108 protein-coding genes and 1 tRNA gene (2 of these 109 running past the window's edge) are annotated in these 115,343 nt (G+C 40.9%); 40 read left to right on the top strand and 69 right to left on the bottom strand.

Annotated elements, in window-relative coordinates; translation table 11 throughout:
* From B9A18_RS08120 to B9A18_RS08105, 4 genes are all read right to left on the bottom strand, one after another.
* Window positions 1-143, bottom strand: partial view of a Tex family protein gene (locus B9A18_RS08120; RefSeq protein ID WP_084288731.1) — the beginning only. It extends 2,170 nt beyond the left edge of the window; the window shows 143 of its 2,313 coding nt (coding positions 1-143); the start codon lies at window positions 141-143; its stop codon lies beyond the left edge, outside the window.
* Window positions 144-294: 151 nt separating this feature from the next.
* Window positions 295-1,281 (bottom strand): pyruvate dehydrogenase complex E1 component subunit beta, encoded by a 987-nt coding sequence (locus B9A18_RS08115; RefSeq protein ID WP_084288730.1) that lies wholly within the window; start codon window positions 1,279-1,281, stop codon window positions 295-297.
* Between the two features lie 187 nt (window positions 1,282-1,468).
* Window positions 1,469-4,366 carry a PD-(D/E)XK nuclease family protein gene (locus B9A18_RS08110; protein WP_084288729.1) on the bottom strand — a complete coding sequence of 966 codons (2,898 nt, stop codon included), beginning with the start codon at window positions 4,364-4,366 and terminating at the stop codon, window positions 1,469-1,471.
* 22 nt (window positions 4,367-4,388) lie between these two features.
* Window positions 4,389-7,616 carry a UvrD-helicase domain-containing protein gene (locus B9A18_RS08105; RefSeq protein WP_084288728.1) on the bottom strand — a complete coding sequence of 1,076 codons (3,228 nt, stop codon included), beginning with the start codon at window positions 7,614-7,616 and terminating at the stop codon, window positions 4,389-4,391.
* 126 nt (window positions 7,617-7,742) lie between these two features.
* On the opposite strand from B9A18_RS08105, the gene B9A18_RS08100 reads away from it, so the two are divergent.
* Window positions 7,743-8,252 (top strand): thioredoxin family protein, encoded by a 510-nt coding sequence (locus B9A18_RS08100; protein WP_084288727.1) that lies wholly within the window; start codon window positions 7,743-7,745, stop codon window positions 8,250-8,252.
* Between the two features lie 11 nt (window positions 8,253-8,263).
* Here the strand turns inward: B9A18_RS08100 and B9A18_RS08095 are convergent, their stop codons facing one another.
* From B9A18_RS08095 to B9A18_RS08085, 3 genes are read right to left on the bottom strand one after another with little or no spacing between them, the layout of a single operon-like run.
* A complete protein-coding gene (locus tag B9A18_RS08095) occupies window positions 8,264-9,043 on the bottom strand; it encodes a tRNA threonylcarbamoyladenosine dehydratase (protein WP_084288726.1) in 780 nt (259 codons plus the stop codon).
* A 1-nt stretch (window position 9,044) separates the two neighbouring features.
* Window positions 9,045-9,698: a TatD family hydrolase gene (locus B9A18_RS08090; RefSeq protein ID WP_084288725.1), complete on the bottom strand. Its 654-nt coding sequence runs from the start codon at window positions 9,696-9,698 to the stop codon at window positions 9,045-9,047.
* Between the two features lie 9 nt (window positions 9,699-9,707).
* A complete protein-coding gene (locus tag B9A18_RS08085) occupies window positions 9,708-11,414 on the bottom strand; it encodes a glycoside hydrolase family 3 protein (RefSeq protein WP_084288724.1) in 1,707 nt (568 codons plus the stop codon).
* Between the two features lie 303 nt (window positions 11,415-11,717).
* Here B9A18_RS08085 and B9A18_RS08080 point away from each other — a divergent pair, with 303 nt between their 5' ends.
* The 4 genes from B9A18_RS08080 (at window position 11,718) to B9A18_RS08065 (ending at window position 15,706) form a co-directional block, all read left to right on the top strand.
* A complete protein-coding gene (locus tag B9A18_RS08080) occupies window positions 11,718-12,332 on the top strand; it encodes a porin family protein (RefSeq protein WP_084288723.1) in 615 nt (204 codons plus the stop codon).
* Between the two features lie 155 nt (window positions 12,333-12,487).
* On the top strand, window positions 12,488-13,978 hold the full coding sequence (gene glpK, locus B9A18_RS08075; protein WP_084288722.1) for a glycerol kinase GlpK: 1,491 nt from the start codon (window positions 12,488-12,490) through the stop codon (window positions 13,976-13,978).
* A gap of 33 nt (window positions 13,979-14,011) precedes the next feature.
* Window positions 14,012-14,743, top strand: coding sequence for an MIP/aquaporin family protein (locus B9A18_RS08070; RefSeq protein WP_084288721.1), 732 nt, complete (start codon window positions 14,012-14,014; stop codon window positions 14,741-14,743).
* Window positions 14,744-15,040: 297 nt separating this feature from the next.
* On the top strand, window positions 15,041-15,706 hold the full coding sequence (locus tag B9A18_RS08065) for a DUF6266 family protein (protein ID WP_144009422.1): 666 nt from the start codon (window positions 15,041-15,043) through the stop codon (window positions 15,704-15,706).
* Between the two features lie 60 nt (window positions 15,707-15,766).
* On the opposite strand, the gene B9A18_RS08060 is transcribed toward B9A18_RS08065, so the two are convergent.
* From B9A18_RS08060 to B9A18_RS08050, 3 genes are all read right to left on the bottom strand, one after another.
* Window positions 15,767-15,854 (bottom strand) — tRNA-Ser (locus B9A18_RS08060).
* Between the two features lie 48 nt (window positions 15,855-15,902).
* Window positions 15,903-17,333, bottom strand: coding sequence for a pyruvate kinase (pyk, locus tag B9A18_RS08055; RefSeq protein WP_084288719.1), 1,431 nt, complete (start codon window positions 17,331-17,333; stop codon window positions 15,903-15,905).
* A gap of 141 nt (window positions 17,334-17,474) precedes the next feature.
* A complete protein-coding gene (locus B9A18_RS08050; RefSeq protein WP_084288718.1) occupies window positions 17,475-17,894 on the bottom strand; it encodes an IPExxxVDY family protein in 420 nt (139 codons plus the stop codon).
* A gap of 176 nt (window positions 17,895-18,070) precedes the next feature.
* Between B9A18_RS08050 and B9A18_RS08045 the strand changes: the two genes are divergently transcribed.
* From B9A18_RS08045 to rnc, 3 genes are read left to right on the top strand one after another with little or no spacing between them, the layout of a single operon-like run.
* The gene (locus tag B9A18_RS08045; protein ID WP_008241990.1) at window positions 18,071-18,307 is read left to right on the top strand and encodes an acyl carrier protein; all 237 of its coding nucleotides are present in this window, start codon (window positions 18,071-18,073) and stop codon (window positions 18,305-18,307) included.
* Window positions 18,308-18,335: 28 nt separating this feature from the next.
* Window positions 18,336-19,589: a beta-ketoacyl-ACP synthase II gene (gene fabF, locus B9A18_RS08040; RefSeq protein WP_084288717.1), complete on the top strand. Its 1,254-nt coding sequence runs from the start codon at window positions 18,336-18,338 to the stop codon at window positions 19,587-19,589.
* A gap of 54 nt (window positions 19,590-19,643) precedes the next feature.
* The gene (rnc, locus tag B9A18_RS08035; protein ID WP_200816324.1) at window positions 19,644-20,372 is read left to right on the top strand and encodes a ribonuclease III; all 729 of its coding nucleotides are present in this window, start codon (window positions 19,644-19,646) and stop codon (window positions 20,370-20,372) included.
* A 6-nt stretch (window positions 20,373-20,378) separates the two neighbouring features.
* Here the strand turns inward: rnc and B9A18_RS08030 are convergent, their stop codons facing one another.
* The gene (locus B9A18_RS08030) at window positions 20,379-21,089 is read right to left on the bottom strand and encodes a hypothetical protein (protein ID WP_235005263.1); all 711 of its coding nucleotides are present in this window, start codon (window positions 21,087-21,089) and stop codon (window positions 20,379-20,381) included.
* Between the two features lie 113 nt (window positions 21,090-21,202).
* On the opposite strand from B9A18_RS08030, the gene B9A18_RS08025 reads away from it, so the two are divergent.
* From B9A18_RS08025 to nadD, 3 genes are read left to right on the top strand one after another with little or no spacing between them, the layout of a single operon-like run.
* Window positions 21,203-22,066: a YicC/YloC family endoribonuclease gene (locus B9A18_RS08025; protein WP_084288715.1), complete on the top strand. Its 864-nt coding sequence runs from the start codon at window positions 21,203-21,205 to the stop codon at window positions 22,064-22,066.
* Between the two features lie 6 nt (window positions 22,067-22,072).
* On the top strand, window positions 22,073-22,642 hold the full coding sequence (gmk, locus tag B9A18_RS08020) for a guanylate kinase (protein ID WP_084288714.1): 570 nt from the start codon (window positions 22,073-22,075) through the stop codon (window positions 22,640-22,642).
* Window positions 22,643-22,644: 2 nt separating this feature from the next.
* Window positions 22,645-23,217 carry a nicotinate (nicotinamide) nucleotide adenylyltransferase gene (gene nadD, locus B9A18_RS08015; RefSeq protein WP_084288713.1) on the top strand — a complete coding sequence of 191 codons (573 nt, stop codon included), beginning with the start codon at window positions 22,645-22,647 and terminating at the stop codon, window positions 23,215-23,217.
* On the opposite strand, the gene B9A18_RS08010 is transcribed toward nadD, so the two are convergent.
* Complete coding sequence (locus tag B9A18_RS08010) at window positions 23,214-23,924, bottom strand: SAM-dependent methyltransferase (protein WP_084288712.1); 711 nt, start codon at window positions 23,922-23,924, stop codon at window positions 23,214-23,216. The genes nadD and B9A18_RS08010 overlap by 4 nt on opposite strands.
* Before the next feature lie 186 nt (window positions 23,925-24,110).
* Between B9A18_RS08010 and B9A18_RS08005 the strand changes: the two genes are divergently transcribed.
* Together B9A18_RS08005 and B9A18_RS08000 are read left to right on the top strand one after the other, a co-directional pair.
* Entirely contained in the window at window positions 24,111-25,496 is a 1,386-nt protein-coding gene (locus B9A18_RS08005; protein WP_084288711.1) for a DUF6600 domain-containing protein, read from the top strand.
* A 106-nt stretch (window positions 25,497-25,602) separates the two neighbouring features.
* Window positions 25,603-27,183: a peptide chain release factor 3 gene (locus B9A18_RS08000; protein ID WP_084288710.1), complete on the top strand. Its 1,581-nt coding sequence runs from the start codon at window positions 25,603-25,605 to the stop codon at window positions 27,181-27,183.
* Window positions 27,184-27,260: 77 nt separating this feature from the next.
* Here B9A18_RS08000 and argH read toward each other — a convergent pair whose 3' ends face one another.
* From argH to B9A18_RS07950, 10 genes are all read right to left on the bottom strand, one after another.
* Window positions 27,261-28,592, bottom strand: coding sequence for an argininosuccinate lyase (argH, locus tag B9A18_RS07995; RefSeq protein ID WP_084288800.1), 1,332 nt, complete (start codon window positions 28,590-28,592; stop codon window positions 27,261-27,263).
* A gap of 16 nt (window positions 28,593-28,608) precedes the next feature.
* Window positions 28,609-29,676 (bottom strand): M20 family metallo-hydrolase, encoded by a 1,068-nt coding sequence (locus B9A18_RS07990; RefSeq protein WP_084288799.1) that lies wholly within the window; start codon window positions 29,674-29,676, stop codon window positions 28,609-28,611.
* Between the two features lie 5 nt (window positions 29,677-29,681).
* Window positions 29,682-30,500, bottom strand: a complete 819-nt coding sequence (gene proC, locus B9A18_RS07985; RefSeq protein WP_084288709.1) for a pyrroline-5-carboxylate reductase — start codon at window positions 30,498-30,500, stop codon at window positions 29,682-29,684.
* A 3-nt stretch (window positions 30,501-30,503) separates the two neighbouring features.
* Window positions 30,504-31,292, bottom strand: coding sequence for an acetylglutamate kinase (gene argB, locus B9A18_RS07980; RefSeq protein WP_200816323.1), 789 nt, complete (start codon window positions 31,290-31,292; stop codon window positions 30,504-30,506).
* 16 nt (window positions 31,293-31,308) lie between these two features.
* The gene (locus B9A18_RS07975) at window positions 31,309-32,274 is read right to left on the bottom strand and encodes a Rossmann-fold NAD(P)-binding domain-containing protein (protein WP_084288707.1); all 966 of its coding nucleotides are present in this window, start codon (window positions 32,272-32,274) and stop codon (window positions 31,309-31,311) included.
* Window positions 32,271-33,404 carry an aspartate aminotransferase family protein gene (locus tag B9A18_RS07970; protein ID WP_084288706.1) on the bottom strand — a complete coding sequence of 378 codons (1,134 nt, stop codon included), beginning with the start codon at window positions 33,402-33,404 and terminating at the stop codon, window positions 32,271-32,273. The genes B9A18_RS07975 and B9A18_RS07970 overlap by 4 nt, the downstream gene beginning before the upstream one ends.
* 76 nt (window positions 33,405-33,480) lie before the next feature.
* Complete coding sequence (argC, locus tag B9A18_RS07965; RefSeq protein ID WP_084288798.1) at window positions 33,481-34,452, bottom strand: N-acetyl-gamma-glutamyl-phosphate reductase; 972 nt, start codon at window positions 34,450-34,452, stop codon at window positions 33,481-33,483.
* Window positions 34,442-35,635, bottom strand: a complete 1,194-nt coding sequence (gene argG, locus B9A18_RS07960; RefSeq protein WP_084288705.1) for an argininosuccinate synthase — start codon at window positions 35,633-35,635, stop codon at window positions 34,442-34,444. The genes argC and argG overlap by 11 nt, the downstream gene beginning before the upstream one ends.
* A 13-nt stretch (window positions 35,636-35,648) precedes the next feature.
* On the bottom strand, window positions 35,649-36,350 hold the full coding sequence (locus B9A18_RS07955; protein WP_084288704.1) for an N-acetyltransferase: 702 nt from the start codon (window positions 36,348-36,350) through the stop codon (window positions 35,649-35,651).
* A gap of 524 nt (window positions 36,351-36,874) precedes the next feature.
* Window positions 36,875-38,077, bottom strand: a complete 1,203-nt coding sequence (locus tag B9A18_RS07950) for an NAD(P)/FAD-dependent oxidoreductase (protein WP_084288703.1) — start codon at window positions 38,075-38,077, stop codon at window positions 36,875-36,877.
* Between the two features lie 110 nt (window positions 38,078-38,187).
* On the opposite strand from B9A18_RS07950, the gene B9A18_RS07945 reads away from it, so the two are divergent.
* From B9A18_RS07945 to B9A18_RS07935, 3 genes are all read left to right on the top strand, one after another.
* A complete protein-coding gene (locus B9A18_RS07945; protein WP_084288702.1) occupies window positions 38,188-39,330 on the top strand; it encodes a M28 family metallopeptidase in 1,143 nt (380 codons plus the stop codon).
* Between the two features lie 75 nt (window positions 39,331-39,405).
* Window positions 39,406-39,711: a YbaB/EbfC family nucleoid-associated protein gene (locus B9A18_RS07940; protein WP_084288701.1), complete on the top strand. Its 306-nt coding sequence runs from the start codon at window positions 39,406-39,408 to the stop codon at window positions 39,709-39,711.
* A gap of 26 nt (window positions 39,712-39,737) precedes the next feature.
* On the top strand, window positions 39,738-40,415 hold the full coding sequence (locus B9A18_RS07935) for a metal-dependent hydrolase (RefSeq protein ID WP_084288700.1): 678 nt from the start codon (window positions 39,738-39,740) through the stop codon (window positions 40,413-40,415).
* Between the two features lie 60 nt (window positions 40,416-40,475).
* Here B9A18_RS07935 and polA read toward each other — a convergent pair whose 3' ends face one another.
* Window positions 40,476-43,292 (bottom strand): DNA polymerase I, encoded by a 2,817-nt coding sequence (gene polA, locus B9A18_RS07930; RefSeq protein ID WP_084288699.1) that lies wholly within the window; start codon window positions 43,290-43,292, stop codon window positions 40,476-40,478.
* A 156-nt stretch (window positions 43,293-43,448) separates the two neighbouring features.
* On the opposite strand from polA, the gene B9A18_RS07925 reads away from it, so the two are divergent.
* Entirely contained in the window at window positions 43,449-44,138 is a 690-nt protein-coding gene (locus B9A18_RS07925) for a hypothetical protein (protein WP_084288797.1), read from the top strand.
* A 2-nt stretch (window positions 44,139-44,140) separates the two neighbouring features.
* Here the strand turns inward: B9A18_RS07925 and B9A18_RS07920 are convergent, their stop codons facing one another.
* The 4 genes from B9A18_RS07920 to trmB are packed head-to-tail and all read right to left on the bottom strand — an operon-like array spanning window position 44,141 to window position 46,078.
* A complete protein-coding gene (locus B9A18_RS07920; RefSeq protein ID WP_084288796.1) occupies window positions 44,141-44,701 on the bottom strand; it encodes a DNA-3-methyladenine glycosylase I in 561 nt (186 codons plus the stop codon).
* A 3-nt stretch (window positions 44,702-44,704) separates the two neighbouring features.
* The gene (locus B9A18_RS07915; protein WP_084288698.1) at window positions 44,705-45,046 is read right to left on the bottom strand and encodes a carboxymuconolactone decarboxylase family protein; all 342 of its coding nucleotides are present in this window, start codon (window positions 45,044-45,046) and stop codon (window positions 44,705-44,707) included.
* A 39-nt stretch (window positions 45,047-45,085) separates the two neighbouring features.
* Window positions 45,086-45,412, bottom strand: coding sequence for an MGMT family protein (locus B9A18_RS07910; protein ID WP_084288697.1), 327 nt, complete (start codon window positions 45,410-45,412; stop codon window positions 45,086-45,088).
* A gap of 15 nt (window positions 45,413-45,427) precedes the next feature.
* Window positions 45,428-46,078: a tRNA (guanosine(46)-N7)-methyltransferase TrmB gene (gene trmB / locus B9A18_RS07905; protein WP_084288696.1), complete on the bottom strand. Its 651-nt coding sequence runs from the start codon at window positions 46,076-46,078 to the stop codon at window positions 45,428-45,430.
* 213 nt (window positions 46,079-46,291) lie between these two features.
* Between trmB and fcl the strand changes: the two genes are divergently transcribed.
* The 3 genes from fcl (at window position 46,292) to B9A18_RS07890 (ending at window position 48,817) form a co-directional block, all read left to right on the top strand.
* Complete coding sequence (gene fcl / locus B9A18_RS07900; RefSeq protein WP_084288695.1) at window positions 46,292-47,221, top strand: GDP-L-fucose synthase; 930 nt, start codon at window positions 46,292-46,294, stop codon at window positions 47,219-47,221.
* Between the two features lie 38 nt (window positions 47,222-47,259).
* Complete coding sequence (locus B9A18_RS07895; protein ID WP_084288694.1) at window positions 47,260-48,192, top strand: hydrogen peroxide-inducible genes activator; 933 nt, start codon at window positions 47,260-47,262, stop codon at window positions 48,190-48,192.
* A gap of 103 nt (window positions 48,193-48,295) precedes the next feature.
* The gene (locus B9A18_RS07890; protein ID WP_084288693.1) at window positions 48,296-48,817 is read left to right on the top strand and encodes a DinB family protein; all 522 of its coding nucleotides are present in this window, start codon (window positions 48,296-48,298) and stop codon (window positions 48,815-48,817) included.
* A 93-nt stretch (window positions 48,818-48,910) separates the two neighbouring features.
* On the opposite strand, the gene B9A18_RS07885 is transcribed toward B9A18_RS07890, so the two are convergent.
* The 3 genes from B9A18_RS07885 to B9A18_RS07875 all read right to left on the bottom strand — a co-directional run bounded on the left by B9A18_RS07885 (window position 48,911) and on the right by B9A18_RS07875 (window position 50,457).
* Entirely contained in the window at window positions 48,911-49,516 is a 606-nt protein-coding gene (locus B9A18_RS07885) for a superoxide dismutase (RefSeq protein WP_084288692.1), read from the bottom strand.
* A gap of 116 nt (window positions 49,517-49,632) precedes the next feature.
* The gene (locus B9A18_RS07880) at window positions 49,633-50,106 is read right to left on the bottom strand and encodes a nucleoside deaminase (RefSeq protein ID WP_084288691.1); all 474 of its coding nucleotides are present in this window, start codon (window positions 50,104-50,106) and stop codon (window positions 49,633-49,635) included.
* Window positions 50,107-50,121: 15 nt separating this feature from the next.
* Window positions 50,122-50,457: a tRNA-binding protein gene (locus B9A18_RS07875; protein ID WP_084288690.1), complete on the bottom strand. Its 336-nt coding sequence runs from the start codon at window positions 50,455-50,457 to the stop codon at window positions 50,122-50,124.
* Window positions 50,458-50,726: 269 nt separating this feature from the next.
* On the opposite strand from B9A18_RS07875, the gene B9A18_RS07870 reads away from it, so the two are divergent.
* Window positions 50,727-51,911, top strand: coding sequence for a class I SAM-dependent rRNA methyltransferase (locus tag B9A18_RS07870; protein ID WP_084288689.1), 1,185 nt, complete (start codon window positions 50,727-50,729; stop codon window positions 51,909-51,911).
* Window positions 51,912-52,011: 100 nt separating this feature from the next.
* On the opposite strand, the gene B9A18_RS07865 is transcribed toward B9A18_RS07870, so the two are convergent.
* The 4 genes from B9A18_RS07865 to B9A18_RS07850 all read right to left on the bottom strand — a co-directional run bounded on the left by B9A18_RS07865 (window position 52,012) and on the right by B9A18_RS07850 (window position 55,840).
* Window positions 52,012-52,251: a DUF6814 family protein gene (locus B9A18_RS07865; RefSeq protein WP_084288688.1), complete on the bottom strand. Its 240-nt coding sequence runs from the start codon at window positions 52,249-52,251 to the stop codon at window positions 52,012-52,014.
* 12 nt (window positions 52,252-52,263) lie between these two features.
* Window positions 52,264-53,808 carry an MFS transporter gene (locus B9A18_RS07860; protein ID WP_084288687.1) on the bottom strand — a complete coding sequence of 515 codons (1,545 nt, stop codon included), beginning with the start codon at window positions 53,806-53,808 and terminating at the stop codon, window positions 52,264-52,266.
* A gap of 181 nt (window positions 53,809-53,989) precedes the next feature.
* A complete protein-coding gene (locus B9A18_RS07855) occupies window positions 53,990-55,039 on the bottom strand; it encodes a nucleoid-associated protein (RefSeq protein WP_084288686.1) in 1,050 nt (349 codons plus the stop codon).
* A gap of 9 nt (window positions 55,040-55,048) precedes the next feature.
* Entirely contained in the window at window positions 55,049-55,840 is a 792-nt protein-coding gene (locus tag B9A18_RS07850) for a TerC family protein (protein WP_084288685.1), read from the bottom strand.
* Window positions 55,841-56,031: 191 nt separating this feature from the next.
* Here B9A18_RS07850 and aspS point away from each other — a divergent pair, with 191 nt between their 5' ends.
* Window positions 56,032-57,777, top strand: coding sequence for an aspartate--tRNA ligase (aspS, locus tag B9A18_RS07845; RefSeq protein ID WP_084288684.1), 1,746 nt, complete (start codon window positions 56,032-56,034; stop codon window positions 57,775-57,777).
* Between the two features lie 133 nt (window positions 57,778-57,910).
* On the opposite strand, the gene B9A18_RS07840 is transcribed toward aspS, so the two are convergent.
* The 7 genes from B9A18_RS07840 to B9A18_RS07810 form a co-directional block, all read right to left on the bottom strand.
* Window positions 57,911-58,486 (bottom strand): ORF6N domain-containing protein, encoded by a 576-nt coding sequence (locus tag B9A18_RS07840; RefSeq protein ID WP_235005262.1) that lies wholly within the window; start codon window positions 58,484-58,486, stop codon window positions 57,911-57,913.
* Between the two features lie 154 nt (window positions 58,487-58,640).
* Window positions 58,641-59,093, bottom strand: coding sequence for a hypothetical protein (locus B9A18_RS07835; protein WP_084288682.1), 453 nt, complete (start codon window positions 59,091-59,093; stop codon window positions 58,641-58,643).
* The gene (locus tag B9A18_RS07830) at window positions 59,068-59,451 is read right to left on the bottom strand and encodes a phage holin family protein (RefSeq protein ID WP_084288681.1); all 384 of its coding nucleotides are present in this window, start codon (window positions 59,449-59,451) and stop codon (window positions 59,068-59,070) included. The genes B9A18_RS07835 and B9A18_RS07830 overlap by 26 nt, the downstream gene beginning before the upstream one ends.
* A gap of 22 nt (window positions 59,452-59,473) precedes the next feature.
* On the bottom strand, window positions 59,474-59,743 hold the full coding sequence (locus B9A18_RS07825) for a YtxH domain-containing protein (RefSeq protein WP_084288680.1): 270 nt from the start codon (window positions 59,741-59,743) through the stop codon (window positions 59,474-59,476).
* Window positions 59,744-59,959: 216 nt separating this feature from the next.
* A complete protein-coding gene (locus B9A18_RS07820) occupies window positions 59,960-61,360 on the bottom strand; it encodes a sigma-54-dependent transcriptional regulator (protein ID WP_084288679.1) in 1,401 nt (466 codons plus the stop codon).
* A 161-nt stretch (window positions 61,361-61,521) separates the two neighbouring features.
* Complete coding sequence (locus B9A18_RS07815; protein WP_084288678.1) at window positions 61,522-62,304, bottom strand: enoyl-CoA hydratase/isomerase family protein; 783 nt, start codon at window positions 62,302-62,304, stop codon at window positions 61,522-61,524.
* 3 nt (window positions 62,305-62,307) lie between these two features.
* The gene (locus tag B9A18_RS07810) at window positions 62,308-62,727 is read right to left on the bottom strand and encodes a cobalamin B12-binding domain-containing protein (RefSeq protein WP_084288677.1); all 420 of its coding nucleotides are present in this window, start codon (window positions 62,725-62,727) and stop codon (window positions 62,308-62,310) included.
* Between the two features lie 80 nt (window positions 62,728-62,807).
* Between B9A18_RS07810 and B9A18_RS07805 the strand changes: the two genes are divergently transcribed.
* Entirely contained in the window at window positions 62,808-64,469 is a 1,662-nt protein-coding gene (locus B9A18_RS07805; protein ID WP_084288676.1) for a glutamine--tRNA ligase/YqeY domain fusion protein, read from the top strand.
* Between the two features lie 32 nt (window positions 64,470-64,501).
* On the opposite strand, the gene B9A18_RS07800 is transcribed toward B9A18_RS07805, so the two are convergent.
* Complete coding sequence (locus B9A18_RS07800; protein WP_084288675.1) at window positions 64,502-65,341, bottom strand: N-acetylmuramoyl-L-alanine amidase; 840 nt, start codon at window positions 65,339-65,341, stop codon at window positions 64,502-64,504.
* A 118-nt stretch (window positions 65,342-65,459) separates the two neighbouring features.
* Between B9A18_RS07800 and B9A18_RS07795 the strand changes: the two genes are divergently transcribed.
* On the top strand, window positions 65,460-67,142 hold the full coding sequence (locus B9A18_RS07795; RefSeq protein WP_144009421.1) for a dipeptidyl-peptidase 3 family protein: 1,683 nt from the start codon (window positions 65,460-65,462) through the stop codon (window positions 67,140-67,142).
* On the opposite strand, the gene B9A18_RS07790 is transcribed toward B9A18_RS07795, so the two are convergent.
* The 7 genes from B9A18_RS07790 to gltX form a co-directional block, all read right to left on the bottom strand.
* Window positions 67,135-67,503: a response regulator gene (locus tag B9A18_RS07790; RefSeq protein WP_084288673.1), complete on the bottom strand. Its 369-nt coding sequence runs from the start codon at window positions 67,501-67,503 to the stop codon at window positions 67,135-67,137. The two genes, B9A18_RS07795 and B9A18_RS07790, sit on opposite strands and share 8 nt — an antisense overlap.
* A 14-nt stretch (window positions 67,504-67,517) precedes the next feature.
* Window positions 67,518-68,081: a chemotaxis protein CheB gene (locus tag B9A18_RS07785; protein ID WP_084288672.1), complete on the bottom strand. Its 564-nt coding sequence runs from the start codon at window positions 68,079-68,081 to the stop codon at window positions 67,518-67,520.
* Window positions 68,081-68,902: a CheR family methyltransferase gene (locus tag B9A18_RS07780; protein ID WP_084288671.1), complete on the bottom strand. Its 822-nt coding sequence runs from the start codon at window positions 68,900-68,902 to the stop codon at window positions 68,081-68,083. Before B9A18_RS07780 ends, B9A18_RS07785 begins: the two co-directional genes overlap by 1 nt.
* Window positions 68,887-72,471, bottom strand: a complete 3,585-nt coding sequence (locus B9A18_RS07775) for a response regulator (RefSeq protein ID WP_084288670.1) — start codon at window positions 72,469-72,471, stop codon at window positions 68,887-68,889. The genes B9A18_RS07780 and B9A18_RS07775 overlap by 16 nt, the downstream gene beginning before the upstream one ends.
* A 13-nt stretch (window positions 72,472-72,484) precedes the next feature.
* Window positions 72,485-73,609 (bottom strand): hybrid sensor histidine kinase/response regulator, encoded by a 1,125-nt coding sequence (locus B9A18_RS07770; RefSeq protein ID WP_084288669.1) that lies wholly within the window; start codon window positions 73,607-73,609, stop codon window positions 72,485-72,487.
* 114 nt (window positions 73,610-73,723) lie between these two features.
* The gene (gene ypfJ / locus B9A18_RS07765; RefSeq protein ID WP_084288668.1) at window positions 73,724-74,563 is read right to left on the bottom strand and encodes a KPN_02809 family neutral zinc metallopeptidase; all 840 of its coding nucleotides are present in this window, start codon (window positions 74,561-74,563) and stop codon (window positions 73,724-73,726) included.
* A 70-nt stretch (window positions 74,564-74,633) separates the two neighbouring features.
* Window positions 74,634-76,142, bottom strand: a complete 1,509-nt coding sequence (gene gltX, locus B9A18_RS07760; protein ID WP_084288667.1) for a glutamate--tRNA ligase — start codon at window positions 76,140-76,142, stop codon at window positions 74,634-74,636.
* Between the two features lie 89 nt (window positions 76,143-76,231).
* Between gltX and B9A18_RS07755 the strand changes: the two genes are divergently transcribed.
* Genes B9A18_RS07755 through B9A18_RS07745 form a run of 3 tightly spaced genes read left to right on the top strand, consistent with a single transcriptional unit; the run spans window position 76,232 to window position 78,352 of the window.
* Window positions 76,232-77,449 carry a sensor histidine kinase gene (locus B9A18_RS07755; RefSeq protein ID WP_084288666.1) on the top strand — a complete coding sequence of 406 codons (1,218 nt, stop codon included), beginning with the start codon at window positions 76,232-76,234 and terminating at the stop codon, window positions 77,447-77,449.
* Entirely contained in the window at window positions 77,427-77,930 is a 504-nt protein-coding gene (locus B9A18_RS07750) for a DinB family protein (RefSeq protein ID WP_084288665.1), read from the top strand. Before B9A18_RS07755 ends, B9A18_RS07750 begins: the two co-directional genes overlap by 23 nt.
* A complete protein-coding gene (locus B9A18_RS07745; RefSeq protein WP_084288664.1) occupies window positions 77,927-78,352 on the top strand; it encodes a hotdog fold thioesterase in 426 nt (141 codons plus the stop codon). Before B9A18_RS07750 ends, B9A18_RS07745 begins: the two co-directional genes overlap by 4 nt.
* Before the next feature lie 45 nt (window positions 78,353-78,397).
* On the opposite strand, the gene B9A18_RS07740 is transcribed toward B9A18_RS07745, so the two are convergent.
* The 3 genes from B9A18_RS07740 to B9A18_RS07730 all read right to left on the bottom strand — a co-directional run bounded on the left by B9A18_RS07740 (window position 78,398) and on the right by B9A18_RS07730 (window position 81,741).
* Window positions 78,398-78,952 (bottom strand): DUF2911 domain-containing protein, encoded by a 555-nt coding sequence (locus B9A18_RS07740; RefSeq protein WP_084288663.1) that lies wholly within the window; start codon window positions 78,950-78,952, stop codon window positions 78,398-78,400.
* Between the two features lie 34 nt (window positions 78,953-78,986).
* The gene (locus B9A18_RS07735; protein WP_084288795.1) at window positions 78,987-79,169 is read right to left on the bottom strand and encodes a hypothetical protein; all 183 of its coding nucleotides are present in this window, start codon (window positions 79,167-79,169) and stop codon (window positions 78,987-78,989) included.
* A 61-nt stretch (window positions 79,170-79,230) separates the two neighbouring features.
* Window positions 79,231-81,741: a glycoside hydrolase family 9 protein gene (locus tag B9A18_RS07730; protein ID WP_235005261.1), complete on the bottom strand. Its 2,511-nt coding sequence runs from the start codon at window positions 81,739-81,741 to the stop codon at window positions 79,231-79,233.
* A 550-nt stretch (window positions 81,742-82,291) separates the two neighbouring features.
* Here B9A18_RS07730 and B9A18_RS07725 point away from each other — a divergent pair.
* Entirely contained in the window at window positions 82,292-84,880 is a 2,589-nt protein-coding gene (locus B9A18_RS07725; RefSeq protein WP_084288662.1) for a phosphoenolpyruvate carboxylase, read from the top strand.
* Between the two features lie 61 nt (window positions 84,881-84,941).
* Here B9A18_RS07725 and B9A18_RS07720 read toward each other — a convergent pair whose 3' ends face one another.
* The 5 genes from B9A18_RS07720 to B9A18_RS07700 all read right to left on the bottom strand — a co-directional run bounded on the left by B9A18_RS07720 (window position 84,942) and on the right by B9A18_RS07700 (window position 89,379).
* Window positions 84,942-85,190, bottom strand: coding sequence for a DUF6952 family protein (locus B9A18_RS07720; protein ID WP_084288661.1), 249 nt, complete (start codon window positions 85,188-85,190; stop codon window positions 84,942-84,944).
* An 85-nt stretch (window positions 85,191-85,275) separates the two neighbouring features.
* Window positions 85,276-85,584 carry a thioredoxin family protein gene (locus B9A18_RS07715; RefSeq protein WP_084288660.1) on the bottom strand — a complete coding sequence of 103 codons (309 nt, stop codon included), beginning with the start codon at window positions 85,582-85,584 and terminating at the stop codon, window positions 85,276-85,278.
* Window positions 85,585-85,597: 13 nt separating this feature from the next.
* Window positions 85,598-86,230: a peroxiredoxin gene (locus tag B9A18_RS07710; RefSeq protein WP_084288659.1), complete on the bottom strand. Its 633-nt coding sequence runs from the start codon at window positions 86,228-86,230 to the stop codon at window positions 85,598-85,600.
* Between the two features lie 140 nt (window positions 86,231-86,370).
* Window positions 86,371-88,158, bottom strand: a complete 1,788-nt coding sequence (locus tag B9A18_RS07705) for a S9 family peptidase (protein ID WP_084288658.1) — start codon at window positions 88,156-88,158, stop codon at window positions 86,371-86,373.
* A 12-nt stretch (window positions 88,159-88,170) separates the two neighbouring features.
* The gene (locus tag B9A18_RS07700; RefSeq protein WP_084288657.1) at window positions 88,171-89,379 is read right to left on the bottom strand and encodes a Rossmann-fold NAD(P)-binding domain-containing protein; all 1,209 of its coding nucleotides are present in this window, start codon (window positions 89,377-89,379) and stop codon (window positions 88,171-88,173) included.
* Between the two features lie 148 nt (window positions 89,380-89,527).
* On the opposite strand from B9A18_RS07700, the gene B9A18_RS07695 reads away from it, so the two are divergent.
* Window positions 89,528-90,928 (top strand): aldehyde dehydrogenase family protein, encoded by a 1,401-nt coding sequence (locus tag B9A18_RS07695; protein ID WP_084288656.1) that lies wholly within the window; start codon window positions 89,528-89,530, stop codon window positions 90,926-90,928.
* Window position 90,929: 1 nt separating this feature from the next.
* Here the strand turns inward: B9A18_RS07695 and ygiD are convergent, their stop codons facing one another.
* Window positions 90,930-91,760, bottom strand: coding sequence for a 4,5-DOPA-extradiol-dioxygenase (ygiD, locus tag B9A18_RS07690; protein ID WP_317048226.1), 831 nt, complete (start codon window positions 91,758-91,760; stop codon window positions 90,930-90,932).
* A 65-nt stretch (window positions 91,761-91,825) separates the two neighbouring features.
* Window positions 91,826-92,398 (bottom strand): YceI family protein, encoded by a 573-nt coding sequence (locus B9A18_RS07685; RefSeq protein WP_084288654.1) that lies wholly within the window; start codon window positions 92,396-92,398, stop codon window positions 91,826-91,828.
* A 143-nt stretch (window positions 92,399-92,541) separates the two neighbouring features.
* Between B9A18_RS07685 and B9A18_RS07680 the strand changes: the two genes are divergently transcribed.
* The 4 genes from B9A18_RS07680 to B9A18_RS07665 are packed head-to-tail and all read left to right on the top strand — an operon-like array spanning window position 92,542 to window position 96,262.
* The gene (locus tag B9A18_RS07680) at window positions 92,542-93,258 is read left to right on the top strand and encodes a peptidylprolyl isomerase (protein ID WP_084288653.1); all 717 of its coding nucleotides are present in this window, start codon (window positions 92,542-92,544) and stop codon (window positions 93,256-93,258) included.
* A gap of 15 nt (window positions 93,259-93,273) precedes the next feature.
* On the top strand, window positions 93,274-94,044 hold the full coding sequence (locus B9A18_RS07675) for an exodeoxyribonuclease III (protein ID WP_084288652.1): 771 nt from the start codon (window positions 93,274-93,276) through the stop codon (window positions 94,042-94,044).
* A 2-nt stretch (window positions 94,045-94,046) separates the two neighbouring features.
* Window positions 94,047-95,291 (top strand): imidazolonepropionase, encoded by a 1,245-nt coding sequence (gene hutI / locus B9A18_RS07670; RefSeq protein ID WP_084288651.1) that lies wholly within the window; start codon window positions 94,047-94,049, stop codon window positions 95,289-95,291.
* Window positions 95,291-96,262 (top strand): formimidoylglutamase, encoded by a 972-nt coding sequence (locus B9A18_RS07665; protein ID WP_084288650.1) that lies wholly within the window; start codon window positions 95,291-95,293, stop codon window positions 96,260-96,262. The genes hutI and B9A18_RS07665 overlap by 1 nt, the downstream gene beginning before the upstream one ends.
* Window positions 96,263-96,309: 47 nt before the next feature.
* On the opposite strand, the gene B9A18_RS07660 is transcribed toward B9A18_RS07665, so the two are convergent.
* The 8 genes from B9A18_RS07660 to B9A18_RS07625 form a co-directional block, all read right to left on the bottom strand.
* Window positions 96,310-98,100: an OmpA family protein gene (locus B9A18_RS07660; protein WP_084288649.1), complete on the bottom strand. Its 1,791-nt coding sequence runs from the start codon at window positions 98,098-98,100 to the stop codon at window positions 96,310-96,312.
* 102 nt (window positions 98,101-98,202) lie between these two features.
* Window positions 98,203-98,763, bottom strand: a complete 561-nt coding sequence (locus B9A18_RS07655; RefSeq protein ID WP_084288648.1) for a 5-formyltetrahydrofolate cyclo-ligase — start codon at window positions 98,761-98,763, stop codon at window positions 98,203-98,205.
* A gap of 141 nt (window positions 98,764-98,904) precedes the next feature.
* Window positions 98,905-99,465 (bottom strand): elongation factor P, encoded by a 561-nt coding sequence (gene efp / locus B9A18_RS07650; protein WP_084288647.1) that lies wholly within the window; start codon window positions 99,463-99,465, stop codon window positions 98,905-98,907.
* 157 nt (window positions 99,466-99,622) lie between these two features.
* Window positions 99,623-100,237: an ABC transporter ATP-binding protein gene (locus B9A18_RS07645; protein ID WP_084288646.1), complete on the bottom strand. Its 615-nt coding sequence runs from the start codon at window positions 100,235-100,237 to the stop codon at window positions 99,623-99,625.
* Between the two features lie 12 nt (window positions 100,238-100,249).
* Complete coding sequence (lpxA, locus tag B9A18_RS07640; protein ID WP_084288645.1) at window positions 100,250-101,035, bottom strand: acyl-ACP--UDP-N-acetylglucosamine O-acyltransferase; 786 nt, start codon at window positions 101,033-101,035, stop codon at window positions 100,250-100,252.
* Window positions 101,032-102,441, bottom strand: coding sequence for a bifunctional UDP-3-O-[3-hydroxymyristoyl] N-acetylglucosamine deacetylase/3-hydroxyacyl-ACP dehydratase (locus B9A18_RS07635; protein ID WP_084288644.1), 1,410 nt, complete (start codon window positions 102,439-102,441; stop codon window positions 101,032-101,034). Before B9A18_RS07635 ends, lpxA begins: the two co-directional genes overlap by 4 nt.
* Entirely contained in the window at window positions 102,441-103,517 is a 1,077-nt protein-coding gene (gene lpxD, locus B9A18_RS07630; protein ID WP_084288643.1) for a UDP-3-O-(3-hydroxymyristoyl)glucosamine N-acyltransferase, read from the bottom strand. The genes B9A18_RS07635 and lpxD overlap by 1 nt, the downstream gene beginning before the upstream one ends.
* A 116-nt stretch (window positions 103,518-103,633) precedes the next feature.
* On the bottom strand, window positions 103,634-104,857 hold the full coding sequence (locus B9A18_RS07625; RefSeq protein WP_084288642.1) for an HD domain-containing protein: 1,224 nt from the start codon (window positions 104,855-104,857) through the stop codon (window positions 103,634-103,636).
* 105 nt (window positions 104,858-104,962) lie between these two features.
* Between B9A18_RS07625 and porX the strand changes: the two genes are divergently transcribed.
* The 3 genes from porX (at window position 104,963) to B9A18_RS07610 (ending at window position 108,274) form a co-directional block, all read left to right on the top strand.
* The gene (gene porX, locus B9A18_RS07620) at window positions 104,963-106,516 is read left to right on the top strand and encodes a T9SS response regulator signal transducer PorX (protein WP_084288793.1); all 1,554 of its coding nucleotides are present in this window, start codon (window positions 104,963-104,965) and stop codon (window positions 106,514-106,516) included.
* Between the two features lie 52 nt (window positions 106,517-106,568).
* Entirely contained in the window at window positions 106,569-106,985 is a 417-nt protein-coding gene (gene tsaE / locus B9A18_RS07615) for a tRNA (adenosine(37)-N6)-threonylcarbamoyltransferase complex ATPase subunit type 1 TsaE (protein ID WP_084288641.1), read from the top strand.
* Window positions 106,986-107,047: 62 nt separating this feature from the next.
* Window positions 107,048-108,274 carry an alanine dehydrogenase gene (locus B9A18_RS07610; RefSeq protein WP_084288640.1) on the top strand — a complete coding sequence of 409 codons (1,227 nt, stop codon included), beginning with the start codon at window positions 107,048-107,050 and terminating at the stop codon, window positions 108,272-108,274.
* An 8-nt stretch (window positions 108,275-108,282) separates the two neighbouring features.
* On the opposite strand, the gene B9A18_RS07605 is transcribed toward B9A18_RS07610, so the two are convergent.
* Entirely contained in the window at window positions 108,283-109,635 is a 1,353-nt protein-coding gene (locus tag B9A18_RS07605; protein WP_084288639.1) for a D-alanyl-D-alanine carboxypeptidase/D-alanyl-D-alanine-endopeptidase, read from the bottom strand.
* Window positions 109,636-109,675: 40 nt separating this feature from the next.
* On the opposite strand from B9A18_RS07605, the gene B9A18_RS07600 reads away from it, so the two are divergent.
* The 3 genes from B9A18_RS07600 (at window position 109,676) to B9A18_RS07590 (ending at window position 112,196) form a co-directional block, all read left to right on the top strand.
* Window positions 109,676-110,920, top strand: a complete 1,245-nt coding sequence (locus B9A18_RS07600; RefSeq protein ID WP_235005260.1) for an aspartyl protease family protein — start codon at window positions 109,676-109,678, stop codon at window positions 110,918-110,920.
* Window positions 110,921-110,966: 46 nt separating this feature from the next.
* Window positions 110,967-111,908 (top strand): hypothetical protein, encoded by a 942-nt coding sequence (locus tag B9A18_RS07595; protein ID WP_084288637.1) that lies wholly within the window; start codon window positions 110,967-110,969, stop codon window positions 111,906-111,908.
* Window positions 111,909-112,004: 96 nt separating this feature from the next.
* On the top strand, window positions 112,005-112,196 hold the full coding sequence (locus B9A18_RS07590; protein ID WP_008241764.1) for a cold-shock protein: 192 nt from the start codon (window positions 112,005-112,007) through the stop codon (window positions 112,194-112,196).
* An 86-nt stretch (window positions 112,197-112,282) separates the two neighbouring features.
* On the opposite strand, the gene B9A18_RS07585 is transcribed toward B9A18_RS07590, so the two are convergent.
* Window positions 112,283-113,074, bottom strand: a complete 792-nt coding sequence (locus B9A18_RS07585) for a glycerophosphodiester phosphodiesterase (RefSeq protein WP_084288636.1) — start codon at window positions 113,072-113,074, stop codon at window positions 112,283-112,285.
* A gap of 147 nt (window positions 113,075-113,221) precedes the next feature.
* On the opposite strand from B9A18_RS07585, the gene B9A18_RS07580 reads away from it, so the two are divergent.
* A protein-coding gene (locus tag B9A18_RS07580) for a DUF4175 family protein (RefSeq protein ID WP_084288635.1) crosses the window boundary here: on the top strand, window positions 113,222-115,343 show its 5' portion. 1,193 nt of this gene lie beyond the right edge of the window; only the first 2,122 of its 3,315 coding nucleotides appear in the window; it begins with the start codon at window positions 113,222-113,224; its stop codon lies beyond the right edge, outside the window.

Below are 115,343 nucleotides of genomic sequence, written 5' to 3'. Positions count from 1 at the left end.
TCGTCCAAACTTCCCGTCGCTTCTTTCCTGTAGCGCGAAATAAAAGGAACAGTCGCTCCCTCATCCAGTAATTCAATAGTAGCGATAACCTGCTTTTCCGTTACTGCCAGTTCAGCAGCAATGATTTTAGAATGATTGCTCATTTATTTTTATTTGATCTCCCAACGTACAATTGCCGTCAAAAATAAACCTAACAATTGACATCTCAAATAAATATATCGTTAACAAAAAAATCCTGCCGGTATTACCGGCAGGATTTCATATGATTTTCGACTCTATAAAGAGACCTTTTTACTATTTGTTAACGTACATTACCTCTTTAACAGCTTTTATTACTCTTTCTGCATTAGGTAAACTAGCAGCAATAAGTGTAGGTGCGTACGGCAATGGAACATCTGCACAAGTAATACGAAGAACAGGAGCATCTAAATAATCAAATGCATTCCTTTGAACATTAAATGCAATTTCAGAAGAAATTGAAGCCAATGGCCAAGCCTCTTCAACAACAACCAAACGGTTGGTTTTCTTAACAGACTCAATGATCGTTGCATAATCGATAGGACGTACAGTACGTAAATCGATTACCTCAACATTAATTCCTTCTTTAGTCAGTTCTTCAACTGCTGGATTTACCACACGGGTAAGCATTTTACCAAAAGTTACGATAGTTACATCAGTACCTTCTTTAACGATATTAGCTTTACCAATTGGCAGGTAATATTCCTCTTCAGGAACTTCACCTTTATCACCGTACATTACTTCCGACTCCATGAAAATAACCGGATCCGGATCGATGATCGCTTGTTTAAGCAACCCTTTAGCCTCATAAGGAGTTGAAGGAACTACTACTTTCAAACCAGGACAGTTTGCATACCAGTTCTCAAAATTCTGAGAGTGCTGCGCACCTAACTGACCAGCGTTACCTGTTGGACCACGGAATACGATTGGAACAGGAAACTGTCCACCACTCATAGACAACATTTTAGCTGCACCATTAATGATCTGATCTATAGCAACCAGAGAGAAGTTAAAAGTCATAAATTCTACAATCGGAGTCAATCCGTTCATTGCAGCACCTATAGCAATACCGGCAAAGCCCAACTCAGCAATAGGTGTATCGATTACACGCTTTTCGCCAAATTCGTCAAGCATACCCTGACTTACTTTATAAGCACCATTGTATTGCGCAACTTCCTCGCCCATAAGGAAAACGTTTTCATTTTTACGCATTTCCTCGTTTAAGGCTTCACGCAAAGCTTCTCTAAATTGAATCTCTCTCATTGTATATTCAAATATTAACTGGCGCAAACTTAGATAAAATTGCTTTCAAATGCAAGTTTATCCATATCTCCGACGCCTTTGAAAACAAAGTCTTTACACGAAGAAAGGGATGTCTAAAAACATAAATATTACCTGGTGTTTCAATTACACTTTGTAACCCGCAAATCGGCTAAAATAATTTGGCATTTTACATTCCACACAGTGTTAAATATGGAGAATAAGCAAAACCGGCTTCATTGGATGTTGGGACAAAAGGCATGTCCTCATCAAACAATTCTCCAAGTTTGGCCTCCAGGAAAACAAGAAATTCTGTTTTTATGTTTTCCAATTTCTCCCCTTTCAGTTTTATCTTCTCTTTTCCTTCAATAAAAAACGTCCCTTCTTTACGCATATTCCGGATGCTATATAGGTTAGGCTCAACCTCCTCAACAGCATTTGCCCTTTCAAAAACATAGGTATAGAACAAGGTCTGAATCAAAGCCTTGTTTTGCTTGTTCGAATTCGTATCAAAAACATCCTTCAGGTTGCTATATCTCAAGATGTCGCTTCCCGTTTTATAATCCACTATTCGTGTAATCCCGTTTTTACGGTCTATCCTATCTATAATCCCATGCAGCGTGATGCTTTTTTCATGGCCTTTAACCTTAAACTTAAATTCAACCCGATCCTTTTTCTCTAAAGCTAAAACCTCAAAAGGCGCTTCGATCTCGTCATAATCCAGAATCAGATTCGCATATTCCTCTACAATGGCCAGCACCACCTTCTGCATCCCATTATGACTCACCTGCAGGTTTTCATTTTCAAACATGACCTGCGAAAAAGCTTTCACAGCCAATTCAGGCACGCTTTTACGGTGTTCTTCTATCCTTTGCTTAGTGATAACGGTATCCTCAGCCATTAGATCCCCGTAAAAAGTCTCCAGCACATAATGCAGCATAGAGCCGATATAATTGGCTTCCAGATTTTCGGAGATCTCCTTCGGCTCCTCTATTTTAGCAACATACTTATAGAAGAATTGCAGCGGACAATTCACATAGGAGGTTAAGGCCGATGCCGATAAAGGCGTTTCGCCTGTTAAATATTTATTCAAAACTGCCATTACCTTTTCATCCTTTTGAATGGTAACCGGCAACTTTTTCTCTGTTGATATGCGTTGTTTATGCTCCAGGTAATTGAAAGTATATCCACTTTCATATTCCAGTTGTCTTAAGAAACGCGTTGGCTCCCCTGTATTCGTATCATCCGCCTGCGCATTATATACCAAACTCACTTTAGCCGATCGTTGCAGCAAACGATAGAACATATAGGCCGAAATGGCATCCTGATTTTCAATAACCGGCAAGCCATAGGCTCTGCGAATGCTATCGGGAATAAAACTCGGTGAAACGCTTGTTTGCGGCAATAAACCTTCATTTACGCCTAAAATATACACTTGCTCAAAATCAAGACTCCTGCTTTCCAGCAGTCCCATCACCTGAATCCCCTGTAATGGCTCTCCACTTAAAGGAACAGCAATTCCCTGCACTGCCTTTTGAATAAGCGACAGCACGAACGACAATTCCTTTGCACTGGTTAAACCTGGAATATAAGCCTTCAGTGCATCATGCAAACGATTCAATTCCTTTATAGTTGCGACAAATAAATCCGCCTCCGTTTGTCGCAGCGTTTTATTCGCCAATTGCTGTTCCAGGATATGCTTAAAAATAGCCTGCAGGGTATTAGTGGCCTCTTCACTGTTTTTGACCCTTGTAAAGAAGGTCGCCAATAACCCTTTTTGCCCCTGCAACCTCGACAAAGGCACTTCAGCCAATTGCTCGGCCAGCAGTTTTTGCTGAATCTTACTTCTCAATTGCTCCGTAATACCCGTTAGTGGGTGCGACAAAAAGGCTTCAACCTCCTTATAATATACCGTATCCTTTTCGCCCTGGATCAATTGCGCCTGTACGCTCAGCCACAAATCTGCCAGACCAAAAATGGACGAGGCCACCAATGGATAGCCCATGGTTACGTTTATATCTACCGGGTGTTTTTCAACCCCATCGTAATAATGTGTAGGAATGGTTTGCAGTACGGGCAGCAACAAACTCTCATCTGCAAGAATAAGCGCAATCTTTCCTGCGTTATCTTCAGTATTCAACATCGGATAATCACGCTGCAGTGCGGTACTCAATATTTTTGCCTGGGCAACCTGCCCCTGGGTCTTATAAACGTTTACCACCTTTGGATTTGCTCTGATCAGCTCCTTACTCTCGCCCAAAGCATTCAGCAGGCCATTTACTTCAAAGTTTTTCCTTAAAAACAAACCCGCTTCCTGTAGTGGATCATTGATATAATAAGCATCTGTATCAAAATAAAACAAGGTTTTCCCCTGCGCCTGCCAGCGCTTAAATACCACAGCTTCAGCCCTGCTCAAGGCATTAAATCCAACAAAAACCAATTTATTAAAAGAATTGGTAAAGTCAGGCTGCCCCGACTTCCCTTCAGCCAGCTGTCGGTAGATATGCCCCATCGTAGTAAGCCCCTTCTCTTTTAAGGCTTCATGGTACCCCCGGTACAAATCAGGCATCCGCTGCCACATTCGTATAAACTGCTCCTGCTGTTTTTTATGCTTACCTTCCGAATAAGAACTCCAGAAACCTTTTAAAAACTCCTGCTGTTCTTCGGTCAGATAATCAAACTGATAATCTATCTCGGCAAAGTCTTCCAACTGTTCAAACAGCTTTTCGGCATTCACCAGATCGTTGTCTATTTGCGCGAAATCGCTTAAAATAATCCTGGCAATTGGATAAAATTTTGCCGGCTCTATCTTATTCTCGCCACTTTGCATGGCCAGTTCATTATACTTTTGATAAAGCGTAAAGAACTGGGTAAAGGCATCGGCCACCTTTAGTTCACAAGAAAGTGCAAAAAATTCCTGTATAGTAAAGAAAGAAGGACTCCAGAAAGGCTTATTGATAATTCTTGCCAGGTGATCCTGCAGATAAGCCACAGGACGCTTATTGTTAAAAATGATGGCGGCATGTTGTAACTCGCCTCCTAACTGCGCAACCAATCCCTCTGCTACTTCTCTTAAAAACGGCTTCATCTATTTATTTTTTCTTTTTCAGTTACACCAATTTCAACGTTCCACTTACTGCATAAAACAAATAGGTTTTCACATTCGTATAACCCATCGCCATCAACAGCGCTTTATAGTGACTAACCTGCTCATCATGCTTATCGCTTTCCTGTTGGGTAAACTTATAATCAATGATCGTTACTTCATCCCCATTCATCAATACCTTATCCGGGCGATAACTCTTGCCTTTAGTATCAATAATACTGCGTTCATTTAAACTCTCCTCACTTCGACCCAAAATCTCCTGCAAGCCTTCATGCTGCAAAACGGCAATGGCCTGCGCTTTTAAAAACGGAAGCTCCTCTTCTTTAAAAAGTCCCTCCAGCAACAGCGTCTGTAAAACAGACTCCACCGCATCAGCATTACTTGCCGCAGCCAGCACTTCATGCAATATGGTTCCGGTACGACCTGGACTTTCGCCAGTCAGCAGGTCAATTTCCCTCCGCTTTAAGTTGGCATCAAATACCTGACTCAAACGGTCAGACACGGGGTAATGCTCCATTTCAATCTCTTGAACCGTTCTGCTTTTTTCAGTCTGTTCAGGCACTTCTCCTGCTATCAGGTAATTTCCCTCTTCAGAAAGCCGCTCAGCAAAAACCTTACAAAGCAAGTCACCGATATTCGTAATCGTATCCGTCTTTTTCCCCATCGTACTGATATAGAGGTATTCCTTTGAACGCGTTGTAGCTACATAAAGCATATTCAAAGCATCCATATTGTTATACAACAGCTCCTCAAAATAGGGCTTAGCTACACTTGAACGACCCAGGTCCTTGTTATATTTCAATGGAATACTATGCAAATGATGATAAGGTGTACCTGTTGCCGGAACCCAGAAAATACCATTGGGCTTTCCATTAACATCCCAATTACAGAAGGGTAGCATCACCGCCCTAAAGGCCAGACCTTTGGATTTATGAATGGTAATAACCTGCACCGCGTCCGTATTATCTGAAGAAGGCAAAGTTTTTCTTGCACCCTCTTCTTCCCAGAAAGATAAGAAAGCAGCAATACCTTTCTCACCATGCAAAGCAAAACCGCCCATTAAGTCGCGTAAGGCAAACAGGTAAGGCAAGTTGGCTGCATTCCTGCTTTCGCCAAGACCATAAGTCGCAATTATTTTTTCCAGTAAAGCCGGTAAAGGCTGCTGCATCCAGGTCTGCCAATGTTCACATAGCCCTGCAGGCAGCAAATCGGCCATCTGCGTAAGGTTCTTAAATTTCAACGAAAAATAATGGTGTGGCTCAACAGGCTTTCCTTGCAATCCGGCATACAAACTGATGCAGTTTGCTTTATACAAAGCCGTATTCTCTGAGAGCCCCGCCATCACCTGCAAGGTATTGATGATCAGTTTTACAGCGCTGTTGTTGTTCAACAATAATGCTTCACCCGAAATCACATCGATCCCCTGGTTCATCAAGGCCTCTACCGCAGCAACAGCTTCCGAATTAGAACGCACCAATACGCAAATATCTTTCAGCTTGTATTTTCTCACATTGATCAGTACCTCCAACTCTTCCATCATTTTAGCTAAAGCCAAATCCCTGAAAGTAGTTTTTGTCAAAGCATGCCCTTCCAGATCTTCCTTTAACACGTTAAAGTTGATCGTTCCTCCCTCTAGTGTAAACGGAGTCGTTTTCTGTTCGGCTTCAGCATAAACATCGGCTACAATGTGATCGAAGCCACGTCCCCGCCACCAATTCAATACTTCTGCTACATCCTGCTCTGCAATGGTCCCGTTCAGGTTGGTCTGCATCAATTGCGGCAACTGCTTAAATAAGTAGTTATTAAACTGAATGATGTTTAGCGTGCTCCGGTAATTCTCTTCCAAACTATCCTCTAGTACATTTTCAACCTTAACATCCAGCTTTGCCTGCTGATGTAGAATGTTCCAGTCGCCATTACGCCAACGGTAAATCGATTGCTTCGTATCGCCAACAATCAGGTGATCAATCAGTTTTCCACTAGGCGAGGCCATAGCGTTGGTAAGCAGTGATTTGAAACTATCCCATTGATTGGCCGAAGTATCCTGAAACTCATCAAACAGGAAATTACGGTATCGGTTGCCCATCTTCTCCCAAATGAAGGATGGATTATCATCCGCATCATCAGTTATCCCTTTTAATAGCGTTTGCGCATCGCTGATCAGCAAATTCGGACTTTCATCTCTGTAATCTTTCAGCAAAACAGCCATTTCCTGCATTAAACGCAGGTAATATAAATTCTTATTGAATGCCTGAGCCAGCAAATAACCGGCTAAGCCCTCCTGATAAGTATGGTATAATTTTGATAAGAGCGGATTTAATTCTCCATAGGAACTGCTCTCCTGTCCTTTTTGAAACCACTCTTCCGGCTGGTCTATCAATTTATCCAAACTGCTTATTTTGGTTAAGTCTCCGGCAACTATTTTGGAAAGATTGTGTAATGGCGAACGAGATTTCCCCTTTAAACTGGAAACATCAATTCCCTCCACTTCAAAAATCTGTTGCGCCTGTTCTGCCAGTTCCTTGACGGTATTTTCAAAAGTTTCTATCCCCAGGCGGGTAACTTTATTGTAATCCTTGAAAAGGGTATCCAGATCAGACACCTCTCCCAACTGCTTAATCGCGTTTTCAAAGGGCTGATAACGTTCTTTAAAGATCTCGTTCGTCAGATCGATCAACTCCCGACGGTAATTCCAACTCAGGTTATTGTTGATGCGGTCTAAGGCCAGGTCGATAATCCATTGCAATAAAACAGGATTTTTATCCAGGGCTTTATCCAGGCGATTGGCCAGTTCATTCTTCACCTTATCGTAGTTCATCTCCAGGCCATAACCAGCATCAAGACCAAGCTCAAAAGCAAAGCCTCTGATTACCTTTTGCACAAAACCGTCTATAGTGCTTACAGAGAAACGACCATAATCATGCAGAATCTTACGGTATATTTTATCAGATCTCAGTTTTAAAGCAACCGCATCCATATCGGGATGTGCTTTTAAAACCAGCGTCCTGTAATCGTTAATTTTTTTCGAGGGGTCGCCCTCAGCAAAGCCTTTCAACACTTCCATGATCCGGCTTTTCATCTCTTCAGTCGCCTTATTGGTAAAAGTTACAGCAAGAATCTCCCTATACTTCGTTTCACCCGACACCAACAGTGTTAAATAATGTGCTGTTAAACTGAATGTTTTGCCCGATCCGGCAGAGGCTTGTAATATTTTTAAAGGCTGTTGAGGCATTAGGTAAAGCTATTAATATTTTATAATATCGGCAGACAAAATAATCATCGGGGTCAATGCTTATCCTGAAAATACATTACCATACATAACTGATAAATACTTAAAATTGTATATAAATTCAAAAAAATGAGAAAACTTGCGTTAGTATTATTCGCTTTTATCGCCATATCTGTATCGGCCGTTGCACAAAACAACCAACCTGCAAAAAAGGAACCTGTAACGATTTACAATCCCAAAGCCAATGCAAAGGCGGATATCGATGCTGCCGTTGCAAAAGCCAAAAAAGCCGGCAAGCATGTGTTTATACAAGTTGGAGGCAACTGGTGCAGCTGGTGTATTCTATTTCACAAGATGGTTGATGCTACCCCTGAACTGAAAGATTACCTAAACAACAATTACGAAACCGTATTGGTGAACTATAGTCAGGACAATAAAAATACTGAAACAATGGCCCGTTTGGGTTATCCTGGCCGTTTTGGTTTCCCTGTATTTGTTATCCTTGACGGAAATGGAAAGGTAATCCACATCCAAAACTCAGCCTACCTGGAAGAAGGGAAAGGTCATAGTGTTAAAAAGGTAATGGAGTTTTTAAAGGGCTGGACAGCCGATGCCATTAAACCGGAAAACAACAAATAGAGCCCTGTAAATCAGGGTTTCTTTTTCTTCTTTGCAGCTATTCTCGGAGGTCTTTCGGCCATGGTAATGGTATGGCCTAACATATCTCTGATAGCTACTGAAGCGCAAACGCCACCAAAGGCTGCAGGCAGGTAAGATATTGTGCCATAGGCAGACCGTTTAAAATTACTGCCATCCGTCATCAGCAGCGCGTCCTTCGAAGTCTCCTCAGTAGAAAATACAGCTTTGATCTGGTTATAATTTTCATGTCTTTTTAACCGTTTTCGTACGTACTGTGCAAAAACACATTGGTAAGTATCCGGTAGCCAGGTCACCCTCACCTGAGTAGGATCCATCCTACCTCCAGCACCCATTGAACTTACAATTGGGACATTTTTTTCCAGGGCTTTAGCCAATAAGATAACCTTGGGTGTAAGACTATCAATACAATCCATCACGTAGTCAAAAGGCTGCTCCATCAATTCCCTGCATTTCTGAGGGGTTAAAAAGTCCCTCACAACATGAAGTTTAAGATCCGGATTGATCGCTAATAAGCGCTCCTGCATAATATCGGCCTTACTTTGGCCGTGATTGGTAGACAAAGCCGGTAGTTGCCGATTCCGATTACTCGGGTCAACAACATCGCCATCTACAATGGTCATCTCACCCACACCGGAACGGCAAATAAACTCCGCTGCAAAAGAACCGACACCACCAAGTCCCACTACCAGCACGTGCTTTTGCTGCAAAATATTAATCCCTTCATCCCCCACTAATAGTGCAGAGCGCGATAACCAGTTTAAATCTGACATATTAAATAAGCTTTATCTTTTCCCAACTGGCAAAAATAAGCGCTTTCACCTCCTCAATGGTACATTTTTTTAAATTTGCTGCCGCCTGATAGATTTCCCTGATATCACAATGAGCATCATCGGTCTCAAGGAAGAAAACCTCTGCCTCCTTAAGCAGGATTGCAGCACCGGACTCTGCATTCAGAATAGCTTTACCAAATGAAAGATAAAACCCATTAAAAAGCAGTTGACGCCCCAGTTGTTCGTTTTTATTATACCCATGAATGATAAGCGGCACAGTGGGTTTTATTTCTTTTTTTAGCGCGATCAACTCATCAAAGCAGCGCACACAATGCAAAATCACCGGTTTATGAATGTCGACCGCCAGCGTCAGCTGTTTTTTCAAAACAATCAGCTGATTTTCCAGGCTTTCCCCTTTCAGGCGATCCAGTCCACATTCTCCAATCAATTTTACCTGAGTCTTTTTTGCGGCCTCAACAAGCCTTATATAATCTGCTTCCAGATGATCCATTGTTGCAAACCATGGGTGCAGACCTACAGAAATATCCCTATCCTCCGGCAATGCGGTTTGCATGCCGGTAAGCGAAAGACTTAAAATACTCCTGACTTCCGGGTCTGTTCCTTCCTGGTGTGTATGAATATCTAAAAACTGCAAAACGTCCTATTAATATCCTTCACCGTATTTAAAGAAACTGTTTACCGTAACTGGTAGTTTCCCTGTAGCAATCACTTGCTTCTTAATTACAGCCGCAGCTGCCTTCTGCATAAAGGCCTCTTTCTGATAGGCCACTACCAGGCCTTTACTTTGCTCCAGACCCGGCAATGAAGCCAGATTATAAGGATTAGCAAATAAGGCAAAAACGGCATTACTTAAAGACATATCCTTGATGAACTGTTTCAGATCAGCACTTAAAACCATTCCATTACCTGGACGTGAGCGAGTGTCATGAATACCTATAATAAGCTGATCGAATGCTTTCAGATCTCTTAACACCTTTGCAATTGCATTAGCGCTGGCATTCTTATCAAGGGTATAGAAAACCGCGTTTTTATAATAAGCGCCCAGTTCGCGCTGAAAGGTAGTCACCTCTGGTGTACCTATACTGATGATTACCGTCCGCTTCTCTGCACTCAGCTGCTGGATGTTCTCCTTGCCTCTTAATAAAGTCATAGAAGCTTCGGATAGTTGCTGTAACAAAGCCTGACTTTCCGGTCGGTTCACCCCTCCAAGAACATTATTTTCATCAATCGGAGCTTTAACATTTAAACCTGCCCAATATTTAGCCGTAAGGATTTTCCGCACACTTTCATTAACCTGATCCATGCTAAGTCTTCCCTGGCGAACAGCCTTACGCACCAACTTTATTGCCCTGGCGCTATTCTCTGATAATTCTATAATATCGTTACCGGCTATGACGCCCATGACATCCGCCTCCCCATTTTTAAAATTCTTCACCACGCCGTTCATACCCATAGCATCCGAAATCACGATACCTTTAAAGCCAAGTTGCTCTTTCAACAAACCCGTAACTATAGGTTTTGATAAAGTAGACGGCATATTTGGGGTGTTATCCAAGGATGGAATATTCATGTGTGCAATCATTACTCCTGCTGCACCGTCTTTAATCAATTCTCTGAAAGGATAAAGTTCTAAACTATCCAAACGTTCCTTTGTGAATTTTAACTGCGGCAAATCATAATGCGAATCTACGTCCGTATCGCCATGGCCGGGGAAGTGTTTAATACTCACCAATAGTCCACCATCCTGCATACCTTTCATATAAGCAGCAGCTTTAGTTGCTACATTGTACTTATTTTCGCCAAAAGAGCGGAAATTGATGACCGGGTTTTTAGGATTGTTATTTACATCCACATCTGGAGCCAGGTTCATATGCATCCCAATCCGTCGGTAATCCTTTGCCACTTCAAGCCCCATTTTATAAAGGAGATCCTTATTTTGAACTGCTCCTAATGCCATTTGATAAGGATAAGAAATCGTGCTATCCAAACGCATTCCAAGTCCCCATTCCCCGTCAGAGGTAATCAATAAGGGTACACGGGCTAACGACTGGTACTGATTGGTTAATATGGCTTGTCGGCCTGGCCCGCCCTGGAAAAACACCAAACCACCAACACGCTCTTTTCTGATTACTTTTCCTATCGAATCTTCGAAGGTCTTACCAAAATTGGTGTGTGCTCTTACAAAAAACAATTGCGCAATTTTCTGACGTTTACTTAAACGTTTAAAGACTGAATCTACCCATGCATTTGGCTCTGCCAATGTTTGCAAATAGGTTTTCTGCTGTGCCTGAGCACTAAATAAAGTTGCTGATAAAAGTAAACTGACTATAAAAAAACGCTTTACATTCATTTGTATAACAATTGGTTAAACGTCAAAGTTAAGCAAAAATCCATTTAATGGATTTAAAAGGAATCCCGCAGATAATTGGCACAGCCAGATTCCCCTCCTGTTAGTATGGATTGTCCAATTGTATCAAATTTGATACAATTGGACAATCCATACGCTTAACATCAACCGAACAGTCAGCCCGAGTTAATGCGGGCTAATCCCCAGCTGCACACCTATTTTAGGGGATTTTAACATATAAAATTGTCTTTTTATTCAAAACTGGCACATTTCTTTCCTATGGTAGTATAACAAAACACATAACACATGAAAAAGATAATTATTTTGGCCTTAGGCCTATTTGCAGCTGGTGCTGCCAACGCACAGAGCCCAATTAGATTGGGGATTAAAGGCGGTTTAAACCTTCCAAACATCATTAAAGATAATGGAGACAATGATTTTAAAACAAAAGTAAATCCTGGTTTCAACGCCGGTGTAACTTTAGATATTAACCTGATTAAAGGTTTGGCCTTTACTCCGGAGTTACTTTACTCGACCAAAGGTTACAAAGCAGAAACAGTATTCGGAGATTTCACTCAGACCACAAGTTTTATCGACCTTCCAATTTTGGCCAGTATTAATATTGGTGGTAGTGGATTAAACCTGGTAGCTGGTCCTCAAGTATCTTTCTTACTATCTACAAAAAACAAATTTGAAAATGGTATAGGAACAGCTGAGCAGGAAATCATCGAAGACAAATCGGACAGATTTAAAAAGAGTTTGGTTGGTGGACTAATTGGTTTTAGATATGACATCAACAGCCAATTTGATATCCATGGCCGTTACGCACTGGATTTCCAGAAAAACAATGAGGACGGATCAAGGGAGACTCCTGAATTTAAAAACCAGGTTTTCTCAGTGGGTGTAGGCGTAAAATTCTAGTCTTTACTTAATTTCAAAAAAAGCGGGCTGTATCATAAAAATGGTACAGCCCGCTTTTTTTATTTCAAAACCAGAGAATTTCGCATGGTATCTTTTACTTTCGATAATGATTGTTTATACTTACGTTTTATTACACATCATTGCAATTATAAATTATGAGCAAATTTATTTTATCCTTTGATCAGGGAACCACAAGTTCAAGGGCAATTGTATTTAATAAGGAAGGAAGTATTATATCCATCGCACAAAAGGAGTTTAAACAGATTTACCCTCAACCAGGATGGGTAGAACATAACGCCAGTGAAATATGGACCAGCCAAATTTCTGTAGCCACTGAAGCTATAGTAAAAGCAGGACTTACCCCTACCGACATTGCGGCAATAGGTATCACCAACCAGCGTGAGACTACAGTATTATGGGATAGGAAAACCGGAGAGCCTCTGTACAACGCTATTGTATGGCAAGACAGGCGCACTTCTGGTTATTGCGATGAACTTAGAGCTAAAGGTCTGGCCAAAAATATACAGGAAAAAACAGGACTTATTTTAGATGCCTATTTTTCGGCGACCAAAATAAAATGGATCCTTGATCATGTAGAAGGTGCAAGAGAAAAGGCGGCAGCAGGAGAAATCGCTTTTGGAACGATCGACTCCTGGTTGATCTGGAATTTGACTGATGGAAGAGTACATGTTACTGATGTAAGTAATGCATCAAGAACAATGATATACAACATTCACACACTTGACTGGGACCAGGAATTACTGGATCTCTTTGATATTCCAAGAAGCATTCTCCCGGAAGTTAAATCATCAAGTGAGGTTTACGGGGAAACAACCGGCAATGTGCTTGCTGCAAAAATTCCAATTGCAGGAATTGCAGGCGACCAGCAGGCCGCGCTATTCGGACAAATGTGTACACAGGTGGGTATGGTGAAAAACACTTATGGAACAGGCTGCTTTATGCTGATGAATATTGGCGATAAGCCTATTACTTCGCAAAACAACCTCATCACAACCATAGCCTGGAAAATAAACGGTAAAGTTCAATATGCACTAGAGGGCAGTATTTTTATAGGCGGAGCTGTAGTGCAATGGCTAAGAGATGGGCTGGGTATCATTCAAACATCAGCTGATGTGGAGAAACTGGCACTCCAGGTAAAGGATACCGGAGGCGTATACCTGGTTCCTGCATTTGCAGGACTTGGCGCACCGCACTGGAATCAGGACGCAAGGGGCACGATAACCGGCATTACCAGGGGAACAACGGCATCACACCTGGCCAGGGCTGCTGTAGAAAGTATTGCTTTTCAAACCATGGAGGTATTAAAAGCTATGGAAGCCGACTCTGGGCTTAGCATTAAAGAATTAAGGGTAGATGGAGGCGCAACAGCCAATGATATGCTGATGCAGTTTCAGGCCGACCTGCTGGATACTACTGTAATTCGTCCGAAAGTAACTGAAGTAACCGCTTTAGGAGCCGCATATCTCGCCGGTCTTGCAGTAGGTTACTGGGACAGCATGGACGACATTAGCGGACAATGGAAAATTGACAAGAACTTTAATGCTGGTGCCGCAGAGAACATTCCCGAACGGATTAAAGGCTGGAACAGAGCTGTTAAGGCAGCAAAAGCAGCCGCAGAAGATTAACTAAACCTATAAACACATTTTAATTTAGCCTATATGTCTCCTTTTTTAGCCGAAATTCTCGGCACAATGTTTTTGATTTTGTTGGGCAACGGAGTTGTTGCTAACGTGGTTTTGAAAGGAACCAAAGGGAATGGCGGTGGTTGGATAGTGATCACTACTGCCTGGGCGCTTGCTGTATTTGTTGGGGTGGTTATTGCCGCCCCATATAGCGGCGCGCACCTGAACCCGGCAGTAACCATTGGCCTGGCCATAGCCGGAAAATTTAGCTGGGTCGATGCACCCACCTATATTGCAGCACAGTTTATCGGTGCCATGCTAGGGGCTTTCCTGGTTTGGTTGTTGTTCAAAGACTTCTATGCCGGAACGGAAGACAAAGGGGCAAAACATGCCACCTTCTGCACCGCGCCTGCCATTCCAAATACAGTCTCCAACCTCATCAGTGAGATCATTGGAACCTTTGTGCTGATCTTTGTGATCTTTCACTTTACAGGCGCTGAAATGGGCGTAGATAAAAACCCTATCGGATTAGGCTCTATTGGTGCCCTGCCGGTAACATTTCTGGTTTGGGTAATCGGTTTATCTCTTGGCGGGACCACAGGTTATGCTATTAATCCAGCCAGAGATCTTGGCCCGAGGATTATGCATGCCATATTACCCGTTGCCGGAAAAGGTGGTAACAACTGGGGCTATGCCTGGATTCCGGTAGTTGGACCAATCATTGGCTGCGCATTGGCTGCTGTTTTATACTTGTGTATAAAGGGATAGGGCCGTTTAAAAACATCAGAACAATATTTCACAAAAAGCCTAACTAGTCCAGATCATTAGTTAGGCTTTTCAATTAAAAACCCACCACCGGGTATCGAAAAGTATAATACACGGACATTAAATTAGCCTGCTATCGTACTGGTATTCGACTGCTATTGGACTGGTCTCCTACTGCTTATATCAGATTAAACTCTATTTTTAGCTAACTTTATTACCATTTCCGGTTATACTCACTGATATTTCTTATTTAACTTCAAGTTGTGATCCTAATGTCAGGTCACTGTAAACCAAATATTTATGGGACGTATGAAGTTTGGCCCTCTGGGGCCGTTTATAGGAAAAGTGGGCGCATTAATTGGGTATATCAGGCGTGGGACATTTGTAGTAAGGGCACTGCCACATCCATCGCATAAACCTGCTACAGAAAAACAACTTATTTCACGAAAACAATTTTCGATGGCGATGCAATTCGTGAAACCAATTAACAATTTTGTAAGTTTCAGCTTTCATCCCGACACAAAGGGGACTACCAGAATACCACAAAACGCTGCGACTTCCTATTTAAGAAAATTGGCAATACAAGGCGATTATCCAGATTATTGGATTGACTTTTCTAAGGTAATTATGAGTAAAGGCGACTTACCGCTTCCTCTTCGCCCATCGGTCGAATTGTCAGATCGCACGTTAACTTTTAAATGGGAAAATGATCCGGAAACATGTTATAAACGGAATGAGGATCAGGTTTTACTCATGGCCTATTTCCCTGATATTAAACATGCGAATTTTGTTGTTGGTGGAGCCAGAAGAACGGCGGGAATGGATATTTTACAAATTTATCCAACTTCAACAGGTATATCCGGGGACCATGGGACTACAGCTGTAGAAACTTATATTGCTTTTATCAGTAATGACAGACAACAGGTATCTGATAGTATATACCTGGGCAGATTGGAGCTTTATTAAACAAATAAAGCTGCTCGAAGTCGAACAGCTTTATCAATTTTACGATCTATTTTCGTTATGCGGAGAGTGAGAGATTCGAACTCTCGATACCCTTTTGGGGTATACACACTTTCCAGGCGTGCTCCTTCGACCACTCGGACAACTCTCCGTTTTTGCGGATTGCAAAAGTAGAAAAATTTTTGAATGCTAAGGAATATTAATCAATAACCGTAATCTTTAGCATGTTGGTTTTTCCTTTGGCTTCCATAGGAATTGCAGCAGTGTTAATGATAACATCTCCCTTTTTGATCATTTTAAGCTTTTTAAGCAAGTTATTCACGTCCTGAATAGTTTCATCAGTACTTTCAAACTTATCGTAATAGAAGCCCTGTACACCCCATAAAAGACTCAATGTATTTAGCAGAGATCTGTTACTGGTGAAGATATAAGTAAGTGCTTTAGGCCTGTTGCTTGATATTTCAAAAGCAGTGTAACCACTTAATGTCATAGATACGATACCAACAGCATTAGTTTGTTTCGATAAGAAACAAGCTGAATCGCAAATTGCATCACTTAGGAAACTCTCAGAATTTGGTTTAAGGAATTTTTCCGGATGGAAAGGATAATTGTTCACCTCAATGTTCTGAATGATTTTCTGCATTGTTTCGATAACAATTAGCGGGAATTCACCAACTGATGTCTCACCACTCAGCATCACTGCATCAGCACCATCAAGTACCGAGTTGGCAACGTCATTCACCTCAGCACGTGTTGGCCTAGGCGTAGTGATCATACTCTCCAGCATTTGAGTAGCAATAATTACCGGTTTTGATGCTGCACGGCATTTTTTAACAATCATTTTTTGCAACAAAGGAACTTCTTCCATCGGCATTTCAACTCCAAGATCTCCACGGGCAACCATGATACCGTCTGAAACCGCAATAATCTCATCGATGTTTGCAATAGCTTCAGGCTTTTCAATTTTAGCGATTACACGTGCAGTTTTACCCCTTTGCTTAATGATGTCTTTTAATTCAATAATATCTTCAGCATTACGTACAAAAGAAAGTCCGATCCATTCTACATCGTTTTCGAGAACGAATTCAAGATTTTTACGGTCTTCGAGAGTAAGAGATGGGATAGAAACTTTTGTATTTGGCAGGTTCACTCCTTTTCTTGAAGTCAGGATACCACCATGAACAATTTCACAAATTACTTCATCCACAAGATTGGTTTCAATCACGCGCATTTGCAATTTACCATCATCCAACAAAATAATTTCGCCAGCTTTTACGTCTTTCGGAAAGCTTTCATAAGTGATATAAATACGCTCTTCGCTACCGATACATTCTTTGGTAGTGATCACCGTCTGGGCTCCGTTAATCAACTGAATTCCACCGTCCTTAACCATACCAATTCTAATCTTTGGACCTTGCAAATCTGCAAGTATACCAACGTTATAATTGTGTTTTTCATTAAGTGCGCGGATGGTATCCAGAACCTCCTGGTGATCAGCCTGAGAACCGTGAGAAAAATTTAAACGGCAAACATCCAGTCCGGCATTAAACATACTATATAAAACTTCAGGTTTAGCTGAAGCAGGGCCTAATGTGGCAACAATTTTTGTTCTAGAATGAAATGGTTTCATTGAGTTATTTTTTTTATTACAGACCGACAAACGAGCGTTTATCAATATACAGAAAACCGATGCCAGCCTGATTTTTTAAAGTTATCTGCTTTTTTATGTAAATCAAATATAGTGTATTTTGTACACCTTCACATATAAAATTTACATTATCAAATTTTCTTTCGATCTTAATTTTGCAGGGTCAATCTGCGCAGCAACCTGAATATCAGGCATTTTGTTAAGTCCGCCAATAATATAGTTCAAATCTTCTTTGTCAATATATTGATGAATAACCATAAAAAAATCAACTTTATTCATCTCCGGAATTAAAAATCCTTCGGCATTTCGGTTGTTAACGACGTAATATTCGATCTCTCCCTGCTCAACAAAATAATAATATTTAGAAAAGGACAACGGTTCTTCATCGATATTAAAGTAAACTTCGTGGTCATCAATCTTTTCGAAATCAAAATTTAGAAGGGTATTAATCTTGTGGCACAGAACATAATCCTTTAAAGAGGCTGTAATCGCTATTAAAACAAAATCGAGATCTAAGGAGAGTTTTAAGTAAGTTTTGTTCAAAACAGAATATTTTACGGAAATACGAAATTATAAAACTAATTTTACAATGATCTTCAAATTTTGCATTGATGTTCAAAATAAAAACATTAAAATTGGTACTGAAATAAAAACATTTGAAATGTGTAAGAATTTATTTTTCTTTGCACTGAATTATTTAACCATTAAATTATAACATTATGTCTGATATTGCTTCAAGAGTTAAGGCTATTATCGTTGAAAAATTAGGTGTGGATGAAAACGAAGTTACACCAGAAGCTTCTTTCACTAACGACTTGGGTGCGGATTCTTTAGATACAGTAGAACTTATTATGGAGTTTGAAAAAGAATTCAATGTAGCAATTCCTGATGATCAAGCTGAAACCATTGGTACAGTTGGTCAAGCAATTGCTTACTTAGAGAAAAACGTTAAGTAAAAATACGGTTTCCGTATAATCCGTATAAATGGAATTAAAAAGAGTAGTAGTTACAGGGCTAGGTGCGCTCACTCCAATTGGCAATACCATCCCAGAGTTCTGGGATGGTTTGATCAATGGGGTGAGTGGTGCTGGCCCTATTACCAGTTTTGACACGTCAAAGTTCAAGACCAAATTTGCATGCGAGCTTAAAAATTTCAACGCTGAAGATCATTTAGACAAGAAAGAAGCCCGTAAATTAGATCCATTTGTCCAGTACGCTTTAGTTTCCACAGAGGAAGCTGTAAAAGATGGTAATTTCGATTTTTCACAGCTGGACACCAATCGTATTGGTGTAATCTGGGGTTCTGGTATTGGCGGATTTAAGACGTTTCAGGAAGAAATGAAGAACTTCTTCTTAGGTGATGGTACGCCACGCATAAATCCGTTCTTTATCCCGAAAGTTATTATTGACATTGTTCCTGGCCATATTTCTATAAAATATGGATTAAGAGGACCAAATTTCGCAACAGTTTCTGCCTGTGCTTCAGCCACAAACGCTATGATCGATGCTTACAACTATATTCGTCTGAATATGTGTGATGTAGTAATCAGCGGAGGTTCTGAAGCCATCATCAACGAAGCCGGTATAGGTGGATTTAACGCCATGCATGCCCTTTCAACCAGAAATGACGACCCGAAAACAGCTTCCAGACCATTTGACAGAGACCGCGACGGTTTTGTTGCTGGTGAAGGAGCCGGAACGATCATTCTGGAAGAACTTGAACATGCTAAAAAACGTGGTGCTAAGATCTATGCTGAGTTAGTTGGCGGAGGAATGAGTGCTGATGCGAATCATATTACAGCTCCACATCCGCAAGGTTTAGGAGCGAGAATGGTGATGACAAATGCCCTGAATGATGCCGGATTAACGACTGCAGACATTGATTACATCAATGTTCATGGGACATCCACTCCATTGGGAGACATCTCTGAAAGCAGAGCCATCGTCGACTTATATGGCGAAGACGCATACAAATTGAACATCAGTTCAACAAAATCAATGACAGGACACTTATTGGGTGCTGCTGGTGCAGTTGAGGCTATTGCTGCAATTCTTGCAGTGAAAAACGACATTGTTCCACCAACAATTAACCACTTCAATGATGATCCTGAATGTGATCCGAAATTAAATTTCACTTTTAACAAGGCGCAAAAACGCACCATCCGTGCTGCTCAGAGCAATACATTTGGTTTTGGTGGTCATAATGCGTCTGTGATTTTCAAAAAGTACGAAGAATAGATCGCTTTATATGGAAGCTACGTGATGTCGCTTCCTTTAATTTTTTAGTAATTAATGCCATTATTTAATCTGTATAAGCTTTATCTTTCGCCTGATAAGGTCTTTATAAGAAAGTTGAAAAACATATTAGGCTTTGTGCCTGGAAATGCCATTTTGTATAAAATGGCATTCAGGCATAGGTCTGTGGCAAAGATTCTAAAAAATGGAAGCAGAAGCAGCAATGAACGTCTTGAGTTTCTAGGTGATGCGATATTGGGTTCTGTAATTGCAGAGTTGCTTTTCAAAAGTTATCCTTATAAAGAAGAAGGATTCCTTACAGAAATGCGTTCTAAAATTGTAAACCGGGCCAATTTGAATCAGCTTGCCCGCAAAATGGGATTTGATCAGCTGATTGTATTCGACCAAAAAGCTGTAAACATCCAAACCAAGCATCATTCTATGCTTGGAGATGCTTTCGAAGCGCTAATTGGCGCCATTTACCTCGATAAAGGCTACAATTTCACTAAAGATTTCTTACTTAAAAGGATCGTTAAGCCCTATGTTGACATCCACACCCTTGAGCTTACTGAAACCAATTTCAAAAGTAAACTGATTGAATGGTGCCAGCGCCATGGAAAAGACATTACTTTTGACATGATTGATAATGAGGTTGGGGAAAGCACTAAACTTTTTACCATTCAGGCGGTTATTGAAGGTGAAAGCTACGGCATCGGTCGTGATTACAACAAGAAAAACGCTGAGAAATTAGCTGCAGAAAAAACCTGCGAAGCCCTTTCTATTTAAGCTTCCTTAATTTTTCCCCAGGGTATCTGTATACTTTTTATACGAATCTCTAATGTGCTTAATGGCATCATACTGTGTCCATTTTTTAGCTTTTCCATATTCAGGTCTATAATCCAGCATAAATTTTTCGAGATGATCTCCTTTCAGATCGGTATTGTTCTGTATTAAAAATTCATTAAAGAAACCATCAATCAGGCTCTGCTGCATTTCAGTCTCGTAGAAACGTCCAAATCTCCTTGCGTTCTTAGGTGTCCTGCCAATCAATTCATAAACGGCCGTTAAAGGTTTAAACAAAAAGGCAAGAAATGGCGGTTTACCCTGGTAAAAAGAGCCCTTATTTCTATATTCTCTTTTCATTGCATCGAATTCCTGCTTTTTGCTTTGCCCGCTGATATTTACTTCTTTCAGCATTCGTCCACCCTGCAGGTAAACCAAAATATCCTTATTGCTGGCAACGACTACCTCGGTATCAGAGAAATCTCTTTTAATCACTAACAGCGTATCGCCAACACTCGCTTTAATTTGAAATAGGCCAAAATCATTACTGGCAACCCTATATCCTGTCCGCTTATTGGTAACCTCCGAACCGGCAATACGATTTGAGGTCCCCTTTTCAAACACAACACCACCCAATAAAAAATCCTGAGCCAGGACAGTGGGGATGGAGCTTAGAAAAAATGCCCAAAACAGTAAAATATTTAGTGGATTATACTTCATCACAGATCAGATATTGATGTAAAACTAACCATTGTTTAGCAATTAGCTTAGTTAAAAAAAGTTAAATGAGTTTGAAAAGCCAATAAATTATATCTTTGCACATGATAAAATCAATGACAGGATATGGCCTGGCCTCTATAGATCATCAAAATGTAAAATTTGCTGTAGAGATTAAATCCCTGAACAGTAAATTTTTAGAGCTCAATCTAAAATTACCTAAAGCCTTTTCAGATAAGGAATTACTATTACGCAACGTATGCAGTAAAGAAATAGAACGCGGAAAAGTCGGCGTTTCTATAAATATTGAACGTGGTGAAGAAGCTTTAAAAGGTGCCACCATTAATGCTGCATTACTAAGTAAATATTACAAAGAACTGGAAGCGATCAACATCAGTTTAGGTGCAAATTCAAGCAATCTATTACAGGCGGTACTTAACTTTCCAGACGTGATCAGCTATGTTGATGATGAGGTAAGTGAAAATGATTGGGCAATCCTGAATGATACTTTCAATAAGGCATTAGCTAATTTCAATCAGTTCAGAGAAACTGAAGGAAGTGTTTTAAAAGCTGATCTGGAACTAAGGATTAAAAATATTCTTAGCTTTTTCGGACAAATCGAAGTATTGGAACCGCTTAGAATTCCTCAGATCAAGACTAGATTAAACCAGTTTTTAGAAGAAAACGTAGGTAAAATCAATGTTGATCAGAACCGTTTAGAGCAGGAATTGATCTATTATATCGACAAATTAGATATTACTGAAGAAAAAATACGCTTAAGAAGTCATTGTGATTATTTTAATGAGACTTTAAAAAGCAAAGATGCCAATGGAAAGAAACTAGGTTTTATCTCACAGGAGATTGGCAGAGAAATCAATACCATGGGTGCTAAGGCTAATGATGCGCAAATCCAGCAACTGGTTGTTGGTATGAAAGAAGAACTGGAAAAAATTAAAGAACAATTATTAAACGTTTTGTAAGTACCAATGAAACAAGGTAAACTCATTATATTTTCTGCACCGTCTGGAGCAGGCAAAACCACTATCGTTAAACATTTACTTACGAAATTTCCATCGCTATGCTTTTCGATTTCCGCTACTACGCGTGAATCACGTGGGGATGAAAAAAATGAAAAAGACTATTATTTTATTTCCAAAGAAGACTTTCTGCACAAAATAGCTCATCAGGAATTCGTTGAGTTTGAAGAAGTTTATACCGGTACTTTTTATGGTACTTTAAGATCAGAAATTGAACGCATCTGGGATAACGATCAACATGTGATATTTGACATTGATGTTGAAGGAGGCTTGCGTTTAAAACGTAAGTATGAAGACGATGCTTTAGCTATATTTGTACAGCCACCTTCATTAGAGATCTTAAAAGAACGTTTAACCGGCAGAGGGACTGACAGTCCGGAAAAGCTTCAGGAACGCTTTGTTAAGGCGGAAAAAGAACTGGCTTACGCGGATAAATTCGACGTAATCCTTAAAAACTTTGATTTAGAAACAGCTTGTCTTGAGGCTGAAAAATTAGTAGGAGATTTTTTAAAGAAATAACCATTATGACAGGACTCTTCTTTGGCTCATATAACCCCATCCACATTGGTCATTTAATTATAGCCAACTACATGGCCAGTTTTACGGGTCTCAAAGAAGTATGGCTGGTGGTCTCGCCGCACAATCCATTAAAGAACAAAGACAGTCTGACGAGCATGTACGACAGGCTGGAAATGGCTAAACTGGCGACCGAGACATCCGACAAGATTAAAGTCAGCGATATTGAATTTAACCTGCCCCAGCCCTCCTATACCATTGATACTTTAGCTTATTTACAGGAGAAATATCCGGGTAAAGCGTTTGCGCTAATCATGGGCGCAGACAACCTCGCCTCTTTCAAAAAGTGGAAAAATTACGAGGTTATTTTAAAAAACTATGAGATTTATGTCTATCCCAGACCTGGGATAGACATCTCTGAATGGGCAAATCACCCCTCAATTAAGATCACTGAGACTCCTCAGATGGACATTTCTTCCAGCTTTATTCGCAAAGGAATTGCAGCAGGTAAAAATGTACAGTATTTTGTTCCAGACAATGTGCTCTCTTTTATAGACAGCAAGAACATGTATCGTTAAGTTCTGTATATCAAAAAGATAGTTGGTTTTTTATGGAGATCTATCCGCTCCTGGCGCCACTGACCAACTGACATTGTTTTCACAAATTCATCTTCTGCGGTTAGGTTACTGGCTACGCAAAGTAAAGTTTGGGCCGCAGCATTTTTAAGGATATCCTCAAAAAGGTGGTTATTACGGAAAGGTGTCTCGATGAATATCTGGGTTTGCTTTTTAGTCTGCGCCAATTGCTCCAACTCCTTAATCCGTTTGCCTCTTTCTACCTTATCAATTGGCAGGTAACCGTTAAAAGTGAAGCTCTGTCCGTTAAAGCCTGAGGCCATTAAAGCCAGCAAAATAGAACTTGGTCCTACCAGTGGCACTACCTTTATTCCACGTTTGTGTGCTTCCAGAATCACATCAGCTCCCGGATCAGCCACTCCTGGGCATCCTGCCTCACTCATCAGTCCCACATCTTTTCCCGTCATCAATTCCTTAAAATAAGGCACCATGGAGTCGTTACGCTTGTGTTTTCCGTAATCATGGATTACCAAATCACTTTGCGGAGTTTTTATTCCGGCCTCTTTTAAAAACTTACGCGCTGTCTTCTCATTCTCAACAATATAAGTGCTTAAAGCGTTGATGGTCTCCCCTAAAAAAGCCGTATAAGATTTTTGAGCAGCATTTTCTGCGAGAGGAACAGGGATAAGAAATAATGTACCTTTTGTCATTCGTAATTAGGATTTAACATACAAAATAAGAGAATTATTTGGTGTAAAGCGCACAATTCCTCAATTTAATTAAATCTGGCCTCAACATCACAATGTAATATTTTAGTAAGGACATTAAACTTTTTGCGTGTTTTGGACCTCAAATTGATACAATAAAAACGTTAGGTAAAATTAATACACACACAAATGAAGAACATGATCAAATTACCGGCTATTGTACTTGGGCTATTGCTCTTGTTAACCGGCACAACACAAAAGGTTATGGCCCAGGGGGAAGATGTGTCTTTACAATCTTTCTATGACGAGCTGTCTCCTTATGGAACCTGGATACAGGATCCACAGTATGGGTACGTTTGGCGACCGGATGTAGAACAGGGAGATTTCAGACCTTATTACACTAACGGGCGCTGGGTGATGACCGAGTATGGAAACACCTGGGTATCTAATTACGACTGGGGCTGGGCTCCTTTCCATTACGGAAGGTGGGTTTATAACCGTTATAACGAATGGGTTTGGATCCCTGATACTGTATGGGGACCTGCATGGGTAAGCTGGAGAACTGGTGGTGGCTACTATGGATGGGCACCAATGGGACCTAGTGTGAGCATCAACATCAATTTCAACATTCCTGACCTGTGGTGGGTATTTATTCCGCAGAGAAATATTTATTACGACAGTTTTCCAAGATACTATTCACGTAGAAATGTGGTCATCATCAACAACACGACCATCATTAACAATACTTATGTGCGCAACAGGAGAACCTATTATACCGGTCCAAGAGCTGACGATATCAGACGTGCAACCAGACAGGATGTAAGGGTTTATAATGTAAATAATACAGGCAGACCGAGCAGAACCCAGATCGATGGAAACAGTGTAAACATTTACACACCAAGACCGTCGAGAGGAAGTAACAATGCCGTAGCAGCGCCAAGACGATCTATTAGAGGCGAAGGCCACACCGCCATAAGGGAAGGTCGTAATCCGGCTCAGGATGGTTCAACAACAAATCGTCCTTCCAGAGGTGAGACCCAGAGAGATAATAACAGAACAGGCGTAACAACACCTTCTACAAGAGAAGGAAGGCCTGTTTACGATAACAATTCAAGACCTTCAAGAACTGAGAATCCTCGAAGTACAGGATCAAATCAGTCGGAAAGGTCTGAAAGAGTAAGGCCAACCAGAGAGAACCCAACACAAAGGCCGCAGCAAGTGCAGCCGGTTCCTCAACAACCTGCAGAACGTCCAGCGCAACAGCAGCAACAAAGACCTGAAGCACAACGTCCGCAAAGACAGGAAATGCCACAACGTCAGGAAAGACCTGTGCGTGAGCCGCAACAACAAAGGGCTGAAACTCCTCGTCAACAACAAAGGCAAGAGCAACCCCAACGTCAGGAAAGCAGACCGGCACCGCAACAGCAACAACAAAGGCCTGAGCGTACTCAACAAAGTCCGCCGCCTTCAAGAAGCAATGAAAACAGAGGCGGTAGCCAACGCGAAGAGCGTGGTGGTGGAGAACGTGGTGGAGAAAGATCTCAAGAAAGACAAGGCCGTGGTGGAAGAGGTTAACCAACCAAGCTAATTCTGGAAAAACCGATGAATATAATCGTCGGTTTTTCTTTTATATATTATAATTATCTTTGCAGCCGCGTCAAGCGCACAGGCTTAATTCTTTATGATTCACCCAGAAATAGAAAAACGAAAAACATTCGCCATCATTAGTCACCCCGATGCAGGTAAAACAACCTTAACGGAGAAATTCCTACTCTTTGGCGGCGCCATCAATACGGCTGGAGCGGTAAAACGCAACAAGGCCAATCAGAGTAACACTTCCGATTTTATGGAAATAGAGAAACAGCGTGGAATCTCTGTGGCTACTTCTGTAATGGGATTTGAATATAGTGGCAAGCGTATCAATATCCTGGATACACCTGGTCACAAAGATTTCGCAGAAGATACCTACCGTACTTTATCTGCCGTGGATAGTGTTATCCTGGTTGTGGATTGCGTGAAAGGTGTGGAGGAACAGACGGAAAAACTAATGTCCGTATGTAGGATGCGTAATACTCCGGTAATCATTTTCATCAATAAAATGGACCGTGAGGGTAAGGATGCATTCGATTTGCTTGATGAAATAGAAAGTAAATTAAACATCAGCCTTTGCCCTTTATCCTGGCCAATTGGACAAGGACATACATTTAAAGGAGTTTACAGCATTTATAACAAACACTTAAACCTGTTTGAACCTGACAAAGCAAAAATCAGTGCGCCGGTAATTGAGGTGAACGACCTGAACGATGAGAACCTGAACAAGTTCTTAAAACCTAAGGAGCTTGATGGCTTAAAAGGCGACCTGGAACTGGTACACGGGGTTTATGGTGACCTGGATAAGAGCATGTATATTGAGGGCTTACTGGCCCCAGTGTTCTTTGGTAGTGCCATCAATAACTTTGGTATCAAGGAGTTGCTGGATACTTTCATCAATATCGCCCCAAGTCCGAAAGGCCGTGAGGCAGAGCAACGCGAGGTTGCTGCAGAAGAGAAGAACTTCTCTGGTTTTGTATTTAAAATCCATGCCAACCTTGATCCTAAACACCGCGACAGAATTGCCTTTATGCGGGTTTGTTCAGGTAAATTTGAGCGTAATAAATTTTATTATCATACCCGTCAGGACAAGAAACTGAAATTCTCCAACCCAATGGATTTCATGGCCAATGAAAAAAGCATTGTTGAAGAGGCATGGCCTGGAGATGTTGTAGGTTTGTATGACAGTGGAAACTTTAAAATCGGCGACACGCTTACAGAAGGAGAAAAACTTCAATTTAAAGGCATTCCTAGCTTCTCTCCTGAGATATTTAAGGAATTAGAGAACAGAGACCCATTAAAAACAAAACAGCTGGAGAAGGGCATACAACAGCTTACCGAAGAAGGTGTAGCACAATTGTTTATCATGCAGCCCGGAAATCGTAAGGTGGTTGGTGCTGTAGGTGAACTTCAATTTGAGGTAATTGCCTTCCGTCTGGAGCATGAGTACGGTGCTAAAGCGGCATTCAGGATGCTGAGCTACACGCGCTCCAACTGGGTAACTTCAAAAGACAAGACAAAGATGGCAGAATTCCTGAAAAGGAAGCAAGCGCATATCGGGGCGGATAAAGACGGCAACCCAGTTTATCTTGCAGACAATGAGTTTATGATCAATATGACGATGAGGGATTATCCGGATATCGAGTTCCACAAAACATCAGAGTTTAAATAACCCCCTGAATAACGAATCAAACAAAAAGGGCTTGTATCACATGGATACAAGCCCTTTTTGTTTATAAGGTGCATTTCCTAAGCCAGCAAAGCTGCAATCGCGCTATGTGTCTTTTCAAATTTAAACTGCGACAATATTTCTTCCATCATCACTTCAATTTCATTATTGCACAGGTTCCCGATACTTCCTTCGTGGGTATGGTTTACAGCCTTTCCAGGAGCAAAAGTTCCGTTATCTATAGATTCACCAACTATTTTATAAGCTTCCCTGAAAGGGGTGCCATTTAATGCCAGTTCATTCACTACTTCAACACTAAACAGGTAAGCATACTTTTTATCCTCAAGAATATTGTCTTTAACGCTAATGTTCTGCAACATAAAAGTGGTCATCTCCAAACACTCATTTAAAGAAGTGATTGCAGGGAAAAGGTTTTCTTTTAACAGCTGCAGATCGCGGTGATAGCCTGAAGGCAGATTCGTGATCATCATGGCAATTTCGTTTGGCAAAGCCTGTATTTTATTGCAACGCGAACGGATCAGTTCAAATACATCCGGATTCTTTTTATGCGGCATAATGCTTGATCCGGTTGTCAGCTCATCAGGGAAGCTGATAAATCCGAAATTCTGATTGATAAACAGGCAAACATCCATGGCCATTTTTGCCAGGGAAGCTGCAACCGAAGACATCGCCTGCGCTAATATCCTTTCTGTTTTGCCCCTACCCATCTGGGCATATACCACATTATAATTTAGGCGTTCAAAGCCCAGCAGCTGTGTTGTCATTGTCCTGTTTAAAGGGAATGATGAACCATAGCCCGCAGCAGAACCCAATGGGTTTTTGTTGCAAATCTTCCAGGCAGCAAGCATCAGTTCCATATCATCAACCAGGCTTTCTGCATAAGCCCCAAACCACAATCCAAATGAGGAAGGCATGGCGATTTGCAAATGCGTATAACCCGGTAACAATTTAGCTGCATGCATATTGCTTAAAGCAATCAGTTGTTCAAACAACACGTTGGTATTGCCAACCATTTCTTCAATGCAACTTCTGAAATACAGTTTCAGATCAACCAAAACCTGATCGTTACGTGAACGTCCGCTATGTATTTTTTTCCCTGCCTCCCCTATTCTTTGGGTCAGCAGCCACTCTACCTGCGAGTGTACATCTTCAACAGTATCTTCAATAACAAACTTTCCGTCTGCTATTTCCGCATAGATATTTTTAAGTTCCTTTTGAATCTGGGCGAGCTCATCGGCAGTAAGCAGACCGATGCTTTCCAGCATTTCTACATGTGCAAGTGAGCCTAAAACATCAAAAGCGGCCATTTGTAAATCGAGTTCCCTGTCTTTACCTACCGTAAAAGTTTCAATATCTTTATTTACATCAATATTTTTTTGCCAGATCTTCATGTCTTTTGTTGTGGTTCTATTTTCCGTTAACAACGGAGTTGAGCATTTTTATATAAAGGTCAATACCTTTTTCAATTTCTTCGATATAAATGTATTCATCGGCCATATGCGAGCGGGCTGAATCGCCGGGCCCCACCTTTACGGAAGGAATACTCAGCAAAGCCTGATCGGAGGTTGTAGGGGAGCCATAAGTTGTCCTGCCTAAAGAAAGTCCAGCTTGTACAATTGGATGCTCTTTATCGATAGATGAAGGTTTTAACCTTACCGAGCGGGGCTTCACATCACAATCTACATTTGTTCTGATGATCTTTAACACCTCCTCATTCGTATAAGCATCCGTTACCCGCACATCAACGGTGAAAGTACAGGTTGCCGGCACTACATTGTGCTGAGATCCTGCATTGATAATCGTAACTGACATCTTTAGGGGGCCAAACATTTCTGACACCTTAGAGAAGCGGTAGCTACGAAACCAATCTATATCCTTCAGGGCTTTATAAATCGCATTGTCGCCTTCCTCCCGGGCAGCGTGACCGGCTTTTCCATGCACTGTGCAATCCAATACCAAAAGTCCACGTTCGGCGATGGCCAGATTCATTAAAGTAGGTTCACCAACGATCGCAAACTCCAGTTCTCCCAAATCAGGAAGTACATACTCCAGACCATGCGTACCAGAGATCTCTTCTTCAGCTGTAGCGGCCAGACAAATGTTATAGCTCAAATCCTCCTGATCATGATAATACAAAAAGGTCGCTATAAGCGAAACGAGACATCCTCCCGCATCATTACTACCTAAGCCATACAATTTACCCTCTTCAACTGAAGCCGCGTAAGGATCGCGTGTATAGCCCGTACTTGGCTTTACCGTATCATGATGTGAATTTAAGAGCAATGTTGGCTTAGCCGCATCGAAATGCTTGTTGTAGGCCCATACATTATTCAGCTTCCGGTTTGTTTGTATATTTCGCTCCTGCAAAAACGCCTCAATTGCATCAGCTGTCTGATCTTCTTCCTTACTGAAGGATTGAATGCTGATCAATTGTTTCAACAACCCTAAACTATCTTCCTGCAGTTTTGCAATCATCATATTTATTCTTTTGTATAAAGAGCTCCGGCTTTCGCTGCCGAAAGTTTAATTCCTTTTATTAACGAAGAACTGAAGCCATGATGCTCCATTTCGTTCAATCCGGCAATCGTACAGCCTTTAGGCGAAGTCACCTTATCAATTTCCTGCTCAGGATGCGATTGCATCTGCAACAGCAAATCGGCAGCCCCTTTAGCAGTCTGCACCGCCATTTTCAATGCCTCATCCGCGTGGAAACCGATTTCTACCCCACCTTGTGATGCGGCTCTGATCGCTCTCAAAAAGAAGGCGATACCACAAGCACAAAGCGCCGTGGCTGAGGTCATCAGGTCTTCGTTTATTTTAACTACAGCACCCACCGTTTCGAACATTCTGGTTACTTCAGCTACATTTTCGGCAGTTGCATTATCCGTAGCCACGCAAGTCATCGATTGCCCAATGGCTATTGCTGTATTTGGCATAGCACGGATTACCTGTACCGTTTCGCCAATTTTGTTTCTAATATCAATACAGCTCACTCCCGAAGCAACAGAAATAAACACCTGTTTTTGGGGATCAACAGCCGGTAAAATTTGCGAAAGCAGGTTGTTCAATTGCTGCGGCAATACCGCTAAAACAACAATGTCAGCAGCTGCAACCGCAGCAGCATTATCATCGCTAACCACAAAGCCCTCTTTGGCCAATGCGGTCAGTCCCGAAATATTACGTCTTGTTAAAGTGATCTGATCTGCTGTGGCATAATTCGATTTAACTAAGCCTTTGGCTAAAGAAACACCAATGTTTCCACTTCCCAAAATGGCTATTTTGCCTTTAAACTTGTTCATAGTTTACTTGATTAATCTGGTTCCAAAATTACTTCCATTAATTTGTGGCAGTTCATCAGCCTTACCAATGTATACGGCTGAAACGCCACTTTTAATGGCTTCAAAAGCATTATGCAGTTTGGGGATCATTCCTCCCGAAACCACTCCTTCTTCTTTTAGTGCGTCAAATTGCTCCATCCTGATCTCTGTAACCAATGAGTTCTCATCGTCTACATCCCTTAATACACCGCGCTTTTCGAAGCAATAAATCAACGAAGTTTCATATAATGACGACATGGCCACTGCCACCGCAGCAGCAATTGTATCGGCATTGGTATTTAAAAGTTGTGCATCCCCGTCATGTGTAATGGCACAAAACACAGGTACCAGCCCTGCATTCAGCAAACTACTCAGCGTTTCAGTAGAAACTGATGAAGCATCCAGATCGCCCACATATCCATAATCAATATCCTTAACCGGGCGCTTTACCGCTTTTATTAAATTTCCATCCGCACCTGTAAGTCCGATTGCGTTGCAACCTTTTGCCTGCAACTGCGCAACCATATTTTTGTTGATCAGTCCGGCATACACCATCGTTACAACCCTAAGGGTTTCGATATCGGTGATGCGTCTGCCTTCAACCATTTTAGCTTCAACCCCAAGGGTTACGCCCAGTTCTGTAGCTATCTTTCCACCACCATGAATTAAAATCTTATCTCCAGGCAACGCTGTAAAATCCAGTAAAAACTGATGCAGCTTTTCTGAGTTGTCAATTACATTACCACCGATTTTAATTACACTGAGTTTTTTCATTGGGATCTAATTTGTTTTATTTTAACGCTTCTAACATTTGCTTTAACACGGCCTGCGCTGCCCATAAGCGGTTTCCGGCTTCGTGTATAACCAGCGAATTAGGACCGTCCAGAATTTCCGAAGAAAGTTCCAGATCCCGGCGAACCGGCAAACAATGCATCACTTTAGCATTGTTGGTTTCCTTTAATTTATCATTATTCAGCATCCAGCCTTCAGGATAAGGGAGTACTTTCCCATATTCTTTATAGCTCGACCAGTTTTTCACATAAATATAATCCGCTCCGGCCAAAGCCTCATCGAGGTTATGCGTAATATTTGCTCCAGGAGTAAAATCTTCACTTAGTTCATACCCCGCAGGTTGAGCTATGGTAAAATCAAGCATTCCCTCCTCCTGTGCTTTACACATCCATTCGGCAAATGAATTGGGTACCGCTTGCGGCAAGGCTTTAATATGCGGTGCCCAAGCCAAAACAACTTTAGGTTTAGTTGCCCCTTTCCAGGTTTCTTTGATGGTAACCAGGTCAGCTAAACTTTGCAGCGGATGACGCGTAGCACTCTCTAAACTCACGACAGGTACCTTGCAAAACTTGATGAATTTGTTAAAAAAATCCTCGTTATAATCCTCTTCTCTGCTAATCAGCTTTGGAAAAGAGCGCAAGCCCAGAATATCACAATATTGACCCATCACTGCTGCCGCTTCACGAATGTGTTCTACAGTTGTGCCGTTCATCACTATGCCATCCTGTGTTTCCAAAGCCCAACCTTCTTTGTCCATGTTCATCACCATCACATTCATCCCTAAGTTAAGGGCTGCCTTCTGAGTGCTTAAACGTGTACGCAAACTTGGATTTAAAAAAACAAGACCTAGCGTTTTGTTTTTACCCAGGTGCTGGTGGGCATAAGGGCTTTGCTTAAGTGCTAATGCATCATTAACCAATTGGCTGATGTCTTGCACATCATTTACTGAGGTAAACTGGTTCATCCTTTTAAAGCGGTTTTAAAATCATTTAAAAATTGATCTGCCTGATCCTTAGTTAAATTTAATGCAGGCAACAGTCTGATTACGTTAGGCTTTGCCTCACCGGTAAAAATTTTATATTTAAATAGCAGGTCTTTCTTTACGGTCGACTTGTCTTCAGGCAGGTCTATCCCGATCATCAAACCACGTCCACGTACTTCATTTATCCCCTCTATTTGTTTCAGTTCATTAATCAGGTAAGTGCCGATCACCTCGGCGTTCTTCATCAGGTTGTCCTGTTCGATAATTTCCAACACGGCCAATGCAGCTGCACAAGCCAGGTGGTTACCACCAAAAGTAGTACCTAACATACCATGCCAAGGCTTAAATTTAGGTGCAATAGAGATTCCTGCTACCGGGAAACCATTGCCCATACCTTTAGCCATCGTATACACATCGGCGTCAACGCCGGCATAGTCGTGCGAGTAAAACTGACCCGTTCTACCATAACCGCACTGCACACTATCAGCGATATAAACCGCATTATACTGATCACAAAGTGAACGGATCTTTTGCAGAAAGCTCACTGAAGCCTCTTTAATACCACCTACACCTTGTATGCCCTCGATAATTACCGCAGTAATTTCATTTCCATAAGCTGCAAAAGCATTTTCTAAAGCTGCCTCATCATTATGTGGCAAAAAGACAATGTTATCGGTTTCGTTTACCGGCGCAACAATTTTAGGGTTATCTGTAGCAGCAACAGCTAAAGAAGTTCTGCCATGAAAAGCTCCTTTAAAAGCAATTACCTTTTTTCTACCATTGTAAAACGAAGCCAACTTTAGTGCGTTCTCGTTAGCTTCAGCACCAGAGTTACACAAGAACAACTGAAAATCTGTTTTCCCTGAAACCTGACCCAATTTCTCGGCAAGCTGCGCCTGTAAAGGAATCAGAACCGAGTTAGAGTAAAAACCAACTTTATTAAGCTGATCGGTTAAACGTTTTACATAATGTGGGTGTGTATGGCCAATTGAAATTACGGCATGACCGCCATACAAGTCTAAATATTCCTGGCCATCGGCATCCCAGACAGCACTTCCGGATGCTTTTACTATTTCTATATTATTTAATGGATATACGTCGAATAAGTTCATGTTCGTGAAGGTTTTGCCTTAGCTTACGCTAAGGCTTTGAATGAATAATTTAATTGATCAGAAGAGCGTGGTTAACTTAAAATGCTACCGCCTTTAGCCGGAGCCCTTCAGTCTCTTCCAATCCAAACATTAAATTCATATTCTGAACTGCCTGTCCGCTTGCACCTTTTAACAAGTTATCTATTATACTCACAACAAAAAGCTTATTACCATGCTTTTCTACATGAACAAGTGCTTTATTGGTATTTACCACTTGTTTTAAATCAATGTTCTTATTGCTTATGTGGGTATATGGATGCTCAGCGTAATAATTTTCATAAATATCCTGCGCCTCCACTGCTGTCAAATCACTTTCAAAGTACATTGCAGCCAGAATTCCTCTCGCAAAATCACCACGTTGCGGGATAAAGCTTATCGTTTGATCAAAATCAGGATTCAGCATGCTCAGGCTTTCTCCGATTTCGTTCAGATGCTGATGACCAAAAGCTTTATAAACCGATAGGTTATTGTTGCGCCAGCTAAAATGTGAAGTGGTAGACAAGCCCTGCCCTGCTCCGGTAGATCCGGTAGTAGCATTGATATGTACTTCACTCTTCAACAAACCTTTAGCCGCTAATGGCAACAAGCCCAATTGAATGCAGGTAGCAAAACAACCTGGGTTAGCAATATAGCTCGCTTGTTTTACCTTGTCTCTGTTAAGCTCCGGCAAACCGTAAACCCATTTGTTACCCGCATTGGCAGCTAACCTAAAATCCTGACTTAAATCAATGATTTTAATTCCTTCTGCTATCTTATTCGCTTCCAGAAATTTCTTTGCATCTCCATGTCCAACACATAAAAACAACACATCAATATCGTCAGAAAGCATATCTGTAAAACGCAGGTCAGTATCTCCGAACAAATCTGTATGCACATCAGAAATCAGGTTTCCTGCATTGCTGTTGCTATGTACAAATTTAATTTCTACAGATGCGTGATTAACCAGAATACGGAGCATTTCGCCTCCTGTATATCCAGCACCACCTACTATACCAGCTTTAATCTTCATGGTCATTTACTTTATGCCAGATCATTACCTGGTTGCCAAAAATCTTTGAGAATCCTTTTACATCTTCACCACTCCATGCATTGTTCATTTCACCGTAGCTACCAAACTTATTGCTCATTAAGTCGTGTTCAGATTCGATGCCGATGATATTGAAACGGTATGGTAACAATTCAACGAATACTTTTCCACTAACTACTTTTTGTGTGTCAGTTAAGAACGCTTCAATGTTGCGCATAATCGGATCATGAAACTGTCCCTCATGTAACCAGTTGCCATAAAAAGTAGACAATTGCTCTTTCCATGAAAGCTGCCATTTGGTTAAGGTGTGTTTTTCAAGGGTATGGTGTGCCTTGATGATTACAATCGGCGCCGCAGCCTCGAAACCTACACGTCCTTTTATACCAATAATGGTATCACCAACATGAATGTCTCTGCCAATACCGTAAGGTTGTGCAATGGCTTGTAATTTCTGAATTGCAACAACAGGAGATAATGTTTCTCCATCAATACCTACCAGTTCACCTTTTTCAAAAGTCAGCTCCAACTTACGTGGTGTAGTTTGCGACACCTGAGTAGGCCATGCTTCTTCCGGTAAAGTTTCATTAGAGGTAAGTGTTTCTTTTCCACCTACTGAAGTTCCCCATAAACCTTTGTTGATTGAATATCTTGCTTTCTCAGCACTGTATTCAACCCCATGGGCATTTAAATATTCTATTTCCGCTTCGCGGGATAATTTTAAGTCTCTGATTGGTGTAATGATTTCTACGTTAGGGATGATGATATTAAAGATCATATCAAAACGTACCTGATCATTACCGGCACCTGTGCTACCATGAGCAACATAGTCGGCGCCAATCTTTTTTACATAGTTGGCTATCGCTGTTGCCTGGCTTACACGTTCTGCACTAACAGAAAGCGGATAAGTTGCGTTTTTTAACACATTACCAAACACCAGGTATTTAATACAGCCGTTATAATAGTTTGTAGTTTCATCAACTACAGCATGAGAAGCTACGCCAAGGGCATAAGCACGTTTTTCTATTTCCTGTAACTCTTCTTCGGAGAATCCACCTGTATTTACAATTACAGAATGTACTTCAAGTCCACGGTCCTGAGCCAGGTAAATACAACAAAATGAGGTATCTAAACCTCCGCTAAAAGCTAAAACAACTTTCTTCTTCATCTTAATATAACAGCTATTTAAATAAAACACTAAACATTAGAAACAGGGATTTCAGTCCCTTTTTTTGTGGCTTTGTTTTAAGCACCAATCTTTGCTTGATGCGCATAAAGCGCTCATACAATTTAGGTTTCTTATGCAGCTCCTCTGCAAATTTCTTAGCTACATCATGCTTTTGCTCCACCGGATCATACAACATCGCGGTACACATACAGTTTTTACGCTCCTTCATTTTTAAAATGTCGAAGTTCACGCAACTCTGACAGCCCTTCCAGAATTCTTCATCCTGTGTAAGTTCCGAATAAGTAACGGGCTCATAACCGAGATCAGAATTGATCTTCATTACGGCAAGGCCTGTTGTTAAACCGAAAATTTTAGCTTTAGGATATTTCTGTCTTGAAAGCTCAAAGATCTTCTCTTTGATGGCGTGCGCCAGTCCTGCCTTGCGGTATTTAGGACTAACGATAAGGCCAGAGTTGGCTACAAACTGTCCGTGGGTCCAGGTTTCTATATAGCAGAATCCTGCCCATGAACCATCTTTATGAAATGCAATTACGGATTTACCGTCAGCCATTTTCCCTGCTACGTACTCCGGAGAGCGCTTAGCGATACCCGTACCTCGTGCTTTAGCCGATTCGGCCATCTCTTCACAGATTTCTTCTGCAAAGACACGATGTTCAGGAAGTGCAACTTGCACTATAAAATCGTTTATATTCATTAATAAGATAACGAAAAAATATAAATGTTTTGGTTAATTGTTTTTTGAGAGGCAATCCTCTGGAAATGCGCTGAGCCTTCACTCAGAGATTTACTCACATGCGCGGCGTGTAGTTTTGCCGATTTGTTGTCACAAAAAATACGGGTCGCAAACGTTCAATAAACAAACTTCTGGAAGCAATATTCTTTGCTTCGACAATAGAAAGTTTATGTGTTGTGTGCTTAATCATTTTCTGTGTATAATAATAATTTGAATGAGTTGAGGCGCAAAGGTTTAAATAAATATTGAGTTGTGCAATACGTTTTTTATTTTTTTACATTTTTTAGTTAAAACAGGCCCTTAAAAGGCTCTCAAAAAGGAAGAATTTTTAGCCGACTATTCTAGCATCCGTTTTTTTTTCCAAAAATAGGCATTTTGAGCTGCTGGCGACCCTGCCAATTGTTAAGGTTTCATTAAATAATCAGGTCTTAATTTAAGAAATTCCAGAGACGCAGACCTTGGTCTGCCATGAAATACAATTTAACTTAACGTTGAAACCTGAAATAATGAGATAAAAGATCCGGGCGTCCTTCCATCATATTGGTGATCATCTCTGCTCCGGTTACGGAAAAGGTAATTCCATTTCCCCCAAAGCCCAATAGAAAATAACTGTTCGGAAATTTTGGATGCGTACCAATATAAGGCAAGCCATCTTTTGTTTCCCCAAAAGTACCGCACCAGCAAAAGTCTTCAATAAAGGTAATCTTCGGTAAATACGTCTTAAGTGTTTTTACCAGCTTATCCTTTTTTTTATTCAACAGCAGATCGCGTTTTATGGGATTTCTAAACTCCACATCCTCCCCTCCAACAAGTAAACGTCCCTCTGCGGTAGTGCGCATATACAGGTAAGGAACATCGGTATTCCAAAATAAGGTATTTTCACAAATAGCTGCATGCTTATCTTCCTTCTCACTAATCATGGCATAAGTGCTTTTCAAGTTCACAATTTTATCCGGCAGCATGCGCTGTGTTTCATATCCCGTACAATAAATAATCTTTTTGGCATGGATCTCCGATCCGGTATGCATAAACGCTCTGACGCTCTCCTTTTCGTATTTCACCTTTAACAGCTCCGTTTTATCAAATACCTTTAAACCTTTCCCGGCATTAAAATGAAGCAGATCATGAGTAAAGCTAAACGCATCAATACTTGCACCGTCGACAGATAAAATCCCTCCTTCGGCGATCAAACCATATGATTCCATCAACTGCTCCTTATCGAGCCAACTTACCTCAAGGCCCGCCGCTGCCCGAGCTTCAAATTCCATTTTCAACCATTTTACATCTTTACGGTTACCTGCAAAATAAACAGAATCCTTTCGCTCAAATCCGCTGCTTGATTTAATTTCATGGACCAGGCTTTGCAGTTTATATATTGCATCCTTACAGGCCAAATAACTACCTACCGCTCCCTGTTCACCGATCAATTGTTTTAGCTTATAAAGCGGGATATCTATTTCATATTGCAGCATAGAAGTTGTTGCCGAAGTACTGCCGTTCGCAATTTCTCTTTTATCAATCAATATCGTTTTATAACCTTTTTTAACGGCAGCATGAGCCATTAATGCCCCGGTTATACCGCCACCTACAATTAACAACTCAGCATCCAGATTCTCCCTCAAAGAAGGATAAGAGTGCTTTATTCCATTTTTAACCAACCAGAATGGCTCATTTGAACGTACATCCATAATTTTAATTCGTAATAGGATAACAGGGTATTTGTAAATGTGTTTTATACTTTCTTTATATTTACCCTAACACAAACAACAAATGAACCTTACCACCGACACCTTTTAATATGAAAAAGTGCCTTGTAATCCTATGTCTGCTCAGCCCATTGGCGGCTTTGTCGCAGGACATCCAGCTAACCAGAACCATCCTCGATACCCTCACTTCCAAAACTATGTGGGGAAGAGGTTATACCAATAATGGTCTGGAAAAAGCAGCCGAATATATCAACGCAAAATTTGAAAGCTATGGATTAAGTCCGATGGATGGCAAAACATATAAGCAACATTTCTCATTCCCTGTAAATACTTTTCCGGGCAAGATGGAGCTTAAAATAAACGGACAGGCACTTGTTCCCGGAAAAGAGTTCATTGTAATGCCCGAAAGCGTCGGAAAAATCGCCCACGGCAAACTGATACAAAAAGACAGTTCAGTATTTATTTCAGCGACAGATAGGATAGTCCTGATTTTAAAAGACAAGCTTACCTGGTCTGTAAGTAAACACGTAGCCGATTACACGGGGATTGAAGTCATTAAACCGATGGCAAAAAAACCGGAAACCATTGATGTAAATATTGAGAACCAATTGGTCCCTGATTTTAAAGCTGTAAACCTTTGCGGAATTGTAAAAGGAACCTTGCAGCCTGATTCTTTCCTAGTCTTGACCGCTCATTACGACCATCTGGGCGGCATGGGCAGCAGCACTTACTTCCCGGGGGCGAACGACAATGCCAGCGGCGTATCCTTTTTACTCAGCATGGCAAAATATTACGCAGCCAATCCAGCGCCCTATAGTATGGCATTTATCTGTTTCTCAGCAGAAGAAGCCGGACTAGTAGGCTCGAAGCATTTCACGGAGCAGCCACTCCTCGATCTGAGCAAAATCCGATTCCTGATCAATCTGGATATGGTTGGCACGGGAGAAACTGGTATCACGGTAGTGAATGCGACGGAGTACCCTAAAGAATTTGACCTTTTGAATCAGGTTAACAATGCCCATAATTACCTGGTAAGAATCAGTCCAAGGGGCAAAGCAGCAAATAGCGACCACTTTCATTTTACAGAAAAAGGGGTCCCCTCCTTCTTTATATATACCACCGGAGGCGTGAAAGCTTACCACGATGTTTACGATCAACCTGAGCATCTCCCCTTCACGGAATACAACGACCTATTCAGCTTATTTCTAGATTTCAACGACAAATTGATGAAATAACTATTTTTCACATTAATCAGCATAGTTTAAACCAATTTCCTTTAATTTCGTTGTTAATAAAAAAACTAGATTATTATGTTAGATAAATTAATGGCGGCACAACAACAAGCCGAAGAGATAAAGAAACGCCTGGATACAATTTCTGTTTTTGGTGAAGTTGAGGGTGGTGCAATCCGTATTACTGCTACGGCAAATAAAGCCGTTACAGCTATAGACATTGATGAAGAGTTTTACAAACAGGCCGACAAAGAAGAACTGGAAGAGCTATTACTTACTGCCATCAACAAAGCCTTAAGCCAGGCCGATCTGGTAAGCGCTGCAGAAATGCAGGCCGCAACTAAAAATATGTTCGGTGGCCTTGGTGGCATGTTTGGACAATAATACGATCTAATTTAAATCAGATACAGATGAAGTATACTTATTATGGTCAATCCTGCTTTCTGCTTGAAGGAGATGACAAGAAGTTTCTCTTTGACCCATTTATTACCGGCAATCCTCTTGCAGATCATATAGACATCAAAAGTATCCAGGCCGACTACATCCTGGTGAGTCACGGTCATGGGGACCACGTTGGTGATCTGGTTGAAATTGCCAACAGGACCAATGCCAAAGTCATCGCTATGGTTGAAGTTGCTACCTGGATTAGAAATCAAGGCGTAAAAAACGTCATTGATGTAAATTTTGGCAAGGCGAAATTTCCCTTTGGAATACTGAGGACGGTTTGGGCGACACACTCAAGTTCAAATCCCGACAATAGTTATGGAGGAAATCCTGCCGGTTTTGTACTCGAACTGGAAGGAAAAGCCATCTACTTTGCCGGAGATACTGCACTAACCGTAGAGATGAAGATCCTCGCTGATCTTTACAATCTTGATTACGCAATTCTTCCTATTGGAGGCCATTATACCATGGATGTTGATGATGCAATTGTTGCCACAAAATACATTGATTGCGATAGGATCATTGGTGTACATTACAATACATTCCCACCAATTCAAATCAACCCTGCATCGGCAACAGCCAAATTTAAAAGAGAAAATAAGATGTTGTTTTTACCGGAAATCGGGGAAACGATTGAGCTTTAAACACAAAATGGTGTATCATTCGTTATGATACACCATTTTGGTTTCAGGAAGGCGACGATGTTAATGCGCTGCCAACCAATTATTACCTTCACCGATCTCTATTTCAATCGGCACGGTTGTTTTAATTGCGGTCTTCATCCGATGTGAAATGATCTTCTTCATGGCCTCAACTTCCGTTTTCAGCACATCAAACACAAGCTCATCATGCACCTGCATGGTCATTTTCGACTGCAGTCCCTGCTCTTGAATATCACGGTGAATGTTTATCATAGCCACCTTGATCAAATCTGCCGCAGAGCCTTGTATTGGAGCATTTATCGCATTTCGTTCTGCAAAACCACGCACTGTCGCATTTGCAGAGTTGATATCACGTAAATATCTTCTTCTACCCAGAATGGTTTCTACAAATCCGTTTTCACGGGCCGAGTTCATGGTGTCCGACATAAACTGCTTTATGCCCGGATACTGCGCAAAATACTGATCTATAATCGCAGCTGCTTCCTTTCTTGGAATACCTAAGCTCTGAGATAAACCAAAGGCTGACTGACCGTAAATGATGCCAAAGTTTACTGCTTTTGCATTACGACGCTGTGTTGAATCCACCTCTTCAATAGAAACACCATACACCTTCGCTGCTGTAGCCGTGTGAATGTCTATTCCTTTGTTAAAGGCTTCCAGCATATTTTCTTCCTTGCTAATCTCAGCAATGATACGAAGCTCTATCTGAGAATAATCCGCAGATAGTAAAATGTGATTTTCATCCCTTGGAATAAAGGCTTTACGAACCTCTCTTCCCCTTTCGGTACGAATAGGAATATTTTGTAAGTTAGGATTATTCGAACTTAGCCTTCCTGTTGCAGCAACAGCCTGATTAAAGCTGGTATGTACACGCCCGGTTTTAGGGTTTACCAGCAGAGGCAATGCATCAACATAGGTTGATTTTAACTTCTGCAGCTGACGGAAATCCAGGATATCCTGAACAATGTCGCTCTTATGTGCCAGAGCTAACAAAACATCCTCTCCGGTTTGATACTGACCGGTTTTGGTTTTTTTAGCCTTAGGATCCAATTGCAGTTTATCAAAAAGCACCTCACCCAATTGCTTTGGCGAAGCCAGGTTGAACTTAACGCCACATTTATCATATACATTCTGTTCAAACTTCCTGATATCCAGTTCCAGTTCTTTAGAGTAATTGATCAGGGTATCCATATCAATTCTTACGCCTTCAAACTCAATATCAGCAAGCACGTAAACTAAAGGATTCTCTACTTCTGTAGCCAGGTTTTCGGCATTTAGCTCTTTTAACAAAGGCGTAAACACATCGGCCAACTGCAAAGTAACGTCAGCATCCTCAGCAGCATAATCTACAACCTTTTCTGCCGGAACATCCCGCATATTGCCTTGCGATTTACCTTTGGAACCGATCAATGCCGTGATCGAGATTGGCGTATAGTTTAGATAATTCTCCGATAGTACGTCCATATTGTGACGCGTATCCGGATCAATCAGGTAATGTGCCAGCATGGTATCAAACAACCTGCCTTTTACAGCTATACCATACCATTTCAGGATCAAAATATCGTATTTGATATTCTGTCCTATTTTAACAATATTTTCGTTTTCAAGTACTGGCTTGAATTCGTCTACAATTTGTTGTGCTTCTTCTCTTTGAGCAGGCACAGGTACATAATAACCTTCGCCTGGCTTAACGCTGAATGATAAGCCGACTAAATCCGCCAGGTTCGCATCTGTCCCGGTTGTTTCGGTATCAAAAGCAATTTGTTCCTGCTGCTGCAACAGCTCAATTAATGATTTGCGCAATTCAGGGGTATCTGCCAGTTTATAGTCGTGTTCTGTATCCTCGATTGTTCGGAGGGGCACTGTAACCTGCTCAGGAAAAACAGGTGGCGGCGGTGCTACAACCACTTCAACCTGTCTATATTCACCTACAACATTTCCAAAAAGATCTGTTTGCTGAGAAACCATCGTTGTAGTGCTCCTGATAAAGTCATCACCAAATACCCGCTTACCGATTGTTCTGAATTCTAACTCGGCAAATAGCGGTTCCAATAGTTCCCTGCTAGGTGTTTCAACCTCAAGCGATTTCTCGTCAAATTCTACCGGAACATTTAGAATAATGGTTGCCAACTTTTTAGAAATCAAGCCTTGTTCAGCATAAGTTTCTACATTTTCCCGTTGCTTTCCTTTCAGTTCATGCGAATGGGCAATGATATTTTCAACCGATCCATATTGTTTGATCAGGGATTTAGCTGTTTTTTCTCCAATACCAGGGATTCCAGGAATATTGTCGACGGCATCACCCCATAAACCCAGAATATCTATCACCTGCTCTACACGTTCTATTTCCCATTTGGCCAATACTTCCTTTACGCCCAACACTTCCATGTCGTTACCCATACGTGCAGGCTTGTAAATAAAAATATTGTCGGACACCAGCTGAGCAAAATCCTTATCCGGAGTCATACAATACACCTGGAAGCCTTCTTTTTCAGCCTCCTTGGCCAGGGTGCCAATGATATCATCAGCTTCATAGCCATCCTTTGTAATAACAGGAATTTTAAACCCTTCAATCAGCTTAAAAACATAGGGAAGAGCTGCAGAAAGATCTTCCGGCATAGACTCGCGATGTGCTTTATAGGCTTCGAAATCCGTGTGTCTTTCGGTAGGTGCTGCAGTATCAAAAACTACAGCTATATGTGTTGGATTCTCCTTTTTAAGTACCTCCATTAGGGTATTGGCAAAGCCCATTACCGCCGAGGTATTGATTCCTGTCGAAGTGAACCTGGGATTTTTACTCAATGCAAAGTGAGCTCTGTAAATGAGCGCCATCCCGTCAAGAAGAAAAAGTTTTTTCATCAGTATATAATTTGTTTTTTAATGGTTATGAAGCTTGCATAAATTTATGCAGGTTTCATTAGAAATATTATTTATGTTTTATCGGGTTCCGATTTCAATTTAATTTTACTCGGATAAAGGTACTAATACTGGATGATTTTCCGTTATTTGATCATTATGAAAGGGATAAAAGAATATGCTATGCTCCTGATGCTTTTATTGGCCTCAGTAGCGATAAAAGCTCAGGATATTGTAGTGATTTCGGAAGGGAATTTTGTGAGAGGAACGATACAGGGCACTGATTTTTCGACCGTCATACTCAAAAATGAAGACGAAAGTCTTTCTCAGTTTAAGGCCAAAGACATTAAAGAGTTTTTGTGGAATGGGGATACCTATGTAAGCAAGCCTATCCTGATTAAGAAACGCATGGAGCTTCGCTTTTTCAAAGTTATAGCGCGCGGAGCAGTGAACCTATATAGCATTGGTGGTAACACCGGAGCTGAAGAGCCGCAGCAAAAAAGAACCCGCATACGTCCAAGTATTGGCATTGGAGGTGGAACAGGTGGCTTTGGCGGAATAGGCGGCGGCGTAGGTATTACAATTGGTGGTGGAAGAAACAGGCAAGACGATCAGGCGAGACAAGCAGGTCCTACAGGCTATTTTATAGAACGTTTTGGAACCGGACCGATGGTAGAACTTCCGGTCAACGCAGGCAATTCAGACAGTAAAAACCAGCAGATTAAAAACGTGTTGTTGCAGAAGCTAAGCAATGATGAAGACCTTGCCGAACGCATAAAAGCTACAGAAAGCTTTGATGCAAAACTGATCAAGGCCTTTGTAGCTGCTTATAACGAAATGCACAAATAAACTTACCTGCAGATGCAGTCGACAACGTGATCATTCACCATGCCTGTTGCCTGCATATGGGCATAGCAAATGGTCGTTCCGAAGAACTTAAAACCTCGTTTTTTCATGTCTTTGCTAATGGCGTCAGATACTTCCGTTCTTGCAGGAACATCCTTCATGCTAAGCACATTATTCAGGATCGGTTGTTTGTTGGGAAGAAATCCCCACATATAGTCGGCAAAAGTGCCAAACTCCTTTTGTATAGCAATAAATAGCTTGGCATTGGTAATTGCTGCTTTAACTTTTAGCTTGTTCCTGATGATGCCGGGATCATTCATCAAACGCTCCTCATCAGCCTCAGTAAATGCTGCAACCTTTTGTACGTCAAAATCAGCAAACGCTTTTTTATAGCCTTCTCTTCTTTTTAAAATAGTGATCCAGCTTAAACCAGCCTGCGCACCTTCAAGAATAAGGAATTCAAACAAGACCTTATCATCATAAACAGGTTTACCCCATTCTTCATCGTGATATTTAACATATAAAGGGTCGGTTCCGCACCACCCGCATCTGATTTGCTCTGCCATCATTTACAAACTTAATTCATCCCAATATTCAACTGCCCTGCGGTAATGTGGAATCACAATGGAGCCACCTACCAGATTGGCAATCATAAACACCTCATTGATTTCTTCATTACTTACACCTTCATTGAAACATTTTTCGAGATGGTATTTGATACAATCATCACACCTCAACACCATTGATGCTACAAGCCCCAGCATTTCTTTAGTTTTTACGTTCAATGCCCCTTCCGCATAAGTAGTGGTATCTAAGGCAAAAAAGCGCTTGATATTGGTATTGGCGGTCTCCATGATCCTATCGTTCATCTTAGTCCGATAGTCGTTAAATTCTTCTACTAGTTTTCCCATTTTATTAAATTAAACAATCCAGTAAATTTGGTATCCAATTTATAATTCTACAAGAGGATCCCAAAGGTGCTTTTTGAAGTTCTGTATTTTATCCCCTTTTACAACTATCCCTTCTTGCTCCAGCAATTCCTGCATTAACTCGGGCGGATCAAAATGGAACTTCCCTGTAAGCAGTCCGCTGCTATTTACCACCCTATGGGCAGGAACCGGCGGATGAGCCTGACCGGCATTACTCATTGCATAGCCAACCATGCGGGCAGAGCCACCAGCGCCCAGGCTTTTAGCAATGGCGCCATAAGAGGTAACTCTCCCTTTAGGGATTAGTCTTACTAACTCAAAAACCTGGTCGTAGAATGATTGCTCCATTTTAAAATTCAGCTATTACACCAAAGAGAATTGTATATAATTAATGCTTTTATCGTGTTTTAAATAAATGCGTTCATAATGAGTTTTGATAGAAAGTACCTCATCATAATATTCCGATTTATACAACTGATCTGTTTTCTTATGGCATTTCAGTCCAAGCTCTTCTACTTTCTCAACTGTATAAAGATATAAACCGTCATTATCCGTTTTTAAATTGATTTTACCGTCCGGTTTTAAAAATGTACGGTATTTATCTAAAAACCCTGGGTAGGTTAGGCGTTTCTTTTCACGGCTATCCTGAGGTTGAGGATCCGGGAAAGTAATCCATATTTCATCTATCTCATTTTCGCCAAAGAATTCCATGATATCTTCAATCTGGATTCTCAAAAATGCCAGGTTAGCAATTCCCTCATCCATCCCTGTGCGGGCACCTCTCCATATCCTGTTGCCTTTCAGGTCAACTCCAATAAAATTCTTTTCTGGAAACAATTTAGCCAGACTAACGGCATACTCACCTTTACCACATGCCAGCTCCAACACTACAGGATGCTCATTTTTAAAATGCTGCGATGCCCATTTCCCCTTTAATTCTTTGCCAGCATCTAGCTGATAAACATTAGGGAAGGTATCAATTTCAGCAAACTTTCTTAATTTATCTTTACCCACTGCTTAGTTTTTTATACAAACTTAGGCAAATAGTTATTTTATACCTCGTCATCCTGAATTTAATTTGCTTCGGAGATCTTTGAGGTTAGTCTCAACATCTATCGCATAAAGCGCATACCATAAACTATCATGACCAATTTTTGTATCTTTTAAGATACCAGAGTCTCCCGATGACGACAAGAATTAGTATTTTTGAAATCTCATTTAAGATACGTGGAAAAAAACGCAAAAATATATGTTGCAGGACACCGGGGAATGGTTGGTTCTGCGATTTACCGTAAATTACAGAAAGAAGGCTATAGCAACCTGATCACCAGAACATCGGCTGAACTTGATTTACGCAATCAACAAGCTGTTACCGACTTCTTTGCTGCAGCGCAACCCGAATATGTTTTTCTGGCTGCTGCTAAGGTTGGAGGTATTGTTGCCAACAACACTTATCGGGCTGATTTTCTTTACGAGAACTTATGTATCCAAAATAACGTTATTCATGAGTCTTACAAAACGGGCGTTAAAAAGCTGATGTTCCTTGGATCAAGCTGTATTTATCCTAAGCTTGCACCTCAGCCTTTAAAGGAAGAGTACCTGCTTACCGGCTTGCTTGAAGAGACCAATGAGCCTTATGCCATTGCTAAAATTGCGGGCATTAAAATGGCCGATGCTTATCGTGCCCAGTACAACTGCAATTTCATTTCTGTAATGCCTACTAATTTGTACGGCTATAACGACAACTACCATCCACAAAATTCACATGTATTGCCGGCCCTGATTCGTAAGTTTCATGAGGCTAAAGTTAATCAAAGTGCTGAGGTTAACATATGGGGATCAGGCACACCTATGCGTGAATTCCTGTTTGCCGATGACCTTGCTGATGCTTGTTATTTTTTAATGGAAAATTATAACGAACAAGGACTGGTTAATATTGGTACCGGGGAAGACCTGACTATTAAAGACCTGGCTTTGTTAATCAAAAATATTGTAGGGTTTGAAGGTGCACTTACCTTCGACAGCAGTAAACCTGATGGCACACCACGTAAACTAATGGATGTTTCCAAATTACATGCACTAGGCTGGAAGCATAAAGTAGAACTTGAGGAAGGCATTAAATTAGCTTATCAGGATTTCTTAAGCAAACATAGTTAAAATTGATATATTTGCTAAAGTAAATAAACTTTAGCTATATGACATTAGTTCAACTGGAATACATCGTAGCGGTAGACACCTACAGAAGTTTTGTAGGTGCCGCTGAGAAGTGTTTTGTTACCCAGCCTACCCTGAGCATGCAGGTTCAAAAACTGGAAGAGATGCTGAACATTAAGATCTTTGATCGCAGCAAGCAACCTGTTGTTCCAACAGAAATTGGCGCTCAGGTTATTGAACAGGCCCGTCTGGTTTTACAGGAAAGTCAAAAAATCAAGGAAATTATCAGCAGCCAGCAACAGGAGGTTACCGGAGAATTAAAAGTTGGCATCATCCCCACCATCGCCCCATATCTTTTACCAAAAGTTATTGCAGCAATGATGGAAAAATATCCGGATTTAAAGCTCCTCATCTGGGAATATACTACAGAAGACATCATCCACCATTTAAAAACCGGCGTACTGGATTGCGGAATTCTGGCCACACCATTGGTTGATAGCGCCATTAATGAGCTTCCCTTGTATTACGAGAATTTCGTTACTTATATCAGCAAGAACAGCAAATTATACAAAAAAAAGGCTATCGATGCGGATGACCTGGAGGATGAAAACATATGGCTACTTAACGAGGGGCATTGTATGCGCTCGCAGGTCTTAAACATCTGCCGCTCTACCAAACACAACCGACTTCAAGGCTTAACCTATAACACGGGCAGTGTAGAAACGCTGATCAGAATGGTTGATATTAATAATGGTGCTACTTTATTACCGGAACTGGCTTTAGAGGAGCTTAGCAGCAAGCAACTTAGCAAAATAAGACATTTCAAATCTCCTGAACCGGTTAGAGAAATCAGCCTGGTGACACATAAAAACTTCATTAAAAAAAGAATGCTTAATGCGCTTAAGGAAGAAATCCTTGCAGTGATACCGAAAACAATGAAGCAGAAGAAGAAAAAAGACGTGATTGGAATTTAATTTTAACACCTCAAAACAGACTGCCATAGGGTTGTCAGTGGCCATGGTTTTCTTTGTATAAGCAAATAGCTCAAAACAAGATTAATCATTAAAAAAATCAACCATGACAACGAAAAACACAACCGACACCGTTACTGAATCGACTTTATTCATTTCTTCTGATAACCTGTTAAATACATGGCTAGGTCACCGTCGACTTACCAGACGTGTGATAGAAGCCTTCCCTGAGGATAAATTATTTAACTACAGTATTGGCGGCATGCGCACATTCTCCGAGATGATGAAGGAGATCATAGACATTGGCGGTCCGGGCATAAGAGGCATTGCGACTGACAACTGGGAGAACACCGGAAGTCTCGATAAACATACCTTAAACCCTGAAGACAGCACAAAGGAAGGTCTTTTAAGGCTGCTAGACGAAGGGACAGCAGAGATCATGGAATATTGGCCTCAAATCTCAGAAGAACGCTTCCAGGAAATGACAACGGTATTTGGCCAATACGAGGGACAAGTCTTTTCAAGTATACTTTACTTTATTGACAACGAGATCCATCATCGCGCACAAGGAACTGTTTACCTTAGGGGCTTAGGCATAGAACCACCTGCATTCTGGAACAGAGATTAAGCAAAAAGACGAGATACAAAAAAAAGGGCTGTATCATTAGGATACAGCCCATTACTATATAATTATTCCTGTCTTGAGAGACAGAAAAATAAATTAAGCTTTTTTGAAACGCTCAGCTACAGCATCCCAGTTAACTACGCTCCAGAAAGCAGCGATATAATCAGGACGTCTGTTTTGGTATTTCAAGTAGTAAGCATGTTCCCATACGTCCATACCTAAAATTGGTGTACCTTTTACTTCAGCGATATCCATTAAAGGGTTATCCTGGTTTGGAGTAGAAGAAACAACTAATTTTTTATCAGCACCAACGCTTAACCAAGCCCAACCTGAACCGAAACGAGTTGCACCAGCTTCAGCAAATTTAGTTTTGAAATCTGCGAATGAACCAAATGCTGCATTGATCGCTTCAGCTAACTCACCTTTAGGCTCGCCGCCTTTGTTCGGACCAATAACTTCCCAGAACAAAGAGTGGTTGTAATGACCACCACCATTGTTTCTCACAGCCATCGGAAATTTAGAGATATTTTTAACGATTTCTTCGATGCTTTGGTTTGCTTCCGGTTTACCTTCTAAAGCTTTGTTTAGGTTGGTAACATAAGCCTGGTGATGTTTACCATGGTGGATTTCCATAGTTTGTTTATCGATATGCGGTTCTAATGCATCTGTTGCGTATGGTAACGCTGGTAATTCAAAAGCCATACTATTTATGATTTAAATTTAAATAAATTATTACTTGGACCTACAGACTAAACATCTGCGGGCTTCAACAGCAAATATAACAATCAGGGTCAAGTTTTGTTCCCTGCTTTGTCATTTTAACCTCTTTTATTTTCGAAGAATTTTTTCATCAATGAGCCACATTCCTGGGCCAGAACCCCACTTTTTAAAACTGTTTTCGGATGTAATAAATTGCTACTCTTGGTTGTAAATCCTCTTTTAGGCTCAGGGGCACCATATACCACTTTCCCAATTTGAGTCCAATAACTTGCACCTGCACACATTACGCAGGGTTCAATGGTTACATACAAAGTACAATCTTTTAAATATTTGCCGCCGAGCGTTTGGGAAGCGGCTGTAAATGCCTGCATTTCCGCATGGGCAGTCACATCATTTAACTGCTCTGTTAAATTGTGCCCGCGACCTACTATACGCCCCTTACAAACCACAATTGCCCCTATTGGAATCTCTTCTGCCTCGTAAGCTTTTTGTGCTTCCTGTAAGGCCAAACGCATGAAATGTTCATCTTCTGCACCTGGGTTATCTTCTTCTGAAAAATTATAAAAGCTCATGCCTCAAAGATAGTATTATATCATTTTACTCCCATTAGGAACTTTACCATTTAAAGTCGTGAGCACAATATCTCCGTTCTCGTCAGCAAATCCTGTGACTAAAAACTCCGACATAAACTTACCAATCTGCTTTTTAGGGAAATTCACGACCCCTACAATCTGTTTTCCAATCAGCTCTTCTTTCGTGTAAAGTGCAGTAATCTGTGCGCTACTCATTTTGATTCCAAACTCACCAAAATCAACTTTTACCTTATAGGCCGGCTTTCTGGCTTCGGGGTAATCCATTACTTCCAGAATTGTTCCAGCACGGAGGACTACTTTCTCAAAATCATTCCAGGTTATTTCTTCCATAATGTAAAATTATAAATAAAGGGAAATAATCCTGCCAGAAGTCACCAGGAAAGGTGTCCCCCCAATCTATTTTTCCAAAAAAATTAGCTTCTCAGAGGAGACCTAGGCGCTGTTGCCCTTCCGAAACAGATGCCAGACTCCGAAGAGAATCCCCCCACTTTCTTTTCCAAAAAAATTAGCTTCTCAAAGGAGACCTAGGCACTGTTGCCCTTCCGCAACAGATGCCAGACTCCGAAGAGAATGCTAATTTTTTCTATTACTTTTGCAGCATGATCGATGTAACACTTAAAAAAGGCAAAGAAAAAGCTGCCATGCTGCGCCACCCCTGGATTTTCTCTGGTGCAATAGATAAAATTAAAGGAAAGCCTGCAAATGGCGAAGTAGTAACCGTAAGGTCGTCCGAAAAAGAGTTTCTAGCCTATGCATATTACAACGATCAATCAAGAGTAGCACTCCGCTTATTAGAATGGGATGAAGATGTTGCTATCGATAAAAGCTGGTACGAACAAAAACTAAAAAGCGCAATTGCTTCCCGTGCTCATGTATTAAATGATGACACCAATACCTGCAGACTGGTATTTAGTGAGGCTGATTTTTTACCGGGCCTGATTGTAGATAAATACGCAGATTTTCTATCCCTACAAGTATTAAGTGCGGGAATTGAAGCCGTGCAGGAAGACATCATTGCTATATTAAGACAAGAATTAAACCCGAAAGGGATATTTGATAAGAGTGACGCCGGTGCGCGCAAGCACGAAAACCTGGAACCAGTACAAGGGTTGCTTTGGGGAGAAACACCACCAGAATTTATTGAGGTAAAAGAAAACGGCATCCTTTATCACATCAACATTGCTGAAGGGCAAAAATCAGGCTTTTATTGCGATCAACGCGACAACAGACAAATCCTTGCGGCTTATACAAAAGACAAATCGGTATTGGATTGCTTCTGCTATAGTGGCGGCTTTACCTTAAACAGCTTAAAGAACGGAGCTGCGCATGTAACCAGTGTAGACAGCTCGGCATTGGCCATGGAGACTTTAAAACACAACCTTGAACTCAACGGCTTTAGTGCAGACCAACAGGAAAGCATACAGTCGGACGTAAACAAACAACTTCGTGTTTTTAAAGAAGAAGGGAAGACCTTTGATGTGCTGGTATTAGATCCACCTAAATATGCGCCTTCCAGATCGGCTTTAGACCGCGCTGCAAGAGCTTATAAAGACTTAAACAGACTTGGAATGCACCTGCTTAAAAAAGGCGGCATATTGGCTACATTTTCATGCTCTGGTGCTGTTGATTTGGAAACCTTCAAACAAATCATCGCCTGGGCTGCTTTAGATGCCGGTAGAGAAGTTCAAATCATCAAACAGTTTAGCCAACCGGAAGATCATCCGGTACGCATCTCTTTCTCTGAGGGAGAATATCTGAAAGGATTATTGCTAAGAGTATTGTAATTAGGCATACAAAAAACGGGCTGTATCATCATAATGATACAGCCCGTTTTTTGTATGCATTTTGTTATGCATTCGTCATCCCGGCGAAGCCGGGATCACACTAATCTTCAGGAAGGTTATCATACTCCCCTTTCCAGGCGTAATAGCCAAATATGACTAATCCTGCACTGATAGGAATAAAGATAAACAATATAATACCCCATTGTAAAGCGGTATTCGTTTTATGTACCCCTTCTTCTGCCAGGCCTATTTTTTCGAAGGCCTGCATAAACATAAATATGATGGATGCCGGACCAAGTACAATCCAAACTAATCCTAATGCTTTTTTTAATGCGTTCATGAGCTTAATGTTTTAATGGATTTCTGAATCACCCTCGTTATGATCGGGCTTTTTATTAGATAAGTATACAGTGCCTATTAGTAAACTTAGGGCAGCAATGCCTATTGGATACCATAAACCCGACAAAGGTGTAGAACCTGAGAAACTGGCAATAAGTGTTGCAATAAACGGCACCAGCCCCCCGAAAACCCCATTACCCACATGATATGGTAAAGACATTGACGTGTACCTGATCTTTGTAGGAAACAATTCCACTAAAAAGGCTGCTATCGGTCCATAAACCATTGTTACCAGCAAGATCTGGAAGAAAATCAACAGCACAAATTTCCAGAAAATGGGCGTTGAGAGTTTTTTGTCTTTATATGCATCCGGCAATTCAACTGCAGACTTAGCAGGATCGGCAAATTTAGTATGCGACTGTACCTTTAGAAATGATCCACCATCCAGTAATGAAACTGTTGAAGAGGTGGTAATCAAGCTATCTGTTGTTCCTGCAACAGCTGTACGCGTCACTACAGGGTTAGAAATTTCGGCAATATCCTTTTGCTCAATTTTAGAAACATCCGTATCGTCAAGAAAGATCTGATAAATGGGACGGTAAAAGATCACCCCCAACAACATTCCTGCAAGCATGATCCACTTACGACCGACCTTATCGCTCCATGAGCCGAAGATCACAAAGAAAGGCGTTGCAAAGGCTATCCCCCACAAAAGAATGTATCTGGAGTCGTTAAAATCGACATGACAGGTGTTTTCTATAAAAGATTGTGCGTAAAACTGTCCGGTATACCAGATCACCCCCTGGCCCATTGTGGCACCAAACAGCGCAAGTAATACCATTTTAAAGTTCGTTTTGTTATTGAAACTTTCTTTTAATGGGTTTTTAGATACTTTACCTTCTGACTTTAGCTTAGTAAACATTGGGGACTCATGCATTTTCATCCTGATGTAGATAGAAACACCTACCAGGAGGATTGAAAGCAGGAATGGAATTCTCCAGCCCCAGTCGGCGAAACTTTCTGCGCCAACGAGATTTTTGGTTAACACGATAATTCCAAGGGATAAAAACAAACCACCGGTAGCGGTTGTCTGAATCCAGCTTGTAAAAAATCCTCGCTTATGGGCCGGCGCGTGCTCCGCTACATAAGTGGCAGCACCACCGTATTCACCACCGAGTGCTAAACCCTGTATCAATCTTAGGATGAGCACCAATATAGGGGCAGCATAACCAATACTTGAATAAGAAGGGATCAGTCCTATCAGAAAGGTTGATCCGCCCATCAGTACCAATGTTAGCAGGAACGTGTATTTCCGGCCAATTAAATCGCCTAACCGACCGAATACCAACGCTCCAAAGGGGCGTACAATAAAACCGGCTGCGAAAATGGCTAATGTGTTGATTAATGCAGATGCACCGGCATCTGCAGGGAATAATTGTGATCCAATAATAGTGGCAAGACTTCCGAAAATGTAGAAATCATACCATTCAATTAGCGTCCCCAGGGAAGAGGCGCCAATAACTTTAAAAATACCGGTTTGTTGTGGTTCCTGGCTCATACTTGGTTTAAAGGTTTGACTTAAAAAATAAATCTACAATTTATTTCCAATTATGAGCAAGTCATTTTCGTAAAAATATTAAAATTATTTAAATATTTTTCACATTATCGAAATGTTTAAGGCGTTTCATTTACAACTTCGCATTTTTAACACTAATGCTTCGGCAAAAGGGCTGGAGATTTTATTCTTCTTCTCTAAAGAAAACCTTGTAATAGTTCATGGATTTATCATCATCAAATCCCTTTTCTATCAGCTCCTTATCGCCATGAATATATATATGAAAGTTCTTATCCAACTTTAATACGCTCTTATAAGCTCTAGCCTGTTTTTTTACCGCAGCACCGGAAATGTCAAAGCTATCAGGGATAGGCTGATCAAACTCGTCTTCGAAGCTCTTCTTATAGTTTTTAAACGCCTCAATTCCTTCAGCATTACCAATAACCTCATTAGAGAACTCTTCCAGATCAAAACTTTCCTTTTCCTTGAAGTACTTCATGGATTTGTTCAGCAGATCTATTTTATCCGCCTTGGAAATATCAAATTCCTCATCAAGTTTCTCTGTTACGAAGTTTTTGTATACACCTAAAACACCTGCAGTCTGGTTAAAACTATCGTTTCTGATCTTTAATTTCAAAAACTCATCTTTCCAGTATACGGCTTCCGCACTTCGTTGATCAATTACAGCAACCTTGAATCCTTCTTCCTTATCTGCGTTAAAGATCAAACACCCCTTATCTAACTTATTAATGTTGATGGCTTCCTGCTCATAAGTCAGGCCAAAGCCATCCTGCTCAGGGAAGACCTTTAAATAGCTTTCTTTTGTTTCAGACTTAAAGATACCGATGGCATCATGAAGCTCTCCTTCTATCTGCACATTCTCAAAATAAGCTACATACAGCTCACCTGATTTAATTTTTGGGTGTCCCGAAACATCATACAGATACTTAGCCAGCTGCTTACTGTTTTCATGAAAAGTTTCGCCGTTTTCGAATATCTCTGCAGCGAAATGATAAGCCTCATTTAGGTTTAAGTCTCCATTAGGGTGAATAAAGCGATAAACTTCATTTACCTTTTCATAAGGACTTAAAAAGTATTGTTGTAATAAATTACTAAGCGTAATGTCTCTGATCGCGATCGATTTCTCAGACAATACATAAAACTCATCCTCGGATTTGTTTCCGATACGGTGTATAGATAATTCGGCCAGTGAGGCCTCAAAAAAAGAAATCATTAAGAAAAATTAGTGTTTAATTTCGTCTTCGCTTGGCGTATTACGCAGTTCAACAGGATGTTTCGCATTTTTCTTCATCTTCAGATTCAGCATTTCTACCAGAATAGAGAAGGCCATTGCGAAATAGATATATCCTTTTGGAATGTGCTGATCCAATCCTTCTGCCAATAGAGAAACTCCGATTAGCAACAGGAACGATAGCGCAAGCATTTTCACCGTAGGGTGATTGTTTACAAAATTACTGATTGCACTTGCAGATAACATCATGATGATTACGGCAATAACTACCGCCGTGATCATAATTTCTACGTGTTCGGCCATACCAACAGCGGTAATTACAGAGTCCAGAGAGAATACGATATCCAGCAATAAAATCTGGATGATCACACCACTAAAGGAGTATACTTTGCCCTTAATTTCTTTCTCTTCTTCGCTTTCCAGCTTATCGTGAATTTCATGTGTGCTTTTATAGATCAGGAATAATCCTCCAATAATCAGGATCAGATCACGTCCGGAGATGGCCAGTTTATCCAACCATTCGGCATTGGTGATGTTTACCAATTCGCCCAGATTAAACAATGGTGCAGTTAAGGTCATTACCCAGGTGAGAGACAGTAACAGAAGTACACGAGTGACCATTGCCAAAGCAAGACCAATCTGTCTGCCTTTTTTCTGCTGATGTGCAGGTAGTTTACCTGACAAAATAGAAATAAAGATAATGTTATCGATCCCCAGAACGATTTCGAGAACGGTTAGGGTTAAAAGTGAGATCCAGGCCTCAGGGCTGCTTAAAAGTTCCATGTGTAAAAAAATGTATGCGAAGATATAAAAACAATATTATAATATGCGCTAAGCTAAGATATCAAACATTGCAATATTTTCAAAATAAGGCCCGTTTCTTGAAATATTTTTAATATAACGCGCTAAATTCATTGGGGTTTGAAATATCCCATTCAAAATCAATATTTTTGCCACCTAATACTTTAATCAGAATGTTAAGAACAACTACTTGCGGAGCTTTAACAATTGAGAACCTGGGAGAAAATGTAACCCTGTGTGGCTGGGTTCAGAAATCGAGAGATTTAGGCGGAATGACTTTTATAGATATTCGCGACAGATATGGCATCACCCAATTGGTTTTCAATATGGATGACAATATTGAACTATGCGAGGCTGCCCGTAACCTGGGCCGTGAATTTGTAATCAAAGCAAGCGGAGCCGTAGTTGAGCGCTCAAATAAGAATCTTAAAATGCCTACAGGCGAAGTGGAAATAAAAATCACTGCCTTAGAAATATTGAATGCAGCAAAATTGCCACCTTTCTTAATCGAAGATGAGACTGATGGTGGTGACGACCTGCGTATGAAATACCGTTACCTGGATCTTCGTCGTAATCCTGTGCGTAACAATATGATCATTCGTCATAAAATTGCTCAGGCAGTACGTCGTTACCTGGATGGTTTAGATTTTATAGAGGTAGAGACACCTGTATTGATCAAATCTACGCCAGAAGGTGCAAGGGATTTCGTGGTACCAAGCAGAATGAATGCCGGTGAGTTTTACGCTTTACCGCAGTCGCCACAAACTTTCAAGCAGTTATTGATGGTGTCGGGTTTCGATAGATACTTCCAGATTGTGAAGTGTTTTAGAGATGAAGATTTACGTGCGGACAGACAACCTGAGTTTACACAAATTGACTGCGAAATGTCGTTCATTGAGCAGGAAGATATATTAAATACTTTTGAAGGGCTGATCCGCACTTTATTTAAAGAGATCAAAGGTTTCGACCTTCCGGAAGTACCAAGAATGCAGTATGCTGATGCGATGCGTTTATACGGTTCTGACAAACCTGACACTCGTTTTGAGATGCAGTTTGTTGAATTGAACGACATCGTTAAAGGAAAAGACTTCCCGGTATTTGACAATGCAGAACTGGTTATTGGAATCAACGCAAAAGGTTGTGCAAACTATACGCGCAAGCAGGTTGACGAATTAACTGACTTCATTAAGCGTCCGCAAATTGGCGCTACAGGCCTAATTTATTTAAGACACAATGAAGATGGCTCATTGAAATCTTCTGTAGACAAGTTTTACAACGAGGAAGAGCTTAAAAGGTGGTCCACAGCACTAAATACCCAACCGGGCGACTTAGCGCTTCTAATGGCCGGAAATACAGAAAAAGTGCGCAAGCAATTGAGCGAGCTACGTCTGGAAATGGGTAATCGTTTAGGTCTTCGTGATAAACAAACTTTCAGCGCGCTGTGGGTACTTGACTTCCCGCTATTGGAATGGGATGAAGAATCAGAGCGTTACCATGCTATGCACCACCCGTTCACTTCTCCTAAACCGGAAGATATCGCCTTATTGGATACCAAGCCGGGTGAGGTTAGGGCAAATGCTTATGATATGGTCATCAATGGAACAGAAGTTGGTGGTGGCTCTATCAGGATTCATGACAGAGCTTTACAAGCTTTGATGTTCAAGCACCTTGGTTTCTCAGCTGAAGAAGCTCAGAAGCAATTCGGATTCTTAATGGACGCATTTGAGTTTGGCGCACCTCCACATGGTGGTATTGCTTTTGGATTTGACAGGTTATGCTCTATTTTCGCAGGATTAGACAGTATCCGTGATGTAATCGCCTTCCCTAAAAACAACTCTGGAAGAGATGTAATGATTGATAGTCCTTCTACAATTGACGAAAAGCAATTGAATGAATTGAAAATAAAAACTACGGTTTAATCTTAGTTTTAAGATATAGAAAGCAAAAAGCCAGGCATAATGTCTGGCTTTTTTGGTTGATAACAACATTGATCTTTCGACTATTAAACTTTCCTCCTCCTCTCTTTTGAAACCGTCCTTTTGTCCTCCACAATTAATTATCCGCGCTCCCTCTACGCTTAAAACCTATTTCCTTGCGTGGAACATCTTCCTTTTCAATGAACTTACTCAAATATGCAAAGAGGACCTCTATCTTTTCATCCTGCTTGATCAGCCTTCGCTCCACATGTTCAACGAGCAGTGATACATCTTTATGCAACAGTACCACCTCTCTTAATTTCACAAAAATCTCTATGATACGAATGCTCATTTGTATTGCTTTTTCACTTTTCAGTACATTCGACAGCATAAGCACCCCATGCTCTGTGAAAGCATAGGGTAAAGCCCCTCCCAGTGCCTGTTTCGATGGTATCGCATTTTGCGATACCATGTTTTCGACCTCCTCCTCGGTCAGTTGCACCACAAAGTTATCAGGAAATCTTTCCTTATTCCGCTTTACCTGCTCCCTTAAACGTATAGCTTTAACACCGTATAGCTCTGCAAGATCTCTGTCCAGCATCACTTTCTGTCCTCTGATCAAATAGATCTTACCAATTACCAATTCCTCAGGAAGAATGTCCTTTGTTGAGCCCATATCACGAATATCCACAAACTCATCTGTATTAACCACAAATCCGTTAAAGAATTAAGTTCAACGATAGCATCCCCCTTTGGTGCCAAGGCCTCGACAACTGTAACCCTCTAAAGCCAGACTCAAGATTCACTATCAGACCTAAAAATAGAGCAAAAAAAAAACTTCCGGTGCGTTACCGGAAGTTTTTTAACTAATAAGTTTCACTATCGGGAGGAATCCCGTAATCCACATATTGTGGTGTCTTTTCAGTTTTCTTTGTAGAACTGCTAAACCATGATTTCACAGCATTAAAAATAGCCGACAAATGCTCAGCATCTAATGTTTTGCCAACTTTGTTCGAAGCCAGACCAACCAATGTTTTAGTTAAAAATCCAGACCCTCTGAATAAAGTAGTGTTCATTAAAAAGGGCAATACCATCGACATGATGCCGCTGCTGATATTCAGCTTATCATCGAGTTTAAGAAGAGAGGATGATGAAGCGTACTTCTTGATCATCCCACCTATCGTAAACTGCTTAAAATAGCTCTTAGTATCGTTAAGCAACAAATCTCCTTTAAGCTCATGCTCGGCTTTTAAACTGGACACCATAGCGTGTAGTTCTTCCAGGTTATTGATGTTATATCTTCTGCTCGTCTTCTTCATCCTTGTCAGCCAGTTTATTAAAATAATTCTTGATGGTAAAGTTGATGATAGCCTTCTCAATATATTTTTCCTTAGCAAAATATACAATGAGCGCCAACAGGAGATAGATAAGGGCTACACAGCCAAAACCGCGGGCGTAACTGCCCAAAACATCTGATAAAAAGAGGGCTAAAGTAAACGTACCAAACAGAAAAGCTAAAATAAAGCAAATGATAACAACTGCGTTAGTTACTACATCGGCAAATATTTTAGATACCTTCTCTACAAGATACAGCCTGGTATACTCTACCCGCGTATCTATGTAATCTTTGGCATCTTCAAATAAGCCTTCAATACTTTTTTCTTTATCTTCCTGCATGATGATAGGGTTTTAGCTATTTTTAGGCGTGCTCCAAATCGTCATCAACAAATTCTTCTTCAGATTGACGAAGCTTAGTTTTAACAGAGGAAACAACTTTATCCTTCAAATTACTGAGGTTATTGATCTCATCTGCGGCTTTATCCTTAATAGAATCACCAAGATCTTTCAAAGACTGACTCAATCTGTCTCTGGTTTCGGTTCCTTTTTCCGGAGCAAACAGCATACCCAATGCGGCACCAGCAGCCAATCCAACCAATAGTCCAACTAACACTTTTGAATTATCATTCATAACATTTAAATTTTTATGGTTAACGATACATTAATTCTCCGGAATGCTATAATTACAACCTTTCGGGTCAGAAATTGTTTTAATTCTTTCCGATCTTTTCGAAGTGATTGAACTTGTTTCGTATATTTTAATTGACAATATAGGACACAAAAGCGGATCAAAATCGATCCTGATATTCCTAATAAAAGTACACCAATAACTAAGCCAGTTTTTTTGTTATTTATCCAGATTAATAGCTCTCATTTTATTGTAAAGTGTCTTCCTGTCTATGTTCAGAATTTTAGCCGCCTTGGTTTTATTGAAATTAACCTCTCTTAACACTTTTAAAATAGCCTCATACTCAGCTTCCAATGCTGCATTTTTTAAGTCCCTGGGACGCTCTGTGCGCGACATGGTCGTCTCAATCGCATTCGCCTTTGCATAGGTCGAAATTTCTAAAGGAAGTGCCTTAAGTTGAATTTCCTGAGATTCAGTTAACAAAGTAGCCCTCCTGATCACATTTTTCAACTCCCTTACATTACCTGGCCAGTTGTACGTTAAAAAGCACTCTTCAACCTCTTGTGAAAAGCCCTGCACACTACGACCAAGTTCCTGATTGGCTACCTCAAGGAAGGTATTTGCAAAAATCAGGATATCTCTTCCACGCTGACTCAACGGCGGAAGATCTATAGAAAACTCGTTAAAACGGTGGTATAAATCTTCTCTGAACTTACCTTTCTGAATGGCATTACCCAGATTCTCGTTTGTCGCCACGATGATACGCACATCCAGATCGATTTCTTTTGTGCTTCCTATCCTTTTGATCTTACGTTCCTGAACGGTTCTTAACAGGGCTGCCTGAATATCGTAAGAAAGATTCCCTACCTCATCCAGGAAAAGCGTACCGCCATTAGCCATCTCAAAATGCCCAATTTTAGTATACAACGCTCCTGTAAAAGATCCCTTTTCGTGTCCAAAAAACTCACTACCTGCCAACTCTTTAGTTAAAGAGCCACAATCCATAGCTACAAAAGGATTATCCTTCCTCGGACTGTTTAAATGGATTGCTTTAGCAACAGATTCCTTTCCTGTACCACTCTCCCCTGTTAAAATTACACTGTAGGAAGTTGGCGCCACCAACTGGATCTGTTTTAACAATTGTTTAGATGCATTACTTTGGCCGGCAACAAAGTTATCTGCCTGATTGTAAACCTGCTTTTGAGGCCTCTGCTTCGGTGCTTCTGAAGCTTCCGCCGTAGGACCAGCATTAAGCGCGATCTGTGTTTCTATCGATTTATTAATCGTGTTTAGAATCTCATCGGGATATAGCGGTTTAGTGATATAATCATAAGCACCAAGCTTAATCAACTCCACAGCTAGCTTAATATCAGAATATCCAGTTATAATGATAACTCCTGTTCTGGGATATTTTTCCTTGATTTTAATGAGCATCTCCTTACCGTCGGTATCTTCCAAACGGTAATCGCACAAAACTAAATCATAGTACTCCTTAGACAGATATTCCATCGCTGAAACACCGCTTGTAGCTGTCGATACACTAAATGAATTACGTGTTAAAAATTTGGATAACAGTATCCCAATGTTTATTTCATCATCAACAATTAATATTTTTCTCATAGGTATTTCCGAATAACACTGAGATAAATATAGCTAGTTTTCGTTGCTTTGGGAAATATTCTCTACACTTTTTGCAAGAACATTCGCTCCCCAAACATATGGCCATACCGAGGAAACCATAAAAAAGAGATCCAAAAACCTACTTTAAACGTTTTAAACAACTATTTCCCGGAGAAAGTAGGTTTTCTCTTCTCTAAAAAAGCACTGGTCCCTTCTTTAAAATCAAGTGTATTGAAACACTTACCAAATTCTTTTATTTCGGTTTCAAAACCGTTTTCATCAAAGGCAAGTGCTGAATTGACAGCTTTTATTGCAGCAGCAATCGCCAATGGAGCACGTAGTTTAATCTTGTTCAATAACTCTTCTGCTTTCGCAATCAGTTCAGCCTGAGGAACAACATGATTCACCAATCCGATTTTTTCAGCCTGAGTGGCAGGAATCATGTCTGCTGTAGCAATCAGCTCAATTGCTCTTCCCTTACCTACCAGTTGCGTTAACCGTTGTGTACCGCCGTATCCCGGGATTAAGCCCAGTGAAACTTCCGGCAAACCTAACTTAGAAGTGTCTGACGCCACGCGGATATGACAAGCCATAGCAAGCTCCAGTCCACCTCCTAAAGCAAAACCATTGATGGCCGCAACAAAGGGCTTAGGGCATCTTTCTATAGCATCAAAAACACGTTCCTGTCCTATCCTGGCCAATTCTTCGCCCTGCACTCCCGTATAATCCGAGAACTCAGAAATATCTGCACCTGCTACAAAGGCCTTTTCGCCTGCTCCGGTTAAAAGAACACCTCTTACTTCATCTGCACTTGAGGCAAATGCAATTACATCAGCCAGTTCATTTAGCGTTTCTTTATTTAAAGCGTTCAGTTTTTGCTCCCTGTTAATGGTCACATATAAAATCTGCTCTTTTAATTCTGATAAGATGTTTTGATAAGTCATGATTTAAAAATTACGGTTTTCAGTAACCCAGCCTTTAATATAGTTTACAATTGTTTCCATGGTTGTGCCTGGGGCAAATAATTCGCCGACCCCAATTTGCTTCAACTTGTCCATATCTCCTTCCGGGATAATTCCACCGCCGGTAAGCAAAACATTGGTCAGGTCCTTTTGCTTCATGATCTCAACAATCTTAGGAAAAACGGTCATATGTGCCCCCGATAAAATGGAAACGCCTATTGCATCCACATCCTCTTGTAAGGCTGCATTCACCACCATTTCAGGCGTTTGGCGCAATCCGGTATAGATCACTTCCATACCAGCATCCCTTAAAGAAGTAGCGATTACTTTTGCACCACGATCATGGCCATCTAATCCAACCTTGGCCACTAAAACCCGGATAGGCCTTTTTAATGCATTGCTCATATTTTATGCTAATAAGTAGGTTGTAAATGTAACTAAATTAGCCGTTTTATGTTAACTTTGACCGAAAATTTACAGCTGATATGAGTGAGGAAAGATCATTGAACTTTATTGAAGAGATCATTGAGAACGATTTAAATAGCGGAAAATACAAAACGTTGATTACCCGTTTTCCACCTGAACCTAATGGGTATTTACACATTGGTCATGCCAAAGCTATTTGTTTAAACTTTGGTTTAACAAAAAAATACGGAGGCTATACAAACCTGAGGTTTGATGATACCAACCCTGTAACCGAGAAAACTGAATATGTTGACAGTCAGCAGGCCGATATTAAATGGCTTGGCTTTGAATGGAAAAACGAACTATATACTTCCGATTATTTTGACACGCTTTACGGATACGCTGTTAAATTGATTGAAAAAGGTCTGGCTTACGTTGACCATAGTACCGCTGAAGAAATTGCCGCTTTAAAAGGCACGCCAACAGAACCGGGCAAAGATAGCCCATACCGCAGCCGCAGCATCGAGGAAAACCTGGATCTGTTTACACGCATGAAAAATGGTGAATTTGAGGATGGCGCCTGCACCTTGAGAGCTAAAATAGATATGGCCAGTCCGAACATGATTATGCGCGACCCGGTTATATATCGTATCAAACATGCAGAACATCACCGTACAGGGAATAAATGGTGCATTTACCCAATGTATGATTTTGCACATGGCCAAAGCGACAGTATAGAAAGCATTACGCACTCTATCTGTACACTTGAATATGTTTCTCATAGAGAATTGTACGACTGGTGCATTGAAAAGCTGGAGATCTATCCTTCAAAACAATATGAATTTGCCCGTTTAAACCTTTCTTATACAGTAATGAGCAAGCGTAAATTGCTGCAACTGGTTAATGAAGGTGTGGTAAGTGGATGGGATGATCCAAGAATGCCAACAATAAGTGGATTGAGAAGACGTGGTTACACGCCTGAAAGTATCCGTGAGTTTTGCGAAAGAATTGGTATTGCCAAAAGAGAAAACCTGATTGAGCTTAGCTTACTGGAATTCTGTGTACGCGAGCACCTTAATAAAACCGCTAACCGTGTGATGGCTGTTTTAGATCCGATAAAACTGGTAATTACCAATTATCCGGAAGGACAAGAAGAAATATTAATCGGCGAAAACAATCCTGAAGCTGAAGATAAAGGTGGAAACAGAGAAATCCCTTTTAGCAACGAATTATGGATTGAGCGTGAAGATTTCATGGAAGAACCTGCAAAAAAATGGTTCAGACTGGCTCCTGGAGCAATGGTGAGACTTAAACATGCTTACATTGTTAAATGCGAAGATTTCGTAAAAGACGCAGATGGAAATGTAACTGAAATACGCTGTACCTATATCCCTGAATCTAAAAGTGGTGAAGATACTAGTGGCATCAACGTAAAAGGAACGATCCACTGGGTAAGCACCAAACATGCGAAAAGTGCTGAGATCAGAATGTACGACCGATTGTTCACTGTAGAATCGCCAGATGGCGAAGAAGGTGATTTTAAGGATTACCTGAACCCGAACAGCATCGAGGTGATTAAACAGGCTTATATTGAGCCTTACCTGGCAACAGCAGATAAAGATGCGCGCTACCAGTTCATCAGAAAAGGCTATTACTGCCTTGATAAAGATTCAACACCGGAACACCTGATCTTTAACCGCACGGTGTCATTAAAAGATGCCTGGGCTAAAGGAAACAAATAACATAAAAAAAGCGCCTTAAGGCGCTTTTTTTATTACATATACTTTTTATAAATATTAAACAGGATCAGCTTATCCGCTGGAGTAAGCTCTCTGCTAATGTCTGTTTGTACAAAATGTAGTTTAAATGCTTCAATAGCCGCGGGTAGGTCACTCGTATTGTAACCAATGATTCTTAGCGCCAGCTCTGCGTTGAAATCATCAGGAGGCAAATTCAAAACATCATCATACCAAAACCCGAAGCCTTGTTTTGCCAAGACTTTCCATGGAAAATTTCTCGGATCATTTTTTCTTCCCGGAGCAATATCAGCATGTCCAATAAAATTGGCCACCGGAATATTATAACGCTTCTTTAAAGCATCTAACAGCACCACGAGACTTTTAATCTGCGCATCAGTAAAAGGTTGATCAATCCCGTTATTATCCAATTCAACACCTATAGAAGAAGAATTCAGATCACTATTATTGCCCCATTTACCTATTCCGGCATGATTTGCACGCAGGTAATCATTCACCATTTGCACCACAGCGCCATCCTTTCCCACAATATAATGCGAGCTGACCTCACTTTTCCCTTTTACCAAAAAGGTGTTGATGGTTTGCTGTGTTGAGTTCTGAGCAGTATGGTGTATAATTACAAAATTGGGCTTACGGATACCAAAATTAACCGATCCCACCCAGGATGGCACCGAGGGATCGAGCGGCGGAATCTGCTGCTCGGGAGGTGGCACTGTCTTAATGATTTCAGCAAAGGTCTTTGCTTTTCCCTTATATATTTTCTCAGTAGCCGCATACTTGTTAGTTGAGCAGGCTACAAATAAAAATGAGGAGAGAATTACGGCTACAATTTTTGTAAATTTACTGTGTAATACCATGTTGAGTAGATAGAAGGTGTGAAATTACTATTTTTTACTATTTTAGTCGCAAATTTTTCGATATATGAATCCCGGACTACCTCATGTCGGCCTCATAACCTGTAAAAACAAAAGATATATGAAACACATCGGCAAAGCAACAGTTTTTATCGCTGGCTGCTCAATTATTATGGGGATCGCTTCTTGCGGCAATCCTCAGGGAACCTCCAATCAACAGACTAAAAAGGCTACTTCCGCGGAAGATAGCTTACAAACATACGTAAACGACCGCCTGGCCATCTACGAAAAAGTAAAATTAACCACCAATATCAATGAACTGACCATCAATGAACGCAAGATCTTGCCTTTATTGATACAGGCGGCTCAAATTATGGATGAGTTGTTCTGGAAACAAGCCTACCCGCAGCGCGATAGCTTATTAACCACTATTAAAGATGAGAAAACAAAAGAGTTCATCTGGATCAATTATGGTCCTTGGGATAGATTAAATGGAGATAAACCATTTGTTGGAGGTATCGGAGCAAAACCTGATGCAGCAAGCTTTTACCCTGCCGGGATGACCAAAGAGGACCTGAAAAATTCTGATGTAAAAGATAAAAACGGGCAATATTCTGTTATAAAGAAAGACAGTGCAGGGAAATTAATGTCTGTGCCTTATCATGTACTGTATGCTACTGAATTGCAAAAAGCATCCAGCTTGTTAAAACAAGCCGCTTTGTTAGCTGAGGATGCAGGTTTTAAGAAATACCTCAACCTACGTGCTGATGCGTTGGTTAGCGACAACTACACCGCCAGTGATTATGCCTGGCTGGATATGAAGACTAACAATATAGACATCATCATTGGCCCAATTGAGAATTATGAGGACAAGCTATTTAATGCCCGCGCTTCTTATGAGGCTTATGTATTGGTAAAAGATAAAACCTGGAGCAAAAAACTTGCAAAATATGTAGCCATGTTACCTGAGTTACAGCAAGGCTTACCTGTTGATGCCAAATACAAAAAAGAAAAGCCGGGAACGGATTCGGAACTGAACGCTTATGATGTGGTATACTATGCAGGCGATTGCAATGCCGGATCAAAAACCATTGCGGTAAATCTTCCAAATGACGAAATCATCCAGCAAAAAAAGGGGACCAGACGCTCACAACTAAAGAATGCGATGAAGGCCAAGTTTGATAAAATCTTAGTGCCGATTGCTAAAGAGTTAATCGACAAAGATCAGCTTCAATACATCAATTTTGATGCTTTCTTTGCCAATGTGATGTTCCATGAAGTGGCACATGGATTAGGTATTAAAAACACCATCAACGGCAAAGGCTTTGTTAAAGAGGCTTTACAAGAACAATATTCATGGTTAGAAGAAGGAAAGGCCGACGTTTTGGGTCTTTATATGGTAACGGGCTTACTTAAGAAAGGCGAACTTGAAGGAGATATCAAGCAGTATTATACGACTTATATGGCCGGAATTCTTCGCTCAGTGAGATTTGGCGCAGCTAGTGCGCATGGAAAAGCAAACATGCAATGCTTTAACTTCTTTAAAGACAATGGTGCATTCATCAGAAATGCAAATGGAACTTACAAAGTCGATTTCGTGAAATTCGAAGATGCCATGAATAAATTGAGCAAAATGATTATTATGCTTCAGGGTAATGGAGATAAAGCTGCCGTTGAGAAAACATTACGTGAAAAAGCCATTATTACTCCAGAGTTACAGTCTGACCTTGACAAGCTAACCAAAAGTGGAATTCCTGTAGATATTGTTTTTGAACAGGGTGTAGATGTACTTGGCGTTAAGTAGTCAAGTGCCTGTTTATAATGCCTTCAAGCTCTTCGATATCGAAGGGCTTAGCTAAATACCCATCTGCTCCTGCCTGATCTGCCAGCGACTTTACATCGTTGTTGGCAGAAAAGTAGATTACTGGTATATGCTTCAACGAATCGTGCGCTTTTAATGCCCTTGTAGCATCTATCCCACCCACATCAGGCAACCAGTTATCCATAAAAATAATATCCGGCATATAAGCCAATACCTGATCAATAATGTTGTTTGACGTTGAAGATGTTTTAATGGCAAAACCGGCATCCTCCAGAATAAAAGTGCATAGCTCCAAAATGTCAACATTATCATCAAACACAAATACCTTTTTCATAGCAATCATTTATAATCGGGGAATTAGAGTAACAAATTTATAAATTCTGCAATATCTTCTACGCCTAATGTACGGTCTATTTCGACATTAAGTTTTGCCTGTTCAGGCATATACGGAACTTGCGCCGAATCCGGATCCTGAATTAAGACTGTCCCCCCCCATGCTTTTACGCTTTTTAAGCCATTCACCCCATCGGAATTTGAGCCCGATAATAGCAGGCAGACCAGTTTTCTCTGATAAACCTCTGCGGCAGTTTGAAAGGTCGCATCAATGGCTGGTCTTGAATAATTGATCTTTTCCGAGTAATCCAGGGAAAAAGTTTCATCCTGCTCAATCAGCAAATGATAGTCAGAAGGAGCAATATAGATCGTTCCGGCCTTTATCTTCTCTTTCTCATCCACCTCCTTAACATGAAGACTGGTACGCGTAGAAAGCAGTGAGGGCAACAAAGAATCTGTACCATGTTTTCTGTGTACAACGATAATGATCGGGAAGCTAATCTCCACGTTCACTTTAGGAAGAACCTTTAGCAATACATCCAGACTACCTGCTGAACCTCCTATAATAAATGCTTTACATTGTTTCATTAACCTATCTTCCTCCAAATTTTTTCTCCAGGCAGGCGCTTATACTTATTGGCCATACGCGAAAATTCAATGGTTTCTTTTGTTCCTAGTGCAAGATAGCCCAGTTCGTCCAGACTTTCATCAAATAAATCCAATACCTTGTGTTGCAGATCTCTGTCAAAATAGATCAGCACATTTCTGCAGAGGATTAACTGAAATTCATTAAATGAATGATCAGAAACCAGATTATGTGTAGAGAATATGATTTTACGTTTCAATTCATCATCAAACTTAACCAATGAATAATTAGCGGTATAATAGCTGGAAAAATCTTTAGTCCCCCCTGATAAAATATAGTTTTCGGAGTATTGCTTCATTTGGCTAAGCGCAAACATACTTTGAGCAGCCTTTTCCAGCACTGAGGGGTTAAGATCGGTCGCATAAATCAATGATTTGTGCAACAAATTCAGCTCCTTTAAAATAATAGAAATCGAATAGGCCTCTTCCCCTGTAGAACAGCCCGCAAGCCAGATTCGGATAAATGGGTAAGTGCCAAGCTTGGGCAGAACCTCTTCCCGCAATGTCCTGAAAAAAGATGGATCTCTGAACATTTCGGTTACATTCACCGTGATCTGTTCTACAAAGCGCTTAAAATAACCCGGATCATTTAAAACCTTGTACCTGAATTCGGCAAAGCTCAAAGCCTTATCCAGGGCATAAACCCTTGAAATACGCCTTTTTAAAGAAGCCCTGGAATAACCGGTAAAGTCATAGCCATACTTCTCCAAAACATCAGAAAGCAAAATCTCAACGTGTTCGTCGGTAATTACAAGTATAGCCAAACCCTCAATAATGAAATTAATTGGTCAACATCCACAGGTTTCGAGATATAATCTGATGCGCCTGCGGCAATGCATTTTTCTCTGTCACCCATCATTGCCTTAGCCGTAACAGCCAGAACCGGCAATTGTTTGTATGCAGGGATCTTCCTAATCTCCATCGTCGTCTCATATCCGTCCATCTCAGGCATCATCATGTCCATGAGCACCACATCTATCCCCGGATTATCTTTAAGCATTTGCAGGGCTTCTTTTCCATCCATTGCCGCCAACACTTTCATCTTATGTTGCTCCAGGGCTTTGGTTAAAGAGAATATATTCCGCACATCATCATCCGCAATCAGCACTGTTTTATTATTTAATACTTCATACAGGCCGCCAAGCTTTTCTGAGGTACCCTTTTTTTGTTTGTTGTCGACTTCCTTTTCTTCTACCAGGTGAAGAAAAAGTCCTGCTTCGTCTAAAATACGCTGGTAAGAGTGCGCGGTTTTGACCACAATTGAATCTGCATATTGCTTAATGCGGCTTTCTTCGCCTTTTGACAAGTTTTTACCTGTAAAAATGATGATCGGCAAATTCTCAAGCCCCTTACTCTTTTTTATGGCATCCAGCGTTTCATAGGCATTTTTATCCGGGATTCCCATATCCAGGATAACACAATCCACTTCGTTTTTGTTTAATGCCCCAATACTTTGGGTCACATTGCTAGCCACCTCGGTATGTATGCTGTAGTTACTGAGGAAATAGCTCAATGCCTCGGCATGCTGTTTATTTTCTTCAACGATTAAAACCTTTTTTGGATACCTGCTCAAGGCCTCTTCCAGTTTCTGAAAAATTTGCTTCATATGCTCCAAGGCAACCGGTTTATTGATAAAATCAACCGCCCCTTTCAGCAAACTCTCCTTCTTAACTTCAAGAGAAGACATGATGTGAACAGGTATTGGCCGCGTAGCAGGATTAGATTTCAACTCTTCCATCACCTGCCAGCCGTCTTTTACAGGCAACTGTATATCCAGTAATATGGCCAGGGGCTTATAATGATTGGCTAACTCTATGCCCAGATCACCCCGAACCGCTACAATCCCTTTATAATTCCTTTTTCGGGTAAAAGTGAGCAAGGTCTTCGCAAAAGACGTGTCATCCTCAATAATCAGAATCACGCGGTCGCCCGGCTGGATGTTATTCCTGTCGTCCTCAATATCCTGCGGAATATGGGATACTGTAAAACGTGAGGCAGCAACAGGTTCAACCTGCTCTAGATGAGTTGGCAGTGCCACAGCATCCTGAGAAGAATCAGCAATAAGGTTCATCTTCCGTTCCACCGGCAAAGAAAAAGTAAATTCACTACCTACATTTTCATTACTGGTTAATGTGATTTCACCACCAAGCAGTAAAGCCAATTCGCGACTTATTGACAAGCCTAGTCCTGTTCCACCAAACTTACGGCGGGTAGATCCATCCGCCTGTTGAAAGGCTTCAAAAACCAAGGTCTGCTTGTCTGCAGGAATCCCAATACCTGTATCCGCCACCTGGAACAGGATGTTTTTACCTGACTCGTCCTTTTTGATTTTAAGTGAAACGCGTCCTGATGCCGTAAATTTGATCGCATTGGACAATAAATTTTTCAAAATCTGCTCCAGTCGCATTTTGTCAGTACGAACAGTAGTAAGCTCAGTATCCATCTGGACGATCAATTCCAGATGTTTATCTTTTGCCAGTGGACTGAACAGTGAACGCATATCCGTGACTACTTCTGAAAGGCTAACATCGCCAAACTCAAGCTTCATTCTACCGGCTTCAATCTTAGAAAGATCCAGAATCTCATCGATCAAACCAAGCAGTCCTTGTCCGGAACTTTGTATCACATCTGCATATTCCTTATGCTCTTTGTCAAGCTCTGTATTTTCAGACATTAACTTAGACAGCAGTAAAATAGAGTTTAAAGGCGTGCGAAGCTCATGAGACATATTAGCCAGGAACTCCGATTTATATTTAGTACTACGCTCCAGTTGTTCGGCTTTCTGTTGTATTTCCAGGTTCCGTTCCTGAATAAGTTGATTTTTCTCTTCCAGTAAACTGGTACGTTCTTCCAGTTCGTGATTGCTTTGTAAAAGCTCCTCCTGTTGCACCCGTAGTTCCTCTTCAGAGGTTTGAATCCTCTGAGTTTGCGCTTCCAGTTCGGCATTCAAGCCTTCCAATTCTCTATGCTGCCCCTGTAGTTCTTCTGCCTGTGCTTGCGTTTCTTCCAGAAACTCCTGCAGTTTTCTACGGTTTTGTGAAACGTGAATCGCTATACCGATGTTATCGGAAATGCTATTTAAAAACTCAAGCTCTAGTGGCGTGTACGCATGCAGGGCGCCAAACTCCATGGCCCCAATAACCACCGCTTCACTATAAACCGGCACGGCAACAACATTGCGTGGTCGCGTGGTTCCGGCGGCATAGCTGATGGTTAGTTCACCTTCAGGAATATCATTAATCAAAATCTGCTTTCCCGATTGCGTTACCTGCCCTACTAATCCTTCACCAATGCTCAGGCTTTTATGCCGCTGATCATCCATCAGCGAATAACTTCCCACCAGATGTAACTTTTTATCTGCTTCAATAAGATAAAATGCAGCAACCTGACTATGTGTACGCTCAACTACGTGTTCGATTACATCATTTACCAGCTCTGGAATATCCTTCTCACCAACCATTTGATCGTTCAGGGAGGCAATACCGGATTGCAGCCATTCTTTATCTGCTAAAAGGGAGAATGAGTATTGCAAGGATTCGGCCATGGTGTTTAACGACCCCGCCAGATTGCCCAGTCCATCCTTTTCCTCCTCTTCAAGCCGGACCTGATAATCTCCATTTGAGATTCTATTGGCAACGCCTTCGATAACAGCAATCCTGTTATCCATTTCTTCATTTTTATCCTGCAACTCTTGTTGCAGCCTTGAGCGCGTATTAAAGTCAAGTAAAACCCTTCTGTAAAAGAATACGGTGATGAGAATAGCCAGAAGGGCTGCAAAGATGATCAATGAAGGGGTATAACCGGCAAACTTATTCATTGTTGCCGTCCGTAAATTCAGCAACCTTCCTTCTTCCGCCTGCATCACTTTAATCAAATCCCTTGCCGCGTTCATATACGACTTTCCATCAATCAATTCAGCAATACCGACATTACCGCCACGAGTTTTAACCTCTATGGTATTTTTTATAACATCCAATCGTTGTTGTACAATGCCCCTTAGCATTCTTATACTCCGCTGCTGAACCGGATTATCTTTGGTTTCAGATTCTATATCGTCAAGTAGATTTAGTACATGTTGCCTGGCACCATTATAAGGTTCCAGGAATTCCAGCTCGCCAGTGAGTAAATAACCACGTTGACCCGTTTCAGCATCTTTTAACACAGAAATTGTTTCGTCCAGTTTAGCAATCACCTCATTACTGTGAGCAACCATTCCCCCACTTTGAATCAGATTTCTAATGCTCAGATAAGAAGCCAGAGAAGTAACAAAAAGAATCAGTAACGATAACCCTAAACCAATACGCAGGTTATTTTTAATAGATTTTTTACTCATACGACGATTTAATTTATTCTACCTCATGAACAGGATTCAGAGGGAGTGTGAAATAAAATTCAGAACCTTCACCTAATTTACTTTTTACGCCGACTTCGCCGCCGTGACGCTGAATGATTTCAGCAGAAATATACAAGCCTATACCTAATCCCTGAAAATGAATTGCCGTTTCTTCGACTCTATAAAACTTTTCAAATACGCTTTTCTGCAACTCAGGGGCAATCCCTATTCCAAAATCACGAACACCAAGATATAGCTCATTTTCACTGGTATCAATATTTATCTGGATCTCCTTTGTTCCCGGAGAATATTTAATCGCATTGGTTAAAAAATTAACAATAACCTGCTCGATCCGCATTTCATCGGCATAAATCTCTTTAGGGGGGATTCCATTTATAGTAATGGTAAATTCGGGATTGGCGTGATGAATAACTTCCAGGACTCCTTCCAGCAAAGTATCGAGGGAAAAACTCTTTTTATTAAACTTCAGCTTTCCACTCTCTAATTTTGAAATATCCAACAAATCAGCAATGAGCTCATTTAACTTTTCCAATTGTACCTGCGCCTTAGCCAAATGCTTTTTAACAGTAGGAATATCTCCCTTATCGACGCTTCGGGCCAGCAATTGAACGTAGCCCTTCACACTAGTTAAGGGTGTTTTTAATTCGTGACTAGCTATACTAATGAATTCATCCTTTTTCCGCTCTGCTCTTTTTCTGAAAGCAATCTCATCGAGCAATGCCTTTTGTATTTCAATCAGCTTGCGATTTTGCTCATAGATGCGGTAAAAGGTCTTCACCTTTAACAGCAGAATGTCCATGTCAACGGGCTTGGTAATATAGTCCAGGCCTCCCGACGAATATCCTTTTGTAATAAATTTAAGTTCTGTATTTGCTGCCGACAGAAAGATAATTGCTGTTTCCTTAGCCTTGCTGTAGCCTGAAATGGCTTCAGCAACTTCGAAACCATCCATTCCTGGCATTTGAACATCTAGGATAATCAACACGTACTCATTTCTAAGTACTTTTTTTAAGGCTTCCTCTCCTGATGATGCGGTATCGACTTCAAAATTATGCTTCTCCAAAACCTTTTTTAAAGAGATCAGGTTTTCGGGGGTATCATCTACAATTAATATCATTATTAAAAATCAATAAAGCTTCTAAACTATGATGAGCGCAACAACTTTGCAATAAAGTTATACAAGTTTATAAGTTTAAACTTATAAATAAGGATTAAGTTGTAAAAAATAAAATTATAATCTGTTAGAATTAAAAGTATCTCCCTGCCTAAAATCACCGGTATCAAATCCCTTTTTAAACCAATACATCCTTTGGGCTGATGTGCCGTGGGTAAATGCATCGGGCACAACCTCACCTTGTGCTTGCTTTTGAAGATGATCATCACCAATGGCGTTGGCAGCAGTTAGCGCTTCTTCGATATCGCCTTCTTCCAATTTAAAATTGGCAAGATTTTGCGCATGATGCGCCCATAGTCCGGCAAAGAAATCGGCCTGTAACTCTAGTTTAACAGATAATTTATTGTATTCAACTTCGCTCAGCTGAGCTCTGGCACCCTGTACCTTTTCGGAGATACCCAGCAGATTCTGAACATGGTGCCCTACTTCATGTGCTATCACATAAGCTTGCGCAAAATCGCCCGCAGCACCAAAACGGTCCTTCAGGTCTTTGTAGAAAGTTAAATCGATATAAACTCTATGATCGGCCGGACAATAGAAAGGTCCTACTGCAGCACTCGCGTTCCCGCAGGCAGATTGCACACTGTTATCAAACAGGGTAAGTACCGGAGGCTCATAAGTAGCGCCCATTTGCTGAAACTGTGCGATCCAGACAGAATCCGTGGACTCGAGAACGCCGGAAACAAATTTACCTTCAGCATCCTGAGGGACACCTTGTTTACCCTCAACGTTGGCCGACTGGCCTACGGGTAACTGACTGACTAATCCGGAGAAATCCTGCCCGAAGATAAGACCGAGTACAACAACGATAATTGCCGCGCCTCCGCCCAATACCTTCCCGCCAGTCATCCCCCTTCTGTCATCAACATTACCACTTCCTTTACCGAACCATTGCATATAAATTCCTTTTAATTTGGTTAATAAAAAGTCTGTGACAATTGTTATACCAAACTAAAAGGATTTACGCTTAATTAAAGGCTGCTATTGCTTTATGAATTCTTTTTATCGTTTCTTCGGCACCAATCGCTACTGCAATATCAAATACTCCGGGGCCAAACTTCCCACCGACAAGCATAATTCTGAAAGGCAGCATTAACTCTCCGGGTTTAAAATTATGTGCCGCAGCAAGTGTTTTAAACCTTTCTTCCAGCTCAGGGCCGGTCAGCCCGTCTTTTACCTCTGAAGCATAAGCCTCAAAAAATGAAGCCTTTTCATTACTCCATTTTGGTTTTACCGCATCCAGATCATATTGCCCGGGTGCAATAAAAAAATATATACTTTGAGCAACGAAATCTGTTAATAATGTACAGCGGTCTTTAATTAGGTCAATAACCTTTCCCAGATATATGTCATCGTTTAATGCAGTTCCTTGCGCTGCAAAAGCATCCTTCACAAAAGGAAGTAAATCCTGCGCTGCAGTATTTTTAATCCATTCGTGGTTATACCATTTTGCCTTCTCAAAATCAAATTTGGCACCTGCCTTACTGATTCTTTCTATAGAGAATTTCTCGATAAGGTTAGCCAAAGAGAAAATCTCCTGATCTGTACCATCGTTCCAGCCAAGCATCCCCAGCAAGTTCACAAAAGCCTCAGGCATAAAACCCAATTCTTTAAAGCCTTTTGTAAGGTCTCCTGTTTTAGGATCCGTCCAGTTTTGGGCATATACTGGGAAACCTAATCTATCGCCATCTCTTTTACTCAGTTTACCGTTTCCATCAGGCTTTAAGATCAAAGGTAAATGTACCCATTGCGGCATTTCGTCACCCCAACCTAAATATCTCCATAACAGAATATGAATTGGTGCTGATGGAAGCCATTCTTCACCTCTTAAAACATGACTGATTTCCATAGCCTTATCATCCACTACAACAGCTAAATGATAGGTTGGCATGCCATCTGCTTTTAAAAGCACCTTATCATCTACTAAATTGGTTTCAAAACTAACATGACCTCTGATCAGATCAGTAAAAGAAACCATTTCGTCTGCAGGCATTTTTATGCGTACCACATGCGGTGTATTGCTTGCCAAAAGCGCAGCAACTTCATCTTCAGGTAGCGTTAAGGAGTTACGCATTTCTCCTCTTGTGGCCAAACCATATGTAAAGTTTGGTATTTGTTTTCTTTTAGCATCCAGTTCTTCCGGAGTATCAAAAGCGTAATAGGCATAACCATCGGCAATCAGCTGATCAGCATATTGCTTATAACTGGCTTTTCGCTCACTTTGGCGGTAAGGGCCAAAATTACCTTCATGCGTTGGGCTTTCATCTGGAATAAGTCCACACCATTCCAAACATGAAGCAATGTATTCCTCTGCGCCTTCCACAAAACGGGTTTGGTCTGTATCCTCTATGCGCAAAATAAACTTACCATTGTGTTTTTTTGCAAACAGGTAATTAAATAAAGCGGTACGTACACCGCCTAAATGCAGTCCCCCGGTTGGGCTCGGGGCAAATCTTACTCTTACTTTCTTTTCCATATTACGAATTACAAAGATATATTTTTTAACGCGTTACCGTTCTATTGATACATTTTTGAATCGTATTTTGTAATTTGCCATCACAACCTATGAATCCATACGAGAAAAAACGACGCTGGAAATTCTTTTTATTAATCTTTGCCATCGTTATCGGCACTGCTTCAGTTTTTTACAGCGACTTCTTTGTAAAAAAAATGGAACGCGAAGAACAACTTCAGTTTCAACTATATGTAAAAGTAACTGAGCAGTCGCTGGCCATGTACGATGACGACAGGTATACCAGCTTAATAGACCTGATTCGTACCAATACAAAACTGCCGGTTATCATGATTGATTCGGAAGGGGCAATTCTCTCCTATCAGGGGCTCGACTCTACCAAAACCAATTATGAGGTAGAAAAGCAGCCTAACAAGACTTACGATCCGGGCTATTTTTCCCGGGAACTCCGGAAAATGAAAAAGCAGCATCCACCAACACCAATTATAGGACTGGATGGAACCCGATGGTACATTTACTATAAAGATTCGGCCACATTAACACAGCTCCGTTATTTCCCCTACATCCAGCTAGGTGTAATTGCGCTATTTTTACTTACCGCATATGTAGCCTTCAGTTCGGCCCGAAAAGCAGAGCAGGACCAGGTATGGGTAGGTATGGCCAAAGAAACAGCACATCAGCTTGGGACTCCAATATCATCGCTGATGGCTTGGGTAGAACTAATCAAATCAAGATTTGATGCCGAGGATGATCCATTAATTGCCGAGATGGAAAACGACATCAAGCGACTGGAGGTTATTACCGACCGCTTTTCTAAAATAGGATCCAAGCCTATCGTGGTAGATCATGTGGTTTATACGGTGATTCATAATTTCGTAGAATACTTCAAACTGCGCACTTCCGATAAGATCAATTTTAAGATTACGGGAGACGAACAGGTTCGTGCATTGCTAAATGTCCCATTATTTGACTGGGTGATAGAAAACCTGCTCAAGAATGCTGCAAATGCCATTGAAAATGAAGGGGATATTACCATAAACATCATTGAAAATCTGGCAAAAGAAGAGGTTTTTATAGATGTGACCGACACGGGAAAAGGGATTGCCCGCTCAAAATTTGACGCGGTTTTCCAACCGGGATATACCACACGTAAACGTGGCTGGGGCCTGGGCTTGTCTTTAACCAAAAGAATCATTGAGAACTACCATAATGGCCAAATTTTCGTCAAGGACTCTGAACTTGGCAAAGGCACAACCTTTCGTATCATTTTAAAAAGCAGCATCACTTATGAACCGACCTCAAACACATGAGTACCCAGTATGGGCTGAACAATACATCAGCCTTGTTGAAGGAGATGTATTGAATTTATTGAATAGGCAGGCCTCCGAGTTTCCGGATTTTATAAACGATCTGGTTGAAAAAGCCGATTATGCTTATGCCCCTGATAAATGGACAATTAAGCAACTTATTGGCCATATCATCGATACCGAACGTATCCTTGCTTATCGTTTAACCTGTTTTGCGAGAGCAGAAAATCATGCCCTTCCAGGCTTTGATGAAGACGAGTATGTGGCCAATGCACATTTTCAAGATAGAAGTTTACTTAGCTTTTCAGAGGAGTTTACCTTACTCAGAAAGGCGAACATGTTTTTATTCAACTCTCTGTCAGAAAAAGACTTAGACAGAAGCGGAACGGCATCTGAAAGACAGATTACTGTAAGAGCGCTGCTCTTTGTGATCGCGGGTCATGTTATTCATCATACTCAAATTATCAAAAGTCGCTATTTATGATCTGGTTTACCGAATTCAGTCCTGAGCAGCTTAATGACCGCCCCTCGAATCATATGGGCGCCTTCCTTGATATAAAATTTACTGAGGTTGGAGAAGATTCTCTTACGGCGACGATGCCTGTTGACGAGCGCACACATCAACCTGCAGGCATTCTGCATGGCGGAGCTTCAGTTGTACTGGCAGAAACACTGGGAAGCGTAGCCTCGTATATGTGTATTGACCCGGGAAAGTATCAGGCCGTTGGACTTGAAGTTAATGCAAATCACCTCAGACCCGTTAAATCTGGTCTGGTAACAGGCGTATGTAAACCGTTACATATTGGCGCAAAAACCCACGTCTGGGAAATCAAAATCTACAATGATAGAGGAAAAATGAGCTGTATCAGCAGACTTACTGTAGCAGTCATCAATAATAAGCCCTGATCGGGCTTATTTCCATCGCGGGCGGTAATTAAACCGCCGCAACGACTATTTTATTTCGATTGGAAGTTCGACTAAAGTCTTGTCCCAGGCCATAACCAAATTGGCCCCCTTCGGCTGTTCCGTAAAAGTAACAGAGAAGGACTCAACTGGTTTGTCCAACGTTTTTACCGGTACGTCAACCCGAATTACATCTTTCTTTTCATCGTAGGTAAAAGCACCCCAACGATCGGTTTGCTTATTAACGATCAATGTCCATTTATCCTTATTCGGGATAGCAAACAAGCTATAAGAACCTGGTTTAATGGATTTCCCGCCAATGCGCACGCCTTTAAAAAACTTAACCTCGGTACATTCATTAGCGCCAACACGCCATACTTTGCCATACTGTTCCAGCACACCAAATATATCACGTCCTTTTTTAGTTGGGCGCGAGTAAACTACCTTTATGGATGGAGTTGCAGCATCCTTAGCTTTCGCTACATTTAATGGATAATATACAATATCCGCAGGACTGGCATCAACAGGAGCAAATTTTGGTTCCTGTGCTTCAACCGCAAAGGTAAACATTGCAAATACAGCAATAAAACTTAATCTTTTCATTAAAGAAGTCCTTTAAAACAATGCCATTTAAGGCCTAATATTGGCGTCCTTTAACTATTCCGTTCAAGAAAATCGCGCCAAATATAAATCCGATAATTCCACCTAATATAGCACCGCCAAAGCTACCTGTTGTAATTACAGCAGTTAAAATACCAAAAAACAGGCCTAAAACATAATAAACCCAGTCTAAACTATTGTTGTTTTCTTCTTTAATCATTATACTAATTCTTAGGCCCCAAAGATATTGATTTATTTTATCCGAATACAAATATTGCCTCTTATTTCCCAAGCAAATCATTAACCGTTACCAAATTATAGCCCTTTTTCTTTAAATAAATGATCAATTCGTCCAATTTATTGTAAAATTTATCCACTCGCCTGGGATCAGTGCCTGCATGAAGCAGTAACAAAAAACCGTTCAACCCTTCCTTAGCTTCCCGATCAACAATAGACTGGTAGATCTCCTCACTTCCAACATAGCGCTTTCCCATCTCAGGGTAAGTATAGTCCGCATTGGAACGCGTACCAGGTGTATAATTAATCAGCGTTAATCCTGCGTCGGCAGTCCAGGTTGCAACGCTTTCATTATACCATTCAAACGGAGGCAAAAACAAAGGGGCATTCTTCTTTTCAATGCCAAACCTTTTCATCGCATCATAATTAGCATCTAAATCGGCCTGAAAGGCTGTCTTTGTCACCAATAAACTATCCCGTTTCGTCCAGTCACAATACAGCAGATGCTTGTTAGAGTGTGCACCCAAATAGTGATTACTGGTTTTTAGCGATTTTATAAACGGGTTGAATTGAGGGTTGTTGTAAAAATCGCCTGTAAAAAAGAAAGATCCCTTTATTCCATGCTTATTTAGCGTTTTATTGATTTGTGGTATACCATCGGCATATTCATGGCCGGTGAACATCAACGCCATCTTTTTTTCATTGGTTTTCCCTCTGATGATCGCTCCATGGTCCTTTTGAAACTGAGCTGGTTCTGCGTTAGCCCTGCTATCATAAGCGGCGAGTAAATAGACCAATGAAGCCGTTCCATCCATTGTAGGCTCATTGGTACTGTAATCACCAAAATCATCGTGGTAGACGACCAGATCCGACTGAAATTCGGCATACTCATCCGGTTGGTACAAGGTGATGCCAATAAGATTTTTATAAATACTTCCATAAACCGGGCCATCAACGAGCCCCCCATCTATAGGATATTTGAATAAATGGGTAAATGCTGAATGTGGATCCTGCGGGGTATCTCCCGCAGCAGGTAAACCGTAAACCATAGCGGTGCCCCAGGGATTGCAGCCAAATAGCCAGTCGAAATTTGCCTGAGCGAGCTCCTCATAGCTGTTGTCACCACTTTCCTTATGATAAAGGTAACTCTGAATGACAAACGAAGCCGTTAGATTATTTGAGCACCAGATAAATGGAACTCCTCTATAAAAAGCGTTCTGTTTTGCCCTTTGCCAAACTTTGTCCAGCCCCTCTTTATAATAAGTCAGCGCATTTTTTAAAATCAATTTGTCTTTTGTTTTTGCGATTTCATAGTGCCCAAAATTGTGAAATGGGTACCATTGGTAATGCCTTGCCGTATCAGCGCCCATCCATGGCGTTACAGGCTCTTGCGCGGCATATCCTGCAGCTTGCGTTAGAAATTTCTTCCCCCCCGTCATTTGGTAAAGCTCGGCCGCAGCCAACTCCATATCATCGGTCCAGTTGTCTTCTTCATAAAAATATGGCGCCCTATTAGGTGCCGTTTGCTGTACACCAGGCTGTTTTAATCCAAACGCATACGCCGATTTAGATTTGCTTTGAAGTAAGTGCGCATAAGGAGCATCCGTACTAAAGATCCTGCTACCCAGCGCGAAAGCACTGCTAAACTTCCCGGCAATGGAAGCCGTCCCGGTCGCCCGGCTTTGATATTTTCCTAATCCCTGGGGCTTACCGTTTGCAAAATAAACCGGCCGCTTCTTCCCTTTGCCATAATCCACATCATCCTTTGTAGGCAATCGCAAGCCCTTATGATCCCGATCGTCGGCAATTTGATTAAACAGCCAGTCTTTCTTCGGGTGCATCTTCAATAACCATTGTAAGCCCCAATTCGCTTCATCCAAAACATCTGCTCTACCATTTTTACCTTCCAGTCCATTTGTCTGGTACTGATCCGAAAAAACCTGCGGGAAATCGCGGTATGCAGCAAGTAAATGGTAAGTCGCATTTGCGGATGTTGTAGCATATTGCAAATAATCCGAAGCATCATGCCAGCCCCCACTTACATCAATAACTGTACTATCAGGCATAGGTCCGTACATGGTATATCCATCCTCTGTATGGCAACTATCTTTTAAGTAAGGATTAAAACCGCTTCGCTGCTGCCGCATATACCGCAAAGCAAAATCAGCAGTATGCTGATAAACATTTTTGTTAATGATCACTTCAGGTGATAGCGTATTCCCTACCTTAATAAAGTAACGACCGGCATCTTTGAAATCACTAAAGTTCAACCTGCAGGATGTTTTAAAAGGCCCATAAGCACCAAAAGGCTTCACGTTTCGGGAACTGTACACCACTTTCCCTGTTCCCATTTCTATAATATCAAACTTTTCTGGCTGTTCTTTTTTCTCCTTGCTTACCCAAACAGCCACTTTCACTGATTGTGGCTGATAGCCCATAAGGTTTATTCTGATCCATGAGCTCCCGGGATTCAAATCCTGGGACAATGCATGAAGTGAAAGTAAGATCAGGCCTAAAAAACAAGTGCACCAAACACATAAAACCTTCTGTTTCATCAGCATAGAATTTCCTTTTAAGGTTAAAAATCTATTTGGTCTTTTATAAAAATAACAAAGCTTTGCCAGCAATTTGTCAATTATTAAAAATAAGTACAGATTTCTAAAGCAGTTAATCAATCGATTGATTAGTGGTGTCGCACAAATTTTGAAATGGAAAAAATAGACAATTGGGTTATGATGCAACCTCTACCCGTCAAATCGCTAAAGAATCTTCCGCCAACATAGCGAGGATCAATTATTATTTTTGGATCAAAAGAGGGGGTTTTACAGAAATTCAAAAAGAATGTCGCTGTACCGACAGATCTGCATTAAATAAAAACGGCTGTTAGGACATCCCAACAGCCGTTTTTACCCCAAAAAAATAACAATTAATTCATACAACCTCTAGCGTCTCCGCTAAACATGTATATTCCTTTAGAGATTTGTTTAATCTCTATGCATCTAAGTTAAAAATTTTGACTAAAAAATCAAAATAATTTAATTACCTCCAAAGGCCGTTTTTCGGATCATTTTTGCTAGATTAAGCGCGAATTTTTTCCTTTAAACTATGATGCAAAAACTACGCGCAAAAGGTCAGAGAGAGTCTATTTTTAACAATGAAGTCGTATCCCGGTTCGAACTTTATAACAGTCTTTTCCTTACCCTTCCGTTTTACAAGATTAAAGATACCGGTACTTTACTACCCCTTTTTATTAAATACTGTGAAGATGGAGTAAACAATCATGATACTCCCGCAGAGATTATTAATGTTTTCTTTAAGAAGTATACCCAAAAGCATACGAAGAAGGACGTCGTAGATCTTTTGTTCCGGTTTATCCAATACATAGAGCGTCAGGTGGTACTTTTTGACGCCGTCGAGGATGCATCTTTCAATAAATTAAATGCCGCAGATGAACATAACGCCTTGTTATCTTATCTGAAAAAAGGAGTTGACAATAAATCACTTAATGATAAAATTGAGAAACTGATTGAGGAGTTCTCTTTGCGCCTGGTATTAACTGCGCATCCAACACAATTTTATCCGGGCAGTGTTCTTTCTATCATTACAGATTTGACCACAGCCATTAAAACAAACGACATATCAAGCATTAATCTTTTACTACAGCAATTGGGTAAAACGCCTTTCTTTAACAAGAAATCGCCTACACCCGTGGATGAAGCTCTGAGCCTTGCATGGTATCTGGAAAACGTATTTTACTTTGCAGCAGCCAACATCCAGTCGGAAGTTGATAAAAGTCTGAATGATTATAACCTGCAGTCGAAAAAAATCATTGAACTAGGCTTTTGGCCGGGTGGTGATAGAGATGGTAATCCGAATGTACACGCCGATTCAACGGTACAGGTATCCAAAATGCTACGCCAAATCTTGTTCAGATGCTATTACCGCGACTTCAGAAGCTTGAAACGACGCATCACCTTTAGAGGGGTTGAGGATACCATTGCCATTGTACAGGATGTATTGTACAAAAATGCGTTCGATCCTAATATCAAGATGGAAAATATTTCCAGTTTCTTAATCGAGAACCTTAATAAGATTGCGACAACACTGAATGATGACCATGACGGTCTGTTTGCCGACCTGGTTACAGATCTGATCCGTAAAGTAGAGCTTTACGGTTGCCATTTTGCTTCGCTGGATATCAGACAAGACAGTAGAGTACTAAGGGATGTGCATGCTTTTTGTCGTCAGAGCAAACCTATTGTATCCTTGTTCCCGGAAGATTATGATTCCCTCACTGAAGCAGAGAAAATCAAAAACCTTTCGTTCAAAAGCGCTAAATTAAGTGATACATCGCACTCAAATGCTTTGATTGATGACACTTTGCAAACGATCTCAGAACTAAAACAGATCCAGGAAAGTAATGGAGAACTTGCCTGCCATCGTTTCATCATCAGCAATTGCCAACAGGCAAGTGATATCCTGCAACTGATTGAACTTTTCCTTTGGAACGGATGGGAAGAAGAAAACCTGACGATAGACTTTGTTCCTTTGTTTGAAACTGTACATGACCTTGCAGATGCTGCAGAAATCATGCATACGCTGTATTCACATCCATTTTACAAAGAACACCTAAAGAGACGCGGCAACAAGCAGCACATCATGCTGGGCTTCTCGGATAGCACTAAAGATGGTGGTTATTTAATGGCCAACTGGTCTATTTTTAACGCCAAAGTTGCGCTGACAGGCACCGCTAATCAACACAATATACAACTGGCATTCTTTGATGGTCGCGGTGGACCACCTTCACGTGGCGGTGGTAAAACACACCGTTTCTATGCTTCTATGGGGAAAGAAATTGCCAACAAGAACATCCAATTGACTGTACAAGGGCAAACGATTAGTTCACAGTATGGGTCGATCGACAGTGCTGAATTTAACATTGAACAACTGATCAATGCCGGGATATCTGCCGGAGTCAAAGAAGTGCATAATATCCTACTCGACCCCCTACACAAAAGTCTGCTGGATGTAATGGCGAAAGACAGTTACGAATCCTTCCTTGCTTTACGCCAGCATCCATTATTTTTAAGCTATCTGGAGAAATTCTCGCCATTAACTTTGCTGTCTAAAATTACAATTAGCAGCCGTCCTGTTAAACGTAATTCGGGGGGATCATTGAAATTGGAAGACCTGCGCGCAATCAGCTTTGTAACGGCATGGAGCCAGTTAAAACAAAACATTCCCGGATTTTACGGAATGGGAACGGCCTTAAAGAATCAGGAAACAGAGGGCAACTGGGATAAAGTGGTGAAGACCTACCAGGAATCGGGGTATTTCAAAACGATCATCGACAACTGTATGATGTCGATGAGTAAGTCAGATTTCTCCATTACTGCTCACTTTGCTAATGATAAAGAGTACGGCGCTTTCTGGAAAATGCTAAATGACGAATTTGAGCTCTCTAAGCGCATGCTTTTAAAGCTATCGGGCCATGAGACCTTAATGGAGAATTACCCGGTTGAGAAGAGCTCTATTGCAGTGAGAGAGAAAATTGTTCTCCCTTTGGTACTCATTCAGCACTATGCATTAGAGTTATTGCAATCTAAAATCACGGATGAAGAGCAGCAATCTTACGAAAAGCTGGCTATAAGAACGGTATACGGCATTGTAAATGCAGGTCGAAACCTGGCTTAAAAACCATAAAGCATAAAAAAGGCGACCTTAACGGGTCGCCTTTTTTTATCGTTGGTTAAAATTAACGGTCAATTGATCCCATCACTTTCTGGCCAAATGCATTCAATGCATCTTTCTCCGTTGCTCCTGCTTTTACGTTCTCATGAACTTCAATCGCTCCGCAGATGTTAGTGATCATCTCTCCTGCCACATCAATTTCTTCCTCGCTTATTCCTCTGAATTCACAAAAAGCTTCTAAAACAGTTAGTGTTGCTTCAAGGTTTTCGGGAGTGCTATTTTGAAATAGCTGTCTTATAACTGGAATTTTCATCTGTATATATTTGCTTTTTATCTGTTATGAAGCTATCATGAGTTTTTATTATTGTATTTTCGAGCGTAAACTCATGATGGTTTCATTATTTTATTTTATCAAATAATCCATTTAATACTTCTGCTTTATTGGTCTGAACCTGTTCAACCAGAGCACCGCCTTCGAAGGCTGCAAAAGTTGGCAAATTATCTACGTTTGCCAATTTGCGTGATTCCGGGAATTTTTCAGCATCTACAATCAGAAAGGCAACGTCCTCATTTTCAGTAGCCAGTTTTTTAAACTTTGGCTTCATGATCCTGCAGTTTCCACACCATGATGCCGCATACTGAACCATCACCTTGTTGTTTTCAGCAACATACTGTTGAAGATTATCTTCTGTTAATTCTAAAAACATATTTTTTAATTTATTAGTTGGCGCTTAAATACTCAGCTACGCCAGTTCTGTTTGCACTCATTGCTTCTTTTCCTTCTTCCCAGTTCGCAGGGCAAACTTCGCCATGTTTTTGAACGTGAGCATAAGCATCAATTAAGCGCAAATATTCTTTTACATTTCTACCTACTGGCATATCGTTAACACCTTCATGGAACACTTTACCAGTCTCATCAATTAAGTATGTAGCTCTGAAAGTAACGTTTGAACCAGAGAAAGATTCGTTTCCGTCTTCATCATATTCAACATCCTGATCTACTATACCTAAGATATTAGCTAAGTGTCTGTGTGTATCAGCTAAAATCGGGTAAGTTACACCTTCAATACCACCGTTATCTTTCGGTGTATTTAACCATGCAAAGTGAACTTCGTTTGTATCGCATGAAGCACCGATTACAATTGTATTTCTTTTTTCGAAATCAGGTAGAGCAGCCTGGAAAGCGTGTAATTCTGTCGGGCAAACAAAAGTAAAATCTTTTGGATACCAGAATAATAAAACTTTTTTCTGTTTGTTTACGGCTTCTTCAAATACGTTGATCTTCAAATCATCGCCCATTTCTGACATGGCATCGATGCTAACACTTGGGAATTTTTTTCCTACTACTGACATAATTATTTTTGTGTTTATTGTTCTTATTTTGACGATGCAAAGGTAAGGCTATATCTAGTCAAAAACAACCGTATTCAAGATATAACAGATACTTAATCTTGATAAGCATATAGAATATATCTATATCATCAAAATAAAGATTAGTTTTCGTCTATGGTTTTTTTAAGCGTTCGCTCGAACAGCTTATAGATGCGACTGTATTGGTCTGTCCAGCTTACCGGCTCGGTAAATACATGCCCTTCTTTCTGGTAAGCAACAAGCTCCCAATTGCTTTTCCCCAGTGTCTTAAGCTGCCTTGAAAGCCGCTCGATATCTAGAAAGCCCACATTATCATCTAACACACCATGACAAATCAACAGATCACCTTTTAAGCCTTCTGCAAAATAAATGGGGGAACTGCGTTTATAAGCCAACTCATCATTGTATGGTTCATTGAGAATACTGAAAGTATAATCCTGATCATAATGCGCCCAATCTGCAACCGCTCTCAGTGCCGCTCCACTACGGAAAACCTCAGCTTCTTTAAATAAGGCCATCAGTGTAATAAAACCGCCGTACGAGCCGCCATATATACCTACATGCCTAGGATTAACATGGTATTTATCAACCAGCATCCTCACACCGTCGACCTGATCAGTCAAATCTTTTCCGCCCATATGTCTGTAAATCCCTGTTCTATGATTTCTGCCATAACCAGCGCTTGCGGTATAATCAATATCGATCACTGTATACCCATTGTCGGCCAGTAAGTTGTTAAACATATATTCCCTTGAATATAGACTCCACCAATAATGCGCATTCTGCAAATAGCCTGCTCCATGAACAAAAACCACAGCGGGACGATTTGGATGAGGCCGCTTTGCTGGGTAAACCCTTGCATAAATATCATCACCATAGCGATTTTTAAAAGAAACCAGATCAGGTACCATCCATTTATACGAATTAAATTCAGCTGTTGTAGAGGAGGTAATCCTCATTGCCTTTGCACCAGGTTGATTTCTCTGCAAATACAATTCCCAAGGCTTATTCATATACGAATAATTAATGGCCAGCCAGCGCTCGTCAGGCGAAAGTAAGACCTCGTTACCGCCTTTCATCCTGGTGATTTGAGTTATAGTTCCCCCATTCACCCCGATCCGGTAAAAATGAGTAACTCCGGGGTGCGCTTTATTGGCTGTAAAATAAAACCATTTCTTATTCTTCGAAAGCTGCAGACTTTGCACTTCCCATTTGCCTGAAGTTAATTGCCTGTTCGCGCCTGTTTTAACATTTACCACATAAATATGAGCGTAACCACTAGCCTCGCCCCTATAGAAAATCCTATTCTCATCAAGCCATTCTACTACTCCCAGGCCCGGACCACCAACCCAGGCATCATCATGCTGACGGTCAACAACTGATATTTCGTCAGTTGTTGCGTCCAGTTTCATCAACCACAAGTCTTTATTGTCCTTAGCCTTTACCACATAAATAGCTAGAGTACCTTTTTCATTCCAATGCGGCTTTGTCAGCTCAACTTTACGATCCAGGTTTTCGATTTTACGCCTTTTCAGCTCTAATGGATACTCTTTAAGATAATCTGGCAAGTCTTTAATTCCCGGGATTTTAGCTAACACTCTAGCGCGGGAAACGGTATCCCTTCCGATATTCATGGAACTCCCTTCCGAATCAACTTTTTCGGCGACCTGCTTTTCTGATTTTTTTATATTACCCGAAAACACATTAACCTGGTACAGCGCTCTCCGGGCATTCCGCTCAGGATTCCAATCAAAATACAGCGTTTTACTATCTGCAGACCAATGAAATCCTGAGGGTGAAACCCCCTTCCATTTTTGGTCTCTCATGATCTTCTCCACCGTTAGTGGGGCTAGCTGCTGGGCGCTGGCCGCAGAGATCAAGAAACAGAAAAACACCACCAGCTTCTTCATGGTTAAAAAAAATTATCTGATCACCCTACCCGTCCTGTCCAGATTTACCTCAATCAAATCCAGATATCCATCTACCAGAGCGGAAAACTCACGACGCGTAACGTTTCGGTTCAAATCAAACTTATTTTTGAATTGATATGTTGACGCCCATTTTTTCTCAATCTCCTTCTTTGTATTTTCCGGCGCTTTATTTCCAACCATACAAATCATGCTGATTAAAGATCCAAGTGTCATATTCGGCTCCTTATGGTCATCAAACCAAATCTGGGCCTTATAATAAAATTCCTTCAGTGGTACTTTTATTTCGGCGATAGTAACTTCCGATTCCGGAGAAAAACTAGCCTCCCCGTTCACAATAGCGGCTTTTAAAAAGCCCGTCAATCCAACCCTCTGAATTGCCTTCCAGTTCGGATCATTAGCTTGAATATCTGCAAATGGCATTACTGCGAGCTTAAAAGCGATTAGTTCCTTTTGTATCAACTTTAAATCTCCCAGCGATGTTTTTGTCTTAAAAAACACAGCATAAGCCGCTACTGCACCCCCAGCCTGCCCTCCTGCCATACTTTCCTGCTTAGGATTCAAAACAACCAGATTCTCCTGCTTGGGAAGCAGGAAACTATAGAAAGGAATAATATTAGCTGTTGTGCCATCAAGTGAATAACCTGAGGTCACGCTTAACCTGTAAAGATTGTCGGCATAACTTAATGCCTGCCAAAGTTTATTTGTCTGAGCCGGAAGTTCCAATACCTCGTTTACAATACCAGTACCATCAGCGTTAACCAGCACCTCTGCTTTTATTGTCCGTCCGTCGGCCAATTGTACATTCCAGTTTCTGCCCGATCTTTTTATCCTTGCCCACTTTACATTCCTCAATATGGTTAAATTCTTGATGGTATCCGCCCAGGTTTTCAGCACAGCATTAGCACTCGTTCCATCAACATACACCTTGGCCGTACTATCCTGCATCCCTTTGGCCACACGCATTCGCTTTAAAAAACCCGCCTCAATGCCCGAGCTAATATTCTTTTCAGGTGGGGAAATAGTCAGATCAGACTGCTGAATCAGCATAATCGTTTTTACACCGGAAAGTGCCGATTGAAAGCCTGCACCCACCGCATTATTCCCATTGCCAATCACCAATACTCCGGTTTTAAGGGTTTGAGCGACGGCTATTTGAGTAAATACCGAAATTATGAAAACAATAAACAATCCCTTTTTCATTATATATAATTTGTTTTTTTATTGGTTATGAAGCTTGCAAAGCTTATTTATTGTATTTTGTGTGTACTTATGTTTTGTATATTAGTTAATGATCTGCAATATCGATTAAATGACTTTGTATGGAATGAATAAATAACAGGAAATAACCATGACGCAAACCATCATCTCAGTTTTCGAAGCTCAGCAAAAACATAAATATACGCTTAGAAACAGCAATTCAGCGCAAAGAATTGATAAATTAAAAACTTTAAAGGCCGGAATAGAGAAATACGAAACCCGTATCTATGAGGCCCTGCAAAGCGATTTAAGAAAAAGCCACTTCGAAGCCGCTGTTACGGAACTGATATTTGTTTATGGGGAACTTAACTTTGCAATCAAGCACTTAAGCAGCTGGATGAGGCCCAAACGTGTCGGAAAAACAATTACCAGCCTTACAGCAAAAAACAGGATCTACTATGAACCAAAAGGAGTTTGCCTGATCATCTCCCCATGGAACTATCCCTTCCAGCTACTTATAAGTCCGCTTATTTCAGTTATTGCGGCCGGGAATTGCGCTATATTAAAACCTTCTGAACTTAGTCCCGCAACTAGTGCGGTTATCAACGCACTGATCAAAGAATGCTTTGACGAGCAGGAAATTTGCTGCATTGAGGGAGACGCGGCAGCATCAACAGCATTACTTGACCTACCTTTTGATCATATCTTTTTTACCGGAAGCACTGCTATTGGGAAAGTGGTAATGGAAGCCGCGGCCAAACATTTGACTTCTGTTACCCTCGAGTTGGGCGGCAAATCGCCCACGGTAATAGACCAGAGCGCGAACCTCAAAAAGGCTGCAGAAAAAATTGCCTGGGGCAAACTGCTCAACGCCGGACAAACCTGTATCGCTCCTGATTATGTCTTAATCCCCCAAAACAGGCAGGAGGAATTTATAAGCGAATATGCCATTGCCGCCAACAAGCTGTTTTTTAACAGCAACAAACAGATCAATGAAAATGCATACGCAAAGATCATCAATGAAAGGCATTACAAAAGAATATCCAACCTCATGCAAAATGCTACCGAAAACGGAGCTAAAATAGCGTTTGGAGGCGAAAAGAATGAATCAAATCACACCATAAATCCAACAGTACTTACTCAGCTCCATATGGATGCTGAAATCATGAAAGAAGAAATATTTGGCCCGGTTCTACCCATCATCACTTATCAAACTACCGATGAGGCGATACAAGAAATCAACAGCAGAAGTAAGCCTCTAGCCTTGTATATTTTTAGTGAAAACAAGAAAAACATTGCACAGCTCATCAAAAACACCTCCGCAGGAGGCACTTGTGTAAATGATGTGCTGATTCATATTTCGAACCCTAAGCTACCCTTTGGTGGGGTAAACAGCAGCGGAATGGGGAGCTGTCATGGCTTTTTTGGCTTTAAAACTTTCTCACATGAAAGAAGCGTTGTATTCCAGTCCAGAATGAATGTAAGCAATCTGATATATCCACCATATGAGAATAAATACTGGGTGCTAAATTGGCTTAAAAGACTAATGTAGATTAGCCTATTCTTACTGAAGTCATGGTTAAGGAACCACCAACCGCCTTGTCATTAAACAAAGACAAGCCTTCATGAGGGTTTTGCAGGCCCAATGTATACATCAGGGGTAAATAATGCTCTGGTGTAGGAATGGCCAACATAGCCTCTCTACCTAAATTCCGGTAATCAACAAGCTGTTGGTGCTCGTGATTCAGGATTAGGTTTTTAAACTTATCATTCATTTCCAAAGCCCAGTCGAACCCACCGCCATTGATCATTTCCCAACTCATCATCCTCAGGTTGTGTACCATGTTACCGCTACCCAGAATTAAAACTCCCCGCTTACGAAGATCATAAAGTTCCTTTGCCAGATTGTAATGGTAGGCCGCATCTTTGGTATAATCCATACTCAATTGCAACACGGGAATGTTCGCCTCCGGATACATATGCCTTACAACGGTCCATGCGCCATGGTCGAGCCCCCAGTCATGATCTAACCCAACCACTGTACTTGAAATCAATCCGGCAGTCTCTTTTGCCAATGCCGGATAGCCCGGAGCAGGGTATTCAACATCAAATAAAGCTTGCGGGAAGCCTCCAAAATCGTGGATAGTTTTCGGAAAATCCATTGCCGTAATGTGTGTACCCCTGGTAAACCAGTGTGCAGAGACTACAAGAACTGCCTTGGGCTGTGGGATATCCTTAGCCAGGCCGGCCCATTTGGTACTAAACTCGTTATCCTCGATCCCATTCATCGGCGAACCATGGCCAATAAACAAAACGGGCATCAAAGTCTCCTGCAATGGCAGACTGCCTATGAAATTATTAAACTGAGATAAATTAGACATCATTATTAAAATTAAATAGGGTCGTCCAAAAGGATGTTTTGTCCTTTTGGACGACCCTATTGTTTGGATTACTTAGCCTGAGTAAATTCCAGGTTTAAAGTAACTTTAATATCTTTAGCTACACCCGCGCCAGTCGGATCATATTTAATGTTATAGTCCAGCCTGTTAACGCTTGTAGTTGCCATAAAGCCTGCTTTGGTATTTCCTTGCTGATCTTTAGCGGTACCGCCATAAACCACAGCAAATTTCACATCTTTAGTCACGTCACGAATGGTTAGTTTACCGCTCAAAACGTAAGCATTTCCTTTACCCTTTTTGAATGAAGTACTTTCAAAAGTCATTGTTGGATACTTCTCTGCATTAAAAAAATCATCTGTTTTAAGGTGATTATCTCTCATATCAACACCAGTATTGATGCTGTTTACATCTACCGTAAAGTTAATTTTTGCATCAGTAAGGTCAGCTTTAGCCGCTACAATCGAACCGTCAAATTTTCTAAATGATCCATCTACGAATGAAATCCCCATGTGCTTAACCGAGAAGTTCACAAAAGAGTGCATCGGATCTACTGTCCACTTGGTTTGTGCGAATGACGCAACGCTGATTGAAATAGCAACCAGAAATAAAAATAATTTCTTCATAATCTTCAATAATTAAGTTACAAAGCTATAACCATTCTCAGCCCTAATTGTTGATCTATGATAAGAAATAGTCCTTCCAACATTTCATACGCTTTAAGAATAAAGCAGATTTACCTTAACTTAGCCGGGTAATTAAACTGACAATGAGGAATTATTTTACCCTAATGCTTTGCCTGTGCTTTATTTCAGCCTTTTCTGCAAAGCCAAAAAATCAATACGTTAAAATCAAAACCGCTCAGGGCGAATGCATTGTAAAGCTATATAACGAAACGCCTCAACACCGCGACAACTTTCTTAAACTAACTGAAAAAGGGACTTATAACGGAACCTTATTCCACAGGGTGATCAAAGATTTCATGATCCAGGGTGGTGATCCAGATTCTAAAACGGCTGTTAAAGGGGCTGTTCTTGGCGAAGGAACTGTAGGTTATACTGTCCCTGCTGAATTTCGTGATAGCCTGTTTCATAAAAAAGGAGTTCTTGCAGCTGCAAGAGATGACAACCCTGAAAAAGCCTCTAGCGGATGTCAGTTTTACCTGGTACAAGGTAAAATTTTTACCGACGAACAATTAGACAGATTAGAAATAAGTCGTCTAAAGCATAAAATCCCTCAATCACAAAGAGAAATCTATAAAACATTGGGAGGCACACCACATTTAGACAGAAACTATACCGTTTATGGAGAAATCGTGAAAGGAATTGAACTGGTAGATAAAATTGCCGCTGCAGAAACAGATGGTAACAATAGACCGCTTGCAGATGTAAAGATGGACATTAGCATTTTGAAACGCAGAGAAGCAAAGAAACTTGAAAAATCACTGGCCAAAGAAGCCAAAGCATTAGCAAAAACAACAGCATAAAAATCAATAATACCGATGAAGATTATCTCTTATAATGTAAATGGCATTCGCTCAGCCTCCACCAAAAACTTTTTCGGATGGCTGCAAGCTACAGATGCCGATATGATCTGCCTGCAGGAAGTCAAAGCATTGCCTTCACAAATCCCTGAAATTATTGTTTTAATAGAACAGTTAGGCTATCACCATTATTGGTTTCCGGCCGAAAAAAAGGGATATAGCGGGGTTGCTATACTAACCCGGGTAAAACCAAACCATGTTGAATATGGTTGTGGCGAAGAATGGATTGATAAAGAAGGAAGGATTTTAAGAGCCGATTTCGATGATTTTTCATTGATGAGTCTTTATATGCCATCCGGATCAAGCGGCGATGAAAGACAAGGTAAAAAATACGAATTCATGCGTTTCTTCGACACTTACATCGGTGAATTACGTAATGAAATCCCTAATTTGATCATTTCAGGGGATTACAACATCTGCCATACTGCCATGGATATCCATAATCCCAAATCAAATGCCAATTCTTCCGGGTTTTTGCCTGAAGAGCGCGAATGGATGGAATTATTCTTAAGCAACGGCTTCATCGATACCTTCCGCCATTTCAATAAAGATCCGCATCATTACACCTGGTGGAGTTTTAGGGCCAACTCTAGAGCAAAGAACCTGGGCTGGCGTATCGATTACCACCTGGCCACTCAGCCAATGCTGGAGAAACTGAAAAAAGTAACCATTCTGGCCGATGCTATTCACTCTGATCACTGTCCTGTTTTACTTGAACTAAACCCTTAAATATGTCTGCATTGTTCATTACCAATATCGGTTCTCTTGTTGGATTACATCCTCAGGAAACCCTAATGCTAAGGGGAAACCAGATGCAGGGGCTTCCAACACTGGAAAATGCATGGGTTTTATGCGAAGACGGAAAGATTTCAGACTTTGGAAAGATGGACCAACTACCGGTTGACTTGCCAAATACCGCATTTACGCATGATGCCAAAGGGGGCTTTGTATTCCCTTCCTGGTGCGATTCTCATACCCACATCGTCTTTGCCGCCTCACGCGAAGAAGAGTTTGTGATGAAAATCGACGGAAAAAGTTATGAAGACATTGCCGCGGCCGGAGGTGGGATTTTAAACTCTGCCCGTAAACTTCAACTGGCTTCAGAAGAGCAGCTGTACAATTCTGCAGCAATCCGCCTGACAGACATGATCAAACAGGGAACCGGAGCTGTAGAGATAAAAAGTGGGTATGGATTGACAACTGATAGCGAACTCAAAATGCTGAGGGTAATCCGCAAACTGAAAGACAATTTCCAGATTCCTGTTAAAGCCTCATTCCTTGCCGCCCACGCTTATCCTCCTGAATATAAAAACAACCATGAGGGTTATATTAAGCTGATCATAGATGAAATGTTGCCGAAAATTGCGGATGAAGGTCTGGCCGATTATATGGACGCTTTTTGTGAGCAGGGCTTTTTCTCTGTAGACGATACCGACAGACTTTTACAGGCGGGCGCTAAATACGGATTGAAACCTAAAATACATGCCAACCAGCTATCTGTTTCAGGTGGAGTTCAGGTAGGTGTGAAGCATCAGGCCATCTCAGTAGATCACCTGGAGGCTACCGATGACGCAGTTATTGAAAGTTTAAAAAGCGGTGATACGATTGCGACATTATTGCCTTCCTGCTCGTTTTACATCAACATTCCATTTGCCAATGCAAGAGGCCTGATCAATGCAAATATCCCGGTTGCTGTGGCAACAGATTATAACCCTGGCTCTACTCCTTCCGGAAACATGAACCTGGTGGTTTCTTTAGCCTGCATTAAACTTAGAATGCGTCCTGAAGAAGCTATAAACGCAGCCACCATCAATGGCGCAGCAGCAATGGAACTAAGCCGCGAAGTTGGCAGCATTGCCAAAGGCAAAAAAGCAAACCTGTTTATTACCCGACCAATGTCGTCACTAGCATTCCTGCCTTATAGTTTTGGGCAGTCGCAAATTGACACTATCGTCTTAAACGGAAAAATAAGCTAATGGACGGCCTTAAAATCTACGGACAGGAAGATGTCAACTCAGCGACTAGTCTTCGCTCTGGAGAGACAAAAATAGGTGAGAAGGCCCAATTTGTATCAACACTGGAAGAAATAGCCATTTCAACGGCTCAATTTGTACTGATTGGCATCCCGGAGGATATCGGTGTACGCGCCAACCATGGCGTTCCCGGTACAGCCACAGCCTGGGATCCGGCACTCAAGGCCCTTTTAAACATCCAAAGCACTCCATTTTTTTCCGGAGAGGAGTTGCTGATATTGGGGCACTTTGATTTTACCGATCCGGCAGCCCATACCTTAAGTAATCTGCAACAAAAGGTTGAAGAGATAGACGCACAGGTTTATCCTGTAATTCAACAGGTAATTGCGGCCGGAAAAGTTCCAATTGTAATAGGTGGAGGGCATAATAACGCCTATCCGATGATAAAAGGAAGTTCACTGGCCTTAAACAAGCCAATCGATGTCGTCAATATCGACGCCCATGCGGACTTAAGACCTACTGATGGCAGACATAGCGGTAATGGATTCAGTTATGCCATAAAGGATGACTTTTTAAATATTTATGGCATTTTTGGCTTACATCAGAACTACAACAACAATGCGATACTCGAAACTATATCAGAAAATCCCCGCATACATGCTGTGTTTTTTGATAACCTGCTGAAAAGTGAGCAACCGCTTTCCGATCATTGGAAAGGACTGCTTAAACAAACAGGGCCATCTACAGGCCTCGAGCTCGATCTGGATTGCATCGCAAATGTTTTATCCAGTGCTATTGGCCCTTCAGGCTTCAGTTTAAACGAAATCAGAAAACTTATTCTGACATCAGGCAAAAAATTCACGTATTTACACGTTTGCGAAGGCGCTGTTGCCTTAATTGATGGCAGGAAGGATCAAACTACCGCCAAGACCATTGCGTACCTTATAAGTGACTTTATTAAGTCACAAAAATAAAAGAGTCCGTATCTTAAGTGATACGGACTCTCTGTTTATAGGATCGGTTAATACTTCAACACCTTTATCTCTGTACGCCTGTTTGCCTGATGTTCGTCTTCATCGCATTGTACGCCATTTGCACAACGGTTTAATAAACGCGTCTCTCCATAGCCCCGGGCTATCATTCTGCTACGATCAACACCTTTGCTAACCAGGTAATTTACCGCCGCCTCGGCTCTTTGCTGCGACAAACGCATGTTGTAAGCATCTTTACCACGGCTATCGGTATGAGAGGACAACTCGATTCTCAAAGTAGGGTTTTGAAACATCACGTTTAATAAATTGTCCAATATCCTGCCTGCATCTGGCCTGATGTACGACTGATCAAAGTCATAATGGATGTTCTTAAGCACAAAGACTGCACCTGCATCCAGGTTATTAACCCCTAGCTTTAAGGTCACATAAAGCGTTTTGCTTCTGTCCAGCCCTTTAGTCGTTACACTTTCTGTTTGCGAAAATTTACCTGCCTGATTGGCCACAATGTTATAGGCCGACTGTTGCTCCAACTGATAAACAAACTTAGCTTCTGCATCAGAAATCTGCGTCATATTCTGACTATTTCCAGAATTGGTCAGCACAGTACCGATACCTGGTAATTTTGAATTGTCGTTAGCCCTAATCGTCTCCCCGATCAAAGTAAATCTCGGATCGTCGTGAAAAATCTCTTTATAGATCACATTCCCTGACTTGTCGAAATCAGCTAGCCCTATTTCAACCGGCATAGCAGCTATTCCGTTTTTCAGTGCTGTGACCTGATAAACGCCCTTTTCGGCAGCTTTTACCCGCTCTGCCTGGCCATCAGCATTACTGATAGAAGTATTATCAATGCTATTCCGACTGATTTTAACCGTCACCCCACTCAATGCTATCCCCGTTTGTAAATCTTTTACCACAACCAGGATATCTTTCGGCTGCCCAGTTGCAGGCGGAGCAACAGCTTTAGTCATCGGAGCTACGGGTGCGATTTTGCGTTTAGCGCCAAATGTATATTTAATTCCAAGGCCAACATTTACAGCCTGTATATAGGTTTTTTGAGTAATGGTTTGTTCTTCATAGAAATCGATTAAGTTAGTGATTTGGTTGTCTTTTACATTCAATACATCAGTTGCATTAAGCCCTTTTTTCTGGTTGTATTTTGTGATGTGGAACTCGCTGGAGTCTCCACCGAAGCGTTTCCCAAAAGTTCTTAAATAATCTGCCTGTGCAAATACGCCCCAATGATTGTTTATGGCGTACGACAAGCGCAAACCACCTAAGCCCATCCAGGCCTTGGTAATTCGTTTAGGGTTGCTGGTGTAGTAAACATCAGCCATATTCAAAGATGGGCCAACAGCCTGATTTACATAGATAGATTGTTTATACTGCGGGAAGCCTTGAAACAACACTCCCCCACGAAGAAAAGCCTCCAGATCGAGTTTACCAAAGTTCGATTTATAAGTGGGGCCAATGCCAACACCGATGTGTTGAAATGAAGCATGGTTAATGTATTCCGGTGCAATGTATCCATTTGCAAAGAATACGGTATCAAATTTCCTCATATTGTGGTTAAGGAAACGGGCGTCTATGCCTAAGCCCCATTTATTCCCTTTAAAGTACTGATCTATGGCCAGACCGCCGAAATACCCGTTCTTTGCGCGACCAATTTCATTTTTATAGTCGCCCAAAGGCATACTTAAGCCACCAAAGGCTGAGATCTGAAGTTTACCACTGTTATTGGGCGATGAATCCTCCTTCGTTTGCCCCCAGGTAAGGCCGGTTATCAAAACCGCCAATACCACTAATATTAACTTTTTCATAATTTCTCCTTTAGTTTAATACTACACTGTTTGGAGATATATCAATAGAAATAACATTTTGTTACCCCTGATCTGAAATTTAGGAGATAAAGAATTGTCTGCTCAGAATGTATAAATTCTGTCTGGGGTAATACACAAATCCAGGCGGACATCATGTTCATTTACATCGGTGATGATCTCAACAGGTTCAAACATGCATAAACCTATCTTACGCGTATTTATCTTCTGTAAAAAACGATCGTAAAAACCTTTACCATAACCAACCCTATAGCCCTTTTTATCAAAAGCCAGCATAGGAATAATGACAATATCAATCCCCCCGTTATGCAACTCTCCTTGCCCCGGTTCCAGGATATTGTAAAGATTCTTAACCAGACCATCCTTACCCCGATATACATAATTGGTCATCAATGCGCTGTCAAAATCAGCTCTGGGAACAATAATTTTTATATGTGGATGATGTAGATAAAGCCAATCGATAAACAAAAAAGTATCTGGCTCTTTCTTCTCTGCAATAGGAAGAAATATGTGAATGGTATTTACATCTGACAGATCTAATGAAGAGAAATGATGCAACATTTCCTGACTATAAACAGCAACCTCCTCTTGTGAAAGCGTTTTCCGTCGTGCATTTGCAGTTTTTCTGAGCTCAGCTTTTGTCATCAAAACAAAGATAACAATTACTTGCTATAGGTCTCAACTCTTCAATAAGCCCCAATAAAAAAAGCTTATAAAAAAAGATGGCTTCGGGAACCACTCCGAAGCCACAATCAACCTAAACCTAAAACTAAACTATGAAAATTCTTATTTTACTCTTTCAACATAGTCACCAGTGCGTGTATCAACCTTAACTTTATCGCCCTGATTGATAAACATTGGGACTTTTATTTCTACTCCTGTCTCTACTGTTGCATATTTCAATGCGTTTGTAGAAGTATCGCCTTTAACTGCAGGCTCCGAGTAGGTTATTTCTAATTCAACATGTGAAGGTGTTTGTGCCATAATCGGCTCGTCACTTTCAAATGCGATAATTACATTCATTCCTTCTTTCAAGAACCGTATACTTTTACCGAATAACAATTTCGGTACGTTAAACTGTTCGTATGTAGTATTATCCATTACTACTAGTGCCTCACCATCTTCATACAAATATTGGTAATCGCTGGTTTCAACACGGCAAATCTCAACCTCTTCATCTACACGGAATCTATATTCAACCAGTTTACCGGTTTTAACGTTCCGCATTTTAGCTTGATAAAAAGCGCGTAAATTTCCTGGGGTGCGGTGTAGAAATTCCTCTACTTGTACCAATTCTCCGTTGAAACGAAGGATGTTTCCATTTTTTACTTCTGATGCTTTTGCCATTTTACTTTGAAATTGTGCCTAAACTTTCGGCCTTTTTTCGTGCCGCAAAGGTAAAGACTATTTTTGAATCCTGCAATAGTTATTGAAAAATAATTTTATAAAGGTATTTTAATCGCTAAATAGCCCCTTTTGAGCGGTTTTCAAATATAAATTTTAGTTATTTATAATCCGTCAATTCCACAAAATGGTTACAAAAGGAATACTCAGACTCCTGATTTGAGCCTATGATTAGCATTCTGTTTGAAGAAAACTTTTCGATCAACTGAAGATACCAGGCCATTCCCTGTTTATCAAGGTTCGAGGTCGGTTCATCCAGCAAAAGGATTGGGGTATCACTGCAACAGGCTAAAGCAAGCTTAGTGCGCTGTTTCATTCCCGAGGAGAAGTATTTTAAAGCCTTGTCCTGCGATTTCGCCAGTCCGAGCAGGTCTAATACCGACTCTTCATCCATACCGGCTAAAAAGGCTTTAAACTTAAAATGAAACCTAATGGTTTCCTGAAGTGTAAATTCCTCAATTAAATCCAGGTAAGGCGCAGCAAAACTTATAGATTGATAAATAGATTCGACGGGAACCTCAGCCCCCGCATGATAGCTAATTTTACCTTCTGAAGGAGATAAATTGCCGAGTAAAACACTTAGCAGGGTTGATTTCCCTGAACCATTTGGTCCTAAAACTGCGTATTTTTCAGAAATGTTAAACTGATAGTTAACATTTCTGAAAATCCACTCCTGGTTAAAGCGTCTTCCAACGCCATCTAAGTTAATTGTCATGTATCCGATCGGTTAACTTCCCGAACCAAAGCCTTTCATTACTCCCCTATTAGAATTTCTGATGAAATCTACAATCTCATCACGGATCTCAGTAGGTGCAAATTCAGCTTCTATCATGTCCAGGGCCTTTGTTACGTTATTGTGTTTCACAAACAAAACCCTGTAAATTTCTTGTATCTCGTTGATTTTCTCTGAAGAAAAACCTCTTCTTCTCAAACCAACAGAATTAATGCCAGCGTAGGATAAAGGCTCTCTTGCAGCCTTAACGTATGGAGGAACGTCTTTTCTAACCAATGAACCACCGGTTACAAAGGCGTGCGAACCCACTTTTACAAACTGATGAATAGCCACCAATCCTGCCAAAACCACGTAGTCGCCAATCGTAATGTGACCTGCAAGTGTTGTACTGTTTGAAAATATACAGTAATCACCTACCTCACAATCGTGAGCAATGTGCGAATAAGCCTGAATCAGGCAGTTACTGCCAATAACAGTCTTCCATTTATCTTTAGTACCTCTGTTGATGGTTACACACTCACGAATAGTTGTATTATCACCAATTTCTGCCGTAGTAACTTCTCCGGCAAACTTTAAATCCTGTGGAACACCGGAAATTACAGAACCGGGAAATATCCTGCAGTTCTTGCCTATTCGTGCACCATCCATGATCACCACATTAGAGCCAATCCAAGTACCCTCACCTATTTCAACATCTTTGTGAATTACGGCGAAAGGTTCAATAACCACATTGTCGGCTATTTTTGCCTGAGGGTGTATATATGCTAAGGGTTGTATCATGTAGTTTCGTTTTCTTTTACTTTTACGATTTGGGCCATCATTTCTGCTTCAACAACCACTTTTCCGCCGACCATTCCGACGCCTTTCATCTGTGCAATTCCTCTTCTGATTGGCTCCATTAAATCGCATCTGAACACGATTGTATCACCAGGAGAAACCTGCGCTCTAAAACGTACATTATCGATTTTAAGGAACAAGGTAAGGTAATTTTTTGGATCAGGAACCGTACTCAACACCAGAATCCCTCCAGTTTGAGCCATAGCCTCAATCTGAATCACACCCGGAAAAACAGGTGCTCCCGGAAAATGCCCCTTAAAGAACTCCTCGTTCATGGTTACATTTTTTACACCAACCACATGGGTTTTACTCAGTTCCAGAATCTTGTCAATAAACAGAAACGGCTGACGGTGAGGGAGAATGTCCATAATCTGGACAATATCGTAAAGCGGTTTTACAGTGGTGTCATATACATGATGCACCTTTTTATTTTTTTCTTTTTTGATCGCTGCTTTAATTTTTTTAGCAAAAGCCACATTTGCAGCATGACCAGGCCTTGCAGCCATAATATGACCCTTTAAGTGAACGCCAACCAAGGCTAGATCACCAATCATATCCAATAATTTATGTCTTGCAGGCTCATTCTGATACCGCAATTCCATATTATTTAAAATTCCTTGCGGAGCAACTTCTATTTCAGACCTGTTAAAGATTTTTGCCAGGTGATCCAGCTCATCTTTAGTCACTTCCTTGTCAACAATAACAATCGCATTATTTAAATCACCCCCTTTAATCAGGTTATTTTGCAATTGATACTCTAACTCGTGCAAAAAGCAGAAAGTCCTGCATGAAGCAATTTCCTTTTTAAATTCAGCAATGCTGGAGATACCTGCATGCTGACTGCCCAAAACCGGAGAATTGTAATCAATCATGCACGTAAACCTATAGTCATCTAAAGGCATCGCAACAATCTCAACTTTTCTATCCGGCTCAGTGTAAGTAATGTTATGCGGAATTTGGAAATACTCTCTATCCACACTTTGCAACTGAACACCCGCCAGCTCCAAAGCATCTAAAAACTGAATCGCACTTCCATCCATAATTGGCGTTTCAGGCCCATCAAGCTTCATCAGAACGTTATCCAGATCCATCCCAACCAAAGAAGCCATAACGTGCTCTACCGTGCTTACACTGGCACCATTCTGGGTAATCGTTGTTCCCCTGGCTGTGTCGGTAACATTGTCGCAATCTGCATCAATAATCGGAGCTCCGGAAATATCTATCCTTTGGAATTTAAATCCGTGATTTTCAGGTGCAGGACAAAAAGTAAGCGTAACATTTGCTCCGGTATGCAGACCCACGCCTTTAACCGAAACCTCGTTTTTTATGGTCTTTTGTTTAACGTTCATTATTGTTTTTGTATTGTACTATATTGTTCGATGATCGCGTTAAGCTCTTTGATTTTAGCTTCCAGACTAGCGATCCTTTTCTCCACACTTGGCAACTGCTTAAAAATAACAGAAGCCCGCATCCAATCTCTTAAAGGTTGGGCCGGACTACCGTGCCATTGTTTATTTTCTTCTGTGGTATTAAAATTAATTCCGGCCTGAGCACCAATTTGAGTACCCTTGGCCAATGAAAGGTGCCCTGCGATACCAACCTGGCCACCAATGATAGACTTTTCGCCTAATTTAGAACTTCCGGAAATACCTGTCTGCGCAGCAACAACACTGTGTTCACCGACATCAACATTGTGCGCTATCTGAATCAGATTGTCAAGCTTTACGCCTTTTCTGATAAAGGTAGAACCCATTGTAGCCCTGTCTATGGCCGTATTTGCACCGATTTCAACGTCATCCTCAATCACCACATTACCAATCTGGGCAATCTTGGTGTAAGTCCCATCTGCTTGTGGAGCAAAGCCAAACCCATCACTACCAATTACAGTATTGGAATGAATAATGATATTGTTACCCAAAACAGAGCGGTTATAAATCTTTACCCCTGGAAAAATCGTGCAGTTTTTTCCAACCACAGAATCTGCACCAACAAATACCTGTGCTGAAATCTTGCTACCGTCACCAATCTCCACATTTTCAGAGATATAGGCAAATGCGCCAATAAACACATTCTTACCAATTTTTGCTGTTGGATGAATAAAAGACGGCTGCTCAATTCCCACCTGAGTGTTACTTTGATTAACGGCCTCGTTATACTTGTCCAGCAAAACTGAAAACGCGCTATAAGGATCAGCAACCTTAATCAGGGTGCTGTTAACTTTTTGAGAAGGCACAAAATCCTTCCCCACTATTACCACCGACGCATTTGTCAGGTATAAATAATTCTCGTACTTGGGATTAGATAAAAAGCATAAAGAACCAATCTTACCATCTTCTATCTTAGAAAGCTCGCTAACCTTAACGTTTTCGTCCCCTTCAATGGTACCATCTATAAACTCACTTATCTGCTTGGCAGTAAATTGCATTTTACAAAGTTATATGTTAAATTGATATGAACAAATAAACCTATTCAGGTTATCTACCCTTCTTATTAAGGAACGGCCTAAAAAAAGGATAATTGCCATTTGTTTTATTTTATTCGCTAATTAATTCGTGGATAGCACAGTATGTGCTTTTTTACCGTTCGATCTAAAGATTCTAAGTTAGATAAATCAGATGCTTTTGCAATGTCAATAATTGTATTGTTTTTCAACAAAATATTGATATTCCCGCTCCCGGCATTGTATGCCCTGTTCCTGATCATATCCGTAAAAACAAAATAACAAACCTCTGTCTCACTTACATTTAGAAAAGCTGCAGTCTTCACACGAAGCTGTTCAACCCGCGCAGCATCTGGTACATCATTACTGATTTCCACCTTATAAAGATTCCGCTGCGTAAGCATCCCGCAAAGCGCTGATAATATCCTGTCAGAATGCTCAACCCAGACCTTTACCGAAGCAAAAATATCCTGGTCGTCCAGCTTCGAAAATTGCAACAAGTGCTCATCTGAAGAAAAGAATTCAGGCTCAGTAATGTCATTTTTTAAAAAATGTTGCAAGGCCGGGGTAGCAAATAACATTTCGCCATTAGTAGCCAGATATTTTGCCCGTTCCAAAATCTTCACCAGCAACATTTCTCCGGCGATCACTGCTTTATGCAAATAAACCTGCCAATACATCAGTCGCCTGGCAATCAGAAATTTCTCTATGGAATAGATCCCTTTCTCTTCAATTACCAATTGATTATCCAGCACATTGAACATCTTGATAATCCTGTCGAAACTGATTACGCCCTCGCTCACACCAGTAAAAAAACTGTCGCGGTTTAAATAATCCATCCTGTCCAGATCCAGCTGACTCGAGACCAGCTGAGGAAGAAATGTCTTCGCATAATCCCCCTTAAAGATCTTGATTGCCAACGCTAACCTCCCTCCAAACTCCACATTCAACCGCTCCATCATCAGCAAGGAAATATCCTCATGTTTAATCCCGTTCACCAAAGTATGCTCCAATGCATGAGAAAATGGCCCATGTCCTATATCGTGTAGCAAAATGGCAATCGTAGCCGCTTCTTCTTCCTCCGCAGTTATCTCATGTCCCTTGCTTCTCAGCACCTCAATCGCCAAACTCATCAGATGCATAGCACCCAAAGCATGGTGAAAACGCGTATGCAAAGCCCCCGGATATACCAAATGGGTCATACCCAATTGCTTGATATACCTTAGCCTTTGAAAATACGGATGTGAGATCAGGTCAAATACGATTTCAGAAGGAATATTTATGAAGCCATATACCGGATCATTTATGATTTTCTTTTTGTTCAATCCTTAAAAATAAATTATACGGTACAAAAATTGCTATTTTTATCCATAACTTAAGAAAGAGATAGCTCTTTTAGGGGATTATTTTTACATTATACACATATAATGATGCAAGAGACTAAAATTCTATGGGCTGATGATGAAATCAACCTGTTAAAACCTCATATATTACTACTTAACGAAAAAGGATATCATGTAACCACTTACACAAATGGTAATGATGCCCTTGAAGCATTTGGAAAAGAGCACTTTGACCTGGTTTTTTTAGACGAAAACATGCCTGGAATGAGCGGCCTGGAAACCCTTACCGCCATAAAAAACATCAGAAATGATGTTCCTGTAGTCCTGATCACCAAAAGTGAAGAGGAAAATCTGATGGAAGATGCTATCGGATCTAAAATTGACGATTACCTGATTAAGCCGGTGAACCCTAAACAGGTATTACTGACCATTAAAAAGATCATCGACAACAAACGGCTGGTGAGTGAAAAAACTTCTATGGCGTACCAGCAGGATTTTAGGCGCCTGGGTATGACGCTAAATGACAAGCTGAGTTATGATGAATGGGTAGAGGTTTATAAAAAACTGGTCTTCTGGGAGCTAGAGCTCGAAAAACTAGATGATCCACAGATGCATGAAATTCTGACCATGCAAAAATCGGAAGCTAATATGCAGTTCTCGAAATTTATCGAAGACCATTATCTGGGTTGGGTAAACGGTAAAGATAAAGCTCCATTGCTTTCCAACGAACTGCTTAAAAAGAAGGTTTTTCCTTTAATCAACACCACAACACCAGTTTTCTTTATCCTGATTGATAATCTGCGTTATGATCAATGGCGTATTATTAATCCCCTGATTACCGAATATTTCAGAATGGACGAGGAAGATACTTACTCAAGTATTTTACCTACTGCAACCCAATATGCACGGAACTCTATATTTTCGGGCTTAATGCCTTTAGAAATGGAAAAACGCTTTCCGGGATTATGGCAGAATGATGATGATGAAGGCGGAAAAAACATGCATGAAGCAGCCTTCCTTGGTGATCAGATTAAACGCAACCTACGTAAGGACTGCAAGTTCAGCTACAATAAAATCCTAACCTATGATGATGGAAAGGCTTTAAATGAGCAGATCAATAACTTAATGCAAAACGAATTCAACGCCATTGTTTACAACTTCGTCGACATGTTATCTCACGCCCGTACGGATATGCAGATGATCAGAGAGCTGGCCAATGACGACGCAGCTTACCGCTCTTTAACCTTGTCGTGGTTTGAACACTCCCCATTAATGGAGCTGCTTAAAAAGATCTCTCAGAAAAAAGTAAAACTGGTTATCACTACCGATCATGGTACCATAAGAGTAAAACATCCGAGCAAGGTAATTGGCGATAGAAACACCAATACGAATCTGCGTTACAAACAAGGCAGAAACCTGAATTTTAATGCAAAAGAAGTGTTTCTGATTAAAAACCCGCATGAGGCACAGTTGCCTAAAATCAACATCAGTTCTAATTATATATTTGCTAAAGAAGACCGGTATTTCGTTTACCAGAACAACTATAACCAGTTTGTAAACTATTACAACGAAACCTTTCAGCATGGCGGGATTTCACTGGAGGAAATGATCATCCCCATCGCAACTTACAGTTCCAGATAAAGTATTCTTTGCTAAATGAATTCTTTAAATTTGTACAGATTTAATTTTGATGATGAAACTTGAGGTTAATGGATTAGCAGGCCTTGATCAGGCTGCTCAAGCTATTTTAGCACATGCTCAGCAAGAGCGTATTTTTATTTTTGAGGGTGAAATGGGCGCAGGAAAAACTACCCTGATCAAAGCCCTTGCGAAGGCAATGGGCGTAACAGAAGTGGTTACCAGTCCAACATTTTCAATTGTAAACGAGTACGACGCCAGTGGCGAAGTCATTTATCATTTTGATTTTTACAGGATAAAGAACCTGCAGGAGGCCTATGATATTGGCTATGAAGAATATTTTTACTCCGGGAATACCTGCTTTATAGAGTGGCCGGAAAAAGTTGAATCGCTTTTACCGGAGCATTATCTCAAAATAGAAATCACTGCGCCGAATGAAAGTGACCGATTATTGTCAATTTCTAAAATTTAAAGAACCAAACATGCTTTATATCAGCTATTTTGCTTAAATTCAATCCAAATCAATAATTAACAATGGCTACAGGATTACGCGAAGGTATGGCCTCCATTGCTCAGAAAGGGTTAATACAACCTAAGGAGGCGCTGTCAGAAATAAATAAAAAGAACAACAGCTTATACATTGGCATCCCGAAAGAAATCTCTTTTCAGGAAAACAGAATTGCATTAACACCGCTTTCTGTTGCGCTGCTGGTTCACAACGGACATAAGGTGATTATTGAAGCCGGAGCCGGAGTAGCTGCAAATTTCTGTGACAATGACTATAGTGAGCAGGGCGCAAGGATTACCTTCAACAAAAAGGAGGTCTTCGAAGCCGATATCATTGTAAAAATAGCGCCACCTACCATCGAAGAAATAGCTTTGATGCACAAAGGGCAGACCTTAATCTCTGCCCTGCAAATGGGGGAACTGAAGGTATCCTACCTCAAGGCGTTACTCAATAAAAAAATCAACGCCATTTGTTTTGAAAACATCAGAGATGAAGGAAATATTTTAAGCGTAGTTCGATCCATGAGTGAGATTGTTGGGTCAACCTCTATTTTGATTGCCGCAGAGTACCTGAGCAATGTAACCGGAGGAAAAGGACTGATGCTGGGCGGTTTTACAGGCGTCCCGCCAACAGAGATTGTAATACTTGGCGCAGGAACTGTGGGCGAATATGCCGCCCGTACAGCCATTTCCCTTGGCGCAGAGGTAAAGGTGTTCGACAGCTCACTTTATCGCCTCAGACGCCTTCAAAACAACCTTGGAACCCGCGTATTTACCTCAGTAATGCAACCGATAGTGCTGGAAAAAGCAATCATCACCTGCGACGTTGTAATCGGAGCCATCAGGGCCCTGCATGGCAGAAGCCCTTGCATTGTCATGGAAGAGACAGTGGCCAGAATGAAACCAAATTCGGTCGTGATAGATGTAAGTATCGACCAGGGCGGTTGTTTTGAAACATCAAAAGTAACCAACCATAAAGATCCGGTATTCAGAAAACATGATGTGATCCATTACTGTGTGCCAAATATTGCTTCCCGGGTGCCTAGAACGGCCTCTTATGCCTTGACCAATATCTTCACTCCAATTTTAGTGGATATAGGTGATATGGGCGGCCTGATGAATGTAGTATGGAGTAAACCAGGCATCAGAGAAGCCCTGTATATCTATCAGGGACACTTAACCAGTAAAGACCTTGCCGCCATGTTTAATCTGCCTTTTAAGGACATCGAACTACTTGTAGCAGCCAATCAATAAGGATTGTTTTAAAAATTGTCATGTATATGCGTCATAATGCGCACCATCTCCTTTCGTACCTCCGCTGTTGGAGTGACAAAGTTGTTATTCATGAAAGAAAAAATAAAGGTCTTTCCCTTTTTTGTAAGCACATAACCACTTTGGTTATGAACCCCCGAGAGGGTCCCGGTTTTACCAAAAACAAAAGGTTCATTCGTTTTAGGATAAGCATTTCTAAGTGTACCACTCTTGCCTCCTGCTGGCAGCATATTGAATAACCTTTTGGGATTATTTACGGTTCTATAAATCATTTCCAGTAGCCTAACCATATCCCTGGGCGTAAACAAATTGTATCTCGAAAGCCCTGAACCATCAGCCCATTTGGGTTTATCAGGTAATTCCGACAAATAATTCTTCTCAATATAAGCGATAGCCTTGCCAGTATTCAATTCCTCACCAAGCTGATTGGCATAAACCAGCAAGAGCTGCTCGGCAATAAAGTTATCACTTGGCAGCAGCATTTCCTTCAGCACCGAATCCGTTTTTAAATTATATATCGTTTTTGCATCAGCAGGCATTTTTAGCTGAATTACCGAAACCAGCTTGTGGAGCGTATCTGAAAGCAGACTAAGCGTTACAGGAAGACTTACTTTATACGGAATCTGCTGGCTATAATTTACTGGAAAAGGGACATTTGGATATTTAAATTGATTGCTCCCAAAATCTCGCTTAACGCTAAAAGCCTTGTGATTAGATAGCGAATCGGTGCCAAAACAGTCACTAAAATTCCCTGGCATAACAACCAGCTTACCATCTTTAGTCCTAACATCTACCAGATTATCCATTATCGGCAACTCATTGATCTCAGCCTGATAATAATCATTGTAATCATCCCATTGCCAACCGCTCCCATAAAAATCTCCGGTGTACCTTCCGGGTGCGTAAAACAGCTTTTTATGCGTTGATCTTAAAAAATCAGCGGCCTTGGTGCCTTTTAGTTTACTTTGCAAAAAAGAAGGATCACCAGTACCCCAAAAGATCAGCGAGTCGCCCCTTTCTACATACCTAAGCGAAGGAATCGAGTCTGGAATCATTTTTAAGCCCGCGTAAAAGGTAAAAAGCTTGGTATTTGAAGCAGGTGTAAAATATTGGTCTGCATGCCGCTCAAACAGCATGCGTTTAGTTTCTAAATCATATAAAGCAAAACCCGCATAATATTGTTTTAATACCGGAGAACGGGTAAAAACCCTTTTTACATTCCTCGAGATTCTCTGTTCTGTTGAGCACCCTGCTAAAATGGTCAAAACCAGCAATGCAGAAGGCAAATAGAATTTTAAATGATTTAGATTAAACGCAATACTTTTACATGAAGATCTTAGCATACTGTCACTAATTTATTAATTTAGTTTAATGAAATTGTTAATGAGCAAGATTAATTTCAGGGCATCCGTCACCTACCTCATTATCCTGGTGATTTATACTTGTGCCACCCTCAGCGCTCAGGCGCAACATTTCTATTTTACAGGGAACAAAAGCAAGGATGCCATTGGATTTGACCTTGTTAAAAACCTGATCATCGTCCCCCTTTATCTGAACGGAAAAGGACCCTTCAATTTTATTTTAGATACCGGTGTTGGCCCTTTAATCATTACAGATGCGGCTTTAATTGACAGCGTTGGGATTAATATAGCCAGATCTATAAAAATATCCGGCCTGGGAAAAGGTGATGAAATCGATGCTTTTCTGTCTAACGATCTATCTGCAAAAATTGGGGATGCTCATATAGATCATATCCCCACAGCAATATTAAAAAACGACATTTTTGGTTTATCCAACTACCTGGGTACAAGGATTTATGGGCTACTGGGCTATTACTTTTTTAATAGCTTTATCGTGGAAGTAAAGTATTCGACCAAAAGACTCCTGTTCAGTGATCCCGGGGCAAAAATTAAAATCAAGGGAGAAGGCATCCCCATTGTGATAGATTCTTATAAGCCCTACATCAAGATTAATATTGAGAGCCCTGAACATGGCAAACTCGATCTCAAAACATTGGTAGATAACGGAGCCAGTCACGCTCTTTCTTTAGAACGGTTAAATGAGCAACCCTTTCCGGTTCCTGCCAATACCATCCCCGGAAACCTGGGGGTGGGCATGAGTGGACCAATAGATGGGAATATCGGCCGTGTTTCCCTTTTGAAAATAGGTGATTATACCCTGAAAAATGTGCTCGTCTCCTATCCCAAATATGATGATGTTGCTGCTAAAATTTTGCTTAAAAACCGGAATGGGAACCTGGGTGCGGATGTGCTGAGCCGATTTAACATCGTATTTGATTACTCCAGGAATTTCATGTACCTGAAAAGAAACAGCCAGTTTAATCGTCCCTTCGACCACGATATGTCTGGAATAGAACTGTATGCGGATGACGATGGAAAAACAAATCGTTACTTAGTAAGCCGGATTGAGCCTGGTTCTCCTGCTCAACAGGCTGATATTCAGGTAGACGACGAGATCCTTTTAATTAATTTCGTACCGGTATCTAGCTATAAATTAAACGAGCTCAACAACCTGCTCAAATCTGTGGATGGCAAAACGATCATTTTGTATTTACAAAGAAATAAAGAGCAGCTAGTTAAGGTCTTTAAGCTCAAACGAAGAATATAAATGATTCTTATAACTTTGCTTCTTTAAAAGAAGCCTTAACCATTACATGACGAAATCCTGTATTTTAAACACACTAGCAGGCCTGGCGCTACTGATTAGCAGCTGTAATAGCACCTCTAAAGACAGTCCCAAAAAAGTTGCAGGCAAACTGTCCTTTGATTCAATTATAGGTATAAAATATTACGAGGTAAAACGCCGTTTCAGTACCGGACTTTCCTTTAATGAGCTGGGCTTTCAACAAGAGCCAACCTGGATCATTCAGTTTAAATCGCAAGACACTATACTGGCCTATAGCCCCCAAAAGAAAAGGATGCAAAGCTTCTTCCTTCATTACGATCATGGTGAAGTGTACAATTTTGCCAAAGAGTGGTTTAAAATAAAGAAGATCAGCAAAGACAGCATGGTGTTTCAGCGGCTTCATTTAAAAGGGAAAGAGATCTCGAAGGACATCCGTTCAGACGTAAATATTACCTGGTACGCAGAAGATTACATCAAGAAGGTGCTTAAAACGACCCCAGCAGCGTTACAACGCCCCACAAAAGCCGACACGCTATATATCCGTAAACTAGCAGAAAAATCGAATAGAAACCCTGATAACCGCGACAGCGCCTTTGCCGGTCGCCAACCGGTTGAGTTCAGACCGCTAAGCAAGATGATCAAGGTAAAGAAAATCAGCACGGTTGATAAGCTAAATGGCAGAACAGAATCCTATGATTATCTATTCCCACGTTACCGCATGGACATTGTAAAAGCCTATGATGATTTTGGCTATGAATTCTCCGCCGTTGTTGATGAAAAGGGCAAAATACACCTGGGTTCATTCCGTGTAGATTTCCCTGAAAATTATGAACCAAGGAAGAAAACATTGGAGGCAATAATCGATGTATACCTCCAAAATCTTTTACAGGTTATTCCCGGTAAAACGCTAGGAATTCCGCACTCCAGCGAAATTAATATCATCGTTGCAGGCCGAAAAAACGGCGAATAAGGGGGCTTTTATTTTATATTTATCAAAAAATGAAGCGTTTGTATATTATTAAAAATAATATGTACCTTGCACACTTAATTTTTAATAAATAATACAATGCAAGAAGGAACAGTAAAATTTTTTAATGTAACTAAAGGTTTCGGATTTATTATCCCTGCAAACGGAGATAGCGAAATCTTTGTACATTCAACAGGCCTTATCGACGAAATTCGTGAAAACGATAAAGTTGAGTACGACGTAGAAAGCGGCAAAAAAGGGTTGAATGCGATTAATGTTAAAGTAATCTAGATTATTAAAAACATAAATTGTACAGCATCGCGGATAACCCGCGATGCTTTTTTGTTTTAAAGGGCTTTATAACCCGTTTCTAGGGATTATTTTCTGTTCTTGATTAGTTCCAGCAGCATTTCCGGCTCATTAGTAGTGATGAACTCTACTTTATTGTCTAACAACCAATTCATTTCAGGCGCTGTATTTACGGTCCAGGCGTTAATAGTCAGCCCCAGCTCTTTTGCCTTGGCAAACCATTCACCTTTTTGGTAAACGCCATACTGATAATCTGCTCCGCTCATTTTTGCTGCTTTAAGCTCTTCTAGAGACTTTTCGCCTTTCAGATACGCAATGTGAGCTTGTGGTGCAATTTCGGCCAGTTTCTGCATTACATCCCAGCTAAAGCTAATGTAATCCACCCAGGTTTCTGCTTTCAGCTTTTTTACCAGATTAACACAGGCTTCCGCAATGGCGATATCTCCAGCTCTTCCTTTCTTAGTCGGCTTGATCTCGAAAACCAGACGTGTGGCTTTTTGCTTGATCCCTTCTTTGATATAAGCTTCTGCAGTTGGGATGGACTCCCCATTACTTAATTTTTTTTGAAGGAGTTCTGCATAAGTGGATTGTTCAATATGCAGACCCTGGTAATCAGCGTCATGGTTTACCACAAGCACATTATCTTTAGTCATGTGGACATCAAATTCCGAACCATGGCAGCCAATTCGTATCGCCTCTTTTAACGATGCAATAGAATTCTCTGGAAGCTGATTTGTTTTCCATGCACCTCGATGTGCTATCACAACATTTTTATTCCATGTTTTAATGACTTTCTTTTGCGCAAATACGCCACCTAATGTCGTGACCATAAGGATAATGATTAAAGATGAATGTTTCATTTTTGTGTTTTTTTTTACTAAAATATCATTTAAAAAATAATATCTCCGCCTTCTTAAAGTTAATTAATTGTGACTACTTAAATAAAACCAATATTAATATCTCTATTTTTATAAAAAACTGCCCTGATTTTTTTGATCAACCAGCAAATGAAAAGTAATTATGATCTTTTAATTTTCAAGATTAATGAGTTTACACGAAAGTTTTACCTCAACAAACTTTTGCGCGGTAGCATCTATGCCGCTACTTTGCTACTAGCTTTATATCTATTTTTGTTTGTTCTGATCTATTACACCCACCCGGGCACCACGACCAAAACTCTACTTTTTTTTGGCTATCTGCTGGTCGCCCTTTCAGCGCTATCGATACTGGTCATTAAACCGGCTTTAGCCTACTTCAGGCTAGCCAGGAATTTAAGTACAGAGCAGGCTTCGGCAATCATTGGCGATCATTTTTTTAGCGTTAAAGACAAATTACTCAATACCCTTCAACTTAAGACAATGGCTGATGAATCACCCGCGAACAGTCAGTTGATAATGGCCGGGATAGATCAGAAAATCGCAGAACTAAGCCCCATTCCTTTTTCGAGTGCAATTAAACTCGGAGAAAACAAAAAATACATCAAATATTTTGTTGCTCCGGCTAGTATTATTCTACTCATTGCCATCATCTCCCCAGCCATTTTAAGAGAAGGAACGAACAGTTTTGTACACTACAACAAACAAATATTACCCAAAGCTCCATTCGAATTTCAGCTACTCAGCACCAGGCTTGTCGTAGCGCAGGGCGATGATCTTCCCATTAAGCTGAAACTTACAGGGAATGAAATTCCTCAGGAGGTCTATGTTTCTGATGGCACCAACACTTATAAACTCGAAAAAGAAAGCAATACCCGGTTTAGCTATACTTTTAAAAACCTCCAAAAGAGCCAGGAAATGACGTTCTCTGCAGGTGGTTTTAATTCTATGGCTTACGTGATTGATGTAAAGCCACGCCCTTCTGTAATCAACGTAACAGCGACCCTACGCTATCCTGCGTATTTAAATAACAGGGAAGAAACCATTAAAAATGCGGGCGATCTCTTATTACCGGAGGGCACCCATGTAACCTGGCTACTAGAAACCATAAACAGCGACAAACTTACCTTCGCCATCGGCAATAAGCAGCAGGTATTATCCGCTTTAAACAATAGCTTCACCTATAGCAGCACCATTCGCGAAAATTCCAGTTACAGTGTCGTGCCTAAAAATAACTTCATCAGTAGCAAGGATTCACTAAGTCATCAGATCACTGTGATAAAAGATGAGTTCCCCGGTATTGCAGTAACTGAAGCGCCCGACTCCTTAAGCAGTAAAGCCCTGTATTTTTCCGGAAAAGTAACCGATGATCATGGGTTTAGCTCCCTTAAATTCAAATACCATATCAAAGAAAGGGACCAGATCAAGACTACAGTAAGCAGGAATATCCCAATCAAAAAAGGACAGCTGGAAGGTTCATTCTTTTACTTCTGGGACCTGAACGAGCCGCTTATAAAACCTGGACAAACGCTGGAGTACTATTTCGAAATCGCGGATAATGACGGCGTAAACGGACCAAAAACGACTAAGTCTGAACTTAAAGTATATGCCATACCTTCGTCACAACAGGTGGCTGAAAAAATAAATGAAAGCAGTCAGGCCCTGAAGCAAAAAATGGAGAAAGCCATTAAACTGGCCGGACAGGTAGAAAAAGACAGCAAGAAACTGGGCGAGACCTTGCTGGATAAAAAGCAGATTTCATTTGACGATAAAAAACAGATTGAGCAGCTCCTGGAAAAACAAAAACAACTGGAACAGGCTGTTAAAGAGATCAACGACCTGAATAAAAAGAATACGCTTCAAAAAGAAGAAAACAACATGCTTAAAGAAGAACTGGCAGCTAAACAAAAGCAAATAGATGATCTTTTTAACCATGTACTGGACGAAAAAACAAAGGCCTTGCTGGAGAAACTACAGAGCCTGATGGATCAGAACAATAAAGACCAGACTCAAAATGAACTATCGAAAATGCAGATGGATAATAAATCGCTTAAAAACGAACTTGACCGCATTTTAGAACTCTACAAGCAATTGGAATTTGAACAGAAACTGCAGAACAATATCGATCGTTTAAATGAGCTTGCCAAGGACCAAAAGGAACTATCGAAACAAACCCTGAATAAGGATGCCCCTGTTAACGATTTAAAAAACAAACAAAAGGAACTGTCGAAAGATTTCGATGAATTGAAAAAAG

Source organism: Pedobacter nyackensis, assembly GCF_900176505.1.
Lineage (GTDB): Bacteria > Bacteroidota > Bacteroidia > Sphingobacteriales > Sphingobacteriaceae > Pedobacter > Pedobacter nyackensis.
The sequence above is the reverse complement of the archived record's forward strand: the minus strand, read 5'-3'. Positions and strand labels throughout refer to the sequence as shown.

Excerpts from the sequence above, each read along its gene's own strand:
- B9A18_RS07680 (WP_084288653.1), top strand. The coding sequence starts at position 92,542 with ATGAGGAATTATTTTACCCTAATGCTTTGCCTGTGCTTTATTTCAGCC.
- B9A18_RS07945 (WP_084288702.1), top strand. The coding sequence starts at position 38,188 with ATGAAAAAGTGCCTTGTAATCCTATGTCTGCTCAGCCCATTGGCGGCT.
- B9A18_RS07775 (WP_084288670.1), bottom strand. The coding sequence starts at position 72,471 with ATGAGTAAAAAATCTATTAAAAATAACCTGCGTATTGGTTTAGGGTTA.
- B9A18_RS07720 (WP_084288661.1), bottom strand. The coding sequence starts at position 85,190 with ATGAAAATTCCAGTTATAAGACAGCTATTTCAAAATAGCACTCCCGAA.
- B9A18_RS07880 (WP_084288691.1), bottom strand. The coding sequence starts at position 50,106 with ATGAGCTTTTATAATTTTTCAGAAGAAGATAACCCAGGTGCAGAAGAT.
- glpK (WP_084288722.1), top strand. The coding sequence starts at position 12,488 with ATGAGCAAATTTATTTTATCCTTTGATCAGGGAACCACAAGTTCAAGG.
- aspS (WP_084288684.1), top strand. The coding sequence starts at position 56,032 with ATGTTAAGAACAACTACTTGCGGAGCTTTAACAATTGAGAACCTGGGA.
- B9A18_RS07610 (WP_084288640.1), top strand. The coding sequence starts at position 107,048 with ATGGCTACAGGATTACGCGAAGGTATGGCCTCCATTGCTCAGAAAGGG.
- B9A18_RS07910 (WP_084288697.1), bottom strand. The coding sequence starts at position 45,412 with ATGGAGCAATCATTCTACGACCAGGTTTTTGAGTTAGTAAGACTAATC.
- B9A18_RS08000 (WP_084288710.1), top strand. The coding sequence starts at position 25,603 with ATGATTCACCCAGAAATAGAAAAACGAAAAACATTCGCCATCATTAGT.
- ypfJ (WP_084288668.1), bottom strand. The coding sequence starts at position 74,563 with ATGCAATGGTTCGGTAAAGGAAGTGGTAATGTTGATGACAGAAGGGGG.
- B9A18_RS07770 (WP_084288669.1), bottom strand. The coding sequence starts at position 73,609 with ATGATATTAATTGTAGATGATACCCCCGAAAACCTGATCTCTTTAAAA.
- B9A18_RS07710 (WP_084288659.1), bottom strand. The coding sequence starts at position 86,230 with ATGTCAGTAGTAGGAAAAAAATTCCCAAGTGTTAGCATCGATGCCATG.
- B9A18_RS07605 (WP_084288639.1), bottom strand. The coding sequence starts at position 109,635 with ATGCTAAGATCTTCATGTAAAAGTATTGCGTTTAATCTAAATCATTTA.
- B9A18_RS07920 (WP_084288796.1), bottom strand. The coding sequence starts at position 44,701 with ATGGCAGAGCAAATCAGATGCGGGTGGTGCGGAACCGACCCTTTATAT.
- B9A18_RS08045 (WP_008241990.1), top strand. The coding sequence starts at position 18,071 with ATGTCTGATATTGCTTCAAGAGTTAAGGCTATTATCGTTGAAAAATTA.
- argG (WP_084288705.1), bottom strand. The coding sequence starts at position 35,635 with ATGAAGAAGAAAGTTGTTTTAGCTTTTAGCGGAGGTTTAGATACCTCA.
- B9A18_RS07660 (WP_084288649.1), bottom strand. The coding sequence starts at position 98,100 with ATGAAAAAGTTAATATTAGTGGTATTGGCGGTTTTGATAACCGGCCTT.
- B9A18_RS08100 (WP_084288727.1), top strand. The coding sequence starts at position 7,743 with ATGAGAAAACTTGCGTTAGTATTATTCGCTTTTATCGCCATATCTGTA.
- B9A18_RS07870 (WP_084288689.1), top strand. The coding sequence starts at position 50,727 with ATGATCGATGTAACACTTAAAAAAGGCAAAGAAAAAGCTGCCATGCTG.
- B9A18_RS07820 (WP_084288679.1), bottom strand. The coding sequence starts at position 61,360 with ATGAGAAAAATATTAATTGTTGATGATGAAATAAACATTGGGATACTG.
- B9A18_RS07935 (WP_084288700.1), top strand. The coding sequence starts at position 39,738 with ATGAAGTATACTTATTATGGTCAATCCTGCTTTCTGCTTGAAGGAGAT.
- B9A18_RS07825 (WP_084288680.1), bottom strand. The coding sequence starts at position 59,743 with ATGAATGATAATTCAAAAGTGTTAGTTGGACTATTGGTTGGATTGGCT.
- B9A18_RS08095 (WP_084288726.1), bottom strand. The coding sequence starts at position 9,043 with ATGTCAGATTTAAACTGGTTATCGCGCTCTGCACTATTAGTGGGGGAT.
- hutI (WP_084288651.1), top strand. The coding sequence starts at position 94,047 with ATGTCTGCATTGTTCATTACCAATATCGGTTCTCTTGTTGGATTACAT.
- B9A18_RS08105 (WP_084288728.1), bottom strand. The coding sequence starts at position 7,616 with ATGCCTCAACAGCCTTTAAAAATATTACAAGCCTCTGCCGGATCGGGC.
- B9A18_RS07700 (WP_084288657.1), bottom strand. The coding sequence starts at position 89,379 with ATGAAAAAGGGATTGTTTATTGTTTTCATAATTTCGGTATTTACTCAA.
- B9A18_RS07595 (WP_084288637.1), top strand. The coding sequence starts at position 110,967 with ATGACGAAATCCTGTATTTTAAACACACTAGCAGGCCTGGCGCTACTG.
- B9A18_RS08080 (WP_084288723.1), top strand. The coding sequence starts at position 11,718 with ATGAAAAAGATAATTATTTTGGCCTTAGGCCTATTTGCAGCTGGTGCT.
- B9A18_RS07685 (WP_084288654.1), bottom strand. The coding sequence starts at position 92,398 with ATGAAGAAATTATTTTTATTTCTGGTTGCTATTTCAATCAGCGTTGCG.
- B9A18_RS08005 (WP_084288711.1), top strand. The coding sequence starts at position 24,111 with ATGAAGAACATGATCAAATTACCGGCTATTGTACTTGGGCTATTGCTC.
- B9A18_RS07990 (WP_084288799.1), bottom strand. The coding sequence starts at position 29,676 with ATGATTGCAAAACTGCAGGAAGATAGTTTAGGGTTGTTGAAACAATTG.
- B9A18_RS07600 (WP_235005260.1), top strand. The coding sequence starts at position 109,676 with ATGAGCAAGATTAATTTCAGGGCATCCGTCACCTACCTCATTATCCTG.
- B9A18_RS08010 (WP_084288712.1), bottom strand. The coding sequence starts at position 23,924 with ATGACAAAAGGTACATTATTTCTTATCCCTGTTCCTCTCGCAGAAAAT.
- B9A18_RS07835 (WP_084288682.1), bottom strand. The coding sequence starts at position 59,093 with ATGAAGAAGACGAGCAGAAGATATAACATCAATAACCTGGAAGAACTA.
- B9A18_RS07675 (WP_084288652.1), top strand. The coding sequence starts at position 93,274 with ATGAAGATTATCTCTTATAATGTAAATGGCATTCGCTCAGCCTCCACC.
- B9A18_RS07695 (WP_084288656.1), top strand. The coding sequence starts at position 89,528 with ATGACGCAAACCATCATCTCAGTTTTCGAAGCTCAGCAAAAACATAAA.
- B9A18_RS07810 (WP_084288677.1), bottom strand. The coding sequence starts at position 62,727 with ATGAGCAATGCATTAAAAAGGCCTATCCGGGTTTTAGTGGCCAAGGTT.
- B9A18_RS07830 (WP_084288681.1), bottom strand. The coding sequence starts at position 59,451 with ATGCAGGAAGATAAAGAAAAAAGTATTGAAGGCTTATTTGAAGATGCC.
- B9A18_RS07875 (WP_084288690.1), bottom strand. The coding sequence starts at position 50,457 with ATGGAAGAAATAACCTGGAATGATTTTGAGAAAGTAGTCCTCCGTGCT.
- B9A18_RS07730 (WP_235005261.1), bottom strand. The coding sequence starts at position 81,741 with ATGAAACAGAAGGTTTTATGTGTTTGGTGCACTTGTTTTTTAGGCCTG.
- efp (WP_084288647.1), bottom strand. The coding sequence starts at position 99,465 with ATGGCAAAAGCATCAGAAGTAAAAAATGGAAACATCCTTCGTTTCAAC.
- B9A18_RS07725 (WP_084288662.1), top strand. The coding sequence starts at position 82,292 with ATGATGCAAAAACTACGCGCAAAAGGTCAGAGAGAGTCTATTTTTAAC.
- B9A18_RS08070 (WP_084288721.1), top strand. The coding sequence starts at position 14,012 with ATGTCTCCTTTTTTAGCCGAAATTCTCGGCACAATGTTTTTGATTTTG.
- tsaE (WP_084288641.1), top strand. The coding sequence starts at position 106,569 with ATGAAACTTGAGGTTAATGGATTAGCAGGCCTTGATCAGGCTGCTCAA.
- argC (WP_084288798.1), bottom strand. The coding sequence starts at position 34,452 with ATGAAGATTAAAGCTGGTATAGTAGGTGGTGCTGGATATACAGGAGGC.
- B9A18_RS07885 (WP_084288692.1), bottom strand. The coding sequence starts at position 49,516 with ATGGCTTTTGAATTACCAGCGTTACCATACGCAACAGATGCATTAGAA.
- B9A18_RS07795 (WP_144009421.1), top strand. The coding sequence starts at position 65,460 with ATGAAACACATCGGCAAAGCAACAGTTTTTATCGCTGGCTGCTCAATT.
- polA (WP_084288699.1), bottom strand. The coding sequence starts at position 43,292 with ATGAAAAAACTTTTTCTTCTTGACGGGATGGCGCTCATTTACAGAGCT.
- B9A18_RS07800 (WP_084288675.1), bottom strand. The coding sequence starts at position 65,341 with ATGGTATTACACAGTAAATTTACAAAAATTGTAGCCGTAATTCTCTCC.
- B9A18_RS07735 (WP_084288795.1), bottom strand. The coding sequence starts at position 79,169 with ATGATTAAAGAAGAAAACAACAATAGTTTAGACTGGGTTTATTATGTT.
- B9A18_RS07705 (WP_084288658.1), bottom strand. The coding sequence starts at position 88,158 with ATGAAGAAGCTGGTGGTGTTTTTCTGTTTCTTGATCTCTGCGGCCAGC.
- B9A18_RS08065 (WP_144009422.1), top strand. The coding sequence starts at position 15,041 with ATGGGACGTATGAAGTTTGGCCCTCTGGGGCCGTTTATAGGAAAAGTG.
- B9A18_RS07815 (WP_084288678.1), bottom strand. The coding sequence starts at position 62,304 with ATGACTTATCAAAACATCTTATCAGAATTAAAAGAGCAGATTTTATAT.
- B9A18_RS07865 (WP_084288688.1), bottom strand. The coding sequence starts at position 52,251 with ATGAACGCATTAAAAAAAGCATTAGGATTAGTTTGGATTGTACTTGGT.
- B9A18_RS07585 (WP_084288636.1), bottom strand. The coding sequence starts at position 113,074 with ATGAAACATTCATCTTTAATCATTATCCTTATGGTCACGACATTAGGT.
- B9A18_RS07860 (WP_084288687.1), bottom strand. The coding sequence starts at position 53,808 with ATGAGCCAGGAACCACAACAAACCGGTATTTTTAAAGTTATTGGCGCC.
- B9A18_RS07635 (WP_084288644.1), bottom strand. The coding sequence starts at position 102,441 with ATGAACGTTAAACAAAAGACCATAAAAAACGAGGTTTCGGTTAAAGGC.
- B9A18_RS08030 (WP_235005263.1), bottom strand. The coding sequence starts at position 21,089 with ATGAAGTATAATCCACTAAATATTTTACTGTTTTGGGCATTTTTTCTA.
- B9A18_RS07785 (WP_084288672.1), bottom strand. The coding sequence starts at position 68,081 with ATGAAACAATGTAAAGCATTTATTATAGGAGGTTCAGCAGGTAGTCTG.
- B9A18_RS07715 (WP_084288660.1), bottom strand. The coding sequence starts at position 85,584 with ATGTTTTTAGAATTAACAGAAGATAATCTTCAACAGTATGTTGCTGAA.
- gltX (WP_084288667.1), bottom strand. The coding sequence starts at position 76,142 with ATGGAAAAGAAAGTAAGAGTAAGATTTGCCCCGAGCCCAACCGGGGGA.
- porX (WP_084288793.1), top strand. The coding sequence starts at position 104,963 with ATGCAAGAGACTAAAATTCTATGGGCTGATGATGAAATCAACCTGTTA.
- B9A18_RS07855 (WP_084288686.1), bottom strand. The coding sequence starts at position 55,039 with ATGATTTCTTTTTTTGAGGCCTCACTGGCCGAATTATCTATACACCGT.
- B9A18_RS07895 (WP_084288694.1), top strand. The coding sequence starts at position 47,260 with ATGACATTAGTTCAACTGGAATACATCGTAGCGGTAGACACCTACAGA.
- ygiD (WP_317048226.1), bottom strand. The coding sequence starts at position 91,760 with ATGATGTCTAATTTATCTCAGTTTAATAATTTCATAGGCAGTCTGCCA.
- gmk (WP_084288714.1), top strand. The coding sequence starts at position 22,073 with ATGAAACAAGGTAAACTCATTATATTTTCTGCACCGTCTGGAGCAGGC.
- argH (WP_084288800.1), bottom strand. The coding sequence starts at position 28,592 with ATGAAGATCTGGCAAAAAAATATTGATGTAAATAAAGATATTGAAACT.
- B9A18_RS07940 (WP_084288701.1), top strand. The coding sequence starts at position 39,406 with ATGTTAGATAAATTAATGGCGGCACAACAACAAGCCGAAGAGATAAAG.
- B9A18_RS07955 (WP_084288704.1), bottom strand. The coding sequence starts at position 36,350 with ATGAATATAAACGATTTTATAGTGCAAGTTGCACTTCCTGAACATCGT.
- B9A18_RS07745 (WP_084288664.1), top strand. The coding sequence starts at position 77,927 with ATGATCTGGTTTACCGAATTCAGTCCTGAGCAGCTTAATGACCGCCCC.
- B9A18_RS07740 (WP_084288663.1), bottom strand. The coding sequence starts at position 78,952 with ATGAAAAGATTAAGTTTTATTGCTGTATTTGCAATGTTTACCTTTGCG.
- argB (WP_200816323.1), bottom strand. The coding sequence starts at position 31,292 with ATGAAAAAACTCAGTGTAATTAAAATCGGTGGTAATGTAATTGACAAC.
- B9A18_RS07805 (WP_084288676.1), top strand. The coding sequence starts at position 62,808 with ATGAGTGAGGAAAGATCATTGAACTTTATTGAAGAGATCATTGAGAAC.
- B9A18_RS07755 (WP_084288666.1), top strand. The coding sequence starts at position 76,232 with ATGAATCCATACGAGAAAAAACGACGCTGGAAATTCTTTTTATTAATC.
- B9A18_RS08025 (WP_084288715.1), top strand. The coding sequence starts at position 21,203 with ATGACAGGATATGGCCTGGCCTCTATAGATCATCAAAATGTAAAATTT.
- lpxD (WP_084288643.1), bottom strand. The coding sequence starts at position 103,517 with ATGCAATTTACTGCCAAGCAGATAAGTGAGTTTATAGATGGTACCATT.
- B9A18_RS07915 (WP_084288698.1), bottom strand. The coding sequence starts at position 45,046 with ATGGGAAAACTAGTAGAAGAATTTAACGACTATCGGACTAAGATGAAC.
- lpxA (WP_084288645.1), bottom strand. The coding sequence starts at position 101,035 with ATGATACAACCCTTAGCATATATACACCCTCAGGCAAAAATAGCCGAC.
- B9A18_RS07950 (WP_084288703.1), bottom strand. The coding sequence starts at position 38,077 with ATGGATGTACGTTCAAATGAGCCATTCTGGTTGGTTAAAAATGGAATA.
- B9A18_RS07655 (WP_084288648.1), bottom strand. The coding sequence starts at position 98,763 with ATGACAAAAGCTGAGCTCAGAAAAACTGCAAATGCACGACGGAAAACG.
- pyk (WP_084288719.1), bottom strand. The coding sequence starts at position 17,333 with ATGAAACCATTTCATTCTAGAACAAAAATTGTTGCCACATTAGGCCCT.
- B9A18_RS08085 (WP_084288724.1), bottom strand. The coding sequence starts at position 11,414 with ATGAATGTAAAGCGTTTTTTTATAGTCAGTTTACTTTTATCAGCAACT.
- B9A18_RS07890 (WP_084288693.1), top strand. The coding sequence starts at position 48,296 with ATGACAACGAAAAACACAACCGACACCGTTACTGAATCGACTTTATTC.
- B9A18_RS07850 (WP_084288685.1), bottom strand. The coding sequence starts at position 55,840 with ATGGAACTTTTAAGCAGCCCTGAGGCCTGGATCTCACTTTTAACCCTA.
- B9A18_RS07665 (WP_084288650.1), top strand. The coding sequence starts at position 95,291 with ATGGACGGCCTTAAAATCTACGGACAGGAAGATGTCAACTCAGCGACT.
- B9A18_RS07750 (WP_084288665.1), top strand. The coding sequence starts at position 77,427 with ATGAACCGACCTCAAACACATGAGTACCCAGTATGGGCTGAACAATAC.
- fabF (WP_084288717.1), top strand. The coding sequence starts at position 18,336 with ATGGAATTAAAAAGAGTAGTAGTTACAGGGCTAGGTGCGCTCACTCCA.
- B9A18_RS07790 (WP_084288673.1), bottom strand. The coding sequence starts at position 67,503 with ATGATTGCTATGAAAAAGGTATTTGTGTTTGATGATAATGTTGACATT.
- B9A18_RS07590 (WP_008241764.1), top strand. The coding sequence starts at position 112,005 with ATGCAAGAAGGAACAGTAAAATTTTTTAATGTAACTAAAGGTTTCGGA.
- B9A18_RS07645 (WP_084288646.1), bottom strand. The coding sequence starts at position 100,237 with ATGACAATTAACTTAGATGGCGTTGGAAGACGCTTTAACCAGGAGTGG.
- B9A18_RS07970 (WP_084288706.1), bottom strand. The coding sequence starts at position 33,404 with ATGAACTTATTCGACGTATATCCATTAAATAATATAGAAATAGTAAAA.
- proC (WP_084288709.1), bottom strand. The coding sequence starts at position 30,500 with ATGAACAAGTTTAAAGGCAAAATAGCCATTTTGGGAAGTGGAAACATT.
- B9A18_RS08115 (WP_084288730.1), bottom strand. The coding sequence starts at position 1,281 with ATGAGAGAGATTCAATTTAGAGAAGCTTTGCGTGAAGCCTTAAACGAG.
- B9A18_RS07925 (WP_084288797.1), top strand. The coding sequence starts at position 43,449 with ATGAAAGGGATAAAAGAATATGCTATGCTCCTGATGCTTTTATTGGCC.
- B9A18_RS08110 (WP_084288729.1), bottom strand. The coding sequence starts at position 4,366 with ATGAAGCCGTTTTTAAGAGAAGTAGCAGAGGGATTGGTTGCGCAGTTA.
- B9A18_RS07975 (WP_084288707.1), bottom strand. The coding sequence starts at position 32,274 with ATGAACCAGTTTACCTCAGTAAATGATGTGCAAGACATCAGCCAATTG.
- rnc (WP_200816324.1), top strand. The coding sequence starts at position 19,644 with ATGCCATTATTTAATCTGTATAAGCTTTATCTTTCGCCTGATAAGGTC.